Source organism: Vibrio sp. 779(2023) (assembly GCF_033344285.1).
Lineage (GTDB): Bacteria > Pseudomonadota > Gammaproteobacteria > Enterobacterales > Vibrionaceae > Vibrio > Vibrio alginolyticus.
Window position 1 is genome coordinate 1 of the sequence record NZ_JAWPOM010000020.1, and the last position, 82631, is coordinate 82631.

The window sequence follows — 82631 nt, forward strand, 5'->3', positions numbered from 1 at the left end:
GCGTCCTGGAGGATTCGAACCTCCGACCGCCTGGTTCGTAGCCAGGTACTCTATCCAGCTGAGCTAAGGACGCGCAGATCTTCTTGCTAAGAAGTTGTGAAGTAAATCACATTCATTTCTTACGAAACAAAAAAAAGGCCATCGGGCCAGTCAATGAATGGCGGTGAAGGAGGGATTCGAACCCTCGATACGGGATAAACCGTATACTCCCTTAGCAGGGGAGCGCCTTCAGCCTCTCGGCCACCTCACCGTTTTCATTGTTATATCTCAGAAGAGATATGGCGCGTCCTGGAGGATTCGAACCTCCGACCGCCTGGTTCGTAGCCAGGTACTCTATCCAGCTGAGCTAAGGACGCACTTTTTGTTGATAAATCAACGTTGCAAGAATGGCGGTGAAGGAGGGATTCGAACCCTCGATACGGGATAAACCGTATACTCCCTTAGCAGGGGAGCGCCTTCAGCCTCTCGGCCACCTCACCGTCTTGCGGAGGCACATATTACGTTTTACCGAAAATATGTCAAACACTTTCTTTGAAAAAATCTACGAAACTGGCTTAACCGTTGCTGATTTAATCAAAGTGACTATTAAACGAACTTTATCACTCTATTATGATGAAAAAAAGAGAGTCTTCTCTGAAAAAAAGACATTTATTTTCAAATAACTTTCTGAAGTTCGAATCAACATTATTGATGAATTCACAGCCATACTCAACACAATAGTTTCTGCAAATTTTCAAAAACAGTAAAAACTAAAAAGGCCAACCCTTCGGTTAGCCTTTTTCATTCAAACTAAGCTCTGTAAACAGGAGCGACTTAGTAGTTACCTGAAGCAACGTTGCCATTGCCTTTTTCAGCTTGAATGCGCATGTAGATTTCTTCACGGTGAACTGAAACCTCTTTCGGAGCGTTAACGCCGATACGCACTTGGTTACCTTTAACACCTAGTACAGTTACAGTCACTTCATCACCAATCATCAGTGTTTCGCCTACGCGGCGAGTCAAAATTAGCATTCTTTGCTCCTTGAGTAATCTCTAAATTTTCTTGCTACAAAGCTATTATCCAACAAAAGTTATATTTTCGTAAACTACCTTGTTAGCGAAAATCAGCCTAAAAAGGCATGTTTTTGTTGAATGTTTAATGCTTCACTAGACGTAATGTAAGCATCATGCAGAATGTTTGCTGCTGTATCCACACATTCGGGTGCTAAAACTAGCATCATAGTGAGTGCATTCGTTGCGCTGAAATTGATCTCAATATCTCGCTTTGCCAACAAATCGCATGCGTGCTCTACCATTCCATTGGCCTCAAGCCCCACTGCGGTCAACAGGCTTACCACTTCACTATTACGGATTTTGTCGCTGAACACCAGGTCGAACTTGGCACATGCATCTTGTTTTATCATGATACCTGCCCGTTCTGTTTCCTCGATCACATTCCAAATGTCGATACCCAACATCTGACATTGTTTTGTAGCACTAGATAAATGTTCTTTATCGACTTCGATTATGGCAAGGTCACGTTGAATGGCTATACCAGAGACGGCTTGATTGCCTAACTCCCCCTTTACCAGACTGCCTTCATTAACATCAAATGTCGAAAGCACGCGCAGTGGCACATTATTCTTCCATGCAAATTGCACTGAAGGTAAATGTAATACTTTCGCGCCTCGGCTTGCCATCGCTTCCATGGAAGGAAAATCGATAACCGCCAATTTTCGCGCGTTTTTCACTACACGTGGGTCACAAGTATAAATACCATCAACGTCGGTAAAGATTTGACACTCATCAGCGCGCAATGCGCCTGCCAGTGCCACTGCGCTCGTATCTGAGCCACCTCGACCTAATGTGGTGATATCCCCGTTCTCATTCACACCTTGAAAGCCTGCAACAATCACGATTTGGTCTTGCTCAAGCAATCCCAGAATTGTCTTAGTATCAATGTGTTTAATCGTTGCGTCATTGTGTTGATTATCCGTCACAATATTCGCCTGTGCTCCGGTAAGCGAGCGTGCAGCATGACCCAATTTATTGAGTGTCATTGCTAACAGTGCCATTGACACTTGCTCACCAGCAGAGAGCAAAACATCAAGTTCTCGAGCTGTAGGCACGCTATCTATCTGTTTAGCGAGGTCCATCAGTCTGTTTGTTTCGCCTGACATTGCAGACACGACAACAACAACTTGATTGCCATCATTTTTCGCCTTAATGATGTGTTCAGCAACTTGGTGGATTCTTTCAATTGAACCCACGGAGGTTCCGCCAAACTTTTGCACGATAAGGGGCTTTTTCACCAGTCTTCACCTTCCCAAGACCGAAGTCTCTTTAGAACTGCTTACATCGTCAGTATTTCCTTTTAGAAAAATTATATAAGCAGTAGTTACAACAAAAACCAAATAGCCTAAATGACTCGGTTAACTTTTGGTCAATTAAACCACTTGGCTGCTAAAAAAATTACGCTCAATCAAAGAAACTTGATTGAGCGTAATTTTAGTAGTTAAAAGCTTATAAGCGCTCTTCTAACCAAGGCTGAACTGTTTTAATTGCCTCTGGTAGTGCGGCTACATCAGTACCACCAGCTTGAGCCATGTCAGGACGACCACCGCCCTTACCACCGACTTGCTCAGCAATCATCTTAACTAGATCACCAGCTTTTACTTTACCAGTTAGATCTTTAGTCACACCAGCAATCAGGCCAACCTTGTCACCTGTTACGTTAGCAAGCAGTACGACACCAGACCCCATTTGGTTCTTGATGTCATCAACCATAGTACGTAGGTTCTTGCTGTCAGCGCCTTCAAGAGCTGCGACTAGAACTTTTGTACCATTGACTTCAACCGCTTTGCCCATGATGTTAGCGCTTTCTGCTGCCGCCATCTTATCTTTTAGCTTCTGCACTTCTTTCTCTAGCGCTTTTGCTTTCTGTGCAGATTCTGCCAGTTTCTCTTCGTACTTCGCGTTTTGAGCTTCAATCGCGTCTAATGCAGCCTCGCCTGTTACCGCCTCAATACGTCGAATACCTGCAGCAATGCCGCTTTCTGAAGTGATTTTGAATAGGCCAATATCACCTGTGCTTGATGCGTGAATACCACCGCAAAGCTCTGTCGAGAAGTCGCCCATAGATAGTACGCGTACTTCGTCGTCGTACTTCTCGCCGAATAGAGCCATTGCGCCTTTCTTCTTAGCAGACTCAATGTCCATCACGTTGGTTTCAATCGTGTGGTTGCGACGAATTTGCGCGTTAACTAGGCGCTCAACTTCTTTCAACTCTGCTGCGGTTACGGCTTCTAGATGCGAGAAGTCGAAACGTAGGTTGTCTGCCTTCACCAATGAGCCTTTCTGCGTTACGTGCTCACCTAAAACCTGGCGTAGTGCTGCGTGTAGCAAGTGCGTTGCTGAGTGGTTTAGAGAGATAGCTGCGCGACGCTCTGCGTCAACGATAGTTGCTACTTCATCACCTTTCGCTAGAACGCCTTCTGCCATTACACCGTGGTGCGCGATTGCGTTACCTAGTTTTTGAGTGTCCTCAACGCGGAATACACCAGACTCAGTACGGATTTCACCAGCGTCACCACACTGACCGCCTGACTCTGCGTAGAATGGTGTTTCACCAAGTACGATGATTGCTTTGTCGCCCGCAGATAGCGAATCTACTTCGTTGCCTTCAACGAACATCGCTGCTACAGAACTAGAGCCTTTAGTACCTGTGTAACCACAGAATTCTGTTTGCGTATCAACTTTGATTGCTGCGTTGTAGTCAGTACCGAAGTTACCCGCTTCACGCGCACGTTGACGCTGCTCTTCCATCGCTTTCTCGAAACCTTCTTCGTCGATTGCGAACTCACGCTCACGTGCAACGTCGTTAGTTAAGTCAGCTGGGAAGCCGTAAGTGTCGTAAAGTTTAAATACGGTTTCGCCGTCCAGTACTTTACCGTCTAGGTTATCTAATGCTTCGTTTAGAATCGCCATACCGCGCTCAAGTGTACGACCAAAGTTTTCTTCTTCGATACGCAGTACTTTTTCAACCACAGCTTGTTGACGCTTCAGCTCTTCACCAGCCGTACCCATGATGTCTGCCAGTACGCCAACCAACTTGTGGAAGAATGCACCTTGTGCGCCCAGCTTGTTACCGTGACGAACTGCGCGACGGATGATACGGCGTAATACGTAACCACGACCTTCGTTTGAAGGCATAACGCCATCCACGATCAGGAATGAACATGAACGGATGTGGTCAGCGATAACGCGTAGTGATTGGTTTGATAGGTCTTCGTAACCGATCACTTCTGCTGCTGCTTTGATAAGAGCTTGGAACACATCGATTTCGTAGTTTGAGTGAACTCCCTGCATGATTGCAGAGATACGCTCGATACCCATACCAGTATCTACCGATGGTTTTGGTAGCGGTTCCATAGTGCCGTCTGCGTGACGGTTGAACTGCATGAATACGTTGTTCCAGATCTCGATGAAACGGTCGCCATCTTCTTCAGGCGTGCCAGGACGACCACCCCAGATGTGCTCACCGTGATCGTAGAAGATTTCAGTACATGGACCACAAGGGCCAGTGTCGCCCATTTGCCAGAAGTTATCAGACTCGTACGGCTTGCCGCCTTCTTTGTCACCAATGCGAACAATACGATCAGCGGGCACGCCAACTTTCTTGTTCCAGATGTCAAACGCTTCGTCATCGGTTTCGTAAACAGTTACCAATAAACGATCCGCTGGCAGTTTAAGAACTTCGGTTAAGAATTCCCAAGCAAAGGAGATCGCATCTTCTTTGAAGTAATCGCCAAAGCTGAAGTTGCCTAACATTTCAAAGAATGTGTGGTGACGAGCAGTAAAGCCAACATTTTCTAGGTCGTTATGTTTACCACCAGCACGTACGCAACGCTGAGCCGTAGTCGCTCGAGTGTAGGCTCGTTTTTCTAAGCCTAAGAAACAATCTTTAAATTGGTTCATACCTGCGTTTGTGAACAACAGGGTTGGGTCGTTATGTGGAACTAACGATGAACTTTCTACGATTTGGTGTCCTTTGCTCTCAAAGAACTTGAGGAACGCGTTACGAACCTCATCAGTGCTCATGTACATGCAGCTCTTCCTGAAAATAGTCGAGTTAGAATTTTGCCGTATTGTAGATCATGCAAACAGCTGAGACTAGTTTTCTTGAGGAAAAGAGGGAGTAGGAGAAAAAATTTGAAGCAAAACAAAAATCAGCGCAATTGGATCAACGCTAATCTTGGTCTTCAAAGGCAAGCGCATAGCTAATTTGGTCGAAACTGTAGCCTCGGTATTGTAGAAAACGGACTTGTTTTGCGTATTCTTTTTGGTCCTTGGCTTTGACGCCTTTGAATTTCTTTTCTGCCGCCTGTTTAGCCAGTTCAAACCAATCTTGCGGCTCTTCAGCCATAGCTTGCTCAATCACCGATTCCGCAACACGCTTCTGGTTTAACTCTTGACGAATTCGACGCTCTCCATGTCCTTTGTATACATGCTGTCTAATTTGACTCTTCGCGTAACGTAAATCATCTAGATAATTATGGTCTAGGCAAAAATTAATTGCGATGTCGATGTCTGATTCTTCATAGCCCTTCATCGATAATTTTTGGTAAAGCTCATACTGACCATGATCGCGACGGCTAAGCAATTGGATAGCTGCCTCTTTGCTCGATAATGTTGGCGCCTGGCGTTTTTGGTACATGATGATCCTAAAAGTATTTTTGCTGTACAGGCTCTCAATGGCCTTTGTGATAATTCGATTTTTGATTTCAATAGATACAACAAAGCCCCGCATTGCAGGGCTTTGTCATTTATTAATCTATGAGAGATTAAAACTCTTCAGCTTGCTCTGGCGCTTCACCAGCTTCAGGCGCTTCCGCAAGTGCTGGCGCTAGCAACATTTCACGCAGTTTTGTATCGATAGTTTTAGCCACTTCAGGGTGCTCACGCAGGTAGTTACACGCATTCGCTTTACCTTGACCAATCTTATCGCCATTGTAGCTATACCAAGCACCGGCTTTTTCAACTAACTTGTGCTTCACACCTAGATCGACAAGTTCACCTTCGCGGTTAAAGCCTTGGCCGTACATGATTTGTGTGTTTGCTTCTTTAAATGGTGCTGCAATCTTATTCTTAACAACTTTGATGCGCGTTTCGTTGCCTACGACTTCGTCACCTTCTTTGATTGCGCCAGTACGACGGATATCTAGACGAACAGAAGCGTAGAACTTAAGTGCGTTACCACCTGTTGTTGTTTCTGGGTTACCAAACATCACACCAATCTTCATACGGATTTGGTTGATGAAGATACACATACAGTTAGACTGCTTTAGGTTACCCGTTAGCTTACGCATTGCTTGAGAAAGCATACGTGCTTGCAGACCCATGTGGCTATCGCCCATTTCGCCTTCGATTTCTGCTTTCGGTGTTAGTGCTGCAACAGAGTCGACAACCATAACATCGATAGCACCAGAACGTGCAAGTGCGTCACAGATCTCTAGAGCTTGCTCACCTGTGTCTGGCTGAGAAACTAGCAATGCATCGATATCAACGCCAAGTTTCTTCGCGTATACAGGATCTAGAGCATGCTCTGCATCGATAAACGCACACGTTTTGCCTTCACGTTGCGCAGCAGCAATAAGCTCAAGCGTTAATGTTGTTTTACCTGAAGATTCTGGGCCGTAGATTTCTACGATACGACCCATTGGTAGACCACCAGCACCCAAAGCGATATCAAGAGAAAGAGAACCCGTTGAGATGGTTTCTACGTCCATTGCGCGGTTATCACCAAGGCGCATGATAGAGCCTTTACCGAATTGCTTTTCAATTTGACCTAGCGCAGCGGCGAGCGCTTTCTGTTTGTTCTCGTCCATTACTTTCTCCGATTTATTCATCTTCTTTGGGCGACGAATAGTAATTCATTTTTCTTAAGCAGAAGAACTGCTCAGCAATGAAAGTTATTATACTGTTGATTCATACAGTGTCCATACCTGTATGAAAAAAATTTGGCTGACCTAAAGTCATGATTTGCTCTAGCCCTTATCAATGCTGGGCTAAAACAAGTTAAGAAATTCTAGAGCAGATGTTGATACAATTGAGTCAGCGCGTGCTCGACCGCTTTTTTGCGAACTTCTGCACGGTCACCAGAGAAATGCATGGTTTCGACTTGCTGCCAACTTTGGTTATCAGCAAAAGCAAAGCAGACCATGCCGACTGGTTTCTCTTCACTGCCACCACCCGGCCCTGCAATACCACTGATGGACACACCGATGGTGGCATTGGAGTTTTTAATTGCACCCTGCACCATTTCAATCACAACTGGCTCACTCACTGCACCATGCGCTTCTAACGTTGAAGCTTGCACACCAAGCATCTCCATTTTCGCTTCATTACTGTAGGTGACGAACGCACGGTCAAGCCAAGCTGAACTACCAGCAATGTCAGTAATGGCGGTTGCAACACCACCACCTGTGCATGATTCTGCGGTTGTTAAAACATGCCCGTGTTTAGCCAATAATGCGCCTAAATCGGCACTCAATTTTGTTGTTTTTTCCATAGCCAAAATGCCCTTTGTCTCTTTTTACTTGATAGGGATTCACGTATCCTAAGCCGCTACGGAAATAAACAAAAGAACTTACCTGTGAAAGCTGAACAAAAACACACTCCGATGATGCAGCAATACCTCAAGCTAAAAGCTGAGAACCCAGAGATTTTGCTGTTCTACCGCATGGGCGATTTCTACGAACTCTTTTACGATGATGCCAAGCGAGCTTCTCAGCTTCTTGATATTTCATTGACCAAACGTGGTGCGTCTGCAGGTGAACCTATCCCAATGGCGGGTGTGCCATTTCACGCCGTAGAGGGCTACCTGGCAAAACTTGTTCAGCTTGGTGAGTCTGTGGCGATCTGTGAACAGATTGGCGATCCGGCCACCAGCAAGGGACCGGTAGAACGTAAAGTTGTGCGTATCGTGACACCAGGTACTGTGACGGATGAAGCGCTGCTTTCTGAGCGTGTCGATAACTTAATCGCAGCAATTTACCATCACAACGGTAAGTTCGGTTATGCGACGCTGGATGTCACCTCTGGTCGCTTCCAACTGACAGAACCAGAGACTGAAGAAGCGATGACAGCCGAGCTTCAACGTACTGCACCACGTGAGCTACTGTTCCCAGAAGATTTTGAACCTGTACATTTAATGGCGGGCCGCAATGGTAACCGTCGTCGCCCAGTCTGGGAGTTTGAGCTTGATACGGCTAAGCAACAACTCAATCAACAATTTGGCACAAAAGATCTGGTTGGTTTTGGTGTAGAACATGCGTCCTTAGGGTTATGTGCTGCTGGTTGTTTGATCCAGTACGTAAAAGATACTCAACGTACGGCTTTACCTCATATTCGCTCTTTAACGTTTGATCATCAGGATCAATCCGTCATCCTTGATGCTGCTACCCGACGTAATCTGGAAATTACTCAAAATCTAGCAGGCGGAACCGATAACACGCTCGCTGCAGTACTCGACCATTGTGCAACTCCGATGGGCAGCCGAATGCTGAAGCGTTGGTTGCATCAGCCTATGCGTTGCATTGAAACGTTAAACAATCGCCTTGATGCGATTGGTGAGATTAAAGAACAAGCTCTGTTTGCCGATCTTCAACCAACGTTAAAGCAAATTGGTGATATTGAACGTATCTTAGCGCGCCTTGCATTACGCTCTGCTCGCCCTCGCGATATGGCTAGACTTCGCAATGCCATGCAACAGCTACCAGAGCTAGAATCTGTCACCGCTTCTTTGACCCATCCGTACCTAACGAAATTGGCGAAGTATGCAGCTCCGATTGACGAAGTATGTGACCTGTTAGAGCGCGCGATTAAAGAAAATCCGCCGGTTGTTATTCGTGATGGTGGCGTCATCGCTGAAGGCTACAATGCGGAGCTCGATGAATGGCGAAAATTGGCAGACGGTGCAACAGAATATCTTGAGCAGCTTGAGCGAGATGAGCGTGAACGACACGGTATCGATACGCTTAAAGTAGGCTATAACAACGTTCATGGCTTCTTTATCCAAGTGAGCCGTGGCCAGAGCCATTTGGTTCCACCGCATTATGTACGTCGCCAAACACTCAAAAACGCTGAACGCTACATCATCCCAGAGCTTAAGGAACACGAAGACAAAGTACTTAACTCGAAATCTAAAGCGTTAGCACTTGAGAAACAGTTGTGGGAAGAACTGTTTGATCTATTGATGCCAAACCTTGAGAAGCTGCAAAACCTAGCTTCTGCCCTGTCTCAACTGGATGTATTACAAAACCTAGCAGAGCGTGCAGATTCGTTAGATTACTGCCGCCCAACGCTTGTGAAAGACGCAGGAATTCACATTCAAGCTGGTCGTCATCCAGTCGTAGAACAAGTAACAACAGAGCCGTTCATCGCGAACCCAATTGAGCTTAACCCAGCCCGTAAGATGTTGATCATCACCGGTCCAAACATGGGTGGTAAATCAACCTACATGCGTCAAACTGCGCTGATTGCATTGATGGCACATATCGGCTCTTATGTACCGGCAGAATCCGCACAGATTGGTTCTTTAGATCGTATATTTACTCGTATTGGTGCGTCAGATGATCTTGCATCTGGCCGCTCGACCTTCATGGTAGAAATGACCGAAACAGCCAATATTCTTCACAACGCAACTAAGAACAGTTTGGTGCTAATGGATGAAATCGGACGCGGTACTAGTACTTACGACGGTCTGTCTTTAGCTTGGGCAAGTGCGGAATGGCTCGCAACACAAATTGGTGCGATGACCCTATTTGCAACCCACTACTTCGAATTAACAGAGTTACCAAGCCAGCTGCCAAACTTAGCGAACGTTCACTTGGATGCCGTAGAACATGGAGATAGCATTGCCTTTATGCACGCAGTTCAAGAAGGTGCGGCAAGTAAGTCTTACGGTCTGGCTGTTGCGGGCTTAGCAGGCGTACCAAAAACGGTCATCAAAAATGCGCGTAACAAGCTATCTCAGCTAGAGCTACTGGGGCAAAACAGTGACACACCACGTCCAAGTGCAGTAGATGTGGCTAACCAGTTGAGCCTGATTCCAGAGCCTAGCGAGGTCGAACAAGCTCTGTCAGGTATTGACCCTGACGACTTAACGCCACGCCAAGCTCTTGAAGAGCTGTATCGCTTGAAGAAGATGCTGTAAACAGACTCACACCGACGAGCAAAAAAGAAAAAAGGCTATGGGGAACCATAGCCTTTTGTGTATCTAGTGAAATACGGATTGTTTAATCGTCTTCTACGTTAAACAAGTTTTCCATATTCAAACCTTGTTTGATTAGGACTTCACGAAGACGACGTAAACCTTCCACTTGTATTTGACGTACTCGCTCACGTGTCAGACCAATCTCTCGACCAACTTCTTCCAGCGTCGAAGGCTCATAGCCTAGTAGGCCGAAGCGTCGTGCAAGCACTTCTTTCTGTTTCGGATTCAACTCTTCTAACCAATGAATCAACGATGATTTGATGTCGTCATCTTGAGTCGAAACTTCTGGATCAGAGTTGTTTGCATCAGGAATAATATCCAGCAGCGCTTTCTCACCGTCACCACCGATTGGCGTGTCGACAGAGCTAATACGCTCATTAAGGCGTAACATTTTGCTTACGTCTTCGACTGGAATATCTAATTGAGCAGCAATTTCTTCTGCGGTCGGTTCGTGATCGAGCTTTTGAGAAAGTTCACGCGCAGTACGCAGATAAATGTTCAGCTCTTTCACTACATGGATAGGTAGACGGATCGTGCGAGTTTGGTTCATCAACGCTCGCTCTATCGTTTGTCGGATCCACCACGTTGCGTAAGTAGAGAAACGGAAACCACGTTCTGGGTCGAATTTTTCGACCGCTCGGATCAAGCCGAGGTTACCTTCTTCAATCAGATCAAGTAGTGCTAGACCACGGTTACTGTATCGACGAGAAATCTTAACAACCAAACGTAGGTTACTTTCGATCATACGTTTGCGTGCCGCTTCGTCGCCACGTAGGGCGCGTCTTGCGTAAAGCACTTCTTCTTCGGCAGTAAGTAAAGGTGAGAAGCCAATTTCGCCCAAATACAACTGAGTTGCATCTAAGCTTTTACTGCTCGCGTCAAATTCTTCACGCGCAGTCGCTTTGCTTTCTGTGGATGATGATCTTTCGAGTTCGTTATCAATGGTCTTCACTGACGCATTGTCAAATGCAAACTCTTCAACTTTGGTTACTGTGTTGCTGATACTCATAACGCCTCCCCCTGGCGAGTTAGCAAGACATGACAACTCAATATGTCGCTAAATGATGTCGCAAGTTGTTTTTCAAAGTTTTAAGGCAAATAGCGTTTTGGATTCACTGATTTACCTTGATAGCGAATTTCAAAGTGTAGTTTGACCGACTTTGCACCTGAACTACCCATGGTGGCGATTTTTTGTCCGCTTTTTACGCTTTGTCCTTCTGTGACCAGCAGTTTGTCATTATGTGCGTATGCGCTTAAATAATTGTCGTTATGCTTTACTATAATTAAGTTGCCATAACCTCGTAGCGCATTGCCTGAATAAACGACTGTGCCGGCTGCGGTTGAAACGATAGGTTGACCACGCTGTCCTGCGATGTCGATACCTTTATTTCCCTGTTCTCCCGCCGAAAAGTTCTTGATTACTCTCCCTTTTGTTGGCCACAACCACTTTGAGACTTTATCACTCTTTGCTGTGGTAGTTGGCGCTTTTTGCTTCACTTTTTGGTTATCTTTTGAACCAACATACTCCTTTGTTTTCGATTGTTCAACCTTCTTTGGAGGCTGTTTTTGTACGACTTTAGGCTTAGTCTCTGTAGGTTTTTGACTAGAGTTTTTACTCGAAGGTTTAGGTTTAGAGGCTGTTGATGTTTTCGTCACTGGAGCTGGGGGTGTCGTAACAACAGGAGCCACAACGGGTTCAACTTTTTGACCATATTTAGGGGCGACATATTTCGGAGCCCAAAGTTTTAGCCTCTGTCCTGGGTAGATAGTGTAAGGCTGAGTTAACTCATTGTAACGAACAAGATCATTTACATCTTTATCTGTGACATAAGCTATGAAGTAAAGCGTATCGCCTTTTTTTACCTCATAATAACTCCCTCTGTAACTCCCTCTTTCAAGGCTTGAATAGTCTTTTTTTAGACTAGAGACAGGTGCAGGGGAATGCGCTGCACAACCAACTAGTCCTGCAGCAAACACAAAGCTAATACCAATATGACGTAGTAACTTATTCACCTATCCCTAACCCTTAAGCTAAATCACCCGCAACCAGAGGTACGAACCGAACCATTTCTACAACGGTAGAGAGATATTCGTCTCCCTTACGCTCTATTTTTAATAACTGTTGCTCCGTATCTCCAACAGGAATGACCATTTTGCCGCCATCTCTTAATTGTGAGAGAAGAGCTTGGGGAATCACTTCAGCGGCAGCGGTAACAATGATAGCATCGAAAGGACCTCGCGCTTCCCAGCCCTGCCACCCATCAGCATGCTTAGTTGAAACATTGTAAATATCCAATTGCTTCAGGCGACGCTTTGCTTCCCATTGCAACGATTTAATTCGCTCAACGGAGTATACATGATCAACAATTTGCGCCAGTACCGCGGTTTGATAACCCGATCCCGTTCCGATTTCCAGAACACGACTCGCCGGCTCTAGCTCAAGCAACTCGGTCATACGAGCAACGATATAAGGCTGAGAAATAGTTTGTCCCTGACCAATTGGTAACGCATTGTTATCATAGGCTTGGTGCATCATCGCTTGAGAAACAAAGCTTTCTCGTGGCAAGCGTTGGATAGCATCCAGAACTCTTTGGTCTTTGATGCCACTGGAGATAAGAAACGCTATCAACCTGTCAGCATGTGGGTTACTCATTACTTCTCTTCCTTTAACCAACTATCCATAGCACGCAGCGACTCGTGAGCGGTGAGATCAACTTGCAGAGGCGTCATTGAAACTCGGCCATGCTCAATTGCATAAAAGTCCGTGCCCTCTCCTGCATCTTGCTCCTTTCCTGGTGGCCCTAACCAATAAATGTCATGGCCTCTCGGATCTTTCTGCTTGATCATATTCTCTGCGTGATGACGTGCACCTAAACGCGTAACTTCAATTTCACCTAAATTCTCTGATGGTAAGTCAGGCACGTTTACGTTCAGTAGACGATTCGTTGGAATCGGCGACGCTAAATGCTGTTGTACAATTTGACGTGCAATTTTAGCGGCGGATTCGAAATGTCGCTTACCCACTAGTGAAAAAGCCACCGACTGAACGCCAAGGAAATGACCTTCCATGGCGGCTGCTACTGTTCCAGAATAAAGAACATCATCACCCAAATTAGCGCCATGGTTGATTCCTGACAGAACAAGATCAGGCAAATCATCTTTCATTAGCTCATTCAGCGCGAAATGCACACAATCCGTGGGCGTGCCTTGCACTGAGTAGATATTTGGGGCAATTTCAGTCACGCGTAATGGTTGTTCTAATGTGAGTGAATTCGAAGCACCTGAACGATTTCGATCAGGTGCGACAATGGTCACTTCGGCGATATCTCTCAACTCATCAGCGAGGGCATGAATCCCTTGTGCATGAACACCATCATCATTGCTGATTAAGACTCTTAAGGGCTTCGGGTTTCGTGAATCCTGTTCCATTAGTATTCTCTTTCTACTTCAACCTCATTAACTAACTCACGAACAATAGAGGTCGCAAAAGATCCCGCATCCAGTGAGAAAGTCAGCGTAATGTTGTTACCTTCAACCGTCCAAGCTAAATCTTTTGGCTTCAGCGCAATATCGCGACGATCGTGGCGCATGCGATTACCACGAATCAGCGCCATGAGGTAAGGCTCTTCGTCTAAAAACGGTTGCTCTAATGCCAGAGCCTCGGCTTGAGTAGGCAGTGCATTATCGCCAGCAAGCGCAGCGGTAATTGCCGCTTCACCTTGTGCAAATTGTACTTGCAAATCAGTGATGTTGTTTGCATCAATCAACTGAGTGCCAGAATTCGTCCGTGCAATGTCACCATCAATGAACTTATCAAACACACCATTCTCTAGACGAGCTGAAACGATGCGGTTGAAAATCCACGAACGAGCCGCTGATAAATACATGCTTCGCTTGTTTTGATTGCGGGTACGAACGTTTTCGCGTCCCCATCGACGTGCTTCTTCAAGGTTGTTGCCATCGTTACCAAAACGCTGACTACCAAAGTAGTTTGGCACGCCAACTTGTTTCACTTTTTCAAGACGTTGCTCTACATCCGCTATATCTGTCACTTCAGACAAAGTAACCACGAACTCGTTCCCTACTAGGTCACCAGGACGCAGTTTTTTATTGTGACGATCTGTTGCAAGGATTTCGATACTTGGGTATTGAGCCAAAAACGCTGAAAAATCTGGCGTTTCACCTTTTGGTAAATGGACACTTAACCACTGTTCCGTCACCGCATGACGGTCTTTAAGACCCGCCCAGCTAACGTCTTTCGACTTAACACCACAGGCTTTTGCTAACTCGTTAGCAACGAAGCTGGTGTTCTCGCCCGTTTTACGGATACGAACCATTAAGTGCTCGCCTTCGCCCGTAAAGGCAAAACCTAAATCTTCGCGAACCTGAAAATGCTCTGGCTGCGCTTTAATTTTTGCCGATGCAACTGGCTTACCCGTTAGGTAAGCCAATGAAGATAAAATGTCTGACATGATGTGTTTCCGCTGATATCACAGCTTAGAGGAGCAAATTGCTAGTTATTGCTTAAACAGAAGTACAACGGCTTCCGTTGCAATGCCTTCTTTGCGTCCAGTAAAACCGAGACGTTCTGTCGTCGTCGCTTTTACGTTAATGTTACTAATGTCGGTTTCTAGGTCTTCGGCTATCGCCGCACACATTGCGTCAATGTGTGGTGCCATTTTAGGCGCTTGTGCCATGATGGTTACATCAGCATTGCCAAGACGGTAGCCTTGCTCTTTAACTCGACGGTAAACGTCTTTCAGTAATTCACGACTGTTTGCGCCTTTCCATTTATCATCCGTATCTGGGAAATGACGACCAATATCGCCGGCAGCAATCGCGCCCAGCAGAGCATCCGTTAACGCATGCAACGCTACATCGCCATCTGAGTGTGCAATCAAACCTTGCTCATAAGGGATTGCTACACCACCAATAATGACTGGGCCTTCACCACCGAATTTATGTACATCGAAACCATGACCAATTCGAATCATTTTCTATCCTTTCTTTATTCGCCGCGCTCACGGCTTAGATAAAACTCGGCTAACGCAAGGTCTTCTGGCTGAGTGATTTTTATATTGTTCGCATTCCCTTGAACTAAGGCTGGCTTCTCGCCTAACCACTCCAAAGCCGAGGCTTCATCAGTAATAGTTACACCCTGTTCTAATGCGTCAGCCAGTGCTTGAGTAAGCTGCTGAGTTTTAAACATTTGTGGAGTCAGTGCATGCCACAATGCTTCTCTATCTACCGTATGATCGATATCTTGCACTGCGTTTGCTCGCTTCATTGTATCTCTCACAGGAGATGCGAGAATGCCACCCGTTGAGTGGGCGCAGCAAACATCAATCAAACGGTCAATGTCGGATGTTAATACACATGGCCTTGCAGCGTCGTGAACTAATACCCACTCGCTTTCCAGATGCTCATTGACATAGTTTAGCCCTGATAACACAGAGTCTGCTCTTTCTTTACCACCAGCTACACGAATCACATCTGGGTGCTTAGAAACGGACAATTCTGGGTAATATGGGTCGCCGTCAGTAACGGCAACGACAACCTTAGAAATATTTGGGTGAGAAAGCAGTTTCTCTACGGTATGTTCCAGTACCGCTTTACCTTCGATCAATAAATATTGCTTAGGGCGATCTGCCTTCATTCTGCTACCCACACCAGCAGCAGGCACAATTGCGATATGCGATGAGTTCATATCCAACATTTTAATGGTTTTCCTCACCTATAATGCGGTAAAAAGTCTCGCCATCTTTAACTAAACCGAGCTCATGACGCGCACGTTCTTCAATCGCATCAAGACCTTGCCTTAAGTCATCAATCTCAGCGAACATTTCATTGTTGCGAGCTTGTAGCTTGCTGTTCACTTGTTGCTGAACTTCAATTTCATCTTTTACTGTGTAGTAGTCAGACACTCCGTTTTTACCAAACCATAGAGTGTATTGAAGCAAGCCAAACAGTAGCGTAAGGGCTATAACAAAGATTCGCATATCGCTGCTAACATTCTGTACCGGAAGGAATTAGATAAGGTGACATATATAGCATAAATGCGAGGTTGCCTCTAGGGGAGAAAGGGAGACTCACACGCTCCTTACAAGAAATAAGCAGCAAAATGAAACAAGCTCATAGGAAGCGCTCCTTACCCATGACCAAAGTAAGAGCCAAAAATACAAACCTATAAATACAAAAAACCGCCGTAGCGATGGTTTCAAAAAGCTATTTAGCGAAACTTTACTCAATAAGAATTAAGCTTGATCTTTAACTTCTTTGAGACCGCTTACTTGAAACATGGAGGAGTGCGCTTCCGTTATATAAAAAAACACCCCGCCAAGGCAGGGTGTTTTGAAAGCTTTAAGTTAAGCGGTTAATTCAATTAAGAATTAAGCTTGACCTTTAACTTCTTTAAGACCGTTGAAAGGAGCGCGCTCACCTAGAGCTTCCTCGATACGGATTAGCTGGTTGTACTTAGCAACACGGTCAGAACGGCTCATAGAACCAGTTTTGATTTGACCTGCTGCTGTACCTACCGCTAGGTCAGCGATAGTTGCATCTTCAGTTTCGCCAGAACGGTGAGAGATTACTGCTGTGTAACCTGCGTCTTTAGCCATCTTGATTGCAGCTAGAGTCTCAGTTAGAGAACCGATTTGGTTGAACTTGATAAGGATAGAGTTAGCTACGCCTTTCTCGATACCTTCAGCAAGGATCTTAGTGTTAGTAACGAATAGATCGTCACCTACTAGTTGAAGCTTGTCACCTAGTAGTTCAGTTTGGTGCTTGAAGCCATCCCAGTCAGACTCGTCTAGACCGTCTTCGATAGAAACGATTGGGAATTGGTTAGCTAGCTCAGCTAGGTAGTGGTTGAACTCTTCAGAAGTGAAAGTTTTACCTTCGCCTTTCATGTTGTAGATGCCAGCTTCTTTGTCGAAGAACTCAGATGCAGCACAGTCCATAGCTAGAGTTACGTCTTTACCTAGTTCGTAACCAGCAGCTGCAACAGCTTCTGCGATAACTTCTAGAGCTTCAGCGTTAGATTTAAGGTTAGGAGCGAAACCACCTTCATCACCAACTGCAGTGCTGTAGCCTTTAGACTTAAGAACTTTAGCTAGGTTGTGGAATACTTCTGCACCGATACGTAGACCTTCTTTAAGAGTCTTAGCGCCAACTGGTTGGATCATGAACTCTTGGATGTCAACGTTGTTGTCTGCGTGCTCACCACCGTTGATGATGTTCATCATTGGTAGAGGCATAGAGAACTGACCTGCAGTGCCGTTTAGCTCAGCGATGTGCTCGTATAGAGGCATGCCTTTCGCAGCAGCAGCAGCTTTAGCGTTTGCTAGAGAAACAGCTAGGATAGCGTTAGCACCGAATTTAGATTTGTTTTCAGTGCCGTCTAGTTCGATCATTACTGCGTCGATTGCAGCTTGGTCTTTAGCGTCTTTGCCAACTAGAGCTTCAGCGATTGGGCCGTTTACAGCTTCAACTGCTTTAAGAACACCTTTACCTAGGAAACGTGCTTTGTCACCGTCACGTAGCTCAAGAGCTTCGCGAGAACCAGTAGATGCGCCAGATGGAGCTGCCGCCATACCTACGAAACCGCCTTCTAGGTGTACTTCAGCTTCTACAGTTGGGTTACCACGTGAGTCGATGATTTCACGACCTAGAACTTTAACGATCTTAGACATTAATGTTTCCTCTCGTTTCAAATATAAATGTCAATCTTAAAGGGCAGCAGCACAACCTTCGCCGCCGCCCGTATCCTTTTACTTCTCGAATTCGCCGCGTGCGTTTTGGCCCGCAGCCTTAACAAAACCTGCAAACAATGGATGTCCATCGCGAGGAGTCGAGGTGAATTCTGGGTGGAACTGAGCCGCTACAAACCATGGGTGAGCTGGGTTCTCAATCATTTCCACTAACTTCTTGTCCGCAGATAGACCTGATACTTTTAGGCCTGCTTTTTCGATTTGCGGACGAAGCACGTTATTCACTTCGTAACGGTGACGGTGACGTTCATGGATCGTCGCGCTACCGTACAGTTCACGAGCTTTAGTCCCTTTCTCTAGGTGACACAGCTGTGAACCAAGACGCATCGTACCGCCTAGGTCAGACTTTTCAGTACGCTCTTCTACGCTACCTGATTCGTCTACCCACTCTGTGATCAAACCTACCACAGGGTACTTAGTCTCTTTGTTAAATTCTGTTGAATGTGCACCTTCCATACCCGCAACGTTACGCGCGTATTCGATTAGTGCAACTTGCATACCCAAACAAATACCTAGGTAAGGCACGTTATTTTCACGTGCATATTGAGCCGCACGGATCTTGCCTTCAATACCACGATCGCCGAAGCCACCTGGTACTAGGATTGCGTCCAAACCTTCTAGAAGTTCAACGCCTTTTGTTTCGATATCTTGTGAGTCTACATACTTAATTGTGACGCTTAGGCGGTTTTTCAAGCCAGCGTGTTTAAGCGCTTCGTTCACAGATTTGTATGCATCTGGTAATTCAATGTATTTACCAACCATACCGATGGTTACTTCACCAGTAGGATTTGCTTCTTCGTAGATAACCTGTTCCCATTCAGAAAGGTCTGCTTCAGGAGCAGTAATACCAAAGCGAGCACACACAAGGTCATCTAGCCCTTGAGATTTAATCAACTGAGGGATCTTGTAGATAGAGTCTACATCCTTCATTGAAATTACTGCTTTTTCTGGAACATTACAGAACAGTGCGATTTTTTTACGCTCATTCGCAGGAATAACGCGATCGCTACGGCAAACTAGGATGTCTGGCTGAATACCGATAGATAGAAGTTCTTTTACAGAGTGTTGCGTCGGCTTAGTTTTCACTTCGCCCGCTGCCGCTAGGTAAGGAACAAGTGTTAGGTGCATGAACATTGCGCGCTCACGGCCTAGCTCAACAGCTAGCTGACGAATCGCTTCCATAAATGGTAGTGATTCGATATCACCAACAGTACCGCCAACTTCAACGATAGCCACATCATGGCCTTCAGAACCTGCAATAACGCGATCTTTGATTGCGTTAGTGATATGAGGGATAACTTGAATAGTTGCGCCTAGGTAGTCACCACGACGTTCTTTACGAAGTACGTCGGCATAAACACGACCTGCAGTGAAGTTGTTACGCTTGGTCATCTTGGTACGGATGAAACGCTCGTAGTGACCAAGGTCAAGGTCAGTCTCTGCGCCATCCTCTGTAACGAACACTTCACCGTGCTGAGTAGGGCTCATTGTGCCCGGGTCAACGTTGATGTAAGGGTCAAGCTTCATCATAGTCACTTTAAGACCACGAGCTTCTAGAATAGCCGCAAGAGATGCTGCTGCAATACCTTTACCTAGAGAGGATACAACCCCGCCAGTAACAAAAATGTAATTTGTCGTCATGTTTAACCTGAAATTGGTTGAATGAGGGAAATGGAGTGCTTCTGGACGGGAGATAAATATACCAGAAGCTCCTTACCGCCACAACGTGAAATCTATCACACCGTAATTTTTTATTTTTTGCTTCAAATCAAAGTGAGCAAAGACAAACCAAAGTCCGTTTTCGTGTAACCAAACAAGCTGACCTTATATTATGTATTCTGCCAGTTTACCTCTGCCTCGATTCTTCTTGTTTTACTTCATCCCAAAAATGGTCAAGTTCTGATAAAGAACAATCTGTAAGTACTTTGCCTGACTGCTGGACCTTGCCTTCAACTTGTTTAAAACGTCGCGCAAACTTTACGTTTGCTTTTCCTAGCGCGACTTCTGGGTTTTTATCAAGGTGGCGAGCCAAATTGACAGTCGCAAATAGCAAATCACCGAGCTCCAACTCAACTTTCTCTTCATCGGGCTGAACTTGCAGTGCCTCTTCCATGACTTCGTCAATTTCTTCTCGTACTTTATCGACAACCGGGCCAAGTGAATCCCAATCAAACCCAAATTTTGCACATTTTTTCTGAATTTTTGTAGCACGAGAAAGTGCCGGTAAAGAGTTTGGTATTGAGTCTAGGATACTTTCTTCCGCTTTGCCTACTAGGGCTTTTTCTTTTGCTTTTTCCGCTTCCCAGTTCGCGTTAATTTCCTCGTCAGATTCAAACTCAACATCTGAAAAAACATGCGGGTGGCGACGAGTCAGTTTTTCGTTCACGGTTTCGACGACATCCGAAAAGTCGAACAGCTCTTGCTCTTTCGCTAGCTGACTGTAAAAAATCACCTGAAACAACAAATCCCCTAGCTCTTCTTTTAGATTGGGCCAATCTCGATTTTGAATCGCGTCCACCACCTCGTAGGTTTCTTCTATTGTATGCGGAACGATGGTGTCAAAGGTTTGTTTTAAGTCCCAAGGGCAACCGTTTTCTGGGTCACGCAACTTCGCCATGATTTGTTCTAATTGTTCAATTGGATGACTCATTTTTTGTTCCTTTAAACCTTTCTACTAAAGAAAAAGGTGAGCGGCCAAAACCACTCACCTTCTACATTATATTTTCTCAGCAGCTTTCACTAAGTAATTGTTACTTTGACAAGGCAACAAGTTTTCGCGACTCCTGAGCATAGCCTACTATGTGATGCCCCTGAGCCGGCACGTCGGAATAAGTGCAGCTAACGCAGATAAAAAGCCAAATATGACGCAAGTGTAACTCTGTAAATAGTTGAAGTTGTAGCTAGGCGACAAACAAACGAGACTCCTGAGCATGGTTCACCATGTGATGGAGCGAGTGCGTGCAGTCAACAACGCTACAACGATAACTATGACGAGAGTTTTAGCCGAGGCGTTTCACCGTCATGACATCCTTGATCTGTTCCACACGTTTCGAAACCCGCGAAAGCACCTCAATATTAGTGACTTCTAGGTCAAAGTCCATGATGGCAAGTTGACGTCTGTAATCGACTCGGTTCTTCATACTGGTCACTTTGATCTTTTCGTTGGCGAACAGTGTCGTAATGTCTTTGAGTAGACCACCTCGCTCCATCGCTTCAACACGGACGGTGAGGATGTATGACCCGACGAAGCCGCTGCCCCAGACAGTATCAATGATGCGCTCTGGCGCATGATGGCGCAGTTCTTCTAGCTGTTCACAGTCACTACGGTGTACTGAAATCCCACGACCTTGCGTTATGTAACCAGAGATATCGTCACCTGGAATTGGCTGACAGCAACGTGCTAGATGTGTCATTAGGTTATCGACGCCTTCTACAACGACGGCGTCTTTTTTCGGTCGGCTTTGCGCGGGTGACTTATGCTCAGCTTCTTGCAGTTTTTCCAGTGCTTGCTGGTCTTCTTCCTCTGCCGTTGGCTTGTTAACTAATGCGTTGATATGGTTAATGATTTGGTTGATGCGCAAATCACCGCTACCTACCCCAACATACAATTCATCTGGTGTTTTGACGTTAAACCGCTTGAGGGCGTAATGCTCTGCATCTTTTAACGTTGCGCCAATTTTGGCTAACTCATGCTCAAGGATTTCACGACCTGCTTCAAGGTTCTTCTCACGGCTTTGTTTTCGGAACCAGGCGTTAATTTTGGCACGCGCACGACCAGAATGAACGAAGCCTAATGATGGGTTTAACCAGTCACGTGATGGGTTAGGTTCTTTCTGAGTGATAATCTCGACTTGGTCACCCATATGTAATTTATGCGTGAACGGCACAATACGACCTCCGACTTTGGCACCGATACAACGGTGTCCCACTTCGGAGTGAATGTGATAGGCAAAATCTAGCGGCGTTGCCCCCATTGGCAAATCGACAACATCACCACGTGGTGTAAAGGCATAAACACGGTCATCAAAGACTTGGCTACGCAGCTCATCGAGCATTTCGCCAGAGTCAGACATTTCTTCTTGCCAATCCAGTAGCTTACGCAGCCACGTGATCTTCTCATCATAACCGCTTCGGCTGCTTGCCCCTTCTTTATATTTCCAGTGCGCTGCAACCCCCAGTTCCGACTCTTCATGCATTTGCTTGGTACGAATCTGGATCTCGATGGTTTTGCCTTCTGGCCCTAGAATTACTGTATGGATCGATTGATAACCGTTTGGTTTAGGGTTAGCAACGTAGTCATCAAACTCGCTCGGCAGGTGCTTGTATTTGGTGTGAACTACGCCTAAAGCCGCGTAACAATCTTGCAGTTTGTCTGCGATGATACGCACTGCTCGCACATCAAACAGCTCATCAAAGGCCAAACTCTTTTTCTGCATTTTTCGCCAAATGCTGTAGATGTGCTTAGGTCGACCACTCACTTCGGCATTGATGCCCGATACTTCCATTTCGTGCGTGAGGTCTTCAACAAAGTCTTTGATGTACTGTTCACGAACGATGCGCCTCTCAGAAAGCTGCTTGGCAATTTGTTTGTAAGTTTCCGGCTGTTGGTAGCGGAAAGCGTAATCTTCAATTTCCCATTTCAGCTGACCGATGCCTAATCGGTTTGCTAGCGGCGCATAGATGTTGGCACACTCTTTTGCCGCCGCACGTCGAACTTCATCTGGCGCTTTTTTAACTTCAATAAGGTTACAAATTCGTTCCGCGAGCTTGATAACTACGCAGCGGAAGTCATCCACCATGGCAAGCAGCATGCGGCGTACGTTATCTACCTGAGATGACGCTGCACTGCCTTCCATGTTGACGTTGAGTTGGCCAATAGCAGCCATTTCTTCAACGCCGTCGATTAATTTTATGATTTCTTTGCTGTATTTCTCTTCCAGAATTTCTCTGTTAAAAGCACCACTTGAAACCAAAGGAAACAGTTGAGCAGCCACTAAAGTGGCTTGATCCATAGACAAGGTGATCAAAATTTCGATCATTTCTCGTCCACGCCACAACAACAGTTCCGCTTGCTCGTTATCAGCTAATACTGTCTGGCAATCTCGATATACTTCGATTAAGCGTGAGGCTGTGTTTTTCTCTTGTCCTAGGCTAGCCACCCAGTTTTCGAGTTCAAACTGTTCATCTTGGTTTAAATGCGCGCTTCTTACCGCAACCATCTCATCATCCTAATTATTATATTCGTGTGGTTTGACTAACACCGTCCAGGTTAGTTCTTTTTACCGCGCGTACACGCTGGCTTTATGACCACCCACCACAAATAAGGGGTCAAAGTCCTAAAGTTAGGACTTTTCAAACAATGCCATCGATTCTAGATGACTGGTATGAGGGAACATATCCAGCATACCTAATTTCGTTAATTTATAGCCTTGCTCTATCAAGCTTTGACTATCCCTAGCAAGGGTAGCAGGATTACAAGAAACATAAACTACACGCTGTGCGCCAAGCTCAGAAACTTGATCGATGATCCCACTCGCTCCCGCGCGTGCCGGGTCTAATAATACTTTATCAAACCGCTCTGCGGCCCAGGCTTGGCCTTCAAAATCTTGCTCAAGGTTAGCGTGATAAAATTGCGCGTTATTGATTTGGTTCAAAGATGCATTGTTTGTGGCTTTTTCTACCATCTCTGCAACACCCTCTACTCCAACCACGTGCTTAGCTAATTTCGCAACTGGTAAACTAAAGTTGCCTAAACCACAGAACAAATCTAACACTCGGTCACTCTTTTGTGGGTCTAACCACTCAACCGCTTGCTTGACCATTTGTTGGTTTACACCTTGGTTTACTTGAATAAAGTTATTTGGTGCAAAAGGGATTTTCACTCCAACTTCTTGATAAAAAGGCATATCGCCTTCGATAAGGTCTAATTGTTCTGTCGATGGCATTAAGTACAACGATGCGCCATGACGTTTTGCCAACTCCGTTAGAGATTGAGTTTCACTCGTTGTCAGAGCGCTCAAGTGGCGCAGCGTAATACACGGCCCATTATCACCAAGTACCAGCTCTACATGACCCAATTGTTCAGGCTTTTTGAACGCTTTTAGGGCTGAGTAAATCTCTGGCAGCAAAACATTCAGTTCCGGTGCCAGCACTGGGCAATCGGTCACTTGCGCAATTTGCTTACTCTGCTTTTTACGGAAACCAAAATGTAGCTGACGTGTTTTTTTATCAACAAACAAGCTCACTCTCGCACGGCGACGGTAGGCCTGCGAATATCCCAATAACGGGGCATCTAGTTCAATGTCACTGCCTGAAAATTTTCGCATTAGCTGACGCAACGTTTGCTGTTTGTACGTCAATTGTTGGTCATAATCTAGATGCTGCAAATCACAGCCACCGCACTCATGATAATGTGGGCAAAATGGCTCCACACGAGCTTCACTCGGCTTAAGGATTTTAATCAACTTACCGCGAGCGTATTTGCTCTTTTCTTCCACCAATTGAGTGACCACCTCCTCACCCGGCAGTGCTCCATCGATAAACAATGGCTTCTTTTTGAGGTAAGCAATGCCTGCGCCGTGGTGATCTAAACGCTCTACTTGCACTGCTTGGTGCCGAGTATTGAGTTGGGTTTTCTTTTTCGGTTGAAAGATGCGTGCCATGCTCTATGCCTGATTTATGTGTAATTGCTCTTCGGCTTCACTATTCTTGATTGCAGCCGTTGTGTGATTCGAGTGACTTGATTATGCTTACCGTTTATTCGGTGACGTCACTTCTTTGCTCAAGGCTTTATCGTGCGCTTGAGAAATAATGCGTTATTTTCCCATATCCAGACTCCGATGTAATTAGATAACATGACCAGATATGGCTTACGAGCACGTGTAATTACACTAACTCTCGCTCCCACTCTCATTATTGGTTTATTACTGAGCGGCTTTTTCTCATTTAACCGCTACCAAGACCTTGAGAAACAAGTTATCACCACTGGTAACAGCATTATTGAGCCGCTGGCGATTGCCAGTGAAACTCATCTACTATCAGAAAGCCGAGAGGCGGTACGTCGCTTGATAAGCTACGCGCACCGCAAAAACTCCAAACTGGTTCGTAGTATCGCGGTATTTGATGAACATCATGAGCTCTTTGTGACCTCTAACTTTCATCCTAATTTTGAAGCCTTGATGTTTCCCAAAGATAAACCGATCCCGCAACTGGGTAATTCGGAAATCTACGAAAACTCACTGATATTGCGTGTCCCCATTTTGTCAGAAGGTCACTACTTAGCGGAGTTGTCGAACGAAAGCCAAGGCACAAAAGCGATTGGTTACATCGCCGTCGAGTTAGATCTCTCCTCCTTGAGGCTGCAACAGTATCAAGAAGTCTTTTCTGCGTTTTTAGTTCTGGTTCTCGGTCTTGGCTTAGCAAGTGTGTTTGCTTCACGTCTAATGCACGATGTGACCCAACCTATCACCCACATGAAGAATGTCGTTGACCGCATTCGCCGCGGTCATCTTGATGTGCGTATCGAAGGCAAAATGCACGGTGAGTTAGACCAGCTAAAAAATGGCATCAACGCCATGGCGGTATCGTTATCAGAATATCACGTAGAGATGCAGCACAGTATAGACCAAGCCACGTCCGACTTACGTGAAACGCTTGAGCAGCTAGAAATTCAGAACGTTGAGCTGGATATCGCGAAGAAACGCGCGCAAGAAGCGGCCAGGGTTAAGTCAGAGTTCTTGGCGAACATGTCGCACGAGCTGCGTACTCCGCTCAATGGGGTGATCGGCTTTACTCGTCAAATGCTTAAAACGCAGCTTTCTAACAGCCAAACGGATTACCTACAGACGATTGAGAAGTCGGCGAACAACCTGCTGAATATCATCAATGACATTCTCGACTTCTCGAAACTTGAAGCGGGTAAGCTGGCGCTGGAAAACATTCCTTTTGATTTCCGAGAAAGTTTAGAAGAGGTAATTAACCTACAAGCCACAAGTGCACATGAGAAAGGGTTAGAAATCACCCTAAAAGTGGACCCTAAAATTCCACCGGGTTTAGTTGGAGATCCACTACGTATCCAGCAAATTTTGACGAACTTAGTCGGTAACTCAATCAAGTTTACCGAGCGAGGCAACATTGATGTTAGCGTAGAAATGCGCTCTCAATCAGGAGACTCCGTCGAACTACAATTCATGGTGCGTGATACCGGTATTGGTATCTCTGAGCGTCAGCAAGCGCAGTTGTTCCAAGCCTTTAGCCAAGCAGATGCAAGTATTTCACGTCGTTACGGCGGTACTGGTCTTGGTCTGGTTATCACTCAGAAACTGGTGAGCCAGATGGGCGGCGAAATCAGTTTAACCAGCCGTCTACACCAAGGTTCAACCTTCTGGTTTACGGTGCGCTTGCACTCAACCGAGATGCCAATGAGCGAACTGATTGAAGTGGAACTTCTGACTGGGAAGCAGTTACTGCTGATTGAACCAAACATGCAAGCCGCATCCGTAACCCAACAGATTCTAAGTCAGGAGGGTATTTTAGTAACCTACCGCTCTTCGCTACCAAACAACGAAGAACAATATGATTATGTACTGTTGAATTTAGCGGCCAACCAGACTCACGATGCGGAAGTTATTACACCTTGGATAGAACAAGCGAAACGCATGGCTCCGAGTGTTCTCCTAGGGACACCGAGTACCGAATTGGCGCTTGCGGACCAAATAATGACAGAGCATCACGTCCAGTGCCTGACGAAACCATTGTCTCGCCGTAAGTTGCTACAAAGCCTGATTAGCGAACATGTAGAATCGCCACCGGTATTAAGCGCTCCAATTACGCCAAGCGAAGGGGACCGTTTACCTCTCACTGTACTAGCAGTGGATGACAACCCTGCAAACTTGAAGCTGATCTCTGCACTGCTCCGCGAACGAGTAGAAACCGTCACCGCCTGTAGCAATGGCCAGCAAGCGGTGAACCTGGCGACAGAGAAAAAGTACGATTTAATCTTCATGGATATTCAAATGCCACAAATGGATGGGGTGACCGCTTGTAAGCACATTAAAGAGTTGGAGCTAAATAAAGACACGCCAGTGATTGCGGTAACGGCACATGCCATGGCAGGGGAACGAGACCGCTTGCTCTCGGCAGGAATGGATGACTACTTGACCAAACCTATTGAAGAGCATGTGCTACAACAGGTTTTGGTTCACTGGAACCCAAATGCTTGTACAGAGAGCATTGGCAAAGTCGCCCCTTCATACGTTGATGAACCTGAAGGAAGCGCACCACAATCCGTTTCTTCGCCTCAGCAGGATGTGATTATTGATTGGCAAGCAGCCTTGAAACAGAGCGCGAATAAAGAGGATCTCGCTAAAGACATGCTACGCATGTTGATTGAGTTCATCCCTGAAGTAGAAGCAGTCGTTGACCAAGCTCTGGAGCAAGAAGATATCTCTCGTGATGACCTAATTCATGTCATCCATAAGCTGCACGGCAGTAGTTCATATTGTGGCGTTCCAAGACTGAAGTCACTCTGTGCGACGCTTGAGCAAGCACTGCGCTCAGGGATCAGTCTTGAGGAGGTTGAGCCTGAAATGTTCGAGCTGCAAGATGAAATGATTAAAGTAACAACAACCGCAAAGTTATACCTTGAACAGTGATCTATTGAAGAGAAACAAAAGCCAGAGCAAATGCTCTGGCTTTTTAGTATTTTGTTTAAGACTTACAAGCTAGGATTCAAAAATGACCGTCGCCACAGCGTAATGACGCTCATCGGAAATGGACAGGTGAATGTGGTTAACACCCATCGCATCCGCTATTTGCTTGGCTGTGCCCGTCAATGCGAGTACTGGTTTTCCAAGCTCATCGTTCGAGATGGAAAAGTCGTGAAACGTGACCCCTTTTGCTATCCCTGTTCCCAATGCTTTTGAGGCCGCTTCTTTGACTGCAAAGCGCTTAGCAAGATAACGACCTTGCAGCTTAAGCTGTGAGAATTTGGCCATTTCTTCTTCTGAAAGAATCCGCTGAGCAAAAGGTTCACCACTACGAGCTAACGCTTTTTCAATACGCTCAATTTCTGCAATGTCGGTCCCTAACCCTATAATCGCCATCTAGATAGCCCTATGACTGGCGAGCCTCAATCATCAGTGCTTTCATGTCAGCAACCGCTTTATTTAAACCATCAAATACTGCGCGACCAATGATTGAGTGACCAATGTTGAGTTCGTAAATTTCTGGTAATGCAGCAATTGGTGCGACATTGTGATAAGTCAGGCCATGCCCGGCATTAACAATAATACCTAGGTCATGTGCATAACTCGCACCAGCAGCAATCTTCTTCAGTTCAGCTTGCTGTTCGTCTTCTGTCGTCGCATCTGCATAGTGGCCAGTATGTAGCTCAATAAACGGAGCGCCACACTTTTTCGCAGCTTCAATCTGTTGACGGTCAGCATCAATAAAGAGCGAAACTTTAATGCCGGCATCTGTCAGCTTTTTCGTCGCAGCTTTAATTTTTTCAAGCTGCCCTACAACATCTAAGCCACCTTCCGTCGTCAGTTCTTCACGCTTTTCAGGCACTAGACACACAAACTCTGGTTTAGTTTGCAGCGCAATCTCAACCATTTCGTCCGTCACTGCCATCTCTAGATTCATACGCGTTTGAATGGTTTCACGCAGAATACGTACATCACGATCCAAAATATGGCGACGGTCTTCACGTAAGTGGATAGTGATACCGTCCGCGCCTGCACGCTCTGCAATTTCAGCAGCGTGAACAGGATCTGGGTATTTTGTACCACGTGCATTACGTAGAGTGGCAATATGGTCGATATTGACGCCTAAATAAATTGAGCTCATTTTCCGTTACTCCGTGCTCTGGGGGTCTGAATGAAAAATTCACGACTTTTTAAAGGTTTGCCGCCAAGATACGGCTTTAAGGCTATACGTGTAAAGCGTTTTGCCGCTTTTAGCTGCTCTTTAGTGACGAACCGCCGCTCACTGATAGCAATCAGTTCATTCCCTAAAAACGTGAGGTTATCGCGCCTAACCGAAGCAATAAACCCTTTCTGTTCCCGGTAACGATAGGTCATTTCTGGGTCGACGGGCTCGCCGGTACCTGCACAATGCAAAAAATCCACGCCATACCCCATAGCAGACAGCAAGGCTAACTCAAAACGACGCAGTGCAGGCTCAGGGTTCTCGTTGTGCGCCAACTCGGTTAACGCATGCAAATAATCATGAAATAGTGCTGGCATCGGCACTTCAGCCATCAAAATACGGCCAATCAGTTCATTGACGTACATGGCTGAGTAGAGATTAATGCCCGTTAACGGCAAACCTAGGCTTATCGGCTCGGCTTGACGCAAAGTTTTCATTGAGCCTTTCCCCGACCATTTAAGTAATAGCGGGGTAAAAGGTTGCAATGCGCCTTTTAAGTTCGAACGCTTACTGCGCGCACCTTTGGCCATTAAAGTCATTCGGCCATATTCCTCACTAAATACATCAAGGATTAAGCTCGATTCACTGTAAGGGCGTCGGTGCAATACAAAACAGCGCTGTAAACCTTCGGAAGACAGATTACTCATCTAAGTCATTGTGCCTAAAAAGTGTGAAATAAAAAATAAGGAGCCGAGCGGCTCCTTATTTTAATCGATACTGATTTTTCATCGATGTTGGAGCGAAGCACCTTCGCAGCCAAGATTATAAATCGTCTATATAACCCAACGATCGCAACGCTCGTTCGTCGTCTGCCCAGCCAGATTTCACTTTTACCCAAGTTTCTAGGTAAACCTTACGACCGAACAATTCTTCCATATCTAAACGCGCTTCGCGACCAATGGTTTTAATCTTCTCGCCGCCTTTGCCAATCACCATTTTCTTCTGGCCATTACGCTCAACAAGAATCAAGGCATTGATGTGGAAACCGTCGGTTTCTGGGTTGTAATCAAAACGTTCAATCTCAACCGTTACTGAGTATGGCAGCTCTTCACCAGTAAAGCGCATCAGCTTTTCACGCACAATCTCAGACGCCATAAAACGCTGAGAACGGTCAGTCACGTATTCTTCTGGGAAGTGATGCGTTGCTTTAGGTAAGTGATTACGCACGTGCTTACGCAGTACGTCAATGTTCTTACCTTGCTTGGCAGAGATTGGCACAACGTCCACGAAGTCCATCTTCTTAGACACCTCAGCCATGTGTAGCATCACCTCGTTACGATCTTGCACGTTGTCGACTTTATTGACACAAAGCACAACTGGGAAGTTCGATTTTTGAAGCTTAGTTAGCACCATCTCATCGTCTTTGGTCCAATGCGTACCATCGACTAAGAAGAACACTAGGTTTACATCACTTAGAGATGAGTTAGCCGCACGGTTCATCAGGCGGTTAATCGCACGCTTTTCTTCAATGTGAAGTCCTGGCGTGTCGACGTAAATCGCTTGGTAATCGCCATCCGTGTCCACACCCATTATGCGGTGGCGTGTTGTTTGCGGCTTACGTGAGGTGATCGAAATCTTCTGACCCAAGATTTTGTTCAGAAGTGTCGACTTACCTACGTTTGGGCGACCAACAATCGCAATAAAGCCACAGTGTTGGTTTTCTGGCGAGCTTGGCTCACCCTGTGATGCGAAAAACGCATCGATATCGAATTCGTTATCAGCCATTTGTTAATTGCTCAAGTGCTGTTTCAGCAGCCGCTTGTTCTGCCTTGCGGCGGCTGGTGCCTTTACCGATTACAGGCTTATCCACACCTGCTACTTCGCACTCAACCGTGAACTCTTGGTTGTGCGCTTCACCTTTAATATTAGTCACTGTGTAGACAGGCAGCGGTTTTCTTCTGCCTTGTAGGAACTCTTGTAGGCGAGTTTTCGGATCTTTCTGTGAAACGCCTGGTTTAATGGCTTCAAGGCGTGACTGATACCAACTCAGTACAATGCCTCGCACAACTTCAAGATCACTGTCTAGGTAAATTGCGCCAATAATGGCTTCAACCGCATCGGCTAAAATAGAGTCTCGGCGAAAACCGCCACTCTTCAATTCACCTGGACCTAATTTTAAATAATCTCCTAGATCGAATTCACGACCCAGTTCCGCCAATGTATGTCCGCGAACCAAAGTAGCACGCATGCGGCTCATGTCACCTTCGTTCACTTTTGGGAAACGATGGTACAGATCATCAGCGATGACAAAACTTAAAATTGAATCGCCCAGAAACTCAAGACGTTCATTGTGCTTACTGTTGGCGCTGCGGTGCGTCAGCGCCAAATTGATAAGCCCGGCATCTTGAAACTGGTAGCCGAGCTTTCTCTCTAGTTTATCAATTGGAGAATTCATACTCTCTCGATATTTGAATGGTTAGTGAATGCCACCGATGCGGTTAAAACGCACACCAGTTGGAATCCATGAAGGTAGAACACTATCTGCGCCACGATCAAACTCGAAGCTGATCCAGATCGCGACAGCTTTACCGACTAAGTTTGCTTCTGGAACAAAGCCCCAGTAACGGCTGTCAGCACTGTTGTCACGGTTATCACCCATCACAAAATACTGACCTTGTGGTATAACCCACTCTGTCGTGCCGCTGCGTGGGAAATATTGCTCCACGCGGTTACGCACAAGAGGATTAACCAAAATATTGTGCTCAACGTTACCCAATTTTTCATCCAGTTGGATCATTGGAATACCGTTCGAGCTAAACTGACTTTCTTCAACATTGCTCAGTTTAACTGGCTTACACGCCGATTCGCCTTGGCTTTGCACGCAAAGCTGCTTATCACTTGAATAACGCACGATATCACCAGGCAAACCAACTACACGCTTAATGTAGTCCACACTTGGTTGTGGTGGGTATTTGAATACCACGATATCACCACGCTCAGGCTTACCAGTTTCCACTAGCTGAGTACGCCATACTGGGTCTTTTAGACCGTACGCGTACTTCTCAACTAAAATGAAATCGCCAACCAGCAAGGTAGGCATCATTGAGCCTGATGGGATTTGAAATGGTTCGTAGATAAAAGAACGTAATACTAAAACGAACGCGATCACAGGAAAAATAGAGACGCTATTTTCAACCCACCAAGGCTGACGCTCTACTTTTTGCAAGGTCACTGCATCCAAACCATTAGACGTCTGAGCTTGAATCTCAGCCAGTTTTTCCTGACGCTTTTTCGCGAAAACCAGCTTTTCCAATAGCCAAACCACGCCAGTTACCAAAGTCGCAATAACCAACATCAGTGAGAATGTATTCGCCATTAAATTCCCTTATCTAAAAATACGAAAGTGAAAGAGCCGAAACCCTTTCACTTATTTTAATATCTAACGTCTTAAGACCGACAAGTGTGAGACAAAGTTCAACGTTAGTCTTTACCTACGTGAAGGATGGCTAGGAACGCTTCTTGAGGCAGCTCAACGTTACCGATCTGCTTCATGCGTTTCTTACCTTCTTTCTGTTTCTTCAGAAGTTTCTTCTTACGACTTACGTCACCACCGTAACATTTCGCAATAACGTTCTTACGCAACTGTTTTACCGTTGAACGAGCGATAATGTGGTTACCAATTGCCGCTTGGATTGCGATATCAAACATTTGGCGAGGGATGAATTCTTTCATCTTCTCTACCAACTGACGACCGCGAGTCTGAGACTGATCTTTGTGTGTGATCATCGCCAATGCATCAACAGTGTCACCGTTAAGAAGAACGTCTACACGTACCATGTTCGAAGCTTCAAAACGCTGGAAGTTGTAATCCAAAGATGCGTAACCGCGTGATGTTGATTTCAGACGATCGAAGAAATCCAGTACCACTTCAGCCATTGGAATATCGTAAGTCACAGCGACTTGGTTACCGTGGTAAACCATATCAACTTGACTGCCTCGCTTTTCAACACACAGGGTGATTACATTACCGAGGTACTCTGAAGGCACAAGGATATTACAACGCGCAATCGGTTCACGAATTTCTTCAATATCATTGATCGCTGGTAGTTTTGCTGGGCTATCAACATACAGCAGATCGCCATCCGTCTTCTCAACTTCGTAAACTACCGTTGGTGCTGTGGTAATAAGATCCAAGTCGTATTCACGCTCTAGACGCTCTTGGATGATTTCCATGTGCAACATGCCAAGGAAACCACAACGGAAACCAAAGCCAAGTGCCGCAGAGTTTTCTGGCTCGTAGAATAGCGATGCGTCGTTAAGGCTTAGTTTGCCTAGTGCGTCACGGAAGTTCTCGTAATCGTCAGAAGATACAGGGAACAGACCTGCGTAAACCTGAGGTTTAACTTTCTTAAAGCCAGGTAGCGGTTTATCACAACCATTCTTCGCTAGAGTCAACGTATCACCAACAGGGGCACCAAGAATGTCTTTGATACCACAAACAACCCAACCTACTTCACCAGTACGAAGGGTATCGGTATCTACTTGTTTTGGCGTAAAGATACCAAGGCGGTCTACACCCCAAACTTGGCCCGTACTCATCACTTTGATCTTATCGTTCTTCTTCAGTTCGCCGTTTTTAATACGCACTAGAGAAACAACGCCAAGGTAGTTATCAAACCATGAGTCTATGATCAGCGCTTGTAGTGGCGCATCTGGATCACCTTCCGGTGCTGGAATCGCTGACACAATGTTCTCTAGAACGTCATCAACACCAATGCCTGTCTTCGCAGAACAGCGGGTTGCTTCCATTGCATCGATACCAACGATTTCTTCAATTTCTTCCGCTACACGCTCAGGATCGGCTGCTGGTAGGTCAATCTTGTTCAAGATTGGCACAACCTCTAGATCCATTTCGATCGCGGTGTAACAGTTAGCCAGTGTTTGAGCTTCAACACCTTGACCCGCATCCACAACCAATAGCGCACCTTCACAAGCCGCTAGAGAACGTGATACTTCATATGCAAAGTCAACGTGCCCCGGAGTATCGATGAAGTTCAGCTGATACGTCTCACCGTCTTTAGCGGTGTAGTTTAGCGTCACACTCTGAGATTTGATGGTGATGCCACGCTCACGTTCAAGATCCATAGAATCCAGAACCTGTGCGGCCATTTCACGATCGGTTAACCCGCCACAAACTTGGATTAGACGGTCTGATAGGGTCGACTTACCATGGTCGATGTGGGCGATAATCGAAAAGTTACGAATGTGCTTCATAGATTTAGGGTGACTAACTCTTTACAAATAGGGACAGTAAGAAACGCCATCTACTGACGGCATTTCAATCAAGTTGGCAGATTCTACCGAATTTCGTTAACGGGCGCACGTAATTTAAAGTACATACCCAAATAACCTTTAGTGGAGGGGGACAGCACTTACTGGATTGGCTCTCCAAGTACCCGAACGAGGGTAACTTGGCGCTTGGATTCATCTTCTAACGGACGAGAAACACGTTTTGCGATCCACATTCCACCAGCGGCAAACAATACCGATGCCAATATGATGATGCCTTCCCCGCCGGCTGTCAGCGGCGCTAATAGGAAGTGACCAAACATCGCACCGATAATCAAACCAAACAATGGCAGTAAATAAACCGCCATTGCTGATTTTATTAGGCTTGACTCAGGAAAACCAATCTCGACGACTTGACCTATTTTCACCGATTTATCCGTGCGCAGGTGCCAAGATAAACTCTTGTTACCAATGGCTTTAGTAACAACGCCCGTTCCACAGCTTTTCTGTGAAGAGCAACTACTGCAACTGGTCTGCTGTTCGCAACTTAAATCAATTTCGAATTGCTTGCCGCGACGATGCACGTCTGTCACGGTAGCCAACGCGGTCATCATTGTTATTTACTCTTTGTTACATTAAATGTGACAGATTGGGCGATACGCTGTGCTGTGGTCGGTGGAATGTCTCCTACAACAGAGATTTCATGTTGACCGCTCACAAAACTGTGTAGCGTTCTTCTGCCTTGGCGAACCAACTGCCCTTTTAACGAATGCTCATCTTTGTTTGCTACGTAAACAGAGAAGCTAAACAGACCATCAGAATACAGCTGACTCTCCACCATTTGGTTAGTAACGGCCATTCGATAGCGGTTGAGCTCGTTCGGCTCGAAACCCTCAGGGATCCAACCAACCTGCCAATTACTGGTCCCAATATCGCCTTTTGGCATGGTGAGAACAGCAGGTAATTGAACATCTTGCAGGCCACTCATTAACTCTGCGATTTTTGGGTTTACCGTGTAAGAAATAGTGCGATATTGTTCAAGCATCTCACCATCTCGGTCCACAAGGTCGGCACGTAACGGCAATTTACTCTTTTCATCGATCCATAGTACGTATGAATAGCGCAGACCGTCTTTAGGAACAATACGCAGCACTTGTGTTGCCACACCAGCTTCACGAGCTCTGCCCACTTTTACATAGTCGTAATACAAGTTTAGCTCATCGATATTGGTGTTGAGCATAGGCATAGTCGGAGCGACCATTTTACCTGACTCGATGGTGAACGGTTCTAAACCCGTTTCGATATAACTTACTTCAGTTCCGCGACGAATCACTTCACGCACAGGGCCACTTAAGTAGACAAGATGAGCATATTGATCGTCACCATGCGTGGCATGACGATACAGCAACGGCTCAATGCTGTTCTTTTTGATAAGGATATAAGAGAGTTCGTAACTTAAATTCTTACTCGCCTCGCTCATTTGATGCAATAAAGCCTCCGCTGGCTTATCACCAGCAAAGGCTTGAGAAGACATCATACTGAACAGAGCGCAAGCGCTGATCAGAAATTTTTTCATTCAATATCCGGATTCAGATTTGCATCTTGTTGAGATGCATCACTGTTAATTCGTAACTGCAATTCGTAGTCTCGCAGCATAGCATGAACACGCTTGCGCTGCTCTTGCATATTTGCCTCGCCTACAGAACGTTCTACAGACTCACGAGTCAAACTCACTGGTTCTGCGCTGCCAGCAAACGGAACCGTCTGCAATACAGGTAATTGATCTGTTTGCGGCGACATTGAATCGCTACCACCGTACTGCTGTACACCTAAAATAACAACAAGCGATACACATGCAGCAACAGCAACTTGACCAAACTGCGTCAACCAACCTGGCAACTGACGTTTTGCTTTTTGCGGTTCTGGTTGCGACTCTTTTGGCGTATCCGCAATTGAGATAACATTTGCACTGTGCGAATCAAACGCACGGTGTGCAGGTTCATCTTCTAACGCTAACGCCACGCTTTCAGCAATATTCCACTCAGGTTTTGCTGGCGCTTCGCCTCGCATCACATCACCAATCAGGTGATAGTTCTGCCAAGCATCACGGCTCTCTTGGTCTTGCTCTAACTCTTGAATTAAAGCCTTATCGACCAATTCTCCATCCATGAGAGCTGAAAGTTTTTCTTTGTCAGCCATTATTTTCACCATAGTTATTACTTGTACTAGCGTTGCAAAAGAGGTCTGATTTTCTTTTCCACCGCCTCACGAGCACGGAAGATACGCGATCGTACCGTTCCTACCGGGCAATCCATCACTTCTGCAATTTCTTCATAACTCAAGCCATCGAGCTCTCGTAATGTCATTGCGGTTTTTAAATCTTCAGGTAAAGCTTCGATTGCACTGAACACCACCCGTTGCAATTCTTTGGACAACGTTAAGTTCTCAGGGTTCGATATTTCTTTAAGTGCACTACCTGTTTCGTAAAATTCAGCATCTTCAGCATCGACATCTGTCGCTGGAGGTCTACGCCCTTGAGCAACAATGTGATTTTTCGCAGTATTCACTGCAATGCGATACAGCCACGTATAAAACGCACTTTCCCCACGAAAGCTAGGGATAGCTCGGTAAGCTTTAATAAACGCTTCTTGTGCTACATCTGGTACATCGCCAGGATTACTAACGTATCTGGAAATAAGATTACATACCTTATTCTGGTACTTTGTTACCAACAGGTTGAATGCTTGCTTATCGCCATTCTGAACTCGCTCAATCAATACTTGATCGGTCAGCTGCTCGTTCATTCGAGCGGATACTCCTATTTGTTATGCCCCTACTCTTCTCAGATATGGGTACTAATTATGCAAAACGTAGTATTGACACCACTGCTTACTTGAGCACTATTGTGACCCTAACGTGAATGAGAAAGTTCCATGGTTTCTCAAGTTTTTTGTCATTGTTTTTTCACAGTGTGATGTCTGTACCCAAATGACCACCGCTGCCTGACTTTAGTCTAAGTTTGACAAGCGAGCATCTTGGAGGGAAATGGGTATAATGAATGATCTCTGTCCCAGATTGTGCTGGGTCGAGCATGGAAAAGCAATGGCATTGACAAACTATTACTTTTCATTTGCATGGCTAATGGCTATCTGAACACCGCGTTACAAATTATAACTTAGGAAGCATGCTCATGCTCTGCATGAAAAAGAAGAGTGGCTCAGTCACCGCCGTAACACGGACGTCGATAGGTCTCCCAACTTAGCCCTTAGCGACAGATGTCGCGATAATGGAATGCACATGGTGTGCAAATAATACACAAGGTAGCCTTGTTACCTTAGCTTGGGATTATAAAAGTTATATGAACACAAATCGTGAACATGAGTGTGATGTATTAGTGGTAGGGAGTGGCGCGGCAGGTTTGTCGTTGGCTTTGCGCGTTGCTAACCACTGTAAGGTGATGGTGCTGAGTAAAGGACCACGCAGCGAAGGGGCAACCTACTATGCTCAAGGCGGTATCGCTGCCGTATTTGATGAGTCAGACACCATTGATTCACACGTTGAAGACACGCAAATCGCCGGGGATGGTATTTGCGATGAGGAGACCGTAAGGTTCATTGCTGAGCATTCAAAAGAGTGTGTACAGTGGTTGATTGACGGTGGTGTCCCATTTGATCGTGAAGAAGATGACTCTGACGATGAACCTCGCTACCACTTAACTCGTGAAGGTGGTCATAGCCGTCGTCGTATTCTTCACGCGGCAGATGCGACAGGTATGGCGATGCAAACCTCCCTGCAAGATAACGCTCATAACCATCCAAACATTCATGTTCTCGAACGTCACAATGCTCTGGACTTAATCACCGAAGACAAAATTGGCGGTGATAAAAACAAAGTTATCGGTGCTTATATTTGGAACCGCAACGAAGAGCATGTCGAAACCGTGCGAGCCAAATTTGTGGTTCTCGCTACAGGTGGTGCTTCAAAGGTTTATCAATACACCTCTAACCCAGATGTGTCGTCTGGTGATGGTATTGCGATTGCTTGGCGTGCAGGGTGTCGTGTGGCGAATATGGAATTTAACCAGTTCCACCCTACGTGTTTATATCACCCAGAAGCACGTAACTTCTTGCTGACTGAAGCGTTGCGTGGCGAAGGTGCTTACCTGCGTCGTCCAGATGGCTCTCGCTTTATGCCGGATTTCGATGAACGTAAAGAGCTTGCTCCGCGTGACGTCGTGGCTCGTGCTATCGACTTCGAAATGAAGCGTTTAGGTGCCGACTGTATGTATCTCGACATCAGCCATAAGCCTGCTGACTTTATTACGAAACACTTCCCAACCATTTATTCACGTTTGATGGACTTGGGCATTGACATGACTAAAGAGCCAATCCCAATCGTACCTGCTGCACACTACACTTGTGGCGGTGTCATGGTGGATAGAAATGGCTGCACCGATCTGAAAAATTTGTATGCGATTGGTGAAGTTAGCTACACCGGGCTGCACGGTGCTAACCGCATGGCATCAAACTCACTTCTCGAATGCGTGGTTTATGCTTGGTCTGCGGCAAAAGATATTCTAAAACATCACACTAACGTTGAGCTACCCTCACAGGTGCCATGTTGGGATGAAAGCAAAGTAACCAATAGTGATGAAGAAGTGATCATTCAGCACAACTGGCACGAGCTTCGTCTGTTTATGTGGGACTACATGGGCATTGTGCGAACTGACAAGCGTTTAGAGCGCGCCTTACGCCGTATCCAACTGTTGCAACAAGAAACACACGAGTACTACAGCAATTTCCGTGTGTCGAACAACTTATTAGAACTGCGTAACCTTTTACAAGTCGCAGAGTTGATGGTTCGTTGTGCGATGCAGCGTAAAGAGAGTCGAGGTTTGCACTACACGCTTGATTATCCGAACCAACTGGAAAACAGCGGACCAACGATTTTGGTTCCAGCTAAACAGCTTTAACTCTACCGAGTCAACTATTACATCAGCAGGGAGCATTAGCTCCCTGTTTCATTTCCCATTGGCGTAATACCAAAGATAATTGACGATACTGCTCATCGTCACAGCTATCACGCCAAATCGTAACACTACGGCCAGATTGCAATTGGAATGTTATCTTGAATGGTGATGCCGATGTATCAACTCGCTGTAAATGACCCTTTTCGGACTCAATATCTTCCGAGTATTCGCCACACTCAAGGGCATCAAACCTAACTGAGCCATCGCAGTGCACATACCAATGCCCATGACTTGTAGGTTGAACAAGGCCTTGGCTTGAGAGAGCCTTAACAATCAGTAATAACAAATAAGTCGATAATACGAGCGGAATGCTAGAGAAGATAACAGCCCAAGTCATCAATAAGAAAAGTACAACATTGAAGACTCGGGCAGTCAGAGAGGGAGAAGCAGTAAAATTAACGAACTTTGCTGAGGTTATGGGCGACAATTTTATCAACCATTGCTGCATGACCTAAATTTTCGCTACGGCCATGCCCCATTACCCAAGTAAACAGATCAGGATCATCGCATTCAAGTAAAGAAACAAAGTCACGCTGCTCTTGTTCACTCAGAGTATCAAAGCACTCTTCAAAAAACGGCATAATTACTACGTCAAGCTCAAGCATGCCTCGACGACAAGCCCATTTAATACGCGCTTTTTCTTCCGGAGTGTACATTCACTATTCCTTCATAGATGTCTTGTTGTTAGTGCGGAGTGTAACAAGGGATGTACTACGTCACTAGTGTGCGGGTCACAATACGATAGTGAAAGCAGACAAATGTTGATTCGTAAATCGCTCCCCTAGTATCTCAAGGTTATTTGGGTATAACATAGCGGAAAAATATCTTCAAAAGGCATTGTAATTATGGAATGGCAAACTCGTTTTTCAGCATTACCTCTCTCAACTCAAGACGCACTTCCAGAGTTATCTATCTCACTGCTGGATAACTTCGGCATGATCACCATGATCGGTGACGATAAAAAATCATACTTACAAGGTCAGGTTACCTGCGATGTTGTTTCTTTAGAACAAGACCAATCAACACTGGGCGCACATTGTGATGCGAAAGGCAAAGTGTGGAGCGTGTTCCGCCTTTTCCATCATCATGATGGCTACGGCATGATCCAACCAAAATCGGCGATTGACGTAGAACTTAGTGAAATAAAGAAATACGCCATTTTCTCTAAAGTAACGATTGAAGCTTCTGATGACGTTATCTTAGGTGTCGCTGGCGTCAAAGCCGATGAATTCATTTCAACAATGAGCAAGACAACTGGCAGCGTTCGCCCAGTTGACGGTGGCACAGCAGTGCAAGTTGCACAAGATCGCTGGTTACTGATATTAAGTGCGCCAGAAGCACAGCAAATCGTTGAAACTACCGACGCTGTCTTTACGACAAATGAGCTTTGGAATCGTTTCGATATTGAGGAAGGTTTACCATTTGTCTCTGCATCCGCGCAGAATGCTCACATTCCACAAGCACTCAACGTGCAAGCTTTAGGAGGCATTAGCTTCACAAAGGGCTGCTACACGGGACAAGAAACGGTAGCACGAGCGAAGTATCGCGGTACCAATAAACGTGCGATGTATATCGTAAAAGGTGCAACTTCTGCTCCATTCAGTGACGAACCAATTGAGCTCGAACGCAGCGTAGGTGAAAACTGGCGTTCAGTAGGTGCTTTATTAAATCACTACCAGTTCAGTGACAATCACGCGATTGGCCTGATCGTGCTGCCTAATAATCTCGATGAGGACACTCGTCTTCGTTTGGTTGCGCAACCAGAATGTGAATGGACAATCGAATCACTGCCTTACAGTCTTGATGATGAGTAATACAATCAATACTCCTTTGATGCAATTTCTCACAGACCAACACATTCCGTTTCGTCTGTTACCGCATCAAAGACCAGCAACCACCATTGAGGATGCCGCGCACCAACGCGGCATTCGCCCCTCTCAAATGGTGAAAGCAATCTTGCTACGAGACATGGGTAATCAATATGCACTCGCCTGTGCGCCAGGTGATCGTAGCGTTGATCCCAAAAAAGTGCGCTCGTTACTGAAATATCGCCGGATGACTTGTGTTGATCAAGCCGATGTTGAGTCCATCACTGGTTACAAAATTGGTACTGTCACTCCTCTGCTACTCAAACGTCATATGCCAATCGTGTTCGACCCTAGCTTACTAGAAGAACAGGAAGTCACGATCAGCAGTGGCGATCGCATGGCTGGACTGGCGCTTTCTATTCAAGATCTTATCCAATTGTGCCAGCCGACCGTAGCTGAGATCTGTCGTTAATCGTCTAAAAACAATGTAATGACACGTAGTGTTTCTATCACTGCGTGATCTCGCTCATATCTACAAAAATAGACATAAGAATTTTTAATCACATATAAAACATAAATAGTCACAAGAATAAAACTCGTATATGCTGAATTTGTTGGTTAAGTTTCAAACAAGCACTTAACCAATATAAAGTGAGTCAGCTAGCTGAGTGACAGCATTCATGCAGTTAGTTATCCACTTTTGTGTAATGCATCTGTGACTATTCGCCCGCTGAAGCGGGCTTTTTTTTACGTGGAACTTTTTCTCTTTCATTTCCTCTAATCGTTAGAACGTAAAGTGTGTTACGCGAAGCACGACCTTAATAGAAACAACTAGCAAACAACCGTTTTCGTTCTATTCTTAATTCTGTAACAAAACTATTGCTTAATGCGTCACGTAAAAAGGAGTGTATTGGGTAAGGGTTCCTTTAGAGAGGTTATTTTTGGGGTAATCCTCACGCTATTTAAGAGATGACACTGTCAAATTGTCTAAGACAACACAATTCTCTGACGCAACACCCTACATCTGTATTTAATACTATTGCTGTCACAATAATTTTCGCGTCCAGAACGTAGAATACCTAGGCTAGGTTAGATAAAAGGAAAGTAAATATGAGACTGTTTAAGCGCTATACACCAAGTATGATTGCTAAACATATAAGTCGTCTTTTTAAAGGAAGAATTTATATTTACGGGGTCGGTAGATTCGAGTTTGATAACGGTAAGTTAATACTGCCGGAGAAAGCAGAGCAACGCCATTTCCGAGCGGTCAAAGAGATCAATCAAGAAATAATGAAACTCCGATGCGCATATGCTTAGCAAAATGTTGATAAAACAAAGGCTGGATTAACCAGCCTTTTGTGTATTTGAAGTTCGCTTTGCACTTACTGACGCGCCAGATCCGGCAAGTGTCCCTTTAAACCAAGCGCGCGCTTCATGATCTCATCTTTCGCTCCCGGCAGTTGCCCCGCTAAACTCAAGCCAATGCCACGAACAAGCTTCTTAGCAGGGTTCTCGCCAGAGAACAAATCTCGAAACCCTTGCATAGTAGCGATCATCTTTGCCGCTTCCGCTTTTCGCCAACGCTCGTAGCTTCTTAGGTTGCGTTTACTGCCGATATCTTGTCCCTGCTTCCAAAGTGCTAATACTTCTTGAGCAAGACTGGCCGCATCTAATAAACCTAAATTCACACCCTGCCCCGCTAATGGGTGAATGGTATGGGCCGCATCACCAACCAGCGCGACTCGCTCGACAACAAAATCTCGCGCATAGCGCATTTTCAAAGGAAACGCAGCACGCTCTCCCACTACTTCACATAGACCAAGTCGAGCATCAAACTCACTCGTCAACGCTTTATTGAAATCATGTTCACTCATCGCCACTAACTGCTCTGCTCGATTTGGCTCCGTGGACCAAACAATAGAGCACATATCTGGTTGCGACATTGGCAAAAATGCCAACGGTCCGTGAGGAGTAAATATCTGGCGCGCAATGCTGTTGTGTGGCATAGCAGTTTTGACATTCGCGACCAAAGCATGATGACCATAGTCCCAATGCGTTAATGGAATATCCATTTGATGGCGAAGCCACGAATTCGCCCCATCGGCTCCGACCACTAATTTAGCGGTCATGGCTTGGCCATTATCGAGCGTCAACCAGCTTTCTTGCTCACCGACCGCGAGAGTCGCGCAACGTGCAGGCATAAACATCGTGACGTTATCGAGCTTTTGGACTTGTTCAAGCAGTGCAAGTTGAATCACACGATTCTCAACAATATGCCCTAAATCAGGTTGTGCCATACTTTGTGCATTAAATTCAATGCTGGCAAAGCTATCTTGTTCCCATACTTCCATGCCATGGTAAGGCGAAGCTCGGCGCTGTTCTATGCCCTGCCAAGCACCAAGTTTACGCAAAATCGTCTCACTAGAGCGGCTCAGCGCAGACACACGAACATCGGGCAATTCTTTCAACGAATCATCTGGCACTTTACCTTCAATAACGGCGACACGCAGATCACTGTCTTTGAACGCGGCAGCAAGTGCCAACCCAACCATCCCTCCGCCGATGATGGCGATATCTACACTTTGCATCATTGCTTTTTATTACCTAATTCAGTGCGGCCGTTCATCGTTTTACCAAGCCAAGTGTATGGCGTAGTAGCGGCTGCTTAAAAATAGAAAGGTTATCCATCGCTGCTAAGGCAGTATTTCGGCCAATTCGCATCGCGGGTAAATCATTTGAAAAAACATGCACCAAGGCACTGGTTAGCCAAATAGTTTCGCTTCGATCTGTTTCTCTACGTTGACTAAAGCGCATCAGTCCTTGATAAAGACCCACATCCTCACTTTGCTGCACAATTTCTTCTGCTAGTGAGACTACATCGCGAATACCGAGATTAAAGCCTTGTCCAGCTATCGGGTGCAGCGTTTGCGCCGCATTTCCAACAATCGCAAAGCGATGTGAAATATTTTGCTTTCGATGGCGAAGAAGCAATGGGTAACTTGCACGGCGCCCCACTTTTTTCATCGCGCCTAAACGCCAACCAAAATCGTTCTGTAAACGCTGGAGAAATGCTTGATCAGATAACTCAAGAACGGCTTGGGCTTCTTCAGGGTGCAAACACCAAACTAAGGACATTCGATTGTCACTCATTGGCAATAAAGCAACAGGGCCATTTTCAGTAAAACGTTCAAAGGCTCTACCTTGATGAGATTCTTGAGTCACAATATTGGCAATGACAGCCACTTGTTCAAAATCTTGCTCAGAAAGTTCTAGACCAATTTTCTGACAACAGGTCGAAACAGCACCATCTGCAGCCACCAGCAGTTTTGCTTCAAGTTGCTCACCACTTTTCAACGTCACATGGGTACAGTTTTGCTCGCGCTCGATATCGGTAACGGAGTCAGGACAAAACAGCGTAATTGATTCGCTGCTGTCTAATAATTCTTGATATACGCGACCAACATCGGCTAATTCGACAACATACCCTAGAGCTTCAACCCCAACCTCTTGCTTGGTAATCTCCGTCATCCCAGCATGAGAGCGGTCAGAAACGTGGATATGTTCAATGGGTGTGACAAACGGTTCTACTGACGTCCAGAGCTGTAGTTGACGCAACAGATTGACAGTACCGTAAGACAATGCGATTGAGCGAGAGTCAAAACCAGGGTGCATATCTGATTGTGCTTTAAAAGGCTCAACGACGGCAATGCGGAGCTTTCCCTGAGACAAATGGTCAATCGCCAATGCTAACGTTGCACCAGCCATGGCACCACCAGCAATGACTACATCATATTGCTTCATACTAACCTCTGGACAGTCTACGATTAGTGAATAGTAGGTTTTTTGTCGCTGCTTTCAGGACGAACACCAAATTCAGCATGAATCGTTAGTACGCAAGCTTTGATGTGCTCAATCACTTGCTCTAGCAATTGCGCTTGTTCACCAAGATCGTCATCTTCATCGATGCCTAATTTGGCAATCTCTTCTAAGTCAGCCAGTGCTTCTTTAGCGTCATCAGATGCTTTGTTAAGCGCAACGCCTGCTAGACCTAGCCCAGAAATAAAGTGGTTTACAAAGTCGGACACACTGTCGGCTAATGCGAATAAGCCTTCTTCGCCCGGCTCATCTGGCAATAATAAAGACAGCTCCATCGACGTGCCAGTTAGTTCATTGACAGTAACAGTGAATACGCTTTGAGCAAAAGCTAGCGCGGTAGAAGGCCAACCCATACCATCATTGGTGTAGTCAAACAGAATAGGCTGCCAAGTTTGATCATTAATCGCCAATCCACCACTTAACATGCCGACAAATAAGCCATGTAATTCCGCAGGTGTTACTGCTAGGCTTGCAGATTGCAGTTCAGCAGCAATAGATTGGTATTCAGGAAGGGTGATTTCACTCATAACTTGGCTCATTCTTGCGTAATAATGTATTGGTATATCCTACCATCAAGGTTAGTGGTCTGAAACGGCTATCAAATTCAATTTTGGACAGCATTTGTTCAATTTGCCCAATTCCTGTGTGATCTCGTCATCATTTCTCTTTCTGTGATGGGAAATGCTTGAATCTTAATAGCGGTTTTCCTATAGTTTGCTCCTCGGTAGTTGTATGAAGCAACACCTTAGATAGCGCGAATATAGAGTTTATTCATCATGAGCAATCAAGCGATCGACGTTGAAATATTAGGCAAACTTACACGAGTGAATTGTCCGACAGGACAAGAAGAGTCTCTTGTTGCAGCGGCAAAAGATCTGGATCGCCGATTGAAAGAAATGAGCGAACGTACTAAGGTAACCAATGAAATCCAACTGCTGACCTTTGCTGCATTGAATATTTGCTATGAGTTGCACACCAAGTCATACGAATCTAATGGTCAACAGCAAGAAATTACTGAGCGAATGGAAAAGCTCACCGCGTCTTTAGAGAACGCACTAAGCAAAGTTACGCAAGGACAGCAGTAAGTACAAAATTTACCCTGGGGTGTGCGTCAGCAGGATTTAAGTCCCTGAGCCGATAAGCAATACCTAAGGGTTAGTATTTGGTAACTATTGAGCAAGCTCGGCATGCACCGAGAAGCCTACGGTTGTCATTGCTGATCCGCCTTGAACCAGCTGGTTCAAGGGCCACAATCCTCAACGGCACCCTGGGGTATTCTCTCTATGTCAGACCTCTCTCGACAAGACTTCCGCAAACTGATTCGTGAAAAGCGCAACGCTCTGTGCAGTGATACGCAATACCAAGCGGGAATCGACCTTATTACTCAATTTTCCCAACTTCCTGAAATCGATCAGGCGCAACATATTGCCATCTACCTTTCTGCAGACGGTGAGCTTGATACTAAACCGCTCATTGAATGGTTATGGCAACAGGGAAAATCGGTTTATCTGCCCGTCATCCATCCCTTTTCTAAAGGTCAGTTACTGTTTCTTCAGTATATAAGTGATGAACAGCTCGTCTACAACAAGTACGGCATCTTAGAGCCCAAGCTCGATATCAGACACCTCAAACCCGTTCGCCAGCTTGATTTAATCTGCACGCCTTTAGTTGGGTTCGACAGCATCGGACACCGCTTAGGCATGGGCGGAGGGTACTACGATCGTACTCTGTCACGTTGGTTTATAACTGGAGAGGGTGCTAAACCTGTCGGTATCGCTCATGACTGCCAACATGTAGAACGCTTACCAATTGAAAGCTGGGATATTCCATTACCTAAGATCGTGACCCCAAGCCAAATATGGCAATGGGAAAGTGACAAGTAAGCCGCTATAATCACGCCCGCAAACGTTAACGAACATCTATTCAGGAGATTGGCATGACTCAAGATGAAATGAAAAAAGCGGCTGGTTGGGCAGCACTAAAATATGTTGAGAAAGGCAGCATTGTCGGTGTTGGTACTGGCTCTACCGTGAATCACTTCATCGATGCACTAGGCACTATCAAAGATGATATTAAAGGTGCAGTGTCTAGCTCTGTCGCTTCAACTGAGCGCCTTAAAGAGCTTGGTATTGAAGTATACGAGTGCAACGATGTAATGAAGCTGGATGTGTATGTTGATGGCGCAGATGAGATCAACCCAGCACGTGAAATGATCAAAGGCGGCGGCGCGGCTCTGACTCGTGAGAAAATTGTCGCAGCAATCTCTGATAAGTTCGTATGTATCGTTGACGGCACTAAAGCAGTTGACGTACTTGGCCAGTTCCCATTGCCTGTTGAAGTAATCCCAATGGCACGCTCTTACGTGGCTCGTGAATTGGTAAAACTAGGTGGTGATCCAGCTTACCGTGAAGGCGTTGTGACTGACAACGGCAACGTGATTCTGGATGTGCACAATATGCAAATTACCAACCCGAAAGAAATGGAAGACAAAATAAACGGCATCGCTGGTGTGGTGACTGTGGGTCTTTTCGCTCATCGTGGTGCAGACGTAGTGATCACTGGCACACCAGAAGGTGCAAAAATTGAAGAATAAATAACAGCCCAAAATGAACCTATCTGGTTCACTTTTCTGTTATTTCATTACATACGGTGCTGCAAGGCACCGTTTTTTATTCCTTTCTATAAGAAAATTATCTCTTATTCCGTAATTTTCTTACCCAAAGCAATTTTTTTTTGTTACTTTATTGAACAGAAGACGCACAGGGAAACGTTTGTCTTCCTACAAAACTGTTAATTATCCCCTTTTTAATAGTTTTGCCCAATGTGCGCCACATTAGCCCACCTTTCCATTTTAAGGACGAGAAAAAATGGCCAAAGTTTCACTGGAAAAAGAAAAGATTAAGATCCTCTTGTTAGAGGGACTCCACCCTTCTTCAGTTGAAGTTCTTCAAGCAGCTGGTTATACCAACATTGAATACCATAAAGGTTCCCTTCCGGAAGAAGAACTAATTGAAGCAGTAAAAGACGTGCACTTCATTGGTATCCGCTCCCGTACGAACCTATCCGAAGAGGTAATCAATGCGGCGAACAAGCTGGTTGCAATTGGCTGTTTTTGTATTGGTACTAACCAAGTAAACCTAGATGCAGCAGCAAAACGCGGTATTCCTGTCTTTAATGCACCATTCTCTAACACTCGAAGCGTGGCAGAGCTTGTACTTGGGCAAATCCTTTTACTAGTGCGTGGTATTCCTGAAAAGAATGCACTTGCACATCGCGGTATTTGGAAGAAAAGTGCAGACAACTCTTACGAAGCTCGTGGTAAGTGCCTTGGCATTATCGGATACGGTCACATTGGTACGCAGCTTGGTATTATTGCCGAAAACTTAGGTATGCGCGTTTACTACTACGATATTGAGAACAAACTGTCCCTTGGTAATGCGACGCAAGTACATACCATGAGTGAACTATTGAACAAATGTGATGTGATTTCTTTGCACGTTCCCGAAACACCGGAAACGAAAAACATGATGGGTGAAGCTGAATTTGCTCGAATGAAACCAGGTTCCATCTTTATCAACGCGGCACGTGGCACCGTTGTGGATATTCCTGCACTTTGCCATAGCTTAGAAGCTGGTCACCTTGCTGGCGCTGCAATTGATGTATTCCCAACTGAACCAAAAACGAATGCTGACCCGTTCGAGTCTCCTTTACAAAAATTCGATAACGTCATCCTCACTCCACACGTTGGTGGTTCAACACAAGAAGCACAAGAAAATATCGGCTTAGAAGTGGCGGGTAAACTGGCTAAGTACTCTGATAACGGATCGACACTTTCAAGCGTAAACTTCCCTGAAGTGTCATTACCAGAACACAGTGGTGAGTGCTCTCGTCTGCTTCATATCCACAAGAACCGTCCTGGTATCCTAACTCAGATCAACACCATCTTTGCTGAAGAAGGCATTAACATTGCCGCGCAGTACCTACAAACAGCCGCTGAAATAGGCTACGTAGTGATCGACGTTGAAACTGAACGCTCAGAAGAAGCTCTAACAAAGCTCAAAAACATTGAAGGCACAATCCGTGCTCGTATCCTGCATTAAACTGTGAAATAGAAATGACAAAGGCAGGGGTTGTAACTCCCTGCCTTTTGCTTTTTACTGTTTGCTAAGCCTTACTTTAGCTTATAAATGACATCGACTTGATCGCGAATGATCATGGTTGAATCTTGGTAGCTATTCGCTCCTTCTTTACTATCCATCGCCATTGAACGCATTAACACAGGCTGAACGTGCATCTGTCTGTAATTGATCTGCCATACATCGCCCAACTTTTTCTCAAAACCAGTCGCTAATGACCCTGCTTTTTCTCTTGCGTCCTTAATCGCAGCCATTCGTGCCTTTTGCTGATACTCGGCTTGGTTGCTTACCTTAAGTTGAATATTATCAACCTGATTAATTCCCGCTTCTAACGCCATATCTAGGTATTGGTTAAGGTTTTTCAGATCCGTCACCGTGACATCAATACTGCGAGATGCTCGATACCCAACAAGTTCTGCTTTTCCTGATTTAGGGTAATGGTACTGAGGAGCAAGGTATAAATTCGAGCTAGTAATATTGTCTTTTGACAAGCCGGCATCCGATAAGCTTTTTAGAAACTCTTCAACGGTTTTATCTACGGACAATTTCGCTTGTTCGGCCGTCATTGTCGTATCGACTACTTTTACAGAAAACGTAGCCATATCAGGTGTGGCCGTCACTTCGCCATACCCCGTTGTCGTAACATGAGCAAACTCTGGCGTATTCGCCAAAACTGAAGCACTGGTAAGGCTGAGTGCTGAAGCCAGCAAAAATGAATACAATTTCATTCAATAAATCCATCCATACAAAATTAAGTACTTAATCTCAGATTCCAACATCACTATCATGGCTGAGAAAGCGTGTGGTTTCATAATAGAAACTTCCGCCGATTATCCAAGCACCCATAGTGACTTCTAACACAACTTTGACTATGTAACATTGGCGTAATTTTTAAACAAAACACACTTAAGTTAACGATATGCAGCTCTGACAAACTTATTGAGGTAGATGCTGCTGCGCATACCCCACTATCGCGTGTGAGATTTCTTGTAATACCCCAGTTTCTAACTGCCAGTGGTGCCAATAAATCCGATGGGACATTAAAAAACCTGGAGTCACATCAACCAACACACCTCTGTCTAATTCGTCGGTAATTTGCAAGCGGGGGATCAAGCAATAAGCAACACCAGCTAACGCCACTTTTAGAAACGCTTCAGAACTACTGATGTTGTGATGAATAACGCTGTCAGGATTGACGTTAAAATGCTCGGTAAGAAATGTTTTATGTAGATCATCATATTGGTCATATGAAACGGCCGGTGCTTTTGCCAATGTCTGATTATTTACGCCTTTAGAAAAATAACGCTGATAGAACTCTGGGCTCGCGACACAAACATAATCGATGCGACCTAAATAGTCTGCTCTGCATCCGGGGATTGGCTGGGACTCCAAGCTGATCGCTCCTGTCACTTCGCCACTTTTGAGTTTTTCAATAGAGCGGTATTCACCATAGATAGTCAGTTTTAGTTCAACTTGACGCTGCTTCATAACATTTTGCAGCGCTGGCAGTAGCCATGTTGCAAGGCTATCTGCATTAGTCGCTAAAGAGAGTTGCACAGGTCGCGTACTGGTATCATTTTTTAATTCGGGGAGAATTTCATGCTCTAGCAAGCGTACTCGCCGATAAAGACCCAACAATTTTTTACCAATTAGCGTTGGCTTAGGTGGCTGGCTTCGAATTAAAACAGGCTGCGCGAGAAACTTCTCTAACTGCTTGATACGTTGAGAAATGGCGGATTGAGAAACAAATAAATGCTCGGCAGCACGCTCAAAGCTACCCTGATAAACTATAGCGTCTAATGCCTCAATCCATTTGTAATCTAACCCTCGCATGCCTTTCCTCTCACTCTTGATCAAACGCCTCCCGTTAAATTAGTCTATCTAATGTAAGATTAAAATCATTAATTATACTTATTTAGATAAACGCTTTATCTTTCCCTTTTCTGTAAATGTATTTGTTATTTTGAAGTGAGGTGAAGTGTGAGCTTGTGGGTTCTATTGCAAGGTTTTGGTTTAGGAGCATCAATGATCATTCCGATCGGCGCGCAAAATGCGTATGTTTTGAATCAAGGCATAAAGCGTAACCACCACCTAACAACCGCCACTATTTGTAGCGTGCTAGATATGATTTTCATCTCTCTAGGTATTTTTGGTGGTGGTGCAATTCTGTCTCAAAATGAAATCTTACTGACGTCGGTGACACTTGGTGGTATTGCTTTCTTGAGCTTCTATGGACTGCTCTCACTAAAAAGTGCTTTTAAGCCAGAGAGTGAATCGGAATCAAAAGGGGAGATCGTAGCTCGAGGTCGTCGAACGGTTATTCTAGGTGCGTTAGCCGTCACTGTGCTTAATCCGCACTTATATTTAGATACAGTCGTTATTCTAGGTTCGATCGGTGGACAATTTGAAGGCCATGATCGCATTGCTTTTGCACTAGGTACGATTATGGCTTCCTTTGTTTGGTTCTACACTTTATCGATAGGAGCCGCCAAACTAGGTCCAACACTCTCTAAACCAAAAGTGAAAAAAACCATCGACATTGCAATCGCAATGATGATGTTCACAATAGCGTATATCTTAGCGAGTGAGCTTATTGATAAGTATTGGTAATCATAAGGTAGTAAGGCAGCAAAGACATGGAGTCACTAAAACGTATTTATAACAACAATAGAGAGCGATTCAACGCGCTCTCTATTCCTTTTCGTGAATGGCAGCACGAAGCCATCTTAGACTTTGAGACAGATATACGCATTGCGAGAGAGCTTGGTTGGACGGGTACGCATACCAAAAGCCTCTTTTTAACACTCAAAGGACAAGGTTACGCAGTTTATCTGACAGATAAGGACTCGCGCCTCGATGCCAAGCAGATTAAAGCGATTACAGGTAAACGTCCCTCTATTTGTAATGACGATGAAATGGTCGAAGTGTTAGGTTGCGTACCCGGCGCGGTTTGCCCAATAGGCTTACCGGAATACATCACTATCATTGTTGATACCAATCTCTATCAACATCAAGAGTTGCTCTATACGCCTGGCTTACCTGAGTTCACATTTGGATTTGCAGGTAAACATCTAAAACGCCTCTTACTTGCAGGTCATCACACCCTTTACGAAGTATAAAAAAGCGAGGCCTATTGGCCTCGCTTTTGAATATCGACTGCTTTTGATTAAGCGTCGACTTTGTTCAGGTGAACATCCATTTGTGGGAATGGAATCTCGATACCATTTTCATCCAATGCTTCTTTAATACCTTGCATTGCATCAAAGTATACGCCCCAGTAATCTGCAGTTTTCACCCATGGACGAACCACAAAGTTAACTGAAGAGTCTGCTAACGTAAGTACACCAATTGTGATATCTGGGTCTTTCAAGATACGTGGATCTTTCTCTAGCGTCTCACGAATCACTTTCTTCGTTAGTTTAAGGTCTGCTTTGTATGAAACACCAATCACTAGGTCGACACGTCGTGTCGCATGGCGAGAGTAGTTAGTAATGGCACCGCCGATAACTGAAGAGTTAGGCACAACAACCATTTTGTTGTCTGGTGTTTTTAGAACGGTTTGGAAGATTTGAATTGCTTCAACACTACCCGCTACACCACCGATTTCTACGTAGTCGCCTGATTTGAATGGACGGAACGCAACAATAAGTACGCCTGCTGCAAAGTTTGATAGTGAACCTTGTAGTGCAAGACCAACAGCAAGACCTGCCGCACCAATCACAGCAACAACAGAAGCGGTTTGAACTCCTAATCGACCAAGAGCCGCGATTAGCACGATTACAAATAGCAAGTAACGAACAAGACCGTGAATAAATTCAACGACGGCCTTATCCATGTTTTTCTTTTCTAGTACTTTAGAAACACTACCAGCGACTGCCTTAACGATAAGATTACCGATAAACAGAATAAGCACCGCAGAGATAATGTTCACACCGTACTGAACCAGTAGATCTGAATTGTTTGTCAGCCAAGTTTCAGCCTGAGTTAGACCATCCGTTAAAGTGGTATCGATACCCACCGATTCACCTGCCATAATTCTTATCCTCAAAATAAAGAGATATAAATCCAATTGCCGTTAATTTATGAACCTTGTTTTTTAAAGGCTCTTTTCTAAAACAACATCCCTATTGCTCCACTGAACAGTGTCAGATTTTTGGCACAATATCCCAACTCTGACTTTTTTCAAAGTCAGAGTTTCGCAAAGATATGCAAAACAAGACTTTATCAGAGCTTTCTGACACTGACTTGTTACAGGTTACGCAATGCACTCTGATTTCGCCACTCTTAAGACTGATATTCCCATGCTTTCTTTAAAAAAAACGTTAAAGGTGAGATATCTCACTAGCAAATACAACCTAACGCATAAAAATATCGGGAGAAAGCAGAGGGGAAGAAAATGATAGATATAAAAAAACCCGCTCAAAGAGCGGGTTTTTAAGTAACTTAATCAGTAACGATTATAGTACGTCAACTGCGTTAAGGTCAGCAAATGCTTGCTCTAGACGAGTAACCATTGAAGCTTGGCCTGCACGTAGCCATACGCGTGGATCGTAGTACTTCTTGTTTGGTGCATCTTCACCAGTTGGGTTACCGATCTGACCTTGTAGGTAATCGTGGTTTTCAGCTTCGAACTTACGGATACCATCCCAAGTAGCCCACTGTGTATCAGTATCGATGTTCATTTTGATCACACCGTAGCCGATAGATTCACGGATTTCTTCTAGAGAAGAACCTGAACCGCCGTGGAATACGAAGTTTAGAGAGTTCGCTGGAAGACCGAATTTCTCAGAAACGTGCGCTTGAGAATCACGTAGGATAGTTGGAGTTAGTACAACGTTACCTGGCTTGTATACGCCGTGTACGTTACCGAAAGATGCTGCGATAGTGAAACGGTGGCTGATTGCGCTTAGTTTCTCGTATGCGTATGCAACGTCTTCTGGAGAAGTGTATAGTTCAGACGCATCCATATCAGAGTTGTCAACACCGTCTTCTTCACCACCAGTACAACCTAGTTCGATTTCTAGAGTCATGTTCATTTTAGCCATGCGCTCTAGGTACTTAGCAGAAATTTCGATGTTCTCTTCTAGAGACTCTTCAGAAAGGTCGATCATGTGAGAAGAGAATAGTGGCTTACCAGTTTGCGCGAAGTACTCTTCACCAGCGTCTAGTAGACCGTCGATCCAAGGAAGTAGTTTCTTAGCTGCGTGGTCAGTGTGTAGGATTACTGGAACACCGTAAGCTTCAGCTACAGCGTGAACGTATTTCGCACCAGCAACAGCACCTAGGATTTGAGCTTCTTGACCTTCAAGTTTTAGACCTTTACCAGCAAAGAAAGCAGCGCCACCGTTAGAGAACTGAACGATAACTGGAGCTTTAACTTTTGCAGCTGCTTCAAGTACTGCGTTTACAGAGTCAGTACCCACACAGTTTACTGCTGGAAGTGCAAAGCTGTTTTCTTTTGCAACTTCAAATACTTTCTGAACGTCATCGCCAGAGATAACACCTGGTTTTACGAAGTCGAAGATCTTAGACATGGATGTAATCCTATTTATCTGTCGTTTTTAAACAAAACTTGTTAAGTTGAAAATCTTGCAAACGTTTGCTCACAACTGAGGCTATTCTAGCAGAGTTCCTCACACGTTGCAGCAAACAAGAAAGCGGGAGAATCACTCCCCCGCTTTGCTTTAATTACTTAGCGCGTGCTTCTAGCATTTCTACTGCTGGAAGAACTTTACCTTCTACGAACTCAAGGAAAGCGCCGCCGCCAGTAGAGATGTAAGATACATCCGCTTTGATACCGAACTTGTCGATAGCCGCTAGCGTGTCACCACCACCAGCAACAGAGAAGCCTTCAGAAGCTGCGATAGCTTCAGAGATACCTTTAGTACCTGCTTCGAAGTTCTTGAATTCGAATACGCCTACTGGACCGTTCCATAGGATAGTCTTAGCGTTTTTAAGGATTTCAGCTAGTTCAGCAGTTGAATCTGGACCAAGGTCGAAGATCATGTCGTCGTCTTGTACTTCAGAAACGTGCTTGATTTCAGCTTCTGCGTTCTCGTCAAATGCTTTCGCACATGCAACGTCAGTTGCTACTGGAATTGCACACTCGTCCATTAGCTTCTTAGCTGTTTCAACTAGGTCTGCTTCGTATAGAGACTTACCAACGTTGTGGCCAGCAGCTGCGATGAATGTGTTAGCAATACCACCACCAACAACGAGTTGGTCAGCGATTTTAGATAGAGACTCAAGAACAGTTAGCTTAGTAGAAACTTTTGAACCACCTACGATAGCAACCATTGGACGAGCTGGCTTGTCCATTGCTTTGCCTAGCGCTTCTAGTTCGTTTGCTAGTAGAGGACCAGCACATGCTACGTCTGCGTGCATGCCAACGCCGTGAGTAGATGCTTGAGCACGGTGAGCCGTACCGAATGCGTCCATTACGAATACGTCACATAGTGCTGCATATTTCTTAGATAGCTCTTCGTCGTTTTTCTTTTCGCCTTTGTTGAAGCGAACGTTTTCAAGAACAACAAGTTCACCCGCATTTAGCTCTAGGCCATCTAGGTAGTCTTTTGCTAGCTTCACTTCGCAATCTAGTGCGTCGTTTAGGTAGTTAACAACTGGTTGTAGAGAGAACTCTTCAGCGTATTCACCTTCAGTTGGGCGACCTAGATGAGACGTAACCATTACTTTAGCGCCTGCTTCTAGGCAGTGCTTAATAGTTGGAAGAGATGCGATGATACGTGCATCCGAAGTTACTTTACCGTCTTTTACTGGCACGTTTAGGTCAGCACGGATAAATACACGTTTACCTGCAAGATCCAGGTCAGTCATCTTGATTACAGACATGATGTGTCCTCTCAAATATTTAATAATTAAAGTTTTTGAAAACTCGGCAACCCTGCCAAGCCTGTTAATTCTTCAAACTGGTTATAGATATGGAGATATTATGGATTTATTTCAAGGCTTGAAATAAAAATTCTCCATCACTTCTTCGTCATTACTGTTCCACTTGCGAAGAAGCTTGCATTGCTAAGGCAGTATCCAGCATCCGGTTAGCAAAGCCCCATTCGTTGTCGCACCAAACGAGCATTTTTACGAGTTGCCCGTTACTCACTCTAGTCTGGCTTCCATCCACAATCGCACTATGGGGGTCGTGGTTAAAGTCGATGGAAACGAGTGGCGATTCAGTATAGTCAACAATGTTACGTAATGTACACTGAGATGCGTTAACAATGGTTTGATTTACGTCATTAACTTTCACATTTGTACTAATTGTGACACTTAAATCCATTGCAGTGACGTTAACCGTTGGAACACGAACAGAAATTGCTTCGAATTTGTTGGAAAATTTCGGGAAGATTCTTTCAATCCCCTTATGCAACTTAGTGTCCACCGGAATAATAGATTGGCTTGCAGCGCGGGTACGGCGTAAGTCGTTATGATACGCATCAATTACTTGTTGATCGTTCATGGACGAATGAATTGTGGTAATGGTGCCAGACTCTATGCCGAAGGCTTCGTCTAATACTTTAATGATGGGAACGATACAGTTGGTGGTGCAAGAGCCATTGGAGACAACACGGTGCTCGTCTTTCAGAGTTTCGTGGTTCACGCCATAGATAATCGTATTATCTAGGTCGTTTGCGCCCGGGTGCGAAAACAGTACTTTCTTAGCGCCAGCTTCTATATGCGCTTGCCCATCCGCTTGCGAACCAAATACGCCAGTGCAATCCAAGACGATATCAACTTCTAAATCACGCCAAGGAAGTAATTCGATTTCGGAGAGATGGAGAATGCGAATGGAATCATATTCACCGCTGTCATGATGAACATGCAAATGTTCTTGGTCATGGGAAATTTTTTTACCAAAGCGACCATGACTGGTGTCATATTGCAGTAGGTGTGCCATCGCCTCTGGCTGTGCTAGTTCGTTTACCGCCACAACCTTGATCTGCTGGTGTTTTCCGCTTTCATACACCGCTCGCAGAACATTACGACCTATACGTCCAAATCCATTGATCGCAACCTTTAGCATTTATCCTTCGCCCTACCAAAAATTTCGTGTCACAGATACTACCTGATCAGGCTGACAAACGCACCTGTTGAATCACAGTAAAGCAGGATTAAAAAAGGTCGAGACTATGCTCGACCTTATTACAACGATAGATAATTAAAATGCGACGTCTAAACCTAACCAGTAGCGACGACCATCTTCAATATATCCGTATTCTTCGTAACTGATTTCCTCGTCCAGCAAGTTATAGATAGCGCCTTTAATACGAGTATTGTCGGTTAACTGGTATGTCACACCGGCGTCCACAAAGGTATAAGCTGGTTCTACAATACTGTTTCTTGATGGGCCAGTAACCGGATCCATTTCTTTACCTCGGTACGTGACTTTCGCCCAGCTCTCTAGATCTGTTGTCGTTTGCCAAGTCACATCCACATTAAACAGATGCTTTGGTAACTGCTGCAGCGGCATGCCTTTGTATTCACCTGTTTTTTGCTCTGAGTCGGTAAATGTGTAGCTCGAGCTAAGGTAAATGGTTTCCGTTAACGGCGATGCTAAGGTCGCTTCAATACCTTGTGTGACGGCTTCATCCACGTTAATACGGTACGTTGGATCTGCGCCCCATTGGTTTGGACCATCAGTACAGATAGTGTCTGGACAAACAACACGTGTGATCTTGTCTTTGAATTCGTTATGGAACGCTGTCAAAGAGACATCTAAGCCAGAATCACCTTGATACAAGACGCTGATTTCTTTGTTTAGCGACGTTTCAGGGTCAAGATCTGGGTTACCGTAGATATTACCGCCACCACTGACTTGCGCCCAGCCAGGAGTAATTTCACGTAATTGTGGAGAACGGAAACCTGTTGCCACACCGCCTTTCACCGTCCAAGACGGAGCTACTCGCCATACACCGTAAACACGCGGACTAAAATGCGCGCCATAGTTTTCGTCATGATCTAGACGGCCGCCAAGCGTAACGCTAAACGGATCAGCAATTCTCCATTCATCTTCAATGAAAACAGCCCACTGCGTATTCGATGTTTCAGTCTTCGATGACGCTTTGTTGGAGGTGAAATCCTCAAGCTCTGCATGAGTAGCGTCCACACCCGTCGTCAACGTATGGTTTCCAATACCAGTCACCAAGCTCGATTTGAACGTGGTGTTGGTGATCGTCATCTCACGAGATTTGTTCTCGCTCTCTTCTCGCTGTAAGTAAGTATCTGAAATTCCCACCGAATCCCAATCACCGTTGTGGCTTACCGTTACGTAATTACGACGATATTCATTCAGTGAATCTTCACACCCACCACGACACCCTGTGGTCGGCACTGAAAGGCCCACATTGCCACGACGACTTTGTGCCGAAGTGCCGCCCTCTAATTGCACCGAGTGGCGATCATTAATCTGGTAAGTCAGTTTTGAAGAGATACTCTGCATATCTTTATCTTCATAACCGTATTCGATGTCATCTTCTTCTCTGGTTGTGTACTGACCATATACTTGGAGAGATAAATTTTCAGCCAACGGACCATTAACGAAAAAGTTCGCGCTCTGCTCTCCCCCTGAGCGACTATTCTCTTGTAGTACCGTGCCCAGTTGAACATTACCCGTCCACTCTAGCGCATCTTTTCGTGTGATGACGTTAATCACACCACCAATCGCATCAGAACCGTAAAGCGTCGACATTGGGCCACGAATAACTTCGATTCGCTCAATCGCTTGAAGAGGAGGTAACCAACCTTGTTCGATACCAGGGCCGTCACTATTTGGACGAGTTTCACGCGTACTTTGACGTTTACCATCGACCAGTATCAAAGTGTATTTAGAACCCATACCACGGATACTAATGTCGGTGGTATCACCACCACCTGTCACGACAACACCTGGCACACTTTTTAGTGCATCAGTCACATCGCGGTAATAACGGGAGTCCAACTCCTCACGTGAAATCACACTAATACTTGCAGGCGCGTCCGCTTGAGATTGCTCATAACTTGATGCAGTTACAACCACTGTTTCCATTTTAGAAACTGCATCATTGGCAAAAACATGAGGGACACTGACGAAGGCTAAAATACCAGTTGCGGTAATAACTGGCAGTCTAAGAGTAGACATCTACATCTCCATAATTGATAATGATTATTATTTTCGAAAGTGAATTATTCACAAATAGAATGAGATGCATAGTGAGAGTTATGGAACGGTTCTTTCCATTTATGGAACTCGTACATAACGCAGTAAGGAGTAAAAGAAATATGCACGACTTAGCATCAATTAGAGCCTTTGATGCGCTCAATCAGCATAAAAGTTTGACAGCCGCTGCTAAAGCCCTTAATCAGCCAAAATCAACGCTAAGTCGTCGCTTGGCACAATTAGAAGAAGACTTCGGTCAGGCTCTAACCGCCAGACAAGGTAATCGATTAGTTCTGACAAGAGCTGGAGAAATCTTTGCCCACTACAGCCGCCAGATTCTTGAGTTAAGCGAAGAGAGTTATGATGCACTGCAAGGTTTAACGAACCAAGTTTCAGGGCCACTGCATATTGTTTGTCATACTGCCTTAGTTAGAAGCTGGCTCGGCGGCGTACTCAATCGTTTTCTTGCTGATAATCCCGATGTTAGAGTTCAACTTACCAGTGACTTTTCTGAGGCGCATCATGACCCAGATTTGTTCATCTGGCTCGGTGAACGTAAAGAGCTAGACTGGCGAAAAGAAGTGCTGGGGGTATTTCGCTATACGCCTTTTGCCTCTCCAAATTATCTAAAACAACATGGGCCTATACCGCACCCCAAAGAACTTGAAGCACATCCATGGATCGATTTTGGTTCAGTGCAAGAAAATGGATTGATGCTAGCACACCCTCAACACGGTGAGTTCTTTTTAGAACCCTTTGTTAGTCGCTTATACAGCGACAACATAGCAATGCAAATAGACAGTATCGCGAATGGTCATGGTATTGGACTGCTGCCGACTTGGACAGCATGCGGCTATGAGAAACATCACCCAGGGCGAATCACACCTTGCTTAGAAGGTTGGCTTTCTGAGCCTATTTCCATTAACTGCTATACACCAGCAGGACGACCACCACTGCGCTTATCCGTACTTTTAGACTGCATTCACCAAAGCATTCCACAAGGTTGGAAAGCCTGACAAAAATAAAAAGGCCATCATAATGATGGCCTTTCTAACTTTAGCGTTTAACAATCGTCGTTTACGTTCGACTGTTTAGACGGTCCTGCAATTACGCTAGCAATTCTTTAGCTGTGTTCACTACGTTTTCAGTCGTGAAGCCAAACATCTCGAATAGCTGACCAGCAGGTGCTGATTCACCGAATGTTGTCATACCGATGATGCGACCGTCGAAGCCTACGTACTTGTACCAGAAATCCGCAATGCCTGCTTCAATAGCGATACGTGCCGTTACGTCTGATGGCAGTACAGATTCACGGTAAGCAGCGTCTTGTTTGTCGAATGCGTCTGTTGATGGCATTGAAACAACGCGTACTTTCTTGCCTTCTGAAGTTAGTTGCTCAGCGGCTTTCACTGCAAGCTCAACCTCAGAACCTGTTGCGATAAGGATTAGCTCAGGCTTACCTTCGCTATCTTTCAGGATGTAAGCACCTTTCGCGATGTCTGCGACTTGTTCAGCAGTACGCTCTTGTTGCGCTAGGTTTTGACGAGAGAAGATAAGTGCAGTTGGTGCATCTTTACGTTCAATCGCTAGTTTCCATGCAACTGCAGACTCAACTTGGTCACATGGGCGCCATGTGCTCATGTTTGGAGTCACACGTAGAGACGCCATTTGCTCAACAGGTTGGTGAGTTGGGCCATCTTCGCCAAGACCGATCGAATCATGCGTGTAAACTTGGATGTTCTGAATTTTCATCAGCGCAGCCATACGCATTGCGTTACGAGCGTATTCCATGAACATTAGGAATGTTGCGCCGTAAGGAACGAAACCACCGTGCAATGCGATACCGTTGATGATAGCAGTCATACCGAATTCGCGTACACCGTAGTGGATGTAGTTGCCAGAGAAGTCCTCCGTTTCTAGAGACTTAGAACCAGACCACATGGTCAGGTTAGAAGGCGCTAGGTCAGCAGAACCACCCATAAACTCAGGAAGCATTTGACCAAACGCTTCTAGTGCATTTTGCGATGCTTTACGTGATGCAATGTTCGCTGGGTTTGCTTGAAGATCAGCAATGATTTGGTTCGCTTTTTCTTCCCACTGTGCAGGAAGTTCGCCGTTTAGACGACGTTTAAGCTCTGCCGCTTCAGCAGGGTAAGCTGCAGCGTATGCTTCGAATTTTTCATTCCAAGCTGCTTCTTTCGCGGCGCCCGCTTCTTTTGCATCCCACTCAGCGTAAACATCTGCCGGGATCTCAAATGGGCCGTACTCCCAACCTAGGTATTCGCGAGCCGCTTGGATTTCATCGTGACCTAGTGGTGCACCGTGACAGTCGTGTGAGCCAGACTTGTTAGGAGAACCGAAACCGATAATTGTTTTGGTACAGATAAGCGTAGGACGTGGGTCCGCTTTTGCTGCTTCAATTGCTGCGTTGATCGCGTCTGAGTCGTGACCATCGACTGCTGGGATTACATGCCAGCCGTACGCTTCAAAACGCTTAGGTGTATCGTCAGAGAACCAGCCTTCAACGTGACCGTCGATAGAAATGCCGTTGTCATCCCAGAACGCGATCAGTTTGCCTAGACCTAACGTCCCAGCAAGAGAGCATGCTTCATGCGAGATGCCTTCCATTAGACAGCCGTCACCCATGAACACATACGTAAAGTGGTCAACGATATCGTGACCTTCTTTGTTGAACTGTGCCGCTAGTGCTTTCTCTGCGATCGCCATACCAACAGCGTTAGTGATGCCTTGACCTAGAGGACCCGTTGTTGTCTCGATACCAGGCGCGTAGCCGTACTCTGGGTGACCTGGGGTTTTTGAGTGCAATTGACGGAAGTTTTTCAGATCGTCAATAGATAGCTCGTAACCGCTTAAGTGCAGTAGAGAGTAAATAAGCATTGACCCATGACCGTTTGACAGCACAAAGCGATCGCGGTCGGCCCACTCTGGGTTTGAAGGGTTATGGTTTAGGTGAGAGCGCCAAAGAACTTCAGCGATATCAGCCATACCCATTGGTGCGCCTGGGTGGCCTGAGTTAGCTTGTTGAACACCATCCATGCTTAGAGCACGAATTGCATTGGCAAGATGTTTACGAGACGACATGTCTGCTCCTGAGTACATTAAGCGAAACGAAAAGTAGGTCATAATTCTCTCAAAGCCCTGTTGGGTGTGCAAACGTTTTCCAGTCCAAAACCTCACAAATATTGCACCTTTCGCGCCAAATCGTTCGAAGTTCTTAAAATTATCAATAAATCAGGCAAACGTTTGGTTATAACAAAAACCAAAAAAGAGCTTGTAATTCGAGCAATCAAATTTAGAATAGACGTCTAGATGTAGATACACCTACAAAAATTAGTATTAATTTGCGCTGGAGAGTTTATCATTCCCCAGTTTTAAACCAGATATAGTGGAGCTAACATGGCTAAGCACCTGTTTACTTCTGAGTCAGTATCAGAAGGTCATCCAGATAAAATTGCAGACCAGATTTCTGATGCGGTTCTTGACGCGATTCTAGAGCAAGATCCAAAGGCTCGTGTTGCATGTGAGACTTACGTTAAAACCGGTATGGTAATGGTGGGTGGTGAAATCACGACTTCAGCATGGGTAGACATCGAAGAGTTAACTCGTGAAACCGTTCGTGAAATCGGCTACGTACATTCAGATATGGGCTTTGACGCAGATTCTTGTGCGGTACTAAACACAATCGGTAAACAGTCGCCAGATATCAACCAAGGTGTTGATAAAGCTGACCCTAAAGAACAAGGTGCAGGCGACCAAGGCATCATGTTTGGTTACGCTTGTAACGAAACTGAAGTACTAATGCCAGCGCCAATTACTTACTCTCACCGTCTTGTTCAAAAGCAAGCAGAAGTTCGTAAAAACGGCACACTACCTTGGTTGCGTCCTGATGCAAAATCTCAGGTAACATTCCAATACGATCAAGGTAACATCGTTGGTATCGACGCGGTTGTTCTTTCAACTCAACACTGTGATTCAATCTCAACTTCAGACCTGCGTGAAGCGGTAATGGAAGAGATCATTAAGCCAGTGCTACCTTCTGAGTGGATCAACAAAGAAACAAACTTCTTCATTAATCCAACCGGTCGCTTCGTAATCGGTGGTCCTATGGGTGACTGTGGTCTAACTGGTCGTAAGATCATCGTAGATACCTACGGCGGCGCAGCTCGTCACGGTGGCGGTGCGTTTTCTGGTAAAGATCCATCAAAAGTTGACCGTAGTGCAGCATACGCAGCACGCTACGTAGCGAAAAACATCGTAGCGGCAGGCATGGCTGACCGTTGTGAGATCCAACTTTCTTACGCAATCGGTGTTGCTGATCCAACGTCTATCATGGTGGAAACGTTCGGTACTGAGAAAGTACCTCACGACATCATCATTGAAGCGGTTCGTCAATTCTTCGACCTACGTCCATACGGTCTACAAGAAATGCTTAACCTTCTTCAACCTATCTACAAGAAGACAGCGGCATACGGTCACTTCGGTCGTGAAGAATTCCCGTGGGAAGCGACAGACAAAGCTGCACTTCTACGCGATTTCGCTGGCATCAAATAATCAAGCCAAGCAAGAATCAATCAAGCCCTCGCCTATGGTGGGGGCTTTTTATTTTCAGCAACTTTTATCCAGCCATTTCGGCTCATACCGCCCTGACCCACAAAGCAGTCCTGTTTCTCCCTCATTTTTTATACCGAATAAATTTTAAGCAATTATTTGTAAATTATCCCATCTCCGCCAATAGTTAAAATATTGTTAACTCCAATTTAAATAGAGACGTCGGATGCTGGCGACTGTGGAAGCACACTTAAGTAAAGACATGAGTCAGGCATCTTTATGGCCGATACCAAACTAAGCCAATGCTCAGATGTAAACTTGAAAAAGTCGCTTCAAGTTTGACTGAACAAAAACCGCTGTCAGTTGGTATAAGCGGATAATGTGGGAATAAATCAAGGAGGAGTTATGCCTCGAACTGTTAATCCATCGGACTTCCACAACAAGCGAAAGGAAGTGCCAGACAACGAATACGCCAGAACCATACCGTGCAATACGGTCAATCTTTCTGCACCTTTTCATTGGCTCGCATTAGGTCTGCATGATTTCGTGCGAATGCCGCTTATTAGTGCTTTCTATGGCATCTGTTTTATGGCAGCAGCCATAGGCATTGTTTTGCTCGTACAGTGGCAAGGCACACACTTGGTCGTCATGCCCAGTTTGATTGTTTACATGTTAATCGGTCCGTTTCTCGCGCTCGGCTTGTATGATGCCAGTTGGGAGAGAGAGCGCGGACACAAAGCAAGCTTGTTCCATTCAATGAAAGCGATCGGTCGTAACTCAACATCTCAATGGGCGTTCGCCGTGTTACTCGCAGTGTGTATGATATTTTGGATGCGCATTGCCGCTCTACTTCATGCGCTCTACCCTTCTGTTCAAGGGGCACCTTTAAGTGAGTTTCTACCCTTCCTTGTCATCGGCTCTTTAGTTGGCTTTGTTTTGGCTTGTGTGGTGTTTAGTATTTCAGCCTTTTCTATTCCGCTCATGATGGAGCGTCGCGTAGACATGATGACCGCTGTATTTACCAGCTTTAATGCCGTGAAATCCAACATTCCAGCAATGATTGTTTGGGCAGCGATCATCTGTGGCGGTATTCTTATCGGCTTTGCGACCTACGGGATCGGAATGTTGTTTACCATGCCAATTCTAGGCTACGGTACATGGCACGCTTACCATGCCACCATCAAGAAAAAACACACACCATAATTAACTGATGCTATGATCTGGCCCTCGCAAATGCGGGGGCTTTTTTATTTGATTTATCGAGGTGAATTGTGGATATAGAACTCAGCTATAAAGCCAAGCAAGTGATGGCGGACTGTATCGCGATGGCGGAACAAGCTTTCAAACGTTCTTTCCCGATTCCAACAATCACCTTCGACGTTCGTGGGAAAGCGGCAGGAAAAGCCTACCTTCAATTAAATCAAGTACGCCTAAACCCTGTTTTATTTCGCGAAAACACCCAAGCATTCTTAGATGAAGTCATTCCTCATGAAGTAGCACACCTGATTACTTATCAGGTTTACGGGCGAGTTAGGCCTCACGGTAAAGAATGGAAAGGCGTCATGGAAGCCGTATTTAACGTACCAGCCAAAACCACTCACAGCTTTGAAGTAAAATCCGTTCAAGGTAAAACCTTTGAGTATCGTTGTGGTTGTATGACCTACCCTCTATCGATTCGCCGTCATAATAAAGTGCTGCGCGAAGAGGCGACGTACTCTTGTCAAAAATGCCGCCAACCACTTAACTTCACCGGCATTCAATTATCGTAGCCCTTACCTCATAGTGTTACTTGCGTTCCCAAAATAAAGATCGGTTGATCAAAACCTTCCCTTCGCCAACTATTGTTAACTTACTCATCACTAAAGCTATTTTATGCGTGTTATCATGAATAAAGTCATACTTTATAAAGACTTTTATCATGAAATACTTATTCTCTCTGTTGCTTATCGCGCTTTCTAGCACTGCGATTGCCGCGCCACCGAGCTCATTCTCTGCAGCCAAACGTGAGGCGGTCAAAATTTATCAAGACCATCCAACAAGCTTCTACTGTGGCTGTAACATTCAATGGCAAGGCAAGAAAGGCTTACCCGATTTAGCCTCTTGCGGCTACCAAGTCCGTAAACAAGAAAAACGGGCTGCACGAATCGAATGGGAGCATGTGGTTCCTGCGTGGCAATTTGGCCACCAGCGTCAATGCTGGCAAGATGGCGGACGTAAAAACTGTAAGAAAAAAGACAAAACTTTTCGTTTGATGGAAGCAGACTTGCACAACCTAACTCCTGCTATTGGTGAAGTAAACGGTGACCGTTCGAACTACAACTTCAGCCAATGGAACGGTATGGATGGCGTGAGTTATGGTCGCTGTGAGATGCAAGTGAACTTTAAGCAGCGTAAAGTCATGCCACCAGACCGTGCGCGTGGCTCAATTGCTCGTACCTATCTATACATGAGCAAAGAGTACGGTTTCAAACTGTCGAAGCAGCAAACGCAATTAATGAGTGCTTGGAACAAAACCTATCCTGTCGATAAATGGGAATGTGAGCGTGACGAGCGCATTGCAAAAGTACAGGGCAATCACAACCCATTTGTTCAAGAAGCCTGCCGCGCACTGTAACCTCCGACCTCGAAGCGTTTCAATTACTGATATTGAAACGCTTCTTGCCCCTTGTTTTTTCGGTGCAAAGCATCCATGTTAGGGTTTAAGTTTATTCTCTTGCTGGAAATCTCATGCGTACCCCTCGAATTTATCATCCAGAAACCATTCATCAACTTGGCTCACTTGCTTTAAGTGACGACGCAGCAGGCCATATCGGTCGTGTTTTGCGCATGAAAGAAGGCCAAGACGTTCTCCTTTTTGACGGCAGTGGCGCAGAGTTCCCAGCGGTTATCAGTGAAGTCAGCAAAAAATCAGTTTTGGTTAACATCACCGAGCGCGTAGAAAACAGTATTGAATCCCCTTTAGATCTGCACCTTGGTCAAGTCATTTCACGTGGCGATAAGATGGAGTTCACCATCCAAAAGTCTGTTGAACTTGGCGTCAATACCATCACTCCTCTGATTTCTGAACGTTGTGGTGTCAAGCTTGACCAAAAGCGTTTTGAGAAAAAACTCGCGCAATGGCAGAAAATCGCCATCAGTGCCTGTGAGCAATGTGGGCGTAATGTCGTGCCCGAAATTCGTCCAATTATGAGCTTGGAAGAGTGGTGTAAAGAAGAGTACGATGGTTTAAAGCTTAACCTTCACCCTCGTGCTAAATACTCAATCAACACTTTGCCAACCCCGGTTGAAAAAGTGCGCCTACTGATCGGTCCTGAAGGCGGTTTATCGTCTGAAGAAATCGAGATGACTCGAGAATACCAATTTGAAGAAACGCTACTCGGCCCTCGCGTTCTGCGTACCGAAACAGCGGCTCTGACAGCAATTACAGCCTTACAAGTTCGTTTCGGCGATCTTGGTTAAACGGAGAAAAATAATGATCAAACTCGGTATCGTAATGGACCCAATCTCGTCCATTAACATCAAAAAAGACTCTAGCTTTGCCATGATGCTTGAAGCGCAACGACGCGGCTATGAAATCCACTACATGGAAATGAATGATCTGCATCTCGATCAAGGCGTTGCCATTGCAGATACTAAAGTGGTAGAACTAAAAGAAGATCCAAACGGTTGGTACGAGTTCAAATCAGAGCAAACTATCGAACTGTCTGAGCTAGACGCGGTGCTAATGCGTAAAGATCCTCCGTTTGATACTGAATACATCTACGCGACTTACATCCTTGAGCGTGCAGAAGAACAGGGTGCACTGATCGTTAACAAGCCTCAAAGCTTACGTGATTGTAACGAAAAGCTGTTTACAGCATGGTTCCCAGAGCTGACACCTACAACGATCGTGACGCGAAAAGCAGAAAAAATTAAAGAATTTCGTGAAAAACATGGTGATGTCATCCTGAAACCGCTTGATGGTATGGGTGGCGCGTCCATCTTCCGTGTAAAAGAAAACGATCCAAACGTCTCTGTAATCATCGAGACATTGACTAACCACGGTCAAAACTACGCAATGGCACAAACCTTCGTGCCAGACATCAGCAACGGTGACAAACGTATCCTAGTGGTAGATGGCGAACCTATGCCTTACTGTCTAGCACGCATTCCTGCTAAAGGCGAAACGCGCGGCAACCTAGCCGCTGGTGGTACTGGTGAAGCTCGTCCGCTAAGCGAAACCGACCTCAAAATTGCGCAAACCGTTGCTCCGACACTGAAAGAAAAAGGCCTTATCTTTGTTGGCCTTGACGTAATTGGCGACAAGCTAACAGAAATCAACGTCACCAGCCCAACCTGTATTCGCGAAATTGAAGCAGCTTTTGATATCTCAATCACAGGCAAGCTGATGGATGCGATTGAGCGTCGAGTAAAAGGCGAATAACTCAAACTGTATTACAGTTAATAGAGAGCGTAGTACATTAACTTAAGCAAACTCATGCACATACCTAGATGTAAATTGTATGATGTTTGCTTAAGGGCATTTACGAGAGTTAAGGGTCAGTATGAGTATGAATCTCACAAATCACTTTTTGGTTGCCATGCCTGGGATGAAAGATCCGTACTTTCAAAACAGCGTGATCTACGTTTGTGAGCACAACGAAGACGGCGCTATGGGGCTGATGATCAATGCTCCTGTTGATATCACCGTCGGCAACATGCTCAAGCAGGTGGAAGTTCAGCCAGTACACCCGCGCCTATTTGAAGCCAGTCTAGATAGACCAGTTTATAATGGCGGCCCAATCTCGGAAGATCGTGGCTTTATTTTGCATAAACCCAAAGATTACTACGAGTCCAGCGTCCAAATGACCGATGACCTCGCGGTAACCACTTCGCGTGATATTCTGTCGGTGTTAGGAACAGAAGCAGAACCAAGTGATTACTTAGTGGCACTTGGCTACTCCGGTTGGAGTGCAGGCCAATTAGAAAGTGAGCTGGTCGAAAACTCTTGGCTCACCATTGAAGCGACGCCTGAAATTATCTTTAATACACCAATCAACGAGCGTTGGAAGAAAGCGGTCGAAAAGCTGGGTATCGACCCAAGTCACCTTTCAGCAGACTCTGGACATGCTTAGTCCAAATATACAGTTACATTAGATAGAGACACCTTATGTCACGCACAATTATGGCTTTTGACTTTGGAACCAAAAGCATTGGTAGCGCTATTGGCCAAGAAATTACTGGTACAGCTTCCCCATTAAAAGCCTTTAAAGCCAATGACGGTATTCCAAACTGGGACGATATCGAAAAGCAAATCAAAGAGTGGCAACCAAATTTGCTAGTGGTCGGTTTACCGACCGATCTGCATGGTAAAGACCTTGAGACCATAACCCCTCGTGCACGAAAATTTGCTAAGCGTCTGCAAGGCCGATACGGATTGCCTGTTGAGCTGCATGATGAGCGTTTATCTACTGCAGAAGCTCGTGCGGAGTTGTTCAGCATGGGCGGCTACAAAGCCCTATCGAAAGGTAATGTTGACTGCCAGTCAGCGGTGGTGATTCTAGAAAGCTGGTTTGAAGCCCTTTGGGGTGAGTAAACACTTCAAGCACAATGAAAAAAGGTTGGCTTCTGCCAACCTTTTTTGTTTCTGGATTGGATTAATCCATATCGATCTTAACGTTTGCCAAACTGCCCGTAGAGAATGCTTCACCACGCTGCGTTTTCAACATCAGGCGCAGATCATTCGCTGAGTCGGCACTATGTAGTGCATCCTCTTCGCTGATCTTACCTTGCATCACTAACTTATAAAGAGATTGATCGAACGTCAGCATACCAAACTCATTTGAGCGAGCCATGGTTGACTTCAACTCATGTAAATCTCCGCGACGAATCAAATCCGACACACGTGGGCTATTTAGCAAGATCTCAAATACACCATGACGTCCCTGCCCATTTTTATCTCGGATCAGCTGCTGACCAACCACGCCTTTTAGGTTCATCGACAAATCGAACAAGAATTGTTCTTTTTGATCTTTCGGTACCAAGTGAAGAATGCGCTCTAAAGCTTGGTTTGCATTGTTGGCGTGCAACGTTGCCATACACAGGTGACCCGTTTCGGCGAAGGTCATCGCGTATTCCATTGTTTCACGGCTACGGATCTCACCAATCAAAATCATATCTGGTGCTTGGCGCAGCGAGTTTTTAAGCGCAACTTCATAGCTTTCCGTATCTAACCCAACTTCACGTTGAGTCACGATACAGCGCTTGTGTTCATGCACGAACTCGATCGGATCTTCGACCGTCAAAATGTGCCCGGTTTTATTGCTGTTTCGATAGCCTGTCATCGCCGCCATGGTGGTCGATTTACCCGATCCAGTAGCACCGACCACCAGCACCAAACCACGCTTAGCTATCGCCAAATCTTGCAACACTAACGGTAACTTTAACTGCTCAAAAGTAGGAATATTAGTTTCAATACGACGAATCACTGCGCCTGGTAACTCGCGTTGAAAAAAGGCACTCACACGGAAGCGGCCACAATCTCTCACAATGGCAAAATTCGACTCGCGACTTTTACGAAATTCCTGACGCCGATCTGGTTCCATAGCGCTGTCGAGTAATGCAGCCACATCACTCTCGGTGAGTTTTTCCCCTTGCGGACGCAATTCGCCATCCACACGAAATAGAATTGGCGCTCCAACCGTGATGTAAAGATCCGACGCTTTCAGCGCCAACATGCCTTCGAGAAATTTATCTAGATCCATCTTCCGTATTCACCATTATCTGTATGAACGTTACGAGAATTGCTGCACTTCTAATCCGATCTTACTATCGACCTCTTCACGAGCAACCATGCCTTGCGCCATTAACTGACGAGCATTTTGCTCCATGGTTTGCATGCCGTGAGCCGCACCTGTTTGAATGACCGAATACATCTGCGCGACTTTGTCTTCGCGGATCAAGTTGCGAATCGCAGGCGTTGCCATCATAATTTCATGGCATGCAATACGGCCACCACCATTACGCTTCAGAAGCTTTTGCGCGATAACCGAACGAAGGGACTCAGATAGCATCGAGCGAACCATATCTTTATCACTACCAGGAAACACATCGATAATACGGTCAATGGTTTTTGCCGCCGAGCTGGTATGTAACGTGCCGAACACTAAGTGCCCCGTTTCCGCCGCCGTTAACGCAAGGCTGATGGTTTCTTTGTCACGCATCTCACCAACCAGAATGACATCCGGGTCTTCACGCAATGCGCTGCGCAGTGCGTTTTGGAAACTATGGGTGTCACGGTGAACTTCACGCTGGTTGATCAAACATTTATTGTTGTTGTGAACAAATTCAATCGGATCTTCAATTGTGAGTACGTGCTTGTTGTGATTACGGTTAATGTAGTCAACAATGGCTGCTAAGGTCGTCGATTTACCTGAACCTGTTGGGCCAGTGACCAGAACTAAGCCTTTTTCAGCGTTCGCAATTTTTTTGAAGATCTCTGGCGCTTCTAGCTCTTCCAGAGTTGGAATGCTACTTGGAATGGTACGGAATACTGCCGCACAACCGCGAGATTGGTTGAAAGCGTTGACACGGAAACGGCCAACGTTATGCAACTCAAAAGAGAAATCGACTTCGAGTTTTTCTTCGAACTCACTGCGTTGGGCATCGTTCATGATTTCGAAAACCAAACGATGCACTTCTTGGTGTGTAAACGCTGGAATGCCTAGTTTTCTCACATCCCCATCAATACGAACCATTGGTGGGACACCTGCAGAAAGATGTAGATCCGAGGCATTATGTTTTACACTAAAATCCAGTAACTCAGTGATATCCATTTAAAATCCTTAAGTCTAAAGTACAGCTATGAGTAGTATTCAACAAAATATTGAACATATCACCTCTCAAATTCGATATGACGAGCAAAAATGTGGTCGAACTCCAGAGTCAGTGCAACTTCTAGCGGTAAGCAAAACTAAACCTGTCGAGGCAATTCTCGAAGCCTACCAAGCGGGACAAACCGCCTTTGGTGAAAACTACGTCCAAGAGGGCGTCAGTAAAGTTCAGCACTTTGCCGAGCATTATCCAGATAATCGAATCGAATGGCACTTCATTGGCCCGATTCAGTCGAATAAATCGCGACTTGTTGCCGAACATTTCGATTGGGTTCACACCATCGATCGAACCAAGATTGCTCAACGCCTGAATGATCAGCGTCCAAGCGAACTTAAACCGCTACAAGTTCTGATTCAGGTTAACACCAGTGGTGAGGCATCTAAGTCTGGTGTCACTGAAGCGGAAGTATTCGAGCTGGCGGAGTTGATTTCTCGCCTACCTAACCTCACTTTAAGAGGGTTGATGTCGATTCCTGCCAACGTGTCTGACTACGAATCACAACTCCGTGAATTTCAGAAGTTGGCTACGTTGAAGCAAACACTCGAAGCACAGTTCCCGGAAATCGATACATTATCAATGGGAATGAGTGGTGATATGACCGCTGCAATCGAAGCTGGTAGTACAATGGTTCGTATTGGAACCGCTATTTTCGGCGCACGAGACTACAGCTAAATCAACAAAACGCTCACTCGCGACATAAGTTATGTCGCCAATCGTTAGAGCGTAAATGCGCAATCATCTTACTCGCCAATAGGAGCAGTAAGTAACAGCGGCGCCATTATACACCTGAGCGCACAACAAATTCTAAATATCATGATGGAAATCAGACAAATGGAACATAAAAAAATCGCCTTCATTGGTGCTGGCAACATGGTGAGAGCCATTGTTTCCGGCTTGGTTGCTAACGGATACCCAGCGCAAAACATTACCGCGACGGCTCCTTCAGAGGCTCGCCGCCTTCTGCTAGAACAAGATTTTGGCATCCGTACCACCAGCGATAACATCCAAGCTGCGACCGAGGCGGATGTGGTGGTATTGTCTGTAAAACCGCAAATGATGGCGGATGTCTGTAAACCACTGCAATCGATCGATTTCACTAATAAACTGGTGATTTCTATTGCCGCAGGCATCAACTGTTCACGATTGGATGATATGCTAGCCACCAAATTGAACTTGGTTCGTGTTATGCCAAATACGCCATCACAACTTGGATTGGGTATGAGTGGGTTGTTCGCACCAACTCATGTAACCGAGCACGACAAAGCTTTTGCCGCAGAGTTAATGGAAGCGGTCGGTAAAGTATGTTGGGTTGAGCAAGAGTCTGGCATCAATAATGTGATTGCCGCAGCGGGCAGTGCTCCAGCATACTTCTTCCTGTTTATGGAAGCGATGCAAGCAGAAGCGATTGCGCAAGGCTTTGATAAAGAGACCGCTCGACTATTGGTTCAGCAAGCTGCACTGGGCGCGGCCAGTATGGTGGTTAGCAACCCAGAAACTGAGCTATCGACCCTGCGTGAGAACGTAACTTCGAAAGGTGGGACAACGGCAGAAGCACTGCGTACATTCAACGAACATCAACTTTCAGATATTGTCGCTAAAGCCATGCAAGCTGCTGTGGCTCGCGCGGAAGAAATGGAAAAACTGTTTTAATTATTTGGATGAACTCCGTTTAGTATCATCCATCACTTGTTAAGGGTACCTTATGAATTCAATGAGTTTTCTCATCTCAACCCTATTTGACCTGTACATCATGGTCGTAATTTTGCGAATTTGGTTGCAAGCTGCGCGCGCAGACTTCTACAACCCATTCTCGCAATTTATAGTAAAAGCGACTCAGCCGGTCATTGGTCCATTGCGCCGCGTTATCCCTTCCGTGGGGAATATTGACCTAGCAACCGTGTTGTTTGCCTACGTGTTGTGTGTGCTTAAATTTGTCGTGCTTATCCTAATAGCTTCGAACGGTTCCGTCTCTTTCAGTGCTGACTTCTTATTCTTGGGCTTATTATCATTAATCAAAGCCGCAGGTGGCCTATTGTTCTGGGTACTATTGATCCGTGCAATTTTGAGCTGGGTAAGCCAAGGCCGCAGCCCTATCGAGTACGTATTCCATCAACTGACCGAGCCAATGTGCGCTCCAATCCGTCGTATTCTTCCGGCTATTGGTGGTCTTGATTTAAGCGTACTGGTGTTATTTATCGGCTTGCAGTTCGCGAACTTCTTAATGGGCGATATCATTGGTCCAATTTGGTTCCAGCTATAATGTCAGCTGCAGTTTGGCAAGATGGTGAGGACATCATCCTGAAGCTCTATATTCAACCTAAAGCTAGCCGCGATAAAATCGTTGGCTTGCATGGTGAAGAGCTAAAAATCGCCATTACTGCTCCACCTGTCGATGGCAAAGCTAATGCACACCTAACTAAGTTCTTAGCCAAGCAGTTTAAAATCGCTAAGGGCTTGGTTCACATAGAAAAAGGTGAATTAGGACGGCACAAACAAATTCGGATAGAATCGCCTACCCAGATACCGACAGAAATTAAAGCCATCTTATGATGGCTTTTTATTTACGATTTTGTACCACACTTACTAATACCAACGACTGAGTACGCATTTTTTACCCCTGACCAAGGTAAAATTGCAGCTATGGTTGTTTTATAACAAGTGCTTTGAGGAAGTAACAATGAGCAAATGGATTACCGCATTACTGATTAGCCTGTTGTCGTTACCAAGCTTCGCCGATCAGTTTAAAAATATGAAAGATATCGAAGTACACTATGTCGCGTTTAACTCAACATTCCTAACACCCAAAGTCGCACGTAGCTACGATATCAAACGTAATGGATACCTCGCTGTGGTTAATATTAGCGTGTTAGATAGAGCTTCATTGGGTAAGCCAGCATTAGAAGCAAAAATTGCTGGACGCGCGAAGAACCTTATCGGCCAAACTCAGACCTTGACCTTTCGTGAAGTCAAAGAAGGCAATGCGATATACTATTTAGCCGAACTGCCAATTACCCACGAAGAAACTTTTACTTTCGATATTGACGTAAAAGCTGGAAACAAAGGCTCAGGTAAGCTTAAATTCACCCAGAAGTTTTATGTTGAAGAGTAATTGGGTTGTGATGTTCCAAAAGCTTTTGGATCTAAGCAGGCTAAAAACCACTTATTAGTTAAAGAATATCTAGAGGAGAACGATTTGTTCTCCTCTATCACTATTAAAAGAGATTCCCATGAAAAAAATTGTGCTAGCAACTGGTAACCAAGGCAAAGTTCGTGAAATGGCAGATTTGTTGTCTGACTTCGGCTTTGAAGTATTAGCGCAAAGTGAATTCAATGTATCGGAAGTAGCTGAAACGGGTACAACTTTCATTGAAAACGCAATCATTAAAGCTCGCCATGCCGCACAAGAAACAGGGCTTCCTGCGATTGCAGATGACTCTGGCTTAGAAGTCGATTTCTTAAAAGGCGCTCCGGGCATTTACTCTGCACGTTACGCAGGCGAGAGCGCATCTGATCAAGAGAATCTAGAAAAATTGCTAGCGGCAATGGAAGGCGTACCAGAAGCAGAGCGTACAGCACGTTTCCACTGTGTATTAGTCCTCATGCGTCACGAGAACGACCCAACGCCTATCGTCTGTCACGGTAAATGGGAAGGCCGAATTCTAACTGAAGCACACGGTGAAAATGGCTTTGGCTACGACCCAATCTTCTTTGTTCCTGAAGACAACTGTGCGTCAGCCGAACTTGAACCTGCACGTAAGAAACAACTGTCTCACCGCGGTAAAGCGCTCAAGTCGTTGTTTGCTCAACTGTCTGAGCAAGTGTCTCAGTAATCACGAGCGAATTAGACCATGTTAACGCCCCCAGCACTCAGCTTGTATGTACACATCCCGTGGTGTGTGCAAAAGTGCCCGTATTGCGACTTTAACTCTCACGCGCTCAAAACCGAGATTCCAGAAGAAGAGTACATCAGTGCCCTTTTAGAAGATTTGGATACCGACATTGAGAAATACCGACTTAACGAAGCGCCACGTCCACTGCATTCAATCTTCATTGGTGGTGGTACGCCGAGTTTGATTTCGGCAGAAGGTATCGAGCGTCTACTTAAGGGCATTGAAGCGCGTATTCCGTTCAAGCCTGAAATCGAAATTACCATGGAAGCGAACCCAGGCACCATCGAAGCAGAGCGTTTTGTTGGCTACCGTAAAGCCGGGGTAACGCGTATCTCTATCGGCGTGCAAAGCTTTGAGCAGCAGAAGCTTGAGCGTTTGGGGCGCATTCACGGCCAAGACGAAGCCGTCAATGCTGCTAAGCTGGCGCACCAAATCGGTTTGAACAGCTTTAACCTCGATCTCATGCACGGCTTACCTGATCAAAGCATCGAACAAGCCTTGGCAGATTTGGACAAAGCGATTGAGTTGGCACCGCCGCACTTGTCTTGGTATCAGCTGACCATCGAACCAAACACCATGTTTTACTACAAGCCACCAACGCTACCTGACGATGATGACTTGTGGGATATTTTCGAGCTCGGACACCAAAAACTTGCAGCTGCGGGTTATGTGCAGTATGAAATCTCCGGTTACAGTAAGCCGGGCTATCAGTGTCAGCACAACCTCAACTACTGGCGCTTTGGTGATTACCTTGGTATCGGTTGTGGCTCTCATGGCAAACTCAGTTTTACCGACGGACGTATTATTCGAACGACAAAGGTAAAACACCCGCGAGGCTATTTAGCGGCTTATCAAAATATGGTCAAACCTTATCTGCATACAGAACATGTCGTCCTGGATGAAGATCGTCCATTCGAGTTCTTTATGAACCGATTCCGCTTAATCGAAGCCTGTCCGAAGCAAGATTATGTAGACACTACGGGCTTACCGCTCAGTACGATTCAAGAAACCATCAACTGGGCGATAGAAATGGGCTACCTGAGTGAAACGCCTACCCACTGGCAAATTACTGAAAAAGGGAAGCTCTTCCTTAATGATTTGCTCGAAGCCTTTATGGCCGAAGAAAGCGAAGAGTAACGCAACCCCAAAACAAAAAAAGCCTCTCAATTGAGAGGCTTTTTATTTAGAAACTGTGCCGTCCTAAATAAGGTTGACACATTTCCAACATTAGAAAATTGAACGGCCAATTCGCTCTGAGAGCAGCTCAAGCGCCTTAGTACCCGCAAGCGAGTTACCTGAAGGATCAAGCTCTGGAGACCATACTGAAATGGTCATTTCACCAGGTACTACCGCGATAATGCCACCACCAACACCAGACTTACCAGGCATTCCAACGCGATAAGCAAACTCGCCCGCGCCATCATACAAGCCACACGTTGCTAACAGTGCATTAAGTTGTTTGGTTTGCACAGGAGAAACTACAGGCTTACCCGTTTGTACCGATGTGCCCTTGTTTGCTAAATAGCTAAACGTTTTAGCCAAATCGACGCAACTCATCTTCAGCGCACAAGCGTGGAAGTAGTTTTGTAGTACTGGAATCACTTCATTTTCGAAGTTGCCAAACGAACGCATGAGATATGCAATCGCCGCATTACGATCACCATGCATCATTTCGGATGCCGCAACGACTTTGTCATACACAATATGGGTATCACCAGAAAGCTGACGCACAAATTCCAACAGGCGCTGACGAGGTGCAGATAAGCGAGTTTGTAACAAATCTGCCACTACTATCGCTCCAGCATTTATAAATGGATTACGAGGAATACCTTGCTCCATTTCTAGCTGGATTAGCGAATTAAATGCCTGCCCCGAAGGCTCTTTTCCCACTCGAGACCAAATTTCTTCTTGCTTGTACAAGCACATCGCTAACGTCAAGCTCAATGCTTTTGAAATAGATTGGATAGAGAAAGGTTCATCGGCATCACCCGCCTTAATAACCTCACCTTCGTTGGTGTATACCGCAATACCTAACTTGTTGCTGGGTACTTTTGCCAGAGCAGGAATATAATCAGCCACTTTACCTTGGCCGATTAAAGGGCGTACTTCCGCCAAAATATCTGTCAAAATTTCCACTGTCGGTTTCATTCTCTACCTTCTATTTACAAGAGAACTCGTTGAGCTCAGAGGTAAAAAAAGCCAACGTGTCGTTGGCTTTTCCATAGGGTTCGTTCGACTCAAGTCGATTATGGTTTTACTGCCACAATAATATTGCGGTTGATAGATTGATCAACACGGTGAAGATAACCGATGTAAGGCTCTTCTGAAAGTACCTTCCAACCTTGCTCTTCAAATAATGCCGCGACATCTTTCCATTTCAATGTGAATTCATTGAAAGACAACACCACTGAACCTTGCTTTTTCAATACCACTTTCCATGCAGGCAGAGCCTCTTTTAAAAGCTCTAGTGGACTACGGTTCAGTTTGCTGTCCTTGGCATTTTTGCTGCCGTGCTGCACGCCATAAGGCAGATCAGACACCATCACATCAACTGAGTTCTTTTTCACGACTTGATCAGCGATACGAGTATCAGCCGAATACAGCTTCATAAACTGAAGATTGCCTTGGTTGTAATCTTCTTTATTTGCTGCAGCTTCAACCACGAAACCATCCGCCACTTTCTTGCCACCCGCAGTGCGCTTTTCTTTGCTCACTTTGTGCTTAAAGCGGCCATTCTTCATGAACTTAACAATAAAGGTCTGGATCTCTTGCACCCACTTGGCGTTGATCTCAACCCCTACCACGTTCAAACCGTGGATCAAGCCTTCAAATAAGGTTGTACCTTTACCACACATTGGATCCATTAAGGTCAGTTGTTCACTTCCCGTATTGGACGCACTAATGCCGATATTCACCATCAAACGGGTAAACTGCTCGTTTGTTTTCCCGGTGTAGCGCAAAATCTGGCTCATACTTTCCGGGAAAGTGTTAAATACGGGCGCTTGAACTGGTCGAAGTAAACCATCTTCGCGCACTTCAAATAGCGCATAGTAAATCGAAGAGGCTGCGATTCTTCGCGCCTGCTCATCGGTTAGCGCTTCCTGACAAGAAAACACCAACGCAGCAGGTAAGCCAACGTCTTTACTACCAATTTCTGTCACATCCACGCCTTGTGAAGCTAAAATTGCTTTTAGCTCAGAACAGGCAATGGTCATTGCGCTATCAAAGTAAATTCGGTTATGACCCGGATTCGCTAATATCGCGTAATGGTACATCCCATGAACTCCTCTGGTTACGCAATACGCTTATATTTGATATCCCAAACACCGTGACCAAGACGGTGACCACGAGCTTCAAACTTCGTTAGCGGGCGATCGTCTGGACGAGGAACGAAATCACCATCTTTAGCAATGTTTTCGAAACCAGGCGCTTGGTTCATCACTTCAATCATGTGCTCTGCGTAGTTTTCCCAGTCGGTCGCCATGTGGAAAATACCTTCATTAGGGATAAGCTTCTCACGCACCATTTCCGCAAAACCTAATTGAACAATACGACGCTTGTGGTGACGCTTCTTATGCCAAGGGTCTGGGAAGAACAATTGCAGTGTCGATAAGCTGCCATTTGGGATCATGTGTTCGAATACTTCTACCGCATCGTGACACATTACACGCAGGTTAGTAATTCCCGCTTCGCGAGCATCGGCAAGACAAGCACCCACGCCTGGGCTATGAACTTCGATACCGATGAAGTTTTTCTCTGGCGCGTTCTTTGCCATTTCAACCAATGAAGCACCCATACCAAAACCGATCTCAAGCACTACTGGGTTATCGTTGCCAAACACCTCTTTCCAATCGAGAAGTTCAGCTTTGAAGTCAATACCCATCGTAGGCCAGCATTCATTCATCGCGCTCTCTTGACCTTTAGTCAAACGCCCTTCACGGCGTACAAAGCTGCGGATTTTGCGGATCAGCTTTCCGTCTTCGTTGTATTCGTTAGTGGTTACTTCACTCATTGATTTTGCCTGCACATTGATTAATCAAAGCGGGGATTATCCAAAGAATTTACTTAGGTGCAAGTATTTGTTGAGCTCTTGGTCTATGGCAATCCAAAAGCAACGAAACACCTCTTTATATCCCTACTGTTTATCCGTTGTACTTCTTGCCCATTATGTGGTGCAATTTTGCACCTAACCAATAATAGAATACAGAGCAAGTCGTGACACCTTTCGCCAGTGCCATCCTAGAATGGTATGACGCATATGGAAGAAAAGATCTTCCGTGGCAACAAAATAAGACCGCATACAGTGTCTGGTTGTCTGAAATTATGCTTCAGCAAACTCAGGTCACTACGGTTATTCCGTATTACCAACGTTTCTTGGAGCGCTTTCCAACCGTAATCGATCTTGCCAATGCTGAGCAAGATGAAGTCCTACACCTTTGGACTGGCTTAGGGTATTACGCCCGAGCCCGTAACCTTCACAAAGCAGCACAAGAGGTCGCCTCTACATACAATGGTGAGTTTCCTCTTGATATAGAGAAAATGAACGCCCTACCGGGGATTGGTCGCTCTACTGCTGCCGCCATTTTATCGTCTGTGTATAAACAACCACACGCGATTCTTGATGGTAACGTGAAGCGCACCCTATCCCGCTGTTTCGCAGTTGCAGGATGGCCAGGACAAAAAAAGGTTGAAAACCAGCTGTGGGAAATTGCCGAAACGCATACCCCACAAACGGATGTAGATAAGTATAACCAGGCAATGATGGACATGGGCGCAATGGTCTGCACTCGCAGCAAACCCAAATGTAGCCTCTGCCCTGTTGCTGACCTGTGTGTGGCAAAACAACAAGGTAATGTGCTCGACTACCCGGGCAAAAAACCGAAGAAAGATAAACCAATCAAGCAAACTCGTTTCGTGATGCTTCACCACAACACCGAAAATGGTCATGAGGTGTGGTTGGAGCAAAGACCACAAACAGGCATTTGGGGTGGCTTATTCTGCTTCCCACAAACCGAACATGTGGATGCAGAAAGCGACATTGAATTGCTACTGGATCAACGCGGCATTCAAGCCAGCAATATCAAACAGAAGCAAACACTGATTACCTTTCGTCATACATTCAGCCATTACCACCTAGATATCACGCCAATTTTGATTGATTTATCAAAGCAACCGGACGTGATAATGGAAGGCAACAAAGGTCTTTGGTATAACTTATCTAAACCTGAAGAAGTCGGTTTAGCCGCGCCAGTAAAACTATTGCTGGAAACGCTACCCCACGAACTTCGTTAATTGAATACAAGGAGTCATTATGAGCCGCACTGTATTTTGTGCTCGACTAAAGAAAGAAGGCGAAGGTCTAGACTTTCAACTTTACCCTGGTGAACTAGGTAAACGCATTTTCGACAACATCTCGAAAGAAGCGTGGGCTCAGTGGCAACACAAACAAACCATGTTGATCAACGAGAAGAAACTCAACATGATGGATCCAGAACACCGCAAACTGATCGAAACAGAAATGGTAAATTTCCTCTTTGAAGGAAAAGACGTTCATATCGAAGGTTACACACCGCCGAGCGAATAAAGTCGCTTGAGTTAAACAATGACATCACAACCATTTGTGGTGTCATTTTTCTATTACCTTCAATAACTCTGATACTTATGAAAAAAATTGTCTTTATTGCTGCCGCACTTTTAATGGCAGGCTGTAGCCGTGAATTCGTCGAAAAGATTTATGACGTCAACTACGAGCCAACAAACCGTTTTGCCAATAACTTAGCTGAGCTACCAGGACAATTTGAAAAAGATACTGCGGCGCTAGATGCCTTAATCAATAGCTTTTCAGGCAATATTCAAAAGCGCTGGGGTAAAAAAGAAATCAAGTACGCAGGCAAGAGTAATTACGTTAAGTACATCGATAACTACCTTAGCCGCGCCGAGGTCGACTTTCGCAAAGGCGTGATCACGATAGAGACCGTATCACCGACCGAGCCCCAAAAACACCTAAAAGACGCGATTGTCACCACCTTATTAACACCAGACGATCCCGCTCACGTCGACTTATTCTCCTCTAAAGGTATCACGTTAGAGGGGCAACCATTCCTGTATAAACAAGTTGTCGACCAAGACAATAAGCCAATTCAATGGTCTTGGCGGGCAAACCGATTTGCGGAATACCTCATCGCAAATAAAATAAAAACCAAAAATGTAGATTTCAAGAAAGCGTATTACGTCGAAATTCCCATGGTTGAAGACCACTTTTCAACTCGCAGCTACCAATACGCCGATATCGTGCGTCGAGCTTCCAAGAAATACGACATTCCAGAAGACTTGATATACGCCATTATTAAAACCGAGAGCAGTTTCAACCCATACGCGGTAAGTTGGGCAAATGCATATGGCCTAATGCAAGTTGTACCTAAAACAGCGGGACGAGATGTGTTCAAACTCGTGAAAAAGCGCTCGGGCCAACCAAGCCCTGAATATTTGTTTAATCCAGAAAACAACATAGATACTGGTACTGCGTATTTCTATATCTTAAAAAATCGTTATTTAAGAGAAGTCCGCCACCCTACCTCTCTCGAGTACAGCATGATTTCAGCTTACAATGGCGGTACTGGAGGAGTTTTAAACACATTTCATCGCAGTGATCGCAAACGCGCAATGCAAGATCTTAATTCATTGCAACCCAACCAAGTTTATTGGGCGTTAACCAAGAAACACCCGAACGCAGAAGCGCGTCGCTACCTAGAAAAAGTTACAAATTTCAAAAAGGAATTTAACTCGAAGCAAACTTTGTAGTGACAGTTGAATAAAAAGCGTTCGAACAACCACTTTTTTGAAATTATTTAAAAAAAGTGGTTGACGCAACGCGGGAAAATCCGTTTAATAGCGCTCCGTTGCCCGGATAGCTCAGTCGGTAGAGCAGAGGATTGAAAATCCTCGTGTCGGTGGTTCGATTCCGCCTCCGGGCACCACAATTTGATTTGTTGGTGTCTTAACGAAATGTTATAACACGGACAAAAGCACAAAGAATAAAGTGTGCCGACTTAGCTCAGTAGGTAGAGCAACTGACTTGTAATCAGTAGGTCACCAGTTCGATTCCGGTAGTCGGCACCA

79 protein-coding genes, 6 tRNA genes and 1 other RNA gene are annotated in these 82631 nt (G+C 45.3%); 34 read left to right on the top strand and 52 right to left on the bottom strand.

What is annotated here, in order from left to right:
* The 10 genes from R8O70_RS19760 to pncC form a co-directional block, all read right to left on the bottom strand.
* Positions 1-73 (bottom strand) — tRNA-Arg (locus tag R8O70_RS19760).
* 85 nt (positions 74-158) lie between these two features.
* Positions 159-250 (bottom strand) — tRNA-Ser (locus R8O70_RS19765).
* A 29-nt stretch (positions 251-279) separates the two neighbouring features.
* Positions 280-356, bottom strand: a tRNA-Arg gene (locus tag R8O70_RS19770).
* Between the two features lie 31 nt (positions 357-387).
* Positions 388-479, bottom strand: a tRNA-Ser gene (locus R8O70_RS19775).
* 334 nt (positions 480-813) lie between these two features.
* A complete protein-coding gene (gene csrA / locus R8O70_RS19780; protein ID WP_004415691.1) occupies positions 814-1011 on the bottom strand; it encodes a carbon storage regulator CsrA in 198 nt (65 codons plus the stop codon).
* Positions 1012-1103: 92 nt separating this feature from the next.
* Positions 1104-2291: an aspartate kinase gene (locus tag R8O70_RS19785; protein ID WP_005383803.1), complete on the bottom strand. Its 1188-nt coding sequence runs from the start codon at positions 2289-2291 to the stop codon at positions 1104-1106.
* A 211-nt stretch (positions 2292-2502) separates the two neighbouring features.
* Positions 2503-5085, bottom strand: coding sequence for an alanine--tRNA ligase (gene alaS / locus R8O70_RS19790; protein ID WP_005380872.1), 2583 nt, complete (start codon positions 5083-5085; stop codon positions 2503-2505).
* Positions 5086-5227: 142 nt separating this feature from the next.
* Positions 5228-5695: a recombination regulator RecX gene (recX, locus tag R8O70_RS19795; protein ID WP_025768848.1), complete on the bottom strand. Its 468-nt coding sequence runs from the start codon at positions 5693-5695 to the stop codon at positions 5228-5230.
* Between the two features lie 127 nt (positions 5696-5822).
* The gene (gene recA, locus R8O70_RS19800) at positions 5823-6866 is read right to left on the bottom strand and encodes a recombinase RecA (RefSeq protein WP_005380874.1); all 1044 of its coding nucleotides are present in this window, start codon (positions 6864-6866) and stop codon (positions 5823-5825) included.
* Between the two features lie 200 nt (positions 6867-7066).
* Positions 7067-7549, bottom strand: coding sequence for a nicotinamide-nucleotide amidase (gene pncC / locus R8O70_RS19805; RefSeq protein WP_005383794.1), 483 nt, complete (start codon positions 7547-7549; stop codon positions 7067-7069).
* Between the two features lie 84 nt (positions 7550-7633).
* Here pncC and mutS point away from each other — a divergent pair, with 84 nt between their 5' ends.
* Positions 7634-10195 (top strand): DNA mismatch repair protein MutS, encoded by a 2562-nt coding sequence (gene mutS / locus R8O70_RS19810; protein ID WP_025768847.1) that lies wholly within the window; start codon positions 7634-7636, stop codon positions 10193-10195.
* Positions 10196-10277: 82 nt separating this feature from the next.
* Here mutS and rpoS read toward each other — a convergent pair whose 3' ends face one another.
* The 13 genes from rpoS to rlmD all read right to left on the bottom strand — a co-directional run bounded on the left by rpoS (position 10278) and on the right by rlmD (position 24686).
* Positions 10278-11264: an RNA polymerase sigma factor RpoS gene (gene rpoS / locus R8O70_RS19815; RefSeq protein ID WP_005380887.1), complete on the bottom strand. Its 987-nt coding sequence runs from the start codon at positions 11262-11264 to the stop codon at positions 10278-10280.
* Between the two features lie 80 nt (positions 11265-11344).
* Positions 11345-12268: a peptidoglycan DD-metalloendopeptidase family protein gene (locus R8O70_RS19820; protein WP_017633546.1), complete on the bottom strand. Its 924-nt coding sequence runs from the start codon at positions 12266-12268 to the stop codon at positions 11345-11347.
* A gap of 13 nt (positions 12269-12281) precedes the next feature.
* Positions 12282-12908 carry a protein-L-isoaspartate(D-aspartate) O-methyltransferase gene (locus R8O70_RS19825; RefSeq protein ID WP_005380892.1) on the bottom strand — a complete coding sequence of 209 codons (627 nt, stop codon included), beginning with the start codon at positions 12906-12908 and terminating at the stop codon, positions 12282-12284.
* Positions 12908-13684, bottom strand: coding sequence for a 5'/3'-nucleotidase SurE (surE, locus tag R8O70_RS19830; protein ID WP_005380894.1), 777 nt, complete (start codon positions 13682-13684; stop codon positions 12908-12910). Before surE ends, R8O70_RS19825 begins: the two co-directional genes overlap by 1 nt.
* Complete coding sequence (gene truD / locus R8O70_RS19835) at positions 13684-14727, bottom strand: tRNA pseudouridine(13) synthase TruD (RefSeq protein WP_085570057.1); 1044 nt, start codon at positions 14725-14727, stop codon at positions 13684-13686. The genes surE and truD overlap by 1 nt, the downstream gene beginning before the upstream one ends.
* 45 nt (positions 14728-14772) lie before the next feature.
* The gene (gene ispF / locus R8O70_RS19840) at positions 14773-15249 is read right to left on the bottom strand and encodes a 2-C-methyl-D-erythritol 2,4-cyclodiphosphate synthase (RefSeq protein WP_005380896.1); all 477 of its coding nucleotides are present in this window, start codon (positions 15247-15249) and stop codon (positions 14773-14775) included.
* Between the two features lie 14 nt (positions 15250-15263).
* Positions 15264-15971 carry a 2-C-methyl-D-erythritol 4-phosphate cytidylyltransferase gene (gene ispD / locus R8O70_RS19845; protein ID WP_318184327.1) on the bottom strand — a complete coding sequence of 236 codons (708 nt, stop codon included), beginning with the start codon at positions 15969-15971 and terminating at the stop codon, positions 15264-15266.
* Position 15972: 1 nt separating this feature from the next.
* Complete coding sequence (ftsB, locus tag R8O70_RS19850; protein WP_005380907.1) at positions 15973-16254, bottom strand: cell division protein FtsB; 282 nt, start codon at positions 16252-16254, stop codon at positions 15973-15975.
* Between the two features lie 390 nt (positions 16255-16644).
* Positions 16645-17946 carry a phosphopyruvate hydratase gene (gene eno / locus R8O70_RS19855; RefSeq protein ID WP_005383785.1) on the bottom strand — a complete coding sequence of 434 codons (1302 nt, stop codon included), beginning with the start codon at positions 17944-17946 and terminating at the stop codon, positions 16645-16647.
* 78 nt (positions 17947-18024) lie between these two features.
* Positions 18025-19665: a CTP synthase gene (locus R8O70_RS19860; protein ID WP_021034029.1), complete on the bottom strand. Its 1641-nt coding sequence runs from the start codon at positions 19663-19665 to the stop codon at positions 18025-18027.
* 205 nt (positions 19666-19870) lie between these two features.
* Entirely contained in the window at positions 19871-20674 is an 804-nt protein-coding gene (mazG, locus tag R8O70_RS19865) for a nucleoside triphosphate pyrophosphohydrolase (protein ID WP_005383780.1), read from the bottom strand.
* Between the two features lie 349 nt (positions 20675-21023).
* Entirely contained in the window at positions 21024-23243 is a 2220-nt protein-coding gene (relA, locus tag R8O70_RS19870; RefSeq protein ID WP_005380915.1) for a GTP diphosphokinase, read from the bottom strand.
* Positions 23244-23366: 123 nt separating this feature from the next.
* Positions 23367-24686, bottom strand: coding sequence for a 23S rRNA (uracil(1939)-C(5))-methyltransferase RlmD (gene rlmD / locus R8O70_RS19875; protein WP_154205033.1), 1320 nt, complete (start codon positions 24684-24686; stop codon positions 23367-23369).
* A gap of 192 nt (positions 24687-24878) precedes the next feature.
* Here rlmD and barA point away from each other — a divergent pair, with 192 nt between their 5' ends.
* On the top strand, positions 24879-27677 hold the full coding sequence (gene barA, locus R8O70_RS19880) for a two-component sensor histidine kinase BarA (RefSeq protein ID WP_033907441.1): 2799 nt from the start codon (positions 24879-24881) through the stop codon (positions 27675-27677).
* A 69-nt stretch (positions 27678-27746) separates the two neighbouring features.
* Here barA and acpS read toward each other — a convergent pair whose 3' ends face one another.
* The 11 genes from acpS to rpoE all read right to left on the bottom strand — a co-directional run bounded on the left by acpS (position 27747) and on the right by rpoE (position 36986).
* Positions 27747-28127 (bottom strand): holo-ACP synthase, encoded by a 381-nt coding sequence (gene acpS, locus R8O70_RS19885; protein ID WP_005380927.1) that lies wholly within the window; start codon positions 28125-28127, stop codon positions 27747-27749.
* Positions 28128-28137: 10 nt separating this feature from the next.
* Positions 28138-28872 carry a pyridoxine 5'-phosphate synthase gene (gene pdxJ / locus R8O70_RS19890; protein ID WP_005384579.1) on the bottom strand — a complete coding sequence of 245 codons (735 nt, stop codon included), beginning with the start codon at positions 28870-28872 and terminating at the stop codon, positions 28138-28140.
* Positions 28869-29600, bottom strand: a complete 732-nt coding sequence (recO, locus tag R8O70_RS19895; RefSeq protein WP_005384578.1) for a DNA repair protein RecO — start codon at positions 29598-29600, stop codon at positions 28869-28871. The genes pdxJ and recO overlap by 4 nt, the downstream gene beginning before the upstream one ends.
* Positions 29601-29715: 115 nt before the next feature.
* A complete protein-coding gene (era, locus tag R8O70_RS19900; protein ID WP_258644948.1) occupies positions 29716-30678 on the bottom strand; it encodes a GTPase Era in 963 nt (320 codons plus the stop codon).
* Complete coding sequence (gene rnc, locus R8O70_RS19905) at positions 30671-31348, bottom strand: ribonuclease III (protein ID WP_005380932.1); 678 nt, start codon at positions 31346-31348, stop codon at positions 30671-30673. The genes era and rnc overlap by 8 nt, the downstream gene beginning before the upstream one ends.
* A 21-nt stretch (positions 31349-31369) precedes the next feature.
* Positions 31370-32269 (bottom strand): signal peptidase I, encoded by a 900-nt coding sequence (gene lepB, locus R8O70_RS19910; RefSeq protein WP_064354307.1) that lies wholly within the window; start codon positions 32267-32269, stop codon positions 31370-31372.
* Positions 32270-32373: 104 nt separating this feature from the next.
* Positions 32374-34167, bottom strand: a complete 1794-nt coding sequence (gene lepA, locus R8O70_RS19915) for a translation elongation factor 4 (protein WP_005380934.1) — start codon at positions 34165-34167, stop codon at positions 32374-32376.
* Between the two features lie 158 nt (positions 34168-34325).
* Positions 34326-34796, bottom strand: coding sequence for a SoxR reducing system RseC family protein (locus R8O70_RS19920; protein WP_005380936.1), 471 nt, complete (start codon positions 34794-34796; stop codon positions 34326-34328).
* A gap of 2 nt (positions 34797-34798) precedes the next feature.
* Positions 34799-35758, bottom strand: a complete 960-nt coding sequence (gene rseB / locus R8O70_RS19925) for a sigma-E factor regulatory protein RseB (protein ID WP_005380941.1) — start codon at positions 35756-35758, stop codon at positions 34799-34801.
* The gene (locus R8O70_RS19930) at positions 35755-36381 is read right to left on the bottom strand and encodes a sigma-E factor negative regulatory protein (protein WP_005380944.1); all 627 of its coding nucleotides are present in this window, start codon (positions 36379-36381) and stop codon (positions 35755-35757) included. Before R8O70_RS19930 ends, rseB begins: the two co-directional genes overlap by 4 nt.
* Before the next feature lie 26 nt (positions 36382-36407).
* Positions 36408-36986, bottom strand: coding sequence for an RNA polymerase sigma factor RpoE (gene rpoE / locus R8O70_RS19935; RefSeq protein WP_005380946.1), 579 nt, complete (start codon positions 36984-36986; stop codon positions 36408-36410).
* A gap of 554 nt (positions 36987-37540) precedes the next feature.
* On the opposite strand from rpoE, the gene nadB reads away from it, so the two are divergent.
* Positions 37541-39154, top strand: a complete 1614-nt coding sequence (gene nadB, locus R8O70_RS19940; RefSeq protein ID WP_005380947.1) for an L-aspartate oxidase — start codon at positions 37541-37543, stop codon at positions 39152-39154.
* Positions 39155-39176: 22 nt separating this feature from the next.
* On the opposite strand, the gene R8O70_RS19945 is transcribed toward nadB, so the two are convergent.
* Together R8O70_RS19945 and R8O70_RS19950 are read right to left on the bottom strand one after the other, a co-directional pair.
* Positions 39177-39638, bottom strand: a complete 462-nt coding sequence (locus tag R8O70_RS19945; protein ID WP_225474077.1) for a protein YgfX — start codon at positions 39636-39638, stop codon at positions 39177-39179.
* Positions 39607-39867 (bottom strand): succinate dehydrogenase assembly factor 2, encoded by a 261-nt coding sequence (locus R8O70_RS19950; RefSeq protein WP_005380951.1) that lies wholly within the window; start codon positions 39865-39867, stop codon positions 39607-39609. Before R8O70_RS19950 ends, R8O70_RS19945 begins: the two co-directional genes overlap by 32 nt.
* Before the next feature lie 189 nt (positions 39868-40056).
* Here R8O70_RS19950 and ygfZ point away from each other — a divergent pair, with 189 nt between their 5' ends.
* From ygfZ to R8O70_RS19965, 3 genes are all read left to right on the top strand, one after another.
* Entirely contained in the window at positions 40057-41025 is a 969-nt protein-coding gene (ygfZ, locus tag R8O70_RS19955; protein WP_213894273.1) for a tRNA-modifying protein YgfZ, read from the top strand.
* Positions 41018-41491 (top strand): aminoacyl-tRNA deacylase, encoded by a 474-nt coding sequence (locus R8O70_RS19960; RefSeq protein ID WP_054575410.1) that lies wholly within the window; start codon positions 41018-41020, stop codon positions 41489-41491. Before ygfZ ends, R8O70_RS19960 begins: the two co-directional genes overlap by 8 nt.
* A 638-nt stretch (positions 41492-42129) precedes the next feature.
* The gene (locus tag R8O70_RS19965; protein ID WP_005380970.1) at positions 42130-42336 is read left to right on the top strand and encodes a DUF1107 domain-containing protein; all 207 of its coding nucleotides are present in this window, start codon (positions 42130-42132) and stop codon (positions 42334-42336) included.
* A 65-nt stretch (positions 42337-42401) separates the two neighbouring features.
* Here R8O70_RS19965 and R8O70_RS19970 read toward each other — a convergent pair whose 3' ends face one another.
* From R8O70_RS19970 to R8O70_RS19980, 3 genes are read right to left on the bottom strand one after another with little or no spacing between them, the layout of a single operon-like run.
* Entirely contained in the window at positions 42402-43610 is a 1209-nt protein-coding gene (locus R8O70_RS19970) for an FAD-dependent 2-octaprenylphenol hydroxylase (RefSeq protein WP_033907445.1), read from the bottom strand.
* Between the two features lie 31 nt (positions 43611-43641).
* Positions 43642-44820, bottom strand: coding sequence for a 2-octaprenyl-6-methoxyphenyl hydroxylase (ubiH, locus tag R8O70_RS19975; protein ID WP_213867359.1), 1179 nt, complete (start codon positions 44818-44820; stop codon positions 43642-43644).
* 23 nt (positions 44821-44843) lie between these two features.
* The gene (locus R8O70_RS19980) at positions 44844-45422 is read right to left on the bottom strand and encodes a YecA family protein (protein WP_033907447.1); all 579 of its coding nucleotides are present in this window, start codon (positions 45420-45422) and stop codon (positions 44844-44846) included.
* A gap of 249 nt (positions 45423-45671) precedes the next feature.
* Between R8O70_RS19980 and R8O70_RS19985 the strand changes: the two genes are divergently transcribed.
* From R8O70_RS19985 to serA, 5 genes are all read left to right on the top strand, one after another.
* Positions 45672-45980 (top strand): cell division protein ZapA, encoded by a 309-nt coding sequence (locus R8O70_RS19985; RefSeq protein WP_005384553.1) that lies wholly within the window; start codon positions 45672-45674, stop codon positions 45978-45980.
* A gap of 8 nt (positions 45981-45988) precedes the next feature.
* Positions 45989-46173: non-coding RNA, 6S RNA (ssrS, locus tag R8O70_RS19990), on the top strand.
* Between the two features lie 5 nt (positions 46174-46178).
* Complete coding sequence (locus R8O70_RS19995; protein WP_005384552.1) at positions 46179-46778, top strand: 5-formyltetrahydrofolate cyclo-ligase; 600 nt, start codon at positions 46179-46181, stop codon at positions 46776-46778.
* A 53-nt stretch (positions 46779-46831) separates the two neighbouring features.
* Positions 46832-47488, top strand: a complete 657-nt coding sequence (rpiA, locus tag R8O70_RS20000; RefSeq protein ID WP_005380982.1) for a ribose-5-phosphate isomerase RpiA — start codon at positions 46832-46834, stop codon at positions 47486-47488.
* 274 nt (positions 47489-47762) lie between these two features.
* Positions 47763-48995, top strand: coding sequence for a phosphoglycerate dehydrogenase (gene serA, locus R8O70_RS20005; protein WP_005384551.1), 1233 nt, complete (start codon positions 47763-47765; stop codon positions 48993-48995).
* Positions 48996-49066: 71 nt separating this feature from the next.
* Here serA and R8O70_RS20010 read toward each other — a convergent pair whose 3' ends face one another.
* Positions 49067-49759 carry an oxidative stress defense protein gene (locus R8O70_RS20010; protein WP_005384550.1) on the bottom strand — a complete coding sequence of 231 codons (693 nt, stop codon included), beginning with the start codon at positions 49757-49759 and terminating at the stop codon, positions 49067-49069.
* A gap of 208 nt (positions 49760-49967) precedes the next feature.
* The gene (locus R8O70_RS20015; protein WP_025768836.1) at positions 49968-50864 is read right to left on the bottom strand and encodes a LysR family transcriptional regulator ArgP; all 897 of its coding nucleotides are present in this window, start codon (positions 50862-50864) and stop codon (positions 49968-49970) included.
* Between the two features lie 147 nt (positions 50865-51011).
* Here R8O70_RS20015 and R8O70_RS20020 point away from each other — a divergent pair, with 147 nt between their 5' ends.
* Both R8O70_RS20020 and R8O70_RS20025 read left to right on the top strand, forming a co-directional pair.
* Entirely contained in the window at positions 51012-51641 is a 630-nt protein-coding gene (locus tag R8O70_RS20020; RefSeq protein WP_025998531.1) for a LysE/ArgO family amino acid transporter, read from the top strand.
* A 26-nt stretch (positions 51642-51667) separates the two neighbouring features.
* Positions 51668-52150 (top strand): YbaK/EbsC family protein, encoded by a 483-nt coding sequence (locus R8O70_RS20025; RefSeq protein ID WP_017633558.1) that lies wholly within the window; start codon positions 51668-51670, stop codon positions 52148-52150.
* 47 nt (positions 52151-52197) lie between these two features.
* Here R8O70_RS20025 and mscS read toward each other — a convergent pair whose 3' ends face one another.
* From mscS to R8O70_RS20050, 5 genes are all read right to left on the bottom strand, one after another.
* On the bottom strand, positions 52198-53064 hold the full coding sequence (gene mscS / locus R8O70_RS20030; protein WP_005384548.1) for a small-conductance mechanosensitive channel MscS: 867 nt from the start codon (positions 53062-53064) through the stop codon (positions 52198-52200).
* Positions 53065-53488: 424 nt separating this feature from the next.
* Positions 53489-54565 carry a class II fructose-bisphosphate aldolase gene (fbaA, locus tag R8O70_RS20035; RefSeq protein WP_005380996.1) on the bottom strand — a complete coding sequence of 359 codons (1077 nt, stop codon included), beginning with the start codon at positions 54563-54565 and terminating at the stop codon, positions 53489-53491.
* 154 nt (positions 54566-54719) lie between these two features.
* Positions 54720-55880, bottom strand: coding sequence for a phosphoglycerate kinase (locus R8O70_RS20040; RefSeq protein WP_005384547.1), 1161 nt, complete (start codon positions 55878-55880; stop codon positions 54720-54722).
* A 151-nt stretch (positions 55881-56031) separates the two neighbouring features.
* A complete protein-coding gene (gene epd, locus R8O70_RS20045; protein ID WP_005384545.1) occupies positions 56032-57069 on the bottom strand; it encodes an erythrose-4-phosphate dehydrogenase in 1038 nt (345 codons plus the stop codon).
* A 135-nt stretch (positions 57070-57204) separates the two neighbouring features.
* Positions 57205-59163 carry a ligand-gated channel protein gene (locus tag R8O70_RS20050; RefSeq protein ID WP_318184328.1) on the bottom strand — a complete coding sequence of 653 codons (1959 nt, stop codon included), beginning with the start codon at positions 59161-59163 and terminating at the stop codon, positions 57205-57207.
* A 140-nt stretch (positions 59164-59303) separates the two neighbouring features.
* On the opposite strand from R8O70_RS20050, the gene R8O70_RS20055 reads away from it, so the two are divergent.
* Positions 59304-60197, top strand: a complete 894-nt coding sequence (locus R8O70_RS20055; protein WP_005384543.1) for a LysR family transcriptional regulator — start codon at positions 59304-59306, stop codon at positions 60195-60197.
* 91 nt (positions 60198-60288) lie between these two features.
* Here the strand turns inward: R8O70_RS20055 and tkt are convergent, their stop codons facing one another.
* On the bottom strand, positions 60289-62283 hold the full coding sequence (gene tkt, locus R8O70_RS20060) for a transketolase (RefSeq protein WP_005381028.1): 1995 nt from the start codon (positions 62281-62283) through the stop codon (positions 60289-60291).
* Between the two features lie 315 nt (positions 62284-62598).
* Between tkt and metK the strand changes: the two genes are divergently transcribed.
* The 8 genes from metK (at position 62599) to ruvX (ending at position 69325) form a co-directional block, all read left to right on the top strand.
* On the top strand, positions 62599-63753 hold the full coding sequence (gene metK / locus R8O70_RS20065) for a methionine adenosyltransferase (RefSeq protein ID WP_005384541.1): 1155 nt from the start codon (positions 62599-62601) through the stop codon (positions 63751-63753).
* A 402-nt stretch (positions 63754-64155) separates the two neighbouring features.
* Positions 64156-64953 (top strand): DUF2189 domain-containing protein, encoded by a 798-nt coding sequence (locus R8O70_RS20070; protein ID WP_005381026.1) that lies wholly within the window; start codon positions 64156-64158, stop codon positions 64951-64953.
* 68 nt (positions 64954-65021) lie between these two features.
* Complete coding sequence (locus R8O70_RS20075) at positions 65022-65519, top strand: SprT family zinc-dependent metalloprotease (protein ID WP_005384539.1); 498 nt, start codon at positions 65022-65024, stop codon at positions 65517-65519.
* 149 nt (positions 65520-65668) lie between these two features.
* Positions 65669-66364 (top strand): deoxyribonuclease I, encoded by a 696-nt coding sequence (endA, locus tag R8O70_RS20080; RefSeq protein ID WP_025768831.1) that lies wholly within the window; start codon positions 65669-65671, stop codon positions 66362-66364.
* Between the two features lie 113 nt (positions 66365-66477).
* Positions 66478-67209 carry a 16S rRNA (uracil(1498)-N(3))-methyltransferase gene (gene rsmE, locus R8O70_RS20085; RefSeq protein WP_025768830.1) on the top strand — a complete coding sequence of 244 codons (732 nt, stop codon included), beginning with the start codon at positions 66478-66480 and terminating at the stop codon, positions 67207-67209.
* A 13-nt stretch (positions 67210-67222) separates the two neighbouring features.
* Complete coding sequence (gshB, locus tag R8O70_RS20090) at positions 67223-68173, top strand: glutathione synthase (protein ID WP_005381021.1); 951 nt, start codon at positions 67223-67225, stop codon at positions 68171-68173.
* Positions 68174-68300: 127 nt separating this feature from the next.
* Positions 68301-68864: a YqgE/AlgH family protein gene (locus tag R8O70_RS20095; protein WP_005381020.1), complete on the top strand. Its 564-nt coding sequence runs from the start codon at positions 68301-68303 to the stop codon at positions 68862-68864.
* A gap of 35 nt (positions 68865-68899) precedes the next feature.
* A complete protein-coding gene (ruvX, locus tag R8O70_RS20100; protein WP_318184329.1) occupies positions 68900-69325 on the top strand; it encodes a Holliday junction resolvase RuvX in 426 nt (141 codons plus the stop codon).
* A 61-nt stretch (positions 69326-69386) separates the two neighbouring features.
* Here ruvX and R8O70_RS20105 read toward each other — a convergent pair whose 3' ends face one another.
* Both R8O70_RS20105 and R8O70_RS20110 read right to left on the bottom strand, forming a co-directional pair.
* The gene (locus R8O70_RS20105; RefSeq protein ID WP_005381016.1) at positions 69387-70493 is read right to left on the bottom strand and encodes a PilT/PilU family type 4a pilus ATPase; all 1107 of its coding nucleotides are present in this window, start codon (positions 70491-70493) and stop codon (positions 69387-69389) included.
* A 30-nt stretch (positions 70494-70523) separates the two neighbouring features.
* Positions 70524-71564: a type IV pilus twitching motility protein PilT gene (locus R8O70_RS20110; protein WP_064377329.1), complete on the bottom strand. Its 1041-nt coding sequence runs from the start codon at positions 71562-71564 to the stop codon at positions 70524-70526.
* Between the two features lie 28 nt (positions 71565-71592).
* On the opposite strand from R8O70_RS20110, the gene R8O70_RS20115 reads away from it, so the two are divergent.
* From R8O70_RS20115 to hemW, 7 genes are all read left to right on the top strand, one after another.
* Positions 71593-72294 (top strand): YggS family pyridoxal phosphate-dependent enzyme, encoded by a 702-nt coding sequence (locus R8O70_RS20115; RefSeq protein WP_005384521.1) that lies wholly within the window; start codon positions 71593-71595, stop codon positions 72292-72294.
* A 159-nt stretch (positions 72295-72453) separates the two neighbouring features.
* The gene (gene proC / locus R8O70_RS20120; protein WP_005381013.1) at positions 72454-73272 is read left to right on the top strand and encodes a pyrroline-5-carboxylate reductase; all 819 of its coding nucleotides are present in this window, start codon (positions 72454-72456) and stop codon (positions 73270-73272) included.
* A gap of 52 nt (positions 73273-73324) precedes the next feature.
* Positions 73325-73882 (top strand): YggT family protein, encoded by a 558-nt coding sequence (locus R8O70_RS20125; protein ID WP_005381012.1) that lies wholly within the window; start codon positions 73325-73327, stop codon positions 73880-73882.
* The gene (gene yggU / locus R8O70_RS20130; RefSeq protein ID WP_005393980.1) at positions 73882-74172 is read left to right on the top strand and encodes a DUF167 family protein YggU; all 291 of its coding nucleotides are present in this window, start codon (positions 73882-73884) and stop codon (positions 74170-74172) included. The genes R8O70_RS20125 and yggU overlap by 1 nt, the downstream gene beginning before the upstream one ends.
* Positions 74173-74299: 127 nt before the next feature.
* Positions 74300-74731 (top strand): DUF4426 domain-containing protein, encoded by a 432-nt coding sequence (locus R8O70_RS20135; protein ID WP_005381010.1) that lies wholly within the window; start codon positions 74300-74302, stop codon positions 74729-74731.
* A 118-nt stretch (positions 74732-74849) separates the two neighbouring features.
* The gene (locus R8O70_RS20140; RefSeq protein WP_005381009.1) at positions 74850-75452 is read left to right on the top strand and encodes an XTP/dITP diphosphatase; all 603 of its coding nucleotides are present in this window, start codon (positions 74850-74852) and stop codon (positions 75450-75452) included.
* Positions 75453-75470: 18 nt separating this feature from the next.
* On the top strand, positions 75471-76649 hold the full coding sequence (gene hemW / locus R8O70_RS20145) for a radical SAM family heme chaperone HemW (protein WP_054577161.1): 1179 nt from the start codon (positions 75471-75473) through the stop codon (positions 76647-76649).
* A 90-nt stretch (positions 76650-76739) separates the two neighbouring features.
* On the opposite strand, the gene glsB is transcribed toward hemW, so the two are convergent.
* From glsB to trmB, 3 genes are all read right to left on the bottom strand, one after another.
* Positions 76740-77660 carry a glutaminase B gene (glsB, locus tag R8O70_RS20150; RefSeq protein ID WP_005381007.1) on the bottom strand — a complete coding sequence of 307 codons (921 nt, stop codon included), beginning with the start codon at positions 77658-77660 and terminating at the stop codon, positions 76740-76742.
* 98 nt (positions 77661-77758) lie between these two features.
* Positions 77759-78787: a TRM11 family SAM-dependent methyltransferase gene (locus R8O70_RS20155; RefSeq protein ID WP_005384509.1), complete on the bottom strand. Its 1029-nt coding sequence runs from the start codon at positions 78785-78787 to the stop codon at positions 77759-77761.
* 17 nt (positions 78788-78804) lie between these two features.
* Positions 78805-79524: a tRNA (guanosine(46)-N7)-methyltransferase TrmB gene (trmB, locus tag R8O70_RS20160; protein ID WP_005384506.1), complete on the bottom strand. Its 720-nt coding sequence runs from the start codon at positions 79522-79524 to the stop codon at positions 78805-78807.
* A gap of 203 nt (positions 79525-79727) precedes the next feature.
* Between trmB and mutY the strand changes: the two genes are divergently transcribed.
* The 5 genes from mutY to R8O70_RS20185 all read left to right on the top strand — a co-directional run bounded on the left by mutY (position 79728) and on the right by R8O70_RS20185 (position 82631).
* The gene (gene mutY, locus R8O70_RS20165; RefSeq protein ID WP_017635575.1) at positions 79728-80804 is read left to right on the top strand and encodes an A/G-specific adenine glycosylase; all 1077 of its coding nucleotides are present in this window, start codon (positions 79728-79730) and stop codon (positions 80802-80804) included.
* 19 nt (positions 80805-80823) lie between these two features.
* Positions 80824-81096 (top strand): oxidative damage protection protein, encoded by a 273-nt coding sequence (locus tag R8O70_RS20170; protein ID WP_005381002.1) that lies wholly within the window; start codon positions 80824-80826, stop codon positions 81094-81096.
* 77 nt (positions 81097-81173) lie between these two features.
* Positions 81174-82313, top strand: a complete 1140-nt coding sequence (gene mltC, locus R8O70_RS20175; protein WP_005381001.1) for a membrane-bound lytic murein transglycosylase MltC — start codon at positions 81174-81176, stop codon at positions 82311-82313.
* 100 nt (positions 82314-82413) lie between these two features.
* Positions 82414-82489: transfer RNA gene (locus R8O70_RS20180), tRNA-Phe, on the top strand.
* A 66-nt stretch (positions 82490-82555) separates the two neighbouring features.
* Positions 82556-82631: transfer RNA gene (locus tag R8O70_RS20185), tRNA-Thr, on the top strand.

What these genes read in the sequence shown, in the direction of transcription:
- ispD (WP_318184327.1), bottom strand. Translation starts at nt 15,971, where the DNA reads ATGTTGGATATGAACTCATCGCATATCGCAATTGTGCCTGCTGCTGGT.
- recX (WP_025768848.1), bottom strand. Translation starts at nt 5,695, where the DNA reads ATGTACCAAAAACGCCAGGCGCCAACATTATCGAGCAAAGAGGCAGCT.
- R8O70_RS20125 (WP_005381012.1), top strand. Translation starts at nt 73,325, where the DNA reads ATGAATTCAATGAGTTTTCTCATCTCAACCCTATTTGACCTGTACATC.
- R8O70_RS20095 (WP_005381020.1), top strand. Translation starts at nt 68,301, where the DNA reads ATGAATCTCACAAATCACTTTTTGGTTGCCATGCCTGGGATGAAAGAT.
- R8O70_RS20055 (WP_005384543.1), top strand. Translation starts at nt 59,304, where the DNA reads ATGCACGACTTAGCATCAATTAGAGCCTTTGATGCGCTCAATCAGCAT.
- era (WP_258644948.1), bottom strand. Translation starts at nt 30,678, where the DNA reads ATGGCTGATAACGAATTCGATATCGATGCGTTTTTCGCATCACAGGGT.
- mazG (WP_005383780.1), bottom strand. Translation starts at nt 20,674, where the DNA reads ATGAGTCATCCAATTGAACAATTAGAACAAATCATGGCGAAGTTGCGT.
- surE (WP_005380894.1), bottom strand. Translation starts at nt 13,684, where the DNA reads ATGGAACAGGATTCACGAAACCCGAAGCCCTTAAGAGTCTTAATCAGC.
- R8O70_RS20010 (WP_005384550.1), bottom strand. Translation starts at nt 49,759, where the DNA reads ATGAAATTGTATTCATTTTTGCTGGCTTCAGCACTCAGCCTTACCAGT.
- trmB (WP_005384506.1), bottom strand. Translation starts at nt 79,524, where the DNA reads ATGAGTGAAGTAACCACTAACGAATACAACGAAGACGGAAAGCTGATC.
- recO (WP_005384578.1), bottom strand. Translation starts at nt 29,600, where the DNA reads ATGAGTAATCTGTCTTCCGAAGGTTTACAGCGCTGTTTTGTATTGCAC.
- lepA (WP_005380934.1), bottom strand. Translation starts at nt 34,167, where the DNA reads ATGAAGCACATTCGTAACTTTTCGATTATCGCCCACATCGACCATGGT.
- rseB (WP_005380941.1), bottom strand. Translation starts at nt 35,758, where the DNA reads ATGAAAAAATTTCTGATCAGCGCTTGCGCTCTGTTCAGTATGATGTCT.
- rpoE (WP_005380946.1), bottom strand. Translation starts at nt 36,986, where the DNA reads ATGAACGAGCAGCTGACCGATCAAGTATTGATTGAGCGAGTTCAGAAT.
- epd (WP_005384545.1), bottom strand. Translation starts at nt 57,069, where the DNA reads ATGCTAAAGGTTGCGATCAATGGATTTGGACGTATAGGTCGTAATGTT.
- R8O70_RS20025 (WP_017633558.1), top strand. Translation starts at nt 51,668, where the DNA reads ATGGAGTCACTAAAACGTATTTATAACAACAATAGAGAGCGATTCAAC.
- yggU (WP_005393980.1), top strand. Translation starts at nt 73,882, where the DNA reads ATGTCAGCTGCAGTTTGGCAAGATGGTGAGGACATCATCCTGAAGCTC.
- R8O70_RS20135 (WP_005381010.1), top strand. Translation starts at nt 74,300, where the DNA reads ATGAGCAAATGGATTACCGCATTACTGATTAGCCTGTTGTCGTTACCA.
- R8O70_RS19985 (WP_005384553.1), top strand. Translation starts at nt 45,672, where the DNA reads ATGAGCAATCAAGCGATCGACGTTGAAATATTAGGCAAACTTACACGA.
- eno (WP_005383785.1), bottom strand. Translation starts at nt 17,946, where the DNA reads ATGTCTAAGATCGTTAAAGTTCTAGGTCGTGAAATCATCGACTCACGT.
- R8O70_RS20040 (WP_005384547.1), bottom strand. Translation starts at nt 55,880, where the DNA reads ATGTCTGTAATCAAGATGACTGACCTGGATCTTGCAGGTAAACGTGTA.
- alaS (WP_005380872.1), bottom strand. Translation starts at nt 5,085, where the DNA reads ATGTACATGAGCACTGATGAGGTTCGTAACGCGTTCCTCAAGTTCTTT.
- R8O70_RS19995 (WP_005384552.1), top strand. Translation starts at nt 46,179, where the DNA reads ATGTCAGACCTCTCTCGACAAGACTTCCGCAAACTGATTCGTGAAAAG.
- relA (WP_005380915.1), bottom strand. Translation starts at nt 23,243, where the DNA reads ATGGTTGCGGTAAGAAGCGCGCATTTAAACCAAGATGAACAGTTTGAA.
- truD (WP_085570057.1), bottom strand. Translation starts at nt 14,727, where the DNA reads ATGTCAGACATTTTATCTTCATTGGCTTACCTAACGGGTAAGCCAGTT.
- rpoS (WP_005380887.1), bottom strand. Translation starts at nt 11,264, where the DNA reads ATGAGTATCAGCAACACAGTAACCAAAGTTGAAGAGTTTGCATTTGAC.
- gshB (WP_005381021.1), top strand. Translation starts at nt 67,223, where the DNA reads ATGATCAAACTCGGTATCGTAATGGACCCAATCTCGTCCATTAACATC.
- R8O70_RS19950 (WP_005380951.1), bottom strand. Translation starts at nt 39,867, where the DNA reads ATGTACACTCCGGAAGAAAAAGCGCGTATTAAATGGGCTTGTCGTCGA.
- R8O70_RS20170 (WP_005381002.1), top strand. Translation starts at nt 80,824, where the DNA reads ATGAGCCGCACTGTATTTTGTGCTCGACTAAAGAAAGAAGGCGAAGGT.
- barA (WP_033907441.1), top strand. Translation starts at nt 24,879, where the DNA reads ATGACCAGATATGGCTTACGAGCACGTGTAATTACACTAACTCTCGCT.
- rlmD (WP_154205033.1), bottom strand. Translation starts at nt 24,686, where the DNA reads ATGGCACGCATCTTTCAACCGAAAAAGAAAACCCAACTCAATACTCGG.
- R8O70_RS20070 (WP_005381026.1), top strand. Translation starts at nt 64,156, where the DNA reads ATGCCTCGAACTGTTAATCCATCGGACTTCCACAACAAGCGAAAGGAA.
- ruvX (WP_318184329.1), top strand. Translation starts at nt 68,900, where the DNA reads ATGTCACGCACAATTATGGCTTTTGACTTTGGAACCAAAAGCATTGGT.
- R8O70_RS20115 (WP_005384521.1), top strand. Translation starts at nt 71,593, where the DNA reads ATGAGTAGTATTCAACAAAATATTGAACATATCACCTCTCAAATTCGA.
- R8O70_RS19960 (WP_054575410.1), top strand. Translation starts at nt 41,018, where the DNA reads ATGAGTAATACAATCAATACTCCTTTGATGCAATTTCTCACAGACCAA.
- rpiA (WP_005380982.1), top strand. Translation starts at nt 46,832, where the DNA reads ATGACTCAAGATGAAATGAAAAAAGCGGCTGGTTGGGCAGCACTAAAA.
- R8O70_RS19825 (WP_005380892.1), bottom strand. Translation starts at nt 12,908, where the DNA reads ATGAGTAACCCACATGCTGACAGGTTGATAGCGTTTCTTATCTCCAGT.
- ispF (WP_005380896.1), bottom strand. Translation starts at nt 15,249, where the DNA reads ATGATTCGAATTGGTCATGGTTTCGATGTACATAAATTCGGTGGTGAA.
- R8O70_RS19930 (WP_005380944.1), bottom strand. Translation starts at nt 36,381, where the DNA reads ATGGCTGACAAAGAAAAACTTTCAGCTCTCATGGATGGAGAATTGGTC.
- rsmE (WP_025768830.1), top strand. Translation starts at nt 66,478, where the DNA reads ATGCGTACCCCTCGAATTTATCATCCAGAAACCATTCATCAACTTGGC.
- mscS (WP_005384548.1), bottom strand. Translation starts at nt 53,064, where the DNA reads ATGGCAGGTGAATCGGTGGGTATCGATACCACTTTAACGGATGGTCTA.
- lepB (WP_064354307.1), bottom strand. Translation starts at nt 32,269, where the DNA reads ATGGCGAATACATTCTCACTGATGTTGGTTATTGCGACTTTGGTAACT.
- ftsB (WP_005380907.1), bottom strand. Translation starts at nt 16,254, where the DNA reads ATGCGAATCTTTGTTATAGCCCTTACGCTACTGTTTGGCTTGCTTCAA.
- serA (WP_005384551.1), top strand. Translation starts at nt 47,763, where the DNA reads ATGGCCAAAGTTTCACTGGAAAAAGAAAAGATTAAGATCCTCTTGTTA.
- R8O70_RS20110 (WP_064377329.1), bottom strand. Translation starts at nt 71,564, where the DNA reads ATGGATATCACTGAGTTACTGGATTTTAGTGTAAAACATAATGCCTCG.
- R8O70_RS20050 (WP_318184328.1), bottom strand. Translation starts at nt 59,163, where the DNA reads ATGTCTACTCTTAGACTGCCAGTTATTACCGCAACTGGTATTTTAGCC.
- R8O70_RS19920 (WP_005380936.1), bottom strand. Translation starts at nt 34,796, where the DNA reads ATGATGACCGCGTTGGCTACCGTGACAGACGTGCATCGTCGCGGCAAG.
- R8O70_RS19965 (WP_005380970.1), top strand. Translation starts at nt 42,130, where the DNA reads ATGAGACTGTTTAAGCGCTATACACCAAGTATGATTGCTAAACATATA.
- R8O70_RS19980 (WP_033907447.1), bottom strand. Translation starts at nt 45,422, where the DNA reads ATGAGTGAAATCACCCTTCCTGAATACCAATCTATTGCTGCTGAACTG.
- proC (WP_005381013.1), top strand. Translation starts at nt 72,454, where the DNA reads ATGGAACATAAAAAAATCGCCTTCATTGGTGCTGGCAACATGGTGAGA.
- ubiH (WP_213867359.1), bottom strand. Translation starts at nt 44,820, where the DNA reads ATGAAGCAATATGATGTAGTCATTGCTGGTGGTGCCATGGCTGGTGCA.
- endA (WP_025768831.1), top strand. Translation starts at nt 65,669, where the DNA reads ATGAAATACTTATTCTCTCTGTTGCTTATCGCGCTTTCTAGCACTGCG.
- metK (WP_005384541.1), top strand. Translation starts at nt 62,599, where the DNA reads ATGGCTAAGCACCTGTTTACTTCTGAGTCAGTATCAGAAGGTCATCCA.
- hemW (WP_054577161.1), top strand. Translation starts at nt 75,471, where the DNA reads ATGTTAACGCCCCCAGCACTCAGCTTGTATGTACACATCCCGTGGTGT.
- R8O70_RS20105 (WP_005381016.1), bottom strand. Translation starts at nt 70,493, where the DNA reads ATGGATCTAGATAAATTTCTCGAAGGCATGTTGGCGCTGAAAGCGTCG.
- R8O70_RS20140 (WP_005381009.1), top strand. Translation starts at nt 74,850, where the DNA reads ATGAAAAAAATTGTGCTAGCAACTGGTAACCAAGGCAAAGTTCGTGAA.
- rnc (WP_005380932.1), bottom strand. Translation starts at nt 31,348, where the DNA reads ATGAATTCTCCAATTGATAAACTAGAGAGAAAGCTCGGCTACCAGTTT.
- acpS (WP_005380927.1), bottom strand. Translation starts at nt 28,127, where the DNA reads ATGGCGATTATAGGGTTAGGGACCGACATTGCAGAAATTGAGCGTATT.
- fbaA (WP_005380996.1), bottom strand. Translation starts at nt 54,565, where the DNA reads ATGTCTAAGATCTTCGACTTCGTAAAACCAGGTGTTATCTCTGGCGAT.
- recA (WP_005380874.1), bottom strand. Translation starts at nt 6,866, where the DNA reads ATGGACGAGAACAAACAGAAAGCGCTCGCCGCTGCGCTAGGTCAAATT.
- ygfZ (WP_213894273.1), top strand. Translation starts at nt 40,057, where the DNA reads ATGGAATGGCAAACTCGTTTTTCAGCATTACCTCTCTCAACTCAAGAC.
- pdxJ (WP_005384579.1), bottom strand. Translation starts at nt 28,872, where the DNA reads ATGAGCTCAATTTATTTAGGCGTCAATATCGACCATATTGCCACTCTA.
- R8O70_RS20015 (WP_025768836.1), bottom strand. Translation starts at nt 50,864, where the DNA reads ATGCGAGGGTTAGATTACAAATGGATTGAGGCATTAGACGCTATAGTT.
- R8O70_RS20155 (WP_005384509.1), bottom strand. Translation starts at nt 78,787, where the DNA reads ATGTACCATTACGCGATATTAGCGAATCCGGGTCATAACCGAATTTAC.
- mltC (WP_005381001.1), top strand. Translation starts at nt 81,174, where the DNA reads ATGAAAAAAATTGTCTTTATTGCTGCCGCACTTTTAATGGCAGGCTGT.
- nadB (WP_005380947.1), top strand. Translation starts at nt 37,541, where the DNA reads ATGAACACAAATCGTGAACATGAGTGTGATGTATTAGTGGTAGGGAGT.
- R8O70_RS19860 (WP_021034029.1), bottom strand. Translation starts at nt 19,665, where the DNA reads ATGACGACAAATTACATTTTTGTTACTGGCGGGGTTGTATCCTCTCTA.
- glsB (WP_005381007.1), bottom strand. Translation starts at nt 77,660, where the DNA reads ATGAAACCGACAGTGGAAATTTTGACAGATATTTTGGCGGAAGTACGC.
- R8O70_RS19970 (WP_033907445.1), bottom strand. Translation starts at nt 43,610, where the DNA reads ATGATGCAAAGTGTAGATATCGCCATCATCGGCGGAGGGATGGTTGGG.
- csrA (WP_004415691.1), bottom strand. Translation starts at nt 1,011, where the DNA reads ATGCTAATTTTGACTCGCCGCGTAGGCGAAACACTGATGATTGGTGAT.
- tkt (WP_005381028.1), bottom strand. Translation starts at nt 62,283, where the DNA reads ATGTCGTCTCGTAAACATCTTGCCAATGCAATTCGTGCTCTAAGCATG.
- pncC (WP_005383794.1), bottom strand. Translation starts at nt 7,549, where the DNA reads ATGGAAAAAACAACAAAATTGAGTGCCGATTTAGGCGCATTATTGGCT.